The 115,343-nt window shown below is 59.8% G+C and carries 92 protein-coding genes, 2 tRNA genes, 3 rRNA genes and 1 other RNA gene (2 of these 98 running past the window's edge); 42 read left to right on the forward strand and 56 right to left on the reverse strand.

Translation table 11 applies throughout. From position 1 onward, the window contains the following. From carA to grpE, 5 genes are all read right to left on the reverse strand, one after another. On the reverse strand, positions 1-866 hold the 5' portion of the coding sequence (carA, locus tag J3P77_RS18915; protein ID WP_434678086.1) for a glutamine-hydrolyzing carbamoyl-phosphate synthase small subunit. It extends 271 nt beyond the left edge of the window; 866 of the gene's 1,137 nt are visible here — the first part of the coding sequence; it begins with the start codon at positions 864-866; its stop codon lies off the left edge, out of view. 225 nt (positions 867-1,091) lie between these two features. Continuing rightward, positions 1,092-1,895: a 4-hydroxy-tetrahydrodipicolinate reductase gene (dapB, locus tag J3P77_RS18920; protein WP_434678087.1), complete on the reverse strand. Its 804-nt coding sequence runs from the start codon at positions 1,893-1,895 to the stop codon at positions 1,092-1,094. A gap of 21 nt (positions 1,896-1,916) precedes the next feature. Continuing rightward, the gene (dnaJ, locus tag J3P77_RS18925; protein ID WP_434678088.1) at positions 1,917-3,053 is read right to left on the reverse strand and encodes a molecular chaperone DnaJ; all 1,137 of its coding nucleotides are present in this window, start codon (positions 3,051-3,053) and stop codon (positions 1,917-1,919) included. 325 nt (positions 3,054-3,378) lie between these two features. Continuing rightward, the gene (gene dnaK / locus J3P77_RS18930) at positions 3,379-5,295 is read right to left on the reverse strand and encodes a molecular chaperone DnaK (protein ID WP_434678089.1); all 1,917 of its coding nucleotides are present in this window, start codon (positions 5,293-5,295) and stop codon (positions 3,379-3,381) included. Positions 5,296-5,396: 101 nt separating this feature from the next. Then, complete coding sequence (gene grpE, locus J3P77_RS18935; RefSeq protein ID WP_434678090.1) at positions 5,397-5,960, reverse strand: nucleotide exchange factor GrpE; 564 nt, start codon at positions 5,958-5,960, stop codon at positions 5,397-5,399. Between the two features lie 269 nt (positions 5,961-6,229). Here grpE and recN point away from each other — a divergent pair, with 269 nt between their 5' ends. Then, positions 6,230-7,903, forward strand: coding sequence for a DNA repair protein RecN (gene recN / locus J3P77_RS18940; protein WP_434678091.1), 1,674 nt, complete (start codon positions 6,230-6,232; stop codon positions 7,901-7,903). Positions 7,904-7,954: 51 nt separating this feature from the next. On the opposite strand, the gene fur is transcribed toward recN, so the two are convergent. Beyond that, positions 7,955-8,362, reverse strand: coding sequence for a ferric iron uptake transcriptional regulator (gene fur / locus J3P77_RS18945; RefSeq protein ID WP_002555142.1), 408 nt, complete (start codon positions 8,360-8,362; stop codon positions 7,955-7,957). Positions 8,363-8,460: 98 nt separating this feature from the next. Here fur and J3P77_RS18950 point away from each other — a divergent pair, with 98 nt between their 5' ends. Beyond that, on the forward strand, positions 8,461-8,976 hold the full coding sequence (locus tag J3P77_RS18950; protein WP_434678092.1) for an outer membrane protein assembly factor BamE: 516 nt from the start codon (positions 8,461-8,463) through the stop codon (positions 8,974-8,976). Positions 8,977-9,067: 91 nt separating this feature from the next. Here J3P77_RS18950 and J3P77_RS18955 read toward each other — a convergent pair whose 3' ends face one another. Genes J3P77_RS18955 through J3P77_RS18965 form a run of 3 tightly spaced genes read right to left on the reverse strand, consistent with a single transcriptional unit; the run spans position 9,068 to position 11,214 of the window. After that, positions 9,068-9,376: an RnfH family protein gene (locus J3P77_RS18955; RefSeq protein WP_434678093.1), complete on the reverse strand. Its 309-nt coding sequence runs from the start codon at positions 9,374-9,376 to the stop codon at positions 9,068-9,070. After that, positions 9,369-9,803 carry a type II toxin-antitoxin system RatA family toxin gene (locus J3P77_RS18960; RefSeq protein WP_434678094.1) on the reverse strand — a complete coding sequence of 145 codons (435 nt, stop codon included), beginning with the start codon at positions 9,801-9,803 and terminating at the stop codon, positions 9,369-9,371. The genes J3P77_RS18955 and J3P77_RS18960 overlap by 8 nt, the downstream gene beginning before the upstream one ends. A 7-nt stretch (positions 9,804-9,810) precedes the next feature. Continuing rightward, positions 9,811-11,214 (reverse strand): sodium-dependent transporter, encoded by a 1,404-nt coding sequence (locus tag J3P77_RS18965; protein ID WP_434678095.1) that lies wholly within the window; start codon positions 11,212-11,214, stop codon positions 9,811-9,813. 113 nt (positions 11,215-11,327) lie between these two features. On the opposite strand from J3P77_RS18965, the gene smpB reads away from it, so the two are divergent. Next, positions 11,328-11,810: an SsrA-binding protein SmpB gene (smpB, locus tag J3P77_RS18970; protein ID WP_434678096.1), complete on the forward strand. Its 483-nt coding sequence runs from the start codon at positions 11,328-11,330 to the stop codon at positions 11,808-11,810. Positions 11,811-12,297: 487 nt separating this feature from the next. Here the strand turns inward: smpB and J3P77_RS18975 are convergent, their stop codons facing one another. Further along, entirely contained in the window at positions 12,298-13,065 is a 768-nt protein-coding gene (locus J3P77_RS18975) for a GntR family transcriptional regulator (protein WP_434678097.1), read from the reverse strand. A gap of 386 nt (positions 13,066-13,451) precedes the next feature. Here J3P77_RS18975 and J3P77_RS18980 point away from each other — a divergent pair, with 386 nt between their 5' ends. The 8 genes from J3P77_RS18980 to J3P77_RS19015 all read left to right on the forward strand — a co-directional run bounded on the left by J3P77_RS18980 (position 13,452) and on the right by J3P77_RS19015 (position 22,352). Continuing rightward, a complete protein-coding gene (locus J3P77_RS18980) occupies positions 13,452-15,146 on the forward strand; it encodes a lactate permease LctP family transporter (RefSeq protein ID WP_434678098.1) in 1,695 nt (564 codons plus the stop codon). Positions 15,147-15,251: 105 nt separating this feature from the next. Next, the gene (locus J3P77_RS18985) at positions 15,252-16,088 is read left to right on the forward strand and encodes a (Fe-S)-binding protein (RefSeq protein ID WP_434678099.1); all 837 of its coding nucleotides are present in this window, start codon (positions 15,252-15,254) and stop codon (positions 16,086-16,088) included. After that, positions 16,085-17,545 (forward strand): LutB/LldF family L-lactate oxidation iron-sulfur protein, encoded by a 1,461-nt coding sequence (locus tag J3P77_RS18990; RefSeq protein ID WP_434678100.1) that lies wholly within the window; start codon positions 16,085-16,087, stop codon positions 17,543-17,545. Before J3P77_RS18985 ends, J3P77_RS18990 begins: the two co-directional genes overlap by 4 nt. Continuing rightward, positions 17,545-18,216: a LutC/YkgG family protein gene (locus tag J3P77_RS18995; protein WP_434678101.1), complete on the forward strand. Its 672-nt coding sequence runs from the start codon at positions 17,545-17,547 to the stop codon at positions 18,214-18,216. Before J3P77_RS18990 ends, J3P77_RS18995 begins: the two co-directional genes overlap by 1 nt. Continuing rightward, positions 18,213-21,035, forward strand: a complete 2,823-nt coding sequence (locus J3P77_RS19000) for an FAD-binding and (Fe-S)-binding domain-containing protein (RefSeq protein WP_434678102.1) — start codon at positions 18,213-18,215, stop codon at positions 21,033-21,035. The genes J3P77_RS18995 and J3P77_RS19000 overlap by 4 nt, the downstream gene beginning before the upstream one ends. Positions 21,036-21,230: 195 nt before the next feature. After that, positions 21,231-21,518 (forward strand): hypothetical protein, encoded by a 288-nt coding sequence (locus J3P77_RS19005; RefSeq protein WP_434678103.1) that lies wholly within the window; start codon positions 21,231-21,233, stop codon positions 21,516-21,518. A 108-nt stretch (positions 21,519-21,626) separates the two neighbouring features. Next, positions 21,627-22,018: a transfer-messenger RNA gene (ssrA, locus tag J3P77_RS19010) on the forward strand. A gap of 91 nt (positions 22,019-22,109) precedes the next feature. Further along, positions 22,110-22,352 (forward strand): hypothetical protein, encoded by a 243-nt coding sequence (locus J3P77_RS19015; protein WP_434678104.1) that lies wholly within the window; start codon positions 22,110-22,112, stop codon positions 22,350-22,352. A 79-nt stretch (positions 22,353-22,431) separates the two neighbouring features. On the opposite strand, the gene J3P77_RS19020 is transcribed toward J3P77_RS19015, so the two are convergent. Then, a complete protein-coding gene (locus tag J3P77_RS19020) occupies positions 22,432-23,250 on the reverse strand; it encodes an MFS transporter (protein ID WP_434678105.1) in 819 nt (272 codons plus the stop codon). On the opposite strand from J3P77_RS19020, the gene J3P77_RS19025 reads away from it, so the two are divergent. Both J3P77_RS19025 and J3P77_RS19030 read left to right on the forward strand, forming a co-directional pair. After that, a complete protein-coding gene (locus tag J3P77_RS19025; RefSeq protein WP_434678106.1) occupies positions 23,249-23,383 on the forward strand; it encodes a pyrroline-5-carboxylate reductase dimerization domain-containing protein in 135 nt (44 codons plus the stop codon). The genes J3P77_RS19020 and J3P77_RS19025 overlap by 2 nt on opposite strands. Before the next feature lie 159 nt (positions 23,384-23,542). Next, entirely contained in the window at positions 23,543-23,863 is a 321-nt protein-coding gene (locus J3P77_RS19030; RefSeq protein ID WP_434678107.1) for a hypothetical protein, read from the forward strand. 61 nt (positions 23,864-23,924) lie between these two features. Here J3P77_RS19030 and J3P77_RS19035 read toward each other — a convergent pair whose 3' ends face one another. The 7 genes from J3P77_RS19035 to J3P77_RS19065 all read right to left on the reverse strand — a co-directional run bounded on the left by J3P77_RS19035 (position 23,925) and on the right by J3P77_RS19065 (position 32,314). Further along, positions 23,925-25,193, reverse strand: a complete 1,269-nt coding sequence (locus tag J3P77_RS19035; RefSeq protein WP_434678109.1) for a Zn-dependent hydrolase — start codon at positions 25,191-25,193, stop codon at positions 23,925-23,927. A 311-nt stretch (positions 25,194-25,504) separates the two neighbouring features. Next, positions 25,505-26,680 (reverse strand): amidase, encoded by a 1,176-nt coding sequence (locus tag J3P77_RS19040; RefSeq protein WP_434678111.1) that lies wholly within the window; start codon positions 26,678-26,680, stop codon positions 25,505-25,507. Beyond that, positions 26,677-27,684: an ABC transporter ATP-binding protein gene (locus J3P77_RS19045; protein WP_434678113.1), complete on the reverse strand. Its 1,008-nt coding sequence runs from the start codon at positions 27,682-27,684 to the stop codon at positions 26,677-26,679. The genes J3P77_RS19040 and J3P77_RS19045 overlap by 4 nt, the downstream gene beginning before the upstream one ends. After that, positions 27,681-28,724 carry an ABC transporter ATP-binding protein gene (locus J3P77_RS19050; RefSeq protein WP_434678114.1) on the reverse strand — a complete coding sequence of 348 codons (1,044 nt, stop codon included), beginning with the start codon at positions 28,722-28,724 and terminating at the stop codon, positions 27,681-27,683. Before J3P77_RS19050 ends, J3P77_RS19045 begins: the two co-directional genes overlap by 4 nt. A gap of 2 nt (positions 28,725-28,726) precedes the next feature. Then, positions 28,727-29,620: an ABC transporter permease gene (locus J3P77_RS19055; RefSeq protein WP_434678115.1), complete on the reverse strand. Its 894-nt coding sequence runs from the start codon at positions 29,618-29,620 to the stop codon at positions 28,727-28,729. Positions 29,621-29,622: 2 nt separating this feature from the next. Continuing rightward, positions 29,623-30,576 carry an ABC transporter permease gene (locus J3P77_RS19060; protein ID WP_434678116.1) on the reverse strand — a complete coding sequence of 318 codons (954 nt, stop codon included), beginning with the start codon at positions 30,574-30,576 and terminating at the stop codon, positions 29,623-29,625. Between the two features lie 157 nt (positions 30,577-30,733). Further along, the gene (locus J3P77_RS19065) at positions 30,734-32,314 is read right to left on the reverse strand and encodes an ABC transporter substrate-binding protein (protein WP_434678117.1); all 1,581 of its coding nucleotides are present in this window, start codon (positions 32,312-32,314) and stop codon (positions 30,734-30,736) included. A gap of 417 nt (positions 32,315-32,731) precedes the next feature. Here J3P77_RS19065 and J3P77_RS19070 point away from each other — a divergent pair, with 417 nt between their 5' ends. Continuing rightward, on the forward strand, positions 32,732-33,757 hold the full coding sequence (locus J3P77_RS19070; RefSeq protein WP_434678118.1) for a LacI family DNA-binding transcriptional regulator: 1,026 nt from the start codon (positions 32,732-32,734) through the stop codon (positions 33,755-33,757). A 436-nt stretch (positions 33,758-34,193) separates the two neighbouring features. On the opposite strand, the gene J3P77_RS19075 is transcribed toward J3P77_RS19070, so the two are convergent. From J3P77_RS19075 to J3P77_RS19100, 6 genes are all read right to left on the reverse strand, one after another. Beyond that, on the reverse strand, positions 34,194-36,800 hold the full coding sequence (locus J3P77_RS19075) for an ATP-binding protein (RefSeq protein ID WP_434678119.1): 2,607 nt from the start codon (positions 36,798-36,800) through the stop codon (positions 34,194-34,196). A 172-nt stretch (positions 36,801-36,972) separates the two neighbouring features. Then, a complete protein-coding gene (locus J3P77_RS19080; RefSeq protein ID WP_434678120.1) occupies positions 36,973-38,217 on the reverse strand; it encodes a saccharopine dehydrogenase family protein in 1,245 nt (414 codons plus the stop codon). A gap of 28 nt (positions 38,218-38,245) precedes the next feature. After that, entirely contained in the window at positions 38,246-39,343 is a 1,098-nt protein-coding gene (gene nspC, locus J3P77_RS19085; RefSeq protein WP_434678121.1) for a carboxynorspermidine decarboxylase, read from the reverse strand. A 312-nt stretch (positions 39,344-39,655) separates the two neighbouring features. Beyond that, positions 39,656-40,690 (reverse strand): GlxA family transcriptional regulator, encoded by a 1,035-nt coding sequence (locus tag J3P77_RS19090; RefSeq protein WP_434682074.1) that lies wholly within the window; start codon positions 40,688-40,690, stop codon positions 39,656-39,658. 151 nt (positions 40,691-40,841) lie between these two features. Continuing rightward, the gene (locus J3P77_RS19095; protein ID WP_434678122.1) at positions 40,842-41,045 is read right to left on the reverse strand and encodes a hypothetical protein; all 204 of its coding nucleotides are present in this window, start codon (positions 41,043-41,045) and stop codon (positions 40,842-40,844) included. Positions 41,046-41,143: 98 nt separating this feature from the next. Next, positions 41,144-41,272, reverse strand: a complete 129-nt coding sequence (locus J3P77_RS19100) for a hypothetical protein (protein WP_434678123.1) — start codon at positions 41,270-41,272, stop codon at positions 41,144-41,146. Positions 41,273-41,461: 189 nt separating this feature from the next. Here J3P77_RS19100 and J3P77_RS19105 point away from each other — a divergent pair, with 189 nt between their 5' ends. From J3P77_RS19105 to J3P77_RS19120, 4 genes are all read left to right on the forward strand, one after another. Then, on the forward strand, positions 41,462-41,992 hold the full coding sequence (locus J3P77_RS19105) for a GAF domain-containing protein (RefSeq protein ID WP_434678124.1): 531 nt from the start codon (positions 41,462-41,464) through the stop codon (positions 41,990-41,992). A gap of 207 nt (positions 41,993-42,199) precedes the next feature. Beyond that, the gene (locus tag J3P77_RS19110; RefSeq protein WP_434678125.1) at positions 42,200-44,023 is read left to right on the forward strand and encodes a sensor domain-containing phosphodiesterase; all 1,824 of its coding nucleotides are present in this window, start codon (positions 42,200-42,202) and stop codon (positions 44,021-44,023) included. A gap of 90 nt (positions 44,024-44,113) precedes the next feature. Then, positions 44,114-44,899, forward strand: coding sequence for a sulfite exporter TauE/SafE family protein (locus J3P77_RS19115; protein ID WP_434678126.1), 786 nt, complete (start codon positions 44,114-44,116; stop codon positions 44,897-44,899). 168 nt (positions 44,900-45,067) lie between these two features. Then, positions 45,068-45,268: a hypothetical protein gene (locus tag J3P77_RS19120; RefSeq protein WP_434678127.1), complete on the forward strand. Its 201-nt coding sequence runs from the start codon at positions 45,068-45,070 to the stop codon at positions 45,266-45,268. 243 nt (positions 45,269-45,511) lie between these two features. Here the strand turns inward: J3P77_RS19120 and J3P77_RS19125 are convergent, their stop codons facing one another. After that, entirely contained in the window at positions 45,512-45,733 is a 222-nt protein-coding gene (locus tag J3P77_RS19125) for a hypothetical protein (protein ID WP_434678129.1), read from the reverse strand. A 163-nt stretch (positions 45,734-45,896) separates the two neighbouring features. On the opposite strand from J3P77_RS19125, the gene J3P77_RS19130 reads away from it, so the two are divergent. The 3 genes from J3P77_RS19130 to J3P77_RS19140 are packed head-to-tail and all read left to right on the forward strand — an operon-like array spanning position 45,897 to position 48,171. Then, complete coding sequence (locus J3P77_RS19130; RefSeq protein ID WP_434678130.1) at positions 45,897-46,274, forward strand: Rho termination factor N-terminal domain-containing protein; 378 nt, start codon at positions 45,897-45,899, stop codon at positions 46,272-46,274. A 12-nt stretch (positions 46,275-46,286) separates the two neighbouring features. Further along, positions 46,287-47,414 carry a DUF3182 family protein gene (locus tag J3P77_RS19135; RefSeq protein ID WP_434678131.1) on the forward strand — a complete coding sequence of 376 codons (1,128 nt, stop codon included), beginning with the start codon at positions 46,287-46,289 and terminating at the stop codon, positions 47,412-47,414. Next, on the forward strand, positions 47,401-48,171 hold the full coding sequence (locus tag J3P77_RS19140) for an alpha/beta hydrolase family protein (RefSeq protein ID WP_434678132.1): 771 nt from the start codon (positions 47,401-47,403) through the stop codon (positions 48,169-48,171). Before J3P77_RS19135 ends, J3P77_RS19140 begins: the two co-directional genes overlap by 14 nt. Positions 48,172-48,196: 25 nt before the next feature. Here J3P77_RS19140 and J3P77_RS19145 read toward each other — a convergent pair whose 3' ends face one another. Next, on the reverse strand, positions 48,197-48,436 hold the full coding sequence (locus J3P77_RS19145; protein ID WP_434678133.1) for a PLDc N-terminal domain-containing protein: 240 nt from the start codon (positions 48,434-48,436) through the stop codon (positions 48,197-48,199). 236 nt (positions 48,437-48,672) lie between these two features. On the opposite strand from J3P77_RS19145, the gene J3P77_RS19150 reads away from it, so the two are divergent. Beyond that, positions 48,673-49,296 (forward strand): Yip1 family protein, encoded by a 624-nt coding sequence (locus tag J3P77_RS19150; protein ID WP_434678134.1) that lies wholly within the window; start codon positions 48,673-48,675, stop codon positions 49,294-49,296. A gap of 141 nt (positions 49,297-49,437) precedes the next feature. Here J3P77_RS19150 and garD read toward each other — a convergent pair whose 3' ends face one another. The 6 genes from garD to J3P77_RS19180 form a co-directional block, all read right to left on the reverse strand. Continuing rightward, positions 49,438-50,991 (reverse strand): galactarate dehydratase, encoded by a 1,554-nt coding sequence (gene garD / locus J3P77_RS19155; protein WP_434678135.1) that lies wholly within the window; start codon positions 50,989-50,991, stop codon positions 49,438-49,440. Positions 50,992-51,002: 11 nt separating this feature from the next. Next, positions 51,003-52,388 carry an MFS transporter gene (locus tag J3P77_RS19160; protein ID WP_434678136.1) on the reverse strand — a complete coding sequence of 462 codons (1,386 nt, stop codon included), beginning with the start codon at positions 52,386-52,388 and terminating at the stop codon, positions 51,003-51,005. A 162-nt stretch (positions 52,389-52,550) separates the two neighbouring features. After that, positions 52,551-53,462 carry a 5-dehydro-4-deoxyglucarate dehydratase gene (gene kdgD / locus J3P77_RS19165; protein ID WP_434678138.1) on the reverse strand — a complete coding sequence of 304 codons (912 nt, stop codon included), beginning with the start codon at positions 53,460-53,462 and terminating at the stop codon, positions 52,551-52,553. 430 nt (positions 53,463-53,892) lie between these two features. Continuing rightward, positions 53,893-54,642, reverse strand: coding sequence for a FadR/GntR family transcriptional regulator (locus J3P77_RS19170; RefSeq protein ID WP_434678140.1), 750 nt, complete (start codon positions 54,640-54,642; stop codon positions 53,893-53,895). 144 nt (positions 54,643-54,786) lie between these two features. After that, the gene (locus J3P77_RS19175) at positions 54,787-55,350 is read right to left on the reverse strand and encodes a response regulator transcription factor (protein WP_434678141.1); all 564 of its coding nucleotides are present in this window, start codon (positions 55,348-55,350) and stop codon (positions 54,787-54,789) included. Beyond that, positions 55,347-56,606 (reverse strand): ATP-binding protein, encoded by a 1,260-nt coding sequence (locus tag J3P77_RS19180; RefSeq protein ID WP_434678142.1) that lies wholly within the window; start codon positions 56,604-56,606, stop codon positions 55,347-55,349. The genes J3P77_RS19175 and J3P77_RS19180 overlap by 4 nt, the downstream gene beginning before the upstream one ends. Before the next feature lie 193 nt (positions 56,607-56,799). Between J3P77_RS19180 and J3P77_RS19185 the strand changes: the two genes are divergently transcribed. The 11 genes from J3P77_RS19185 (at position 56,800) to J3P77_RS19235 (ending at position 71,950) form a co-directional block, all read left to right on the forward strand. Then, a complete protein-coding gene (locus J3P77_RS19185; protein ID WP_434678143.1) occupies positions 56,800-57,519 on the forward strand; it encodes an SIMPL domain-containing protein in 720 nt (239 codons plus the stop codon). A 230-nt stretch (positions 57,520-57,749) separates the two neighbouring features. Further along, positions 57,750-59,330, forward strand: coding sequence for an HET-C-related protein (locus J3P77_RS19190; protein WP_434678144.1), 1,581 nt, complete (start codon positions 57,750-57,752; stop codon positions 59,328-59,330). A gap of 85 nt (positions 59,331-59,415) precedes the next feature. Beyond that, entirely contained in the window at positions 59,416-61,017 is a 1,602-nt protein-coding gene (locus J3P77_RS19195; protein WP_434678145.1) for an ABC transporter substrate-binding protein, read from the forward strand. 274 nt (positions 61,018-61,291) lie between these two features. Beyond that, complete coding sequence (locus J3P77_RS19200) at positions 61,292-62,914, forward strand: ABC transporter substrate-binding protein (RefSeq protein WP_434678146.1); 1,623 nt, start codon at positions 61,292-61,294, stop codon at positions 62,912-62,914. 267 nt (positions 62,915-63,181) lie between these two features. Next, on the forward strand, positions 63,182-64,780 hold the full coding sequence (locus J3P77_RS19205) for an ABC transporter substrate-binding protein (protein ID WP_434678147.1): 1,599 nt from the start codon (positions 63,182-63,184) through the stop codon (positions 64,778-64,780). A 157-nt stretch (positions 64,781-64,937) separates the two neighbouring features. Continuing rightward, complete coding sequence (locus J3P77_RS19210; RefSeq protein WP_434678148.1) at positions 64,938-66,320, forward strand: OprD family porin; 1,383 nt, start codon at positions 64,938-64,940, stop codon at positions 66,318-66,320. 77 nt (positions 66,321-66,397) lie between these two features. Further along, positions 66,398-67,993, forward strand: a complete 1,596-nt coding sequence (locus J3P77_RS19215; protein ID WP_434678149.1) for an ABC transporter substrate-binding protein — start codon at positions 66,398-66,400, stop codon at positions 67,991-67,993. 71 nt (positions 67,994-68,064) lie between these two features. Beyond that, a complete protein-coding gene (locus tag J3P77_RS19220) occupies positions 68,065-69,075 on the forward strand; it encodes an ABC transporter permease subunit (protein WP_434678150.1) in 1,011 nt (336 codons plus the stop codon). A 10-nt stretch (positions 69,076-69,085) separates the two neighbouring features. Next, positions 69,086-69,997 carry an ABC transporter permease subunit gene (locus J3P77_RS19225; protein WP_434678151.1) on the forward strand — a complete coding sequence of 304 codons (912 nt, stop codon included), beginning with the start codon at positions 69,086-69,088 and terminating at the stop codon, positions 69,995-69,997. Between the two features lie 10 nt (positions 69,998-70,007). Next, positions 70,008-70,976 (forward strand): ABC transporter ATP-binding protein, encoded by a 969-nt coding sequence (locus J3P77_RS19230; RefSeq protein WP_434678152.1) that lies wholly within the window; start codon positions 70,008-70,010, stop codon positions 70,974-70,976. Next, positions 70,976-71,950, forward strand: coding sequence for a peptide ABC transporter ATP-binding protein (locus J3P77_RS19235; protein ID WP_434678153.1), 975 nt, complete (start codon positions 70,976-70,978; stop codon positions 71,948-71,950). The genes J3P77_RS19230 and J3P77_RS19235 overlap by 1 nt, the downstream gene beginning before the upstream one ends. A gap of 65 nt (positions 71,951-72,015) precedes the next feature. Here J3P77_RS19235 and J3P77_RS19240 read toward each other — a convergent pair whose 3' ends face one another. Both J3P77_RS19240 and J3P77_RS19245 read right to left on the reverse strand, forming a co-directional pair. Then, a complete protein-coding gene (locus J3P77_RS19240; RefSeq protein ID WP_434678154.1) occupies positions 72,016-72,720 on the reverse strand; it encodes a hypothetical protein in 705 nt (234 codons plus the stop codon). Beyond that, entirely contained in the window at positions 72,717-73,877 is a 1,161-nt protein-coding gene (locus tag J3P77_RS19245; RefSeq protein WP_434678155.1) for an alpha-xenorhabdolysin family binary toxin subunit A, read from the reverse strand. Before J3P77_RS19245 ends, J3P77_RS19240 begins: the two co-directional genes overlap by 4 nt. A gap of 367 nt (positions 73,878-74,244) precedes the next feature. Between J3P77_RS19245 and J3P77_RS19250 the strand changes: the two genes are divergently transcribed. After that, positions 74,245-75,453, forward strand: coding sequence for an alpha-xenorhabdolysin family binary toxin subunit A (locus tag J3P77_RS19250; RefSeq protein WP_434678156.1), 1,209 nt, complete (start codon positions 74,245-74,247; stop codon positions 75,451-75,453). Positions 75,454-75,508: 55 nt separating this feature from the next. After that, positions 75,509-76,510: an alpha-xenorhabdolysin family binary toxin subunit B gene (locus J3P77_RS19255; protein WP_434678157.1), complete on the forward strand. Its 1,002-nt coding sequence runs from the start codon at positions 75,509-75,511 to the stop codon at positions 76,508-76,510. Positions 76,511-76,579: 69 nt separating this feature from the next. Here J3P77_RS19255 and J3P77_RS19260 read toward each other — a convergent pair whose 3' ends face one another. The 6 genes from J3P77_RS19260 to J3P77_RS19285 all read right to left on the reverse strand — a co-directional run bounded on the left by J3P77_RS19260 (position 76,580) and on the right by J3P77_RS19285 (position 84,569). Continuing rightward, positions 76,580-77,743 (reverse strand): type III PLP-dependent enzyme, encoded by a 1,164-nt coding sequence (locus J3P77_RS19260; RefSeq protein ID WP_434678158.1) that lies wholly within the window; start codon positions 77,741-77,743, stop codon positions 76,580-76,582. A gap of 617 nt (positions 77,744-78,360) precedes the next feature. Further along, positions 78,361-80,733, reverse strand: a complete 2,373-nt coding sequence (locus J3P77_RS19265; RefSeq protein ID WP_434678159.1) for a TonB-dependent siderophore receptor — start codon at positions 80,731-80,733, stop codon at positions 78,361-78,363. A gap of 396 nt (positions 80,734-81,129) precedes the next feature. Then, complete coding sequence (locus J3P77_RS19270) at positions 81,130-82,296, reverse strand: osmoprotectant ABC transporter ATP-binding protein OsmV (RefSeq protein WP_434678160.1); 1,167 nt, start codon at positions 82,294-82,296, stop codon at positions 81,130-81,132. After that, a complete protein-coding gene (locus J3P77_RS19275) occupies positions 82,293-82,946 on the reverse strand; it encodes an ABC transporter permease (protein ID WP_434678161.1) in 654 nt (217 codons plus the stop codon). The genes J3P77_RS19270 and J3P77_RS19275 overlap by 4 nt, the downstream gene beginning before the upstream one ends. A 13-nt stretch (positions 82,947-82,959) precedes the next feature. Then, the gene (locus J3P77_RS19280) at positions 82,960-83,853 is read right to left on the reverse strand and encodes a glycine betaine ABC transporter substrate-binding protein (protein WP_434678162.1); all 894 of its coding nucleotides are present in this window, start codon (positions 83,851-83,853) and stop codon (positions 82,960-82,962) included. A gap of 29 nt (positions 83,854-83,882) precedes the next feature. Then, complete coding sequence (locus J3P77_RS19285; RefSeq protein ID WP_434682075.1) at positions 83,883-84,569, reverse strand: ABC transporter permease; 687 nt, start codon at positions 84,567-84,569, stop codon at positions 83,883-83,885. Between the two features lie 374 nt (positions 84,570-84,943). Here J3P77_RS19285 and J3P77_RS19290 point away from each other — a divergent pair, with 374 nt between their 5' ends. Continuing rightward, the gene (locus tag J3P77_RS19290) at positions 84,944-86,527 is read left to right on the forward strand and encodes a peptide chain release factor 3 (protein WP_434678163.1); all 1,584 of its coding nucleotides are present in this window, start codon (positions 84,944-84,946) and stop codon (positions 86,525-86,527) included. A gap of 56 nt (positions 86,528-86,583) precedes the next feature. Here the strand turns inward: J3P77_RS19290 and J3P77_RS19295 are convergent, their stop codons facing one another. Next, positions 86,584-87,480: a LysR substrate-binding domain-containing protein gene (locus tag J3P77_RS19295; RefSeq protein ID WP_434678164.1), complete on the reverse strand. Its 897-nt coding sequence runs from the start codon at positions 87,478-87,480 to the stop codon at positions 86,584-86,586. Between the two features lie 414 nt (positions 87,481-87,894). Continuing rightward, the gene (locus tag J3P77_RS19300; RefSeq protein ID WP_434678165.1) at positions 87,895-88,479 is read right to left on the reverse strand and encodes an NAD(P)H-dependent oxidoreductase; all 585 of its coding nucleotides are present in this window, start codon (positions 88,477-88,479) and stop codon (positions 87,895-87,897) included. A 196-nt stretch (positions 88,480-88,675) separates the two neighbouring features. On the opposite strand from J3P77_RS19300, the gene J3P77_RS19305 reads away from it, so the two are divergent. Next, positions 88,676-88,978 carry a putative quinol monooxygenase gene (locus J3P77_RS19305; RefSeq protein WP_434678166.1) on the forward strand — a complete coding sequence of 101 codons (303 nt, stop codon included), beginning with the start codon at positions 88,676-88,678 and terminating at the stop codon, positions 88,976-88,978. Here the strand turns inward: J3P77_RS19305 and J3P77_RS19310 are convergent. The 3 genes from J3P77_RS19310 to selD form a co-directional block, all read right to left on the reverse strand. Then, positions 88,965-89,729 (reverse strand): sulfite exporter TauE/SafE family protein, encoded by a 765-nt coding sequence (locus tag J3P77_RS19310; protein ID WP_434678167.1) that lies wholly within the window; start codon positions 89,727-89,729, stop codon positions 88,965-88,967. The two genes, J3P77_RS19305 and J3P77_RS19310, sit on opposite strands and share 14 nt — an antisense overlap. A gap of 119 nt (positions 89,730-89,848) precedes the next feature. Further along, positions 89,849-90,943: a tRNA 2-selenouridine(34) synthase MnmH gene (gene mnmH / locus J3P77_RS19315; RefSeq protein ID WP_434678169.1), complete on the reverse strand. Its 1,095-nt coding sequence runs from the start codon at positions 90,941-90,943 to the stop codon at positions 89,849-89,851. After that, positions 90,943-91,977: a selenide, water dikinase SelD gene (gene selD / locus J3P77_RS19320; RefSeq protein WP_434678170.1), complete on the reverse strand. Its 1,035-nt coding sequence runs from the start codon at positions 91,975-91,977 to the stop codon at positions 90,943-90,945. Before selD ends, mnmH begins: the two co-directional genes overlap by 1 nt. A gap of 504 nt (positions 91,978-92,481) precedes the next feature. Here selD and J3P77_RS19325 point away from each other — a divergent pair. From J3P77_RS19325 to phnE, 4 genes are read left to right on the forward strand one after another with little or no spacing between them, the layout of a single operon-like run. Then, positions 92,482-93,333: a putative selenate ABC transporter substrate-binding protein gene (locus tag J3P77_RS19325; RefSeq protein WP_434678171.1), complete on the forward strand. Its 852-nt coding sequence runs from the start codon at positions 92,482-92,484 to the stop codon at positions 93,331-93,333. Continuing rightward, positions 93,330-94,127: a phosphonate ABC transporter ATP-binding protein gene (locus tag J3P77_RS19330; protein ID WP_434678173.1), complete on the forward strand. Its 798-nt coding sequence runs from the start codon at positions 93,330-93,332 to the stop codon at positions 94,125-94,127. Before J3P77_RS19325 ends, J3P77_RS19330 begins: the two co-directional genes overlap by 4 nt. Beyond that, complete coding sequence (locus tag J3P77_RS19335; protein ID WP_434678174.1) at positions 94,121-94,948, forward strand: PhnE/PtxC family ABC transporter permease; 828 nt, start codon at positions 94,121-94,123, stop codon at positions 94,946-94,948. Before J3P77_RS19330 ends, J3P77_RS19335 begins: the two co-directional genes overlap by 7 nt. Further along, a complete protein-coding gene (gene phnE / locus J3P77_RS19340; protein ID WP_434678175.1) occupies positions 94,945-95,712 on the forward strand; it encodes a phosphonate ABC transporter, permease protein PhnE in 768 nt (255 codons plus the stop codon). The genes J3P77_RS19335 and phnE overlap by 4 nt, the downstream gene beginning before the upstream one ends. Before the next feature lie 118 nt (positions 95,713-95,830). On the opposite strand, the gene ggt is transcribed toward phnE, so the two are convergent. The 3 genes from ggt to J3P77_RS19355 all read right to left on the reverse strand — a co-directional run bounded on the left by ggt (position 95,831) and on the right by J3P77_RS19355 (position 100,487). Beyond that, positions 95,831-97,558: a gamma-glutamyltransferase gene (gene ggt / locus J3P77_RS19345; protein ID WP_434678176.1), complete on the reverse strand. Its 1,728-nt coding sequence runs from the start codon at positions 97,556-97,558 to the stop codon at positions 95,831-95,833. A 461-nt stretch (positions 97,559-98,019) separates the two neighbouring features. Continuing rightward, a complete protein-coding gene (mmsB, locus tag J3P77_RS19350; protein WP_434678177.1) occupies positions 98,020-98,907 on the reverse strand; it encodes a 3-hydroxyisobutyrate dehydrogenase in 888 nt (295 codons plus the stop codon). Positions 98,908-98,960: 53 nt separating this feature from the next. Beyond that, positions 98,961-100,487: a CoA-acylating methylmalonate-semialdehyde dehydrogenase gene (locus tag J3P77_RS19355; RefSeq protein ID WP_434678178.1), complete on the reverse strand. Its 1,527-nt coding sequence runs from the start codon at positions 100,485-100,487 to the stop codon at positions 98,961-98,963. Between the two features lie 161 nt (positions 100,488-100,648). Here J3P77_RS19355 and J3P77_RS19360 point away from each other — a divergent pair, with 161 nt between their 5' ends. Beyond that, a complete protein-coding gene (locus J3P77_RS19360) occupies positions 100,649-101,596 on the forward strand; it encodes a LysR family transcriptional regulator (RefSeq protein ID WP_434678179.1) in 948 nt (315 codons plus the stop codon). Positions 101,597-101,602: 6 nt separating this feature from the next. On the opposite strand, the gene recD is transcribed toward J3P77_RS19360, so the two are convergent. The 8 genes from recD to J3P77_RS19400 all read right to left on the reverse strand — a co-directional run. Continuing rightward, positions 101,603-103,696 (reverse strand): exodeoxyribonuclease V subunit alpha, encoded by a 2,094-nt coding sequence (gene recD, locus J3P77_RS19365; RefSeq protein ID WP_434678180.1) that lies wholly within the window; start codon positions 103,694-103,696, stop codon positions 101,603-101,605. After that, entirely contained in the window at positions 103,693-107,385 is a 3,693-nt protein-coding gene (gene recB / locus J3P77_RS19370; protein WP_434678181.1) for an exodeoxyribonuclease V subunit beta, read from the reverse strand. The genes recD and recB overlap by 4 nt, the downstream gene beginning before the upstream one ends. Next, the gene (recC, locus tag J3P77_RS19375) at positions 107,382-110,858 is read right to left on the reverse strand and encodes an exodeoxyribonuclease V subunit gamma (RefSeq protein ID WP_434678183.1); all 3,477 of its coding nucleotides are present in this window, start codon (positions 110,856-110,858) and stop codon (positions 107,382-107,384) included. The genes recB and recC overlap by 4 nt, the downstream gene beginning before the upstream one ends. Before the next feature lie 288 nt (positions 110,859-111,146). Beyond that, positions 111,147-111,262, reverse strand: a 5S ribosomal RNA gene (rrf, locus tag J3P77_RS19380). Between the two features lie 147 nt (positions 111,263-111,409). Continuing rightward, positions 111,410-114,302, reverse strand: a 23S ribosomal RNA gene (locus J3P77_RS19385). Positions 114,303-114,537: 235 nt separating this feature from the next. Beyond that, positions 114,538-114,613 (reverse strand) — tRNA-Ala (locus J3P77_RS19390). Between the two features lie 10 nt (positions 114,614-114,623). Continuing rightward, positions 114,624-114,700, reverse strand: a tRNA-Ile gene (locus J3P77_RS19395). A gap of 122 nt (positions 114,701-114,822) precedes the next feature. Beyond that, a 16S ribosomal RNA gene (locus tag J3P77_RS19400) occupies positions 114,823-115,343 on the reverse strand; it runs 1,016 nt beyond the window's last position. The 16S, 23S and 5S rRNA genes sit together here with 2 tRNA genes alongside, the layout of an rRNA operon.

Consider the following 115,343-nt stretch of genomic DNA (forward strand, 5'->3'; position numbering starts at 1 on the left):
CCATGGCCCATCTTCACGGTCTTAGCACCGGCAGCCAGCGCGAGCAACTGGTGACCCAGGCAGATGCCGAATACCGGAGTCTCGGTTTTCAGCACTTCCTGAATCGCGGTGATCGCATAGTCGCAAGGCTCAGGGTCACCAGGGCCGTTGGACAGGAACACGCCGTCCGGGCTGTACGCCAACACTTCGCTGGCTGGCGTCTGCGCCGGCACCACGGTCACGCGGCAACCGCGCTCGACCAGCATGCGCAGAATGTTGACCTTGACCCCGTAGTCATAAGCGACCACGTGATAAGGCAGCTCGGCGGCCGCGATATCAGGGCAGTTGTCGGTCTTCAGGCTCCAGACGCTGGAGCGCCATTCGTAGGTGTCCTTGGTGCTGACTTCCTTTGCCAGATCCATGCCCTTGAGGCCTGGGAAGGCGCGGGCCGCTGCGATGGCAGCTTCTTCGGAAATGTTGTCGCCAGCCATGATGCAGCCGTTCTGCGCGCCTTTCTCACGCAGGATGCGGGTCAGGCGGCGGGTATCGATGCCAGCGATGGCGACGACGTTATTGACTTTCAGGTATTCATCCAGCGACAGCTTGTTGCGCCAGTTGCTGGCGACCAGCGGCAGATCACGAATGACCAGGCCGGCGGACCAGACGCGATCCGACTCGGCGTCTTCAGGCGTGGTGCCGGTGTTGCCGATATGCGGGTAGGTCAGCGTAACGATCTGTTGGGCATAGGAAGGATCGGTAAGGATTTCCTGATAGCCGGTCATTGCGGTGTTGAACACCACCTCACCAACGGTCTGACCGTCGGCTCCAATGGCTTCGCCGCGAAAAATGCTGCCATCAGCAAGGGCGAGTATGGCTGGCTTAGTCAAGAAGACCTCCCGTAAATAAAGCCTGAAAGGGCGTTCGCAGGTTGTAAAAAAGCGGAATGACGTAGATACGTCACCCCGCTTTCTTATAGATCCATCTGCGCGCTTTTAGTGGACACACTAAAGCTGTAGCTTACAGAAAAGACGAGTTTCGGTCTACCACCAATGAGTCCGAAAGACCGTCGAATGCGACAGCCCACCCCAATGGCATAGACCGAGGTTCATTTCTCAGCGCAGCTCCAGCACGTCCTGCATGTCGTACAGACCGGGCGCCTTGCCCTCCAGCCACATCGCGGCACGCACTGCGCCCTTGGCGAACGTCATGCGGCTCGACGCCTTGTGAGTGATTTCCACACGCTCGCCGTCCGCCGCGAACAACACGGTGTGATCGCCGACGATATCGCCCGCCCGCACGGTGGCGAAGCCGATGGTCTGGCGATCACGCGCGCCGGTCTGGCCCTCGCGCCCGTAAACCGCTACCTCTTCGAGATTGCGACCCAGCGCATTGGCGACGACCTCGCCCATGCGCAACGCCGTGCCCGAAGGCGCATCAACCTTGTGCCGATGGTGCGCTTCGATGATCTCGATATCGACCTCATCGCCCAATACGCGCGAAGCGGTATCCAGCAACTTCAGACACAGGTTCACACCCACGCTGAAGTTGGCCGCGAACACGATAGGAATATCCTTCGCCGCTTCGGCCAGCCGCTGTTTCTCTTCGGCACTGAAGCCGGTGGTGCCGATGATCATTGCCTTGCCTGCCTTGCGGCAGAAGGCCAGATTCTTCAGCGTCACCGATGGATGGGTGAAGTCGATCAGCACGTCGAACTCTTCAGCCACCCGCGCCAGATCACCCGACAGCGGCACACCGATCCGCCCCAAAGCAGCCAGCTCGCCAGCATCCGCGCCGACGAGCGTGCTGTCCGGCCGGTCGATGGCTGCGGTCAGCCCGGCGCCAGGCGTCTGCTGAACCGCCTCGACCAAGGTCTTGCCCATGCGCCCAGCGGCGCCTACTACAGCAATACGTCGCATGCTCTGCTCCCGTGATGAACCTTACAAATCGCCAAAGAAACGCTTCACACCCTCGAACCAGCCGCTGGCTTTTGGAGAGTGGGACTCGTCGCTCTCAAGCGAGGTACGGAATTCTTCGAGCAATTCACGTTGACGCTTGCTGAGGTTGACCGGCGTTTCGACCGCGACGCGACACATAAGGTCGCCAGGGCCGCCGCCGCGCACCGGGGCCACGCCCTTGCCGCGCAGACGGAACTGCTTGCCAGTCTGAGTACCTTCCGGGATTTTCAGTTTGACCCGGCCATCCAGAGTCGGCACTTCGAGCTCGCCACCCAGGGCAGCGTCAGTGAAGCTGATCGGCACTTCGCAGAACAGATGCTTACCGTCGCGCTGGAAGATCGCGTGCTCGCGCACGTTGATCACCACATACAGGTCTCCCGTCGGACCGCCTTGCGCTCCGGCCTCGCCTTCGCCGGACAGACGAATGCGGTCACCGGTATCGACCCCAGGCGGCACCTTGACCGACAGCGTCTTGTATTCTTCGACGCGACCTTCGCCGTGGCAGGAATCGCACGGATCGGAAATGATCTTGCCCTGACCATGGCAACGCGGGCAGGTCTGCTGAACAGAGAAGAAGCCCTGTTGCATGCGCACCTGACCGATACCGCCACAGGTCGGACAAGTAACGGGCGAGGAACCTTTCTTCGCGCCGCTGCCATCGCACGGTTTGCAGTTGACCAGCGTCGGAACGCGGATATTCACGGTCGTGCCGCGAACCGCTTCTTCGAGATTAAGCTCAAGGGTGTAACGCAGATCGCTGCCGCGCTGTGCGCCGCCACGACCACCGCCGCCCCCGCGGCCGCCGCCAAAGAAGTCGCTGAACACATCACCGAAAATATCGGAGAAGTTCGCGCCACCGGCACCACCACCAAAACCACCGCCACCCATGCTTGGGTCAACGCCTGCGTGACCGTACTGGTCGTAGGCCGCGCGCTTGCTTGCGTCGGAAAGCACTTCGTAGGCTTCGTTGGCTTCCTTGAACAGCTCTTCCGACGCCTTGTCATCCGGGTTGCGGTCGGGGTGATGCTTCATCGCCAGACGGCGGTAAGCCTTTTTCAGCTCCGCCTCGCTGGAGCCGCGCTCGACCCCCAACACTTCGTAATAATCACGCTTTGCCATAATTCTTCCGCACTCTTGAGGACGTCCGGCGAAAGCTCTCCTGAGCCTTGCCAAACTCGTTGAGCCCCATACAGGCCCGGACCCAACTCACGTCGTTTCAACGATCCTGGTCTTTATTCAAGGGCCAGCTGCCTGACCGAGAAAGCGGCAGAACGAATCGTCATGCAGGAGCATGACAACCTTGCCACGTGGTCTGCGGGCCTGAACCCGCACACCGGAATTTTGCTTGTTCCAGACACGCCAACGCGGGAGCAAGCTCCCGCGCGGCGACATCCTACCAGCCACCGCTCGAAAGGGGTCAACCGGCTGACAAGCAAGCCTGCGCTTACTTGTGGTCTTTCACTTCTTCGAACTCGGCGTCGACAACGTCGTCAGCCTTGTTCGCTTCTTCAGCCGGCTTGGCTGCTGCTTCAGGGTTCTCGGCCTGCTCGGCGTACATCTTCTGAGCGATTGGCGCGGAAACCTTGGACAGCTCCTCAACCTTGGCTTCGATGGCAGCCTTGTCGTCGCCCTTGACTGCTGCTTCAAGAGCAACAACAGCGGCTTCAACAGCGGCCTTCTCTTCCGCAGTCACTTTGTCGCCTGCGTCAGCGATCATCTTGCGAGTCGAGTGGACCAGCGCATCACCCTGGTTACGGGCAGAGGCCAGCTCTTCAAACTTGCGGTCTTCTTCAGCATTGACTTCCGCATCGCGAACCATCTGCTGGATTTCTTCCTCGGACAGACCGGAGTTGGCCTTGATCACGATGGACTGCTGCTTGCCGGTTGCCTTGTCTTTCGCGCCTACGTGCAGGATGCCGTTTGCGTCGATGTCGAAGGTCACTTCGATCTGAGGAACGCCACGTGGTGCTGGCGGGATCTCGGACAGGTCGAACTTGCCCAGAGACTTGTTCTGGCCGGCTTGCTTGCGCTCACCCTGCAGCACGTGAATGGTCACAGCGCTCTGGTTGTCGTCGGCAGTCGAGAAAACCTGGGATTTCTTGGTAGGAATCGTGGTGTTTTTCTCGATCAGCGCGGTCATCACGCCGCCCATGGTTTCGATACCCAGAGTCAGCGGGCTCACGTCCAGCAGCAGAACGTCTTTCACGTCGCCAGCCAGAACCGCGCCCTGGATAGCAGCACCCATTGCAACAGCTTCGTCCGGGTTGACGTCTTTGCGAGCTTCTTTGCCGAAGAACTCGGTAACCAGCTTCTGTACCAGCGGCATACGAGTCTGACCACCGACCAGAATCACGTCGTTGATCGAGCCGATTTCGATACCGGCGTCTTTCAGTGCCAGACGGCATGGTTCGATGGTGCGCTGAACCAGGTCTTCAACCAGCGACTCCAGCTTGGAACGGGAGATCTTCACGTTCAGGTGCTTAGGACCGGTAGCGTCTGCAGTGATGTACGGCAGGTTGACGTCGGTCTGCATGCTGGAAGACAGCTCGATCTTGGCTTTTTCAGCGGCTTCTTTCAGGCGCTGCATCGCCAGCGGGTCACCCTTGAGGTTCATGCCGCTTTCTTTCTTGAACTCGTCAACGAGGTAGTCGATCAGGCGAATGTCGAAGTCTTCACCACCCAGGAAAGTGTCACCGTTGGTGGCCAACACTTCGAACTGGTGCTCGCCGTCGACTTCAGCGATTTCGATCACGGAAACGTCGAAGGTACCGCCACCCAGGTCATAAACGATGACAGTGTGGTCGCCCTTGGCCTTGTCCATACCGTAAGCCAGCGCAGCTGCAGTTGGCTCGTTGATGATGCGCTTGACGTCCAGACCGGCGATGCGACCGGCGTCTTTGGTGGCCTGACGCTGGCTGTCGTTGAAGTAGGCCGGAACGGTAATGACCGCTTCGGTAACCGCCTCGCCGAGGTAGTCTTCGGCGGTCTTCTTCATCTTCTTCAGGATTTCGGCGGAAATCTGTGGCGGAGCCATTTTCTGGCCGTTGACTTCGACCCATGCGTCGCCGTTGTCAGCCTTGACGATCTTGTAAGGGACCATCTGAATGTCTTTCTGCACGACTTCTTCGTCGAAACGACGGCCGATCAGACGCTTGACCGCGTACAGAGTGTTGTGCGGGTTAGTTACAGCCTGACGCTTGGCCGACTGACCAACCAGGATTTCGCCGTCATTGGCGTAGGCAATGATCGAAGGGGTAGTACGAGCGCCTTCGGCATTCTCGATGACTTTGACGTTGCCGTTTTCCAGAATGGAGACGCAGGAGTTGGTGGTCCCCAGGTCGATACCGATAATTCTGCCCATCTTGACTCTCCCGAAACTTTGATTAGGTTGCCGCAACTGCGTTTACAAGTTGCGGTAGCTCTTAAACGCTTGGCCTTTAAATGGGGGCCTTACAGCTGATTTCAAGCCTGCTCGTCAATTGACGGCGTAGCAGGCGATGGTGCCTTGCTGACCACGACCATGGCCGGGCGCAGCAGACGACCATTGAGCTGGTAGCCCTTCTGGAACACCTTGAGTACCGTATTGGGCTCGACATCCTTGCTTTCCTGCATCGCCATCGCCTGGTGCTGTTCGGCACTGAAAGGCTGGCCATGCGGGTCGATAGCTTCAAGCTGATAACGCTTGAGCGTGTCCTGGAACATTTTCAGCGTCAGCTCGATGCCTTCACGCATCGGACGGATGCTTTCGTCATCCGGGCTGGAAAGATCCAGGCCGCGCTCCAGGCTGTCGATGATCGGCAGCAGGTCACCGGCGAATTTTTCCAGCGCAAACTTGTGGGCCTTTTCTACATCCTGCTCTGCACGGCGGCGGACGTTCTGCAAATCCGCGGCAACCCGCAGAGACTGATCCTGGGCGGCAGCCAGTTGCTCTTCGAGCACCTGCACGCGGGTAACCAGATCTTCGCCGCCGACCGCATCGGCGGTCTGGTCCTGGTTCTGCGCATCCAGATTCTGTTCGTCAGCCATAAATCCTCTCCTCTCAAAACGTCCGCGAACCCAACTCGCGCTTCTGCCCCCCTATATGGGATCGGAATTCGCCGCTTCAAGGGCTTTCCCCGTCGATATGCGCATTGCCTTACAAAAAATATGGGCGCGAACAACTCGATAACGGGGCGTGGGATACAAGGCGTGCTAAAAAACGCTGACAATCAATCAAATCGAGCTAAGCGAGGGCATTGTCAGAGCCGAGCGAAACACTGTATAAATAACCAGACAAATCGCTCGGGAGCCGCTCTATGCTGGTCCACCTTTCCGTACATAACTACGCCATCGTCGAACACCTCGATCTCGAACTGGATCGAGGCATGAGCGTAATCACTGGCGAAACCGGTGCCGGCAAATCGATCATGCTCGATGCTCTCGGCCTGACCCTGGGCGATCGCGCCGACAGTGGCGTGGTGAGGCCAGGTGCCGACAAGGCCGATATTCTGGCCACCTTCGATCTGGTCGATATTCCCGAAGCCCAGACGTGGCTCAAGGAGCGCGACCTCGATAACGACGGCCCGTGCATCCTGCGTCGGGTCATCACCGCCGAAGGCCGCTCCCGCGCCTACATCAATGGAACGCCCTGCCCGCAAGGCGACCTCAAGGCGCTCGGCGAACTGCTGATCGATATTCACAGCCAGCACGAGCACCAGTCGCTGCTCAAGACCGATACCCATCGGCGCTTGCTGGATGAATATGCCGGGGCCACCGATCTTGCCCGCCAGGTGCATCTGGCTGCCCAGCGCTGGCGCCAGACCCGTCAGGAGCTGGAGCGTCTGTCCAACTCCGGCGATGAGCAGCGTGCCCGGCACCAGCTGCTGAGCTATCAGCTTGAAGAACTGGAAAGCCTGAGCCTGGGCGAGAACGAACTGGAGCAGCTTGAGCAGGAGCACAAGACGCTGACCAACGCGGAAACCCTTCTGGGCATCTGTCGGCAGGTCGTCGAGCAGTGCAGCGAAAGTGACTCCGGCAATGTACTCAATGCATTGACTGCCAGCCTGAATCGGCTCGGCAGCGTCAACAACTCGCCCACCGCGCTGAGCGAAGCGACCAATCTGCTGGCCAGCGCCCAGATTCAGGTTGAAGAAGCGGTCGGCGAGCTGACTCGGTTCCTCGATCATTTCGATGCAGACCCGGCTCGTCTGCAGCAGCTCGAAGAGCGGCTGGACACTATCTATACACTGGCGCGCAAACACCGCATCCAGCCCACCGAAGTTGCGACGTTGCAGCAGAAGATTCTGGATGAGATCGAAACACTGAACGCCAACGATGAGTCCATCGAGCGTCTCGAAAATGAAGTGAACGCGTTCGCCCGTCACTATCAGGAAAAGGCCCGAGAGCTGAGCGATATTCGTCAGGCCGCTTCGGTCAAGCTGGCCAGCGCCGTCGAGCAGGAAATCCACCGCCTTGGCATGCCGGGCGGACGCTTCCAGATCGAACTGAAGCCCAATAGCGGTACGGATCTGATGCCGCACGGGCTTGAACAGGTCGAGCTGCTGGTCAGCGCGAACCCGGGCCAGCCTCTCAAGGCGCTGGCGAAAGTGGCATCCGGTGGCGAGCTGTCGCGGATCAGTCTGGCGATCCAGGTGATCACTGCGCAAACCTCACGCGTTCCCACGCTGGTGTTCGACGAAGTGGACGTGGGGATTGGCGGGCCCACCGCAGAGATTGTCGGCCAGCTGTTGCGGCGCCTGGGTGAACGCGGTCAGGTGATGACCGTTACGCACTTGCCGCAGGTTGCGGCCCAAGGGCACCAGCATCTGTTCGTGCATAAGGTAAGAGGCAACGATGCGACTCGAACCGCCGTATCGAAACTTGGCAAGACAGAGCGCATCGAGGAAGTCGCCCGCATGCTGGGCGGCATCGATCTGACAAAAGAGTCCTTGGCGCACGCCAAGAAAATGGTCGTTACAGCCAGGAACTGAATGGTTCTGTGAATACAAAAAGGCGACCCTCAGGTCGCCTTTTTCATTGGCTCACGCCTTCTTGTTGCGGACGTAGAGCACCAGGTTATGATCAACCAGGTCGAAACCATGCCTCTCGACGATAGCCTTTTGCAGCTTTTCGATCTCTTCGTCGAAAAACTCGATGACTTCGCCAGATTCCACATTGACCATGTGATCGTGGTGGCCGCCGTCAGCCAGCTCGAACACAGCATGACCACCGTCGAAATTGTGGCGAACCACCAGTCCGGCGGCTTCAAACTGAGTCAGAACACGGTAGACCGTGGCCAGACCGACATCTTCACTAGCCTCCATCAGTGCCTTGTAAACGTCTTCGGCACTCATGTGGCGCTGCTCGGCAGAATCGAGCATTTGAAGAATCTTGACCCGCGGAAGGGTCACTTTTAGTCCTGCTTTACGTAGTTCGCTATTTTCAACCATGGTCAGCTTTCTCGCAGACGCTGCTTCGCAGCTTCTCTTAATGCAGGTATGATCGGGGTTTACGTTGTCCCAGCCAAGATAGTGGAAGTCGCCCACCGATGCAAAACACCAAGCTCTTGCTAACCAGTTTCACCTTCGTGGGACTGCTCGCACTCGCCGGTTGTTCATTCCCCGGGGTTTACAAAATCGACATCCAGCAGGGAAATGTCGTGACACAGGACATGATAGACCAGTTGCGCCCCGGAATGACCCGGCGGCAAGTACGGTTTATCATGGGCAACCCGTTGCTCACCGATACTTTCCATACTGATCGCTGGGACTATCTGTACAGCCTCCAGCCAGGTGGCGGTGAACGCCAGCAAGAGCGCGTGAGCCTCATTTTCAATGAGAGCGACCAGCTCGTCAGCCTGTCCGGCGACTTCATGCCAGGCGTGAGCCGTGACGAAGCGATTCTGGGCAAGGGCAGCGACACCACCACCCCGGCAGAGAATCAGCAGCCAGCCGAAGAACCCGCCAAGCCGGGCTCCCTGCTGGATCGCATCCAGAAGGACGTCGACAGTATCGAGACCACACCGGTACCGACTCAGGAACCGCTGGAAATCGATCCACGCTGATTATCGCGCTCAACAAAAAGCCCGGCTCGCCGGGCTTTTTGTTGTCTGCTGTTTGCTGTCGTGCCGGTCAAGGGCAAGTGCGTCAAAGGTCTCAGGGCCGCCGATTCAACCGCGCCCTTTCCGCTCGCAAGCGGCGCACTTCCTTCGGATCAGCGAGTAACGGACGGTATATTTCGATCCGCTCACCGGCTTCCAGAATCCGAGACACCGGGTCGCTCACCACTTTGCCGAATATTCCTACAGGGCATTGCGTCAGATCCAGCTCAGGGAACTGCCGATCCATGCCAGACATAAGAAGCGCATGATGCACTGATGAGCCGAACGGCACTTTCAAGGGCAACAGCACTTGTCGGTCGACGGCCGCATAGACCACTTCAACCTCAATGCTCGCCTCAGGCATGCAGCTCTTTCGCCCGCTGACAGAATGCGTCGACAAGGGTATTGGCCGCCTGATTGAACAACGGGCCCAGCGTCGCCCTTACGATCGGGCCGGCGTAGTCGAACGACAGATCCAGGCTGATCTTGCAGGCCTTCTCGCCCAGTGGCTTGAACGTCCACACACCGTGGAGTTGCTCGAACGGCCCTTCGACCAGATCCATGATGATGGACTCACCCGGCACCAGCGTGTTGCTGGTCACGAATTTCTGGCTGAGACCGCCCTTGGCGATTTCGAGCCCGGCTCGCATGTGCGTATCACTGGATTCCAGCACCGTTGCCGAGGAACACCATGGCAGAAACTCGGGATAGCGAGCCACGTCGTTGACCAGGTCATACAGAAACCTGGCCGGGTACGGCAAAAGAGCCGAGCGTTGAATATGCGTAGTCATTTGAGCGTCATTTCCAAAGCTGAGCGGCAAACACCACAAGAATGCCGAACGGCGCCACATAGCGCATCAAAAAGAACGTCAGATTGAAGAGCAGCGGGCTGCGAATGGACAACTCGTCCCGCACCGCCTCACGCCCCATCACCCAACCAGCGAATACCACAAAACACAGTCCACCCAGCGGCAACATGATCCGCGAAGTGAAGAAATCGATGACTCCAAAGAAGTCCAGGCCATTTGCCGCGCCCCATTGATAGAGGTGGAATCCGGCTTCATCGTTCACGAAAAACTTGGCCCTCTGCCAGATGTTGAACGAAAACACAGTGCCAAGCCCTACGAACCAGCAGGTGAATGCCAGCCAGAACGTGACCCAGGCACGCCGGATTCCGGACCTTTCGACCAGATAAGCGACCATGGGCTCAAGCAGCGAAATCGCCGAACTCCATGCGGCGACGGCCACCAGCACGAAAAACACCACGCCCATCAGTTGACCGAACGCTACGTTACCGAACGCGAACGGCAAGGTGACGAACATCAGCCCCGGCCCTTCGCTCGGGTTCAGGCCTGCTGCAAAAACAATCGGAAACAATGCCAGACCCGCGAGCAGCGAGACGAAGGTGTCGAGCAGTGCGATACCCACCACCGTGGTACTGATCGACGAGCCTTTGGTCATATACGCGCCGTAGATCATGATCGAGCCCACGCCAACGCTCAGCGAGAAAAAGGCATGGCCCATGGCAGGCAGCAGCCCGTCGAGCAGCTTTTCCGGGCTGAAGTCGAACATGAAATGCACGCCTTCCATGAAGTGGCCGGTGGTCAGGCTGTATCCCAGCAGGATGACCATCAACAGGAACAACAGCGGCATCATGATCCGCAGGCTGCGCTCAAGCCCGGCCTCGACACCTTTGGCGATGACCACCGCCGACAGAAGCATGAAGATGGTGTGCCACAGCGTCAGCCGCCAGGGGTTGGCAATGACGTTGCCGAAATACGCGCCCACCTGGTCCGGCGTGACGCCCTGAAAATCACCACGCCCCATGTTGATAATGTAATCCAGCGACCACCCGCCCACGACGCTATAGAAAGACAGGATAAGCAGCGCCGTGATCATTCCGGCGAACGCGCCCCACGACCAGCGTGCCGATTGTCCGGCTTCCACCGCGAGAGTCTTGAGGGCATTGGCGGGGCTCAGACGCGAGCGGCGACCGATCAGGGTTTCCGCGATCATCACCGGAATGCCGATCAGCGCGATACAGGCCAGAAACACCAGCACGAAAGCGCCGCCGCCATAAACGCCGACCATGTAAGGAAATTTCCAGATACTTCCCAGCCCTACGGCCGAACCGGTGGCAGCGAGAATGAATACCCAGCGGCTTGCCCAGCCACCGTGGACCGAGACCTTGTCCGTCGACATCGTAGAAACGCCCGCCAAAAAAAGAGCGCGCATTGTCCGGGATTCACTCATCGCGCTCAAGCTCGCGCTTTCCCGTAGCCGACATTGATGCAACTCCCTATAATGCGGCCCCTATGGCTAAGCTCAAGAAACACCCCACAGGGACCATCGCGCAAAACAAGAAGGCGCGTCACGATTACTTCATCGAACACAAGTTCGAGGCCGGTCTGGTCCTGTCTGGCTGGGAAGTAAAAAGCCTGCGTGCCAACAAGGTACAGCTGGTCGACAGTTATGTGCTGCTCAAGGACGGCGAGGCGTGGCTGATGGGTAGCCATATCACCCCGCTCAAGACTGCCAGCACTCACGTCATCGCTGACCCGACACGCACCCGCAAACTGTTGCTGAACCAGCGCGAGCTCGAAAGGCTTACGACCTCGGTCCAGCAGAAAGGCTACGCCTGCGTCGCCCTTTCCCTTTACTGGAAGCAGCACTTGATCAAGTGCGAAATTGCTTTGGGTAAAGGCAAGAAGGAATACGACAAGCGCCACACCGAACGCGAACGCGATTCGGATCGTGAGCTGCAGCGTGCCGTACGCACCAAGGGCAAGGAAGACTAATCCGCTCTCGCGGGATCTTTTGTCGCTCCATGTAAGCCAGCCACGGCCGTTGATGTCCGTGAATGCGCCATCGCCAGCAAGCTGGCTCCCACAGGTTTGAAGTACGCCGAAAATCCTGCGGAGCCAGCAACTGTCTTGAGCAGTTCCGTGGGAGGCAGCTTGCTGGCGACGGCGGTCAGTCAGGTAAAGATGCAGGGCAGGCAGACTGCAGTCGCGAGCAAGCTCCCTCCCACATACTCAGCGCAAGCCGCAGGCCTTGTGGGTGGCAGCAACTGTCTTACGCAGTCCTGTGGGAGCCAGCTTGCTGGCGACGGCGGTCAGCCAGGTAAAGATGCAGGGGCAAGCAGACTGTAGTCGCGAGCAAGCTCCCTCCCACATACTCAGCGCAAGCCGCCGGCGTTGTGGGTGGCAGCAACTGTTTTGAACAGTTCTGTGGGAGCCAGCTTGCTGGCGATTGATGACACACGCTCCATGAAGACAATTGCTCTTACATCTTGCTGCGCCGCTCTGCTCTGGCGGTGCGCTGTACCTGCTGCCTGACTTCTTCCAGCACTTCCTGCACGTAAGTGATATGGCGGCTGGAGATATCCCGCGCATCTTCCGCCCGCCCTTCGATGATTGCCAGATACAGCTCGCGATGCTGCTGAATCAGCATGTCGCGGGTCTCGGTACGTTGTTTGTACATTCCGCCAATGTTGATCACGACGTTGCGCTTGAGCAGATCGAATAGCCCGCGGATGGTATGCAGCAGCACGGCGTTATGGCTGGCTTCGGCGATCGCCAGATGAAAACTCGCGTCCGCCGCGCCCTCCTCCGCTCGGCTTACCTCGTCCGCGCGGCCATAACAATCCAGAAGCGCTTCGAACGCGGTGCTCAGTCGCCGGCGGTCGGCTTCAGTCGCCCTCATTGCGGCGTAATAGGCGCAGGAAGCCTCCAGCGTATGGCGGAACTCCAGCAGATCGCGTTGCGAGTCGGGGCTGCTGTCCAACAGGTGCAACAACGGATCGCTGAACGTCGAACCAATGTTCTCCACCACGTAATTGCCGCCGCCCTGGCGACTTATCAACAACCCTTTGGCGGTCAGCTTCTGGATCGCTTCGCGCAGCGAAGGTCGGGAAACGCCGAACTGTTCGGCCAGGACCCGTTCCGCAGGCAAGCGCCCGCCCGACTTGAGCGTGCCTTCAAGAATCATCCGTTCGAGCTGCTCGACGATATCGTCAGACAAACGGCGCTGACGCACCTGATCAAAACTCATTCTTACACTCCACATCGCCGTTTCGCTGCCGGGCCGCAGACTCTGGCTGTTCGCGCTCGATCCGACACCGACGCTTGGCGTCCGAAATTTGCCCGCCAGAAATCATGCCCGACGAAAGTCTGGGCCTTACAAATTGACACATCAATAGCAGGGCCTCTAACCTAGCCGACAGACATTGTAAATTGGTATTACCAATTAGCCAATGCCAGCGTTTGGGGAAGTCTTCCATCACGCTGCAAGACCGCTCGATAAAGAGCGGCTTGAGCTGGTGAGCTGTGCGATTTCGTCGTCAGTATCGATCAGACACCCGTGACACGGCATGTCGACTCGAAGCCGCGCCTACACAGAACACCGGGCCTAACCAACAACAATTAGGGGCCACCTACATGCAGACTTGGCAACAACTCTATACACCTCTGGGCAGCCTCGGCTTTTCCGCCGCCGCTGCGCTCATCCCCATCGTTTTTTTCTTTCTGGCTCTGGCAGTCTTCAGGCTCAAGGGGCACATTGCAGGCAGCATCACACTGGCGCTGTCGATTCTGGTGGCGATCTTCGCTTTCGGAATGCCCACCGACATGGCACTGGCTTCAGCCGTTTACGGCTTTGCCTACGGTCTGTGGCCCATCGCATGGATCATCGTCGCCGCGGTGTTTCTCTACAAACTCACCGTTAAAAGCGGCCAGTTCGAAATCATCCGCAGCTCGGTGACATCCATCACTGATGACCAGCGTTTGCAGGTGCTCCTGATCGGCTTCTGTTTCGGGGCGTTTCTGGAAGGCGCCGCCGGGTTCGGTGCGCCTGTTGCCATTACCGCCGCGCTGCTGGTCGGGCTTGGACTCAATCCGCTCTACGCAGCCGGCCTGTGCCTGATCGCCAACACCGCGCCCGTGGCATTCGGCGCGCTGGGGATCCCGATCATCGTCGCCGGCCAGGTGTCCGGGCTCGATGCATTCAAGATCGGCGCGATGGCCGGCCGGCAGCTGCCGTTCCTGTCGATCTTCGTACCGTTCTGGCTGATGTTCATGATGGACGGCGTTCGCGGCGTCAAGGAAACCTGGCCGGCAGCGCTGATCGCCGGGACAACCTTCGCGATCACTCAATTCCTGACCTCAAACTTTATCGGCCCGGAACTGCCCGACATCACCTCAGCACTGGTGAGCATCGTCTCGCTGACCCTGTTCCTGAAGGTCTGGCAGCCGCAGCGTGCGTCCGACACCGTGATCGTCAGCGGTGGTTCGGCAGCGATGATGGGCGGGCCAGGCGGTTTCAATCAATCGTCTCGCGGCTCGACCAAATCGCCCTATAGCCTGGGCCAGATCATCATGGCCTGGTCACCCTTCCTGATCCTCACCGCCATGGTCACGGTCTGGACGCTGAAGCCGTTCAAGGCCCTGTTCCTTCCGGGCGGCGCGATGCAGGCGTGGACGTTCAACATTCCCGTGCCGTATCTGGATCAACTGGTGCTGAAGGGCGCGCCCATCGTCGCCAAGGTCACGGCCATGCCTGCCGTCTACAAGTTCGACCTGATTGCCGCCTCCGGGACTGCGATCCTGTTTTCGGCAATTCTGGCAATGCTGGTACTGCGCATCGCGCCGAAGATTGGTCTGACTACTTTCAAAGAGACGCTGATCGAGCTGCGCTGGGCGATCATTTCCATTGGTATGGTGCTGGCGTTTGCGTTCGTCATGAACTTCTCCGGTATGTCCTCGACCCTGGCACTGGTATTGGCCGGGACCGGAGCGGCATTCCCGTTCTTCTCGCCCTTCCTGGGCTGGCTCGGCGTGTTCCTGACCGGTTCCGATACTTCGGCCAACGCGCTGTTCGGTTCGTTGCAGGCGACTACGGCGCATCAGATCGGCGTCAGCGACATCCTGATGGTCGCGGCCAATTCCAGCGGCGGCGTGACCGGCAAGATGATTTCGCCGCAGTCCATCGCTGTCGCGTGTGCGGCGACGGGCCTGGTGGGCAAGGAGTCGGATCTGTTCCGCTTCACCCTGAAACACAGCCTGTTCTTCGCCACCATCGTCGGCTGCATCACCTACGCCCAGGCGTACTGGTTCACCGGCATGCTGGTGCATTGATTCACGAATAACGTGCCACCCTGACGTCGGCGCGTAGCCGACGTCAGCCATTCACACCGCCTGACGTGCCTGGCGGATAACCGGGCCAACCCGGAGAAACACCTGATGAGTGAGCTTTTCTATAACGCTGGCGCCAACGCCGCTCCCAACGCCACCCGCGTCGCACCGCCGCGTCGTGCGCCCCGCCAGTATCCGGCGCAGAAACCGCAACGCGTCTATCTGTTCGGCACGTGCGTGGTGGACCTGTTCTTCCCCGAAGCGGGCATGGATGCCATTCATTTGCTGGAACGTGAAGGCATCGAGGTCGAATACCCCCAAGGCCAGAGCTGCTGCGGCCAACCGGCCTACACGTCCGGCTACACCGAGCAGGCACGCGATGTCGCTCGCGCTCAATTGGCGCTGTTTGCCAATGACTATCCCGTTGTCGTGCCGTCCGGCTCGTGCGCCGGGATGTTTCGCGAACACTACGCGGATCTGTTCAAGGACGAGCCCGAGATGCTGGAGAAAGTGCGCAAGCTCGCCGAGCGCACCTACGAGCTCACGGAATTTCTGTTACTAGTCTGCAAAACCCGGCTCGCCGATCACGGCCAGCCAACTCGCATCGCATTGCACACGTCGTGTTCGGCACGGCGAGAAATGAACACTCACCTGCATGCTCGCGAGCTGCTCGCCCAGTTGAGCAACGTAGAGCGTGTCGACCACGATCACGAGAGCGAATGCTGCGGCTTCGGCGGGACCTTCAGCGTACGCATGCCGGACATTTCCGGCGCGATGGTTGCCGACAAGACCCGAGCCCTGAAGGAAACCGGTGCCGACCAGATCCTTACTGCTGACTGCGGCTGCCTGATGAACATCAACGGCGCGCTGGAGAAGCAGCGTGAATCAATCCGCGGCCAGCATCTGGCGAGTTTCTTGTGGCAACGAACCGGAGGTCAGCGATGAACATGCAAACCCGGATTCCAACCGTTGAAATCGAAGCACCGGATTTCCGCGCGCGGGCTCATAAAGCCTTGGGTGATGCGCAACTGCGGGGCAACTTCCGCAGAGCGATGGACTCGCTGATGACCAAGCGCGCTGCCGCTTTCAGCGACCCGGAGGAGCGCGAGGACCTGCGCGAATTCGGCAACGCGATCCGTGCCCGCGCCCTGTCGAAGCTGCCCGACTTGCTTGAGCAGCTGGAACGCAATCTGATCCGCAACGGCGTGAAAGTGCATTGGGCCGAAACGGTCGAAGAAGCCAACGCCATTGTGCTGTCCATCGTCGAAGCCCATGAAGCCAGACAGGTGATCAAGGGCAAGTCGATGGTCAGTGAAGAAATGGAGATGAACGACTTCCTTGGCGAGCGCGGCGTCGAGTGTCTGGAAGCGGACATGGGCGAGTACATCGTGCAGATGGATCATGAAAAGCCGTCGCACATCATCATGCCCGCCATCCACAAGAACGCCGGACAGGTCGGCAAGCTGTTCCACGACAAACTCGGCGTGGAGTACACCACCGACGTCGACCAACTGATTCAGATCGGCCGCCGCGTACTGCGGCAGAAGTTCTTCGAAGCCGACATCGGCGTCTCCGGGGTCAACTTCGCCATCGCCGAAACCGGCACGCTGCTGCTGGTAGAGAACGAAGGCAACGGACGCATGGTGACCAGCGTGCCGCCCGTTCATATTGCGGTCACTGGCATCGAGAAAGTGGTCGAAAACCTGCGTGACACGGTGCCGCTGCTTTCGCTGCTGACCCGCTCGGCGCTGGGCATTCCGATCACCACCTACGTCAACATGATCTCCGGGCCACGCAAAGCCCATGAATTGGACGGCCCGGAAGAAGTGCATCTGGTGCTGCTGGACAACGGCCGCAGCCAGGCATTTGCCGACAGCGAGTTGCGCCAGACCCTCAACTGTATCCGCTGCGGCGCGTGCATGAACCATTGCCCGGTCTATACCCGCGTGGGCGGGCACACCTATGGCGAGGTCTACCCCGGCCCCATCGGCAAGATCATCACACCGCACATGGCCGGCCTGGCGAAGGTGCCCGATCACCCCAGCGCCTCATCGTTGTGCGGCGCGTGTGGCGAAGTCTGTCCGGTGAAAATTCCGATCCCGGCATTGTTGCGCCGTCTACGCGAAGAGAATGTGAAAGCACCCGACGCGCCAGACCGGGTCATGCGTGATCAGGGCAGCAAGTACTCACGCAAGGAGCGGCTGATGTGGAATGCCTGGTCCAAGCTCAACACTTCGCCCGCGCTGTATCGCGCTTTTGCGCTGATGGCTACGCGTCTGCGCGGCCTGACGCCAGGCAAGATCGGGCAGTGGACCGAGAACCACAGCGCACCGAAGCCTGCCGCGCGCTCACTGCATGAAATGGCTCGCGAGCATCTGACCAAGCGGTCTGGAGAGAAATGATGAGCGCCAGACAAAACATCCTCGCCAAACTGCGCAACAGCCTTGCCGGCACCACGCCGATTCAGGACGACTTCAACGAAACGCTGGTGACCCAGCCGTGGCGCTACGCCGTGTCGGACCGAGTCACGCGGCTGCGCACATTGATGGAAGCGGTCCACACCGAAATCCATTTATGCACCGAACAGGACTGGCCGCGCCGTCTGGCCGAGCTGGCTCGCGATCGTCAGTTGCCAAGCCTGCTGATCGCACCGGGCACGGCGCATGGTCAGCGGGTCCGCGAACACTGGTCGTTGCATCCCGAACTGCCGACGCTCAAACACTACGACCGCCCCATTGAGGAATGGAAAACGGAGCTGTTCGATGACACCCCCGCAAGTTTCACCACGACGCGCGGCGCCATCGCGGCCACCGGCAGCCTGATCGTCTGGCCGACGCGCGAGGAGCCGCGGCTGATGAGCCTGGTTCCGCCTGTGCATTTCGCCCTGCTGAAGGCCAGTGAAATCTACGACAACCTCTACGAAGCGCAACTCGGCCAGAACTGGTCGACCAACATGCCAACCAATGCGCTGCTCATTTCCGGTCCGTCGAAGACCGCCGACATCGAGCAGGTGCTGGCCTACGGTGCTCACGGCCCCAAGGACCTGATCATGCTGATTGTGGAGGACGCATGAGTCTGCCTGCCGCATTTCTGCAAGAAGTGTCGCGTCTGATCCCGGAAAAGCGCCGCTTCGACGATCCGCTTTCGACGCTGGCATTCGGTACGGACGCGAGCTTTTATCGGCTGATCCCCGAGCTGGTCATACGCGTGGAATCCGAAGACGAGGTCGTCGCCCTGCTCAAGCTGGCACAGGCCGAGCAGGTGCCGGTCACCTTCCGCGCGGCGGGAACCAGCCTGTCCGGCCAGGCGATCAGCGATTCGGTGTTGCTGGTGCTCGGCGACAACTGGAACGGGCGTGAAATTCGCGGGCAAGGCGCGCAGATTCGCCTGCAACCCGGTGTCATCGGTGCCCAGGCCAATGCATGGCTGGCGCCGTTCGGCCGCAAGATCGGGCCGGACCCGGCGTCGATCAACGCGTGCAAGATCGGCGGCATCGTGGCCAATAACGCCAGCGGCATGTGCTGCGGTACCGCGCAGAACACCTATTACACGCTGGCAGGAATTCGCCTGGTATTGGCCGACGGCACGCGCCTGGATACCGAAGACGCAGCGAGCGTCGCCGCCTTTCGCGCCAGCCACGCAGATCTGCTGGAACAGCTTGCCCAACTGGGCCGGGAGACGCGGGCCAATGCCGAACTGGCGGCCAAAATACGCCACAAATACCGTCTGAAAAACACCACCGGCTTGTCACTCAACGCCCTGGTGGATTTCGACGAGCCGCTGGATATCCTCAGCCACCTTCTGGTCGGCTCCGAAGGGACTCTGGGGTTCATCAGCGCCGTGACCTACGACACAGTGCCCGACCACCCACACAAGGCGTCGGTGTTCATCGTCTTCCCGGACGTCGAAACCTGTTGTAACGCCGTGACGGTTCTCAAAAACCAGCCGGTCGCGGCCGTCGAACTGCTTGATCGGCGCAGCATGCGCTCGGTACAGGACAAACCCGGCATGCCCGCATTTGTTCGCGAGCTGTCGCAGAGCGCTTGCGCGCTGTTGATAGAAGCTCGCGCCGCCAGTCGTCCGTTGCTGCATGAGCAACTGGCGCAAATTAACGCTTCGCTGTCGTCGTTCCCGGTGGAAAAGCAGGTCGACTTCACCGAAGACGCGCGGGAAAACGCACGGCTCTGGGCGATCCGCAAAGACACCTTCCCGGCTGTAGGCGCTGTTCGCCAGACCGGCACCACGGTCATCATCGAGGACGTCACCTTCCCGGTGGAACAACTCGCCGCTGGCGTACGGCGGCTGATCGCACTGTTCGACAAGCACCGGTATGACGAAGCGATCCTGTTCGGCCACGCGCTGGAGGGCAATCTGCATTTCGTCTTCACCCAAGGCTTCAACAACCCGGAAGAAGTCGCGCGCTATCAAGCGTTCATGGACGACGTTGCCGAACTGGTCGCGGTCGAGTTCGGTGGATCGCTCAAGGCTGAGCATGGCACCGGACGCAACATGGCGCCCTTTGTCGAGAAGGAATGGGGTTCTGACGCTTATCAGCTGATGTGGAAGCTCAAGCGTCTGCTGGACCCGCAAGGCATTCTCAACCCGGACGTAGTGCTCAGCACCGATCCGAAGATCCATCTCAAGCATCTGAAACCACTGCCCGCCGCCGATGAGATCGTCGACAAATGCATCGAATGCGGCTTCTGCGAGCCGGTCTGTCCGTCTCGCGGCCTGACGCTCAGCCCTCGGCAACGCATCGTCATCTGGCGCGACATCCAGGCCAAAAAACGCAACGGCACCGACACCACGCAGCTGGAACGCGACTACCGCTACCAGGGCATCGATACCTGCGCGGCAACCGGGCTGTGCGCCCAGCGCTGCCCGGTCAACATCAACACTGGCGAGCTGGTGAAAAAGCTGCGCAGCCAGCAGGCCACCCATCAAAAAGCCGCCACCTGGCTGGCGAACAATTTCAAGACCGCCTTGCAGGGCGCGCGCTTTACGCTGCACGCGGCCAACGGCGCACGGATGATGCTCGGCGCGCCTCGTCTGGCGAAACTCTCGGCCGGTTTGAGCAAAGCAAGCGCGGGCCGCATACCGCAATGGATACCGGCCATGCCTCAGCCCGAGCGCAGCATTCGGGTCGGCACTCCTGTCGACGACCCGCGACCGCGCGTGGTGTATCTGGCCGCCTGTGTCTCCCGAGCCATGGGGCCTGCGGTCAGTGATCGCGAGCAGACCTCGTTGCTGGACAAGACCCGTGGCCTGCTGGAGAAGGCCGGCTACCAAGTCGTGTTCCCGGCGAACCAGGACAGCTTGTGCTGCGGCCAGCCCTTTGCCTCCAAAGGCTACAACGAGCAGGCCGACGGCAAACGCAATGAATTGCTGAGCGCTTTGCTTGAAGCCAGCCGCGGCGGCCTCGACCCGATCTACTGCGACACCAGCCCATGTACCCTGCGCCTGATTCAGGACCACAAGGACACGAGACTGGACCTCTATGATCCGGTGCGCTTCATCCGTACCCATTTGCTGGACAAACTGGAGTTCACGCCACAGCAGGAGTCCATCGCGGTTCACGTCACCTGCAGCACGCAGCACCTGGGCGAAAGCCAGGCGCTGATCGAACTCGCCCGGCTGTGCAGCCTGAACGTGGTGGTGCCCGAGGGCATTCATTGCTGCGGCTTTGCAGGCGACAAAGGCTTCACGACACCCGAGCTGAATGCGCACGCGCTGCGCAACCTCAAGGACGCCGTGCAACATTGCAATGAGGGCATTTCGACCAGCCGGACATGCGAGATCGGGCTGTCCAACCATGGCGGAATCGACTACCACGGGCTGGTGTATCTGGTGGATCGCGTCACACAGGCCAAAACGGTTCAATCCGGCCAGTAACGGCCAATATTGCCCCTTTTTGGGTCACGATGGCTGCCAAGTGGCTTTTTCACATGATCGGAAAATAAAATAGAACCCCTGCGTGTCAGCACAGTCCATCTTCATGAGCGCTTGGCCGATTCGGCGCTCGTCCAACCTCGGGCGACGGCCTCATAGACCGGCCACACCGAGTCCACAGGCTATAAGGAGATACACATGAAGCGTACTGCCCTCACTGGATTGTTCTTAAGCGCTGCACTGTTGGCTTCACCGGTATTCGCCGCCGATGATCTGTGCGGCAGCAACCTGCAAACCCTCAAGGACGCCCAGGTGTCGACCAACGCCAACCTGAGCCCTGACGTGAAGGAAATGCTGGCCAAGACCGAGACAGACGCCAAGGCCGCCCAGGCCAAGAACGACGAAAAAACCTGTATCGACCTGACCACCAAGGCTATCACCCGCCTGAAAACCATCGGTTCGGGCAGCGAAGGTGCCGGCAAGTAATCGACTTGCCCAGGCCAGCCGACCGGCTGGCCTCATCGAACGACTGGACGGGTCGACGCGAAGCGGCAAAGCGCGTACACTCCGCCCAGCGACTGCGAAAGCAGTCTCGGGGCCGATTAGGATTCGACGCCGGTGATGAAACTTTAGGTGCATGCCGAGTTGGTAACAGAACTCGTAAATCCACTGTTGCAACTTTCTATAGTTGCCAATGACGAAACCTACGGGGAATACGCTCTCGCTGCGTAAGCGGCGCTAGCCTTCCTTCTGGTAGCTTCGGCTCCAGCAATCATCAGGGGATGCCTGTAAACCCGAAATGATTGTCATACAGAACAGGATCGTCGCTTAGGACGTTGTGGCCGACGCGACTAAAACTTACACAGCTCGCCCAAAGCACCCTGCCCGTCGGGTCGCTGAGGGTTAACTTAATAGACACGGCTAAGCATGTAGTACCGACAGCGGAGTACTGGCGGACGGGGGTTCAAATCCCCCCGGCTCCACCAAACAAGCGTCACGAAAAAGGCACCTGTCAGGTGCCTTTTTTTGTTTCCGGGTGTTTGCCCCAGTGCCACAACCCTACCGGAGATCCCCCCAATGCTTCAAGAACAACTCGACCAGTTAAAGCTCCCCAAGCCAGTGCGCAATCAAATCGACGACATGGTGCGAGCGTTGAACGCGGCGAGTACGCGGGAGGATGTGGAGCGTGAAGGCGAGATGCAGATCGCTTTGATCGGGGCGCTGGAGAGCGCGAGGAAGCTGAAACCTGCGGATGTGGAAACGCTGTACATCATTTTTGATGATGCGGTGCAGGTGCGGTTGCAAGAGGTGGATCGGTAGACCCGTTACAGCTTGACCGAGCTTCGTGACTTGAAACGCCAGCTGGGCGACAGTGTCGCCCAGCCTGACTCAGAACACGTCAAACAGCCCTGCGCGCTCCCGCCTGCGGCAAATCCGCCTTTGCTCCCTTGACCGCCAACACGGCCACCAAGGAAACCAGCACGGTTCCCATCATGTACAACGCCACTGGCGTCCAGCTTCCGTCATAACGACTCAGCAGGTAGGTCGCGATCAACGGCGCGGTTCCGCCTGCCAGTGCTGCGCCCAGCTGGTAACCCAATGTAATGCCGGTATAGCGCACGCGGGTGGAGAAGATTTCCGAACTCATGGTGCCGAGCACGGCGGTGACGGGTGCCCAGAGGATGCCGAGGGCGACGACTGTGGCGATTGTCAGGCCCCAGGTGGTTTTGGTGTCGAGCAGCATGAAGTACGGCACGATGAACATGGCGATGGACAGGATGCCGATGATGTAGACGGTCTTGCGCCCGATCTTGTCGGACAGCCAGCCCATCAGCGGGATCATGAGCGATGCGACGGCGGCGCCGATCATGACGGCGTTGAGGGCGCTCACCTTGGTATAGGCCAGGGTGTTGACCGCGTAGCTAACCACGAAGGTGGAGAAGATGTAGAACGGCGCGGTTTCCACAACTTTCAGGCCGGCTGCGATGAGCACTTCGCGCCAGTGGTCGCGCAGTGTTTCTACCAGCGGCATTTTGGCGACGTTGCCGGTTTCCTTGGCTTTCTTGAAGTCCGGGGTTTCATCCAGGCCATGGCGAATCCACAGGCCGAGGAACACTAGGCCGGCGCTGAGCACGAACGGCACTCGCCAGCCCCAGCTCAGAAACTGGTCTTCAGGCAGCATCGCCATCAGGCTGACTGCCATCGTGGCGAGCAGCATGCCCACTGTCTCGAATGGAACCACTGCGGCCGCCATTGAAGTGTTTGAAGAAAAGGCCAGGTTACGCGAGTTGATGAAAGCGGCCACGGCTGCGGCCTACGACCGTTCGGTAGAGTTGTCGAACAACGGTTGAAACCCGATAGTTACTGAAGCGCAGCCGCAAGAATTTTTAATCTGAAACAGCGCTTAAAACATGGAGCTTCTAAGCATGTACCATTGCGCTCGTTAGAGCGAAGGCTCTGGCGCAATGGATACCAACTCTGAACACACGTTAGGAAGGAACGAGACGTTGATGAAGAAATTTTTTGCCGCTGCAATTTCCGCCGTGCTGCTCGCTGGATGCGGAGCGGATGCAGGAAGTGAATACATTGGAAAGTGGCAGGACATCAAGCGCGAAAACCGGACCGTGCAGATCGAGAAGAACGGCGACGGTCTTATCGTCCGCGAGACGTCGCCGAGCTTTGTTGATGGCAAGCCGAAGACCCAGAACCTGCCAGCGGTTGTGAAAGACGGCATTTTGCAGGTAAACGGGCAGATGACGGTCAACCTGGTCATCGACAAGTCCACTGGACATCTAACCGGCCCGGGCATGGAGTATAAGAAGGTCAATTAAGCCAGCTGCCGAGCGCATGAGTGATTGCGCTCGGCATGCTTACTCCTGCAGGCACTGTTCACTAGGCCGTCGCAGCCTTCACCATCGCCCTGAACAACACCGCACACCCCGCCCCTAAATCCTCCGGCGTCGCATTTTCGATCTCGTTATGGCTGATCCCGCCTTCACACGGTACGAAGATCATCCCCGCGGGCCCAAGCTCGGCAATGAATATCGCGTCGTGCCCTGCCCCGCTCACGATATCCATATGGCTCAGCCCCAGCTGCGCAGCGCCTTCGCGCACGGCGTCGACGCATTGGGAAGCGAAGTCCAGCGGTGGAAAGTCAGCGGTAGGCGTTAACTGGTAGGTCAGGCCATGTTGCTGGCAGGCGCTTTCGATGGCCTGTTTGAGGTCGTCGACCATGGCCTGCAGTTTGTCGGCATGCAGGTGGCGGAAGTCGATAGTCAGTTTCACTTCGCCGGGAATGACGTTGCGTGAGCCAGGGTGAATGTTGAGACAGCCGACGGTGCCGCAGGCGTGGGGCTGGCTTTGCACCGCGATGCGATTTACTGCGCTGACAACCTGGGCAGCGCCGACCAAGGCGTCTTTGCGCAGGTGCATGGGTGTCGGGCCGGCATGGGCTTCGACGCCGGTCAGGGTCAGGTCGAACCATTTCTGGCCGAGACAGCCCATGACCACGCCGATGGTTTTCTGCTGGTCTTCGAGGATCGGGCCTTGCTCGATGTGCGCTTCGAAGTACGCGCCTACCGGGTGCCCCAGCACAGCCCGGCTGCCGGCGTAGCCGATGCGTTGCAGTTCTTCGCCGACGATCAGCCCTTGTTCGTCTTGCTTGGCGAGGGTGTCGGCGAGGTCGAGTTTGCCGGTGAATACACCGGAACCCATCATGCATGGCGGGAATCGCGAGCCTTCTTCGTTGGTCCAGACCACCACTTCGATGGGCGCATCGGTTTCCAGGCCCAGATCGTTGAGGGTGCGGATCACCTCAAGGCCGGCCATGACGCCGAAGCAGCCGTCGAACTTGCCGCCGGTGGGTTGGGTGTCGATGTGGCTGCCGGTCATTACCGGTGCGCGCTCCGGGTTGCGGCCCGGGCGACGGGCGAAGATGTTGCCGATGGCGTCCACGCTTACGGCGCAGCCGGCTTCCTCGCACCATTTGATGAAGAGGTCGCGGGCTTGTTTGTCGAGGTCGGTCAGGGCCAGGCGGCAGACACCGCCTTTGGGGGTCGCGCCGATCTGGGCCAGGTCCATAAGGGATTGCCAGAGGCGCTGGGTGTTGATGAGTGGAGCGTTGGAGGTGAGCACTGTTGCCGGGGTGAAGGGTGTGTTCATAGTGAGTCTCCAATGTTGAAGTGAAGAGCTGTCTTGGTAGATCCATGGGAGCAAGCTTGCTTGCGAGAGCAGCAGACCCGGCGTTGCGGCAGTGACTGACGCACCGCACTCGCCAGCAGGCTGGCTCCCACAAGATCGTGGCGCACTTCTAATCTGTAGGAGCCAGCTTGCTGGCGAAGACGCTGGCACGGCCGCAACATTTGTGTTGCTTGTACTTCAGCCCTCGCCAGCAAGCTGGCTCCCACATAATTCACGGCACGCCTGGCATTGCAGCAGCGGCTGACACACCGCAATCGCCAGCAAGCTGGCTCCTACGCGAGTTGTGCGATTTTCACGGCGAGCTTTACCAGGCTGAGGTCGCTGCCTGCTGGGCCCATGAGTGAGATGCCTAGCGGAGCGCCGTCCTTGGAAACCAGCGGCATGGTCAGTTGCGGCGTGCGGCACAGCACGGCGATGGCCAGCAGGTGGTGGGAGATGCGGCGGGTTTCTTCGATCTCCTCATCCCTGGCGCTGAGCAGCGGCGCGATGTCCGGGACGGTGGGCATGACCAGCACGCGGTTGCCCAGCAGCTCTTTCCAATGGGCGGTGAAACGCTCGCGCAAGGTGCAGGCGTCGTTGTACTGCTCGTCGGTGACAGCCTTGGACCAGGCGAAACGTGCCGCCACGTCCGGCCCCAGCGCCAGGCCTTCGCGCTCGATCAGTTCACCCTGCGCTTCCCAGGCTTCGCGGCCCTGGATGTAACGGAATGCCCAATACGCGTCGCTCAACGAAGGCAACTCTGCGCCGAGTTTTTCCAGGGGGCCGCAGCAATCGGTGATTTGCGCGATAGCGGGCGCCAGGGCGTCCAGCGAGGCAGCGGGCAACAAACCAAACAACTCGTCGCTGATCATCAGCTGCGGCATTGCAGGCAGTGGCGCCGAATCCTCTCCCAGCAGGCACTCGCCGACCAGACCGAATACCTTGGCGTCGCGGGCGAAGTAGCCGGCAGTGTCCATGCTTTCGCACAGCGCCTGAGTATTGGCCAGCGACACTCGGCCATGGCTTGGGCGCAGGCCGAACAGGCCGCAATAACTGGCCGGGGTCCGCACCGAGCCACCGGTGTCGCTGCCCATCGCGAAGTCGCACAAGCCATTCGACACCGCCGACGCCGAGCCCGACGAAGAGCCCCCGGGAATGCGGTCATGGGCTGCGCCGTTGCGTGGTGTGCCGAAATGGGCGTTCTTGCCGCTCATGGAGAATGCCATTTCATTGGTGTGGGCCTTGCCGATCATTTCGGCACCAGCGTCCAGCAGGCGCTGGATGGTCGGCGCGGTCACGGTCTTGATGCCCGACATCGCCAGCACATGGGGGTTGCCGCCCCCGGTCGGGTAACCGGCGACGTCGAAAAGGTCTTTGGCGGCAAAGGTGTAGCCGGCCAGCGGGCCGCTCGCTGCGTGAGGTACGTCAACGTGTGGATACGGCATCAAAGCGAATGCGGAATCGGTCATGACAAGGACTCACTGAAGGAATGAACGGGAACCCGATGCCAGTGATGGCAACTCACGGAGTGGTCGGCAACGACGTCTTCAATGGCCGGCACGGCGCTGCGACATACGTCGCTGGCGCGCGGACAGCGTGGCGCGAAGGCGCAACCGGCCGGCAGGTTGGCCAGGTCCGGTGGCGCACCGGGAATACTGATCAGACGTTCGCCCTTGCGCAGGCCGTCCTTGGGGCGGGTGCCGAGCAGCACTCGGGTGTACGGGTGCTGCGGGTTGTCCAGCAGCTCGGCGAGCGGCGCCTGTTCGACGATGCGCCCGCCGTACATGACAGCCACTCTGTCGGCGACTTCCACCGCCGCGCCGATGTCGTGGGTCACGAAGATGATCGACAGGCCCAGTGCCTGCTGGAGCTCGCGCAACAGGATCAGAATCTGGATCTGCACCGTGGCGTCCAGCGCCGTGGTGGGTTCGTCCGCTAGCAGGATCTGCGGCTTGCAGGCCAGCGCCAGAGCAATCATCGCCCGCTGGCGCATGCCGCCGGACATCTCGTGCGGGTAGGCATCCAGGCGCTGTTCCGGGCTTGGAATCCGCACGCTGCGTAGTGCCTCAAGCGCCGCCGCTCGGGCCTCGGCCCTGGACATCGAGCTATGGCGGCGCAGCGCTTCGACGATCTGCTGTCCGATGGTGTACACCGGGTCCAGCGCCAGCAGTGGCTCCTGAAAAATCATCGAGGCGACCGGCCCGCGCAACGCCTGGAGCTGGCTGCGCGACAGCTTCATCAGGTCCTGCCCGGCGATGTCGATCTGCCCTTCAATGCGCGTCGAGCGCTCGGAGTGCAGGCGCATCAAGGCACGCAGGGTCACGCTCTTGCCGGACCCGGATTCGCCGATGAGCGCCAGCACTTCACCACGCGCCACTTGCAGGCTGACGCCGTTGACCGCCGAAAGAGTCTGCCCGCCCCGCTTGAAGCGAACCTTGAGGTCGCGCACGGCCACCATGGGTAGTTCACTCATGCCAATGCTCCTCCGTAGATCATTTCCACCGCCGGGCTGCGGCTGTGCCCGGCCCCCGGCTGAACCATCAGGCAGGCAGCCTGATGCCCGTTACCCGTCTCGGTCAGCGCGGGTGCCATCTGCGAGCAGATCGCTTCGGCGTGGGGGCAACGGGTATGGAAACGGCAGCCCGCAGGCGGGTTGATCGGGCTGGGCGGATCGCCCGACAAAGGCGAAACCAGGGTGCGATGAGCCGGGTCCATGGAGGGCATGGAAGTCAGCAACGCTTGGGTGTATGGGTGTTGGGCGTTGCAGAACAGCGCTTCTGCCGGGCCGATCTCGACGATCTCGCCCAGGTACATGACCATGATCCGGTCGGACAGATAGCGCACCACGTGCAGGTCGTGGCTGATGAACACGTAAGTCAGTTGCAGGCTGTCCTTGAGGTCCAGCAGCAGGTTCAAGACTTGCGCTTCCACGGATTTGTCCAGCGCCGAGACCGCTTCGTCGAGAATCACCAGGCGCGGATCGACCGCCAGGGCGCGGGCGATGTTCACCCGCTGGCGCTGGCCGCCGGACAGCTCGTGGGCATAGCGACCGGCAAACCGTGTCGGCTCCAGCCCCACTCGCCCTAACAGATCACGGGCGCGCTGCAATGCGTCGCGCTGGCTGACCCCGTGCACCGAAGGGCCGAACGCCACGGACTGTTCCATGGTCAGGCGCGGGTTCAGCGATGAGTAGCTGTCCTGAAACACCATCTGTACCTGACGCCGGTAGTCACGCAGTGGCAGCTGGTGACCGCCCACGGTCATGGCGTCGAACACCAGTTCGCCGCTGTCGTGCTCGATCAGCTGCATCAACAGCCGCGCGGTGGTGGATTTGCCACAGCCGGACTCCCCGACCACGCCAAGCGTCTCGCCCTTCTGCACCGCGAAGCTGATGCCATCCACGGCGCGGACGACGCTACGCTTGCCCAGCGCGCCCTTGACCGGGAAATGTTTGACCAGTTTTTCCACTTTCAGCAGTGGCTGAGCCGGACCGCCAATATCGCGCTTGGTCATCGTCAACTCCTGATTGCCATGGCCGCCCGCAGCCGATCGGCGAGCACGTTGAAAGATATCGAGGTGATAAAGATCATCGCTCCCGGCAAGGCCGATACCAGCGGCTGGGTGTAGATGGCAGTGCGCAGGGTGTTGAGCATCAGGCCCCATTCCGGCTCCGGTGGCGTGACGCCGAGGCCTAGAAACGACAGGCCGGAGGCGAGAATCATCGACACGGAAATCAGCCCGGTGGTGAACACGAAGATCGGCCCAAGCACGTTGCCCAGCACCTGGGTGCGAATGATGGTGAACGAGCCCGCACCCGAAGCGCGGGCGGCTTCGATGTAATCGCGGTTTCGTACCTGAGTGGTGACGCTCTCGGCGATACGCGCAACTTGCGGTACGAAAACCAGGGTCAGCGACAACAGCGCGTTACCGACGCCGGCGCCCAGCGCGCCGGAGAAAGCGATGGCCAGCAGCACCGACGGGAAGGCGTAGAACACGTCGACGGTGCGCATGATCAGGCTGTTCAGCCAGCCGCCGAAGTAGCCGGCAATCACCCCGATTGCGCCACCGATGAAAAAGGCGAAGATCACCGGCGTGATGCCCATGAACAGTGACAGGCGCGCGCCCAGCATCAGGCGTGACAGCAGATCGCGGCCCAGCTCGTCGGTGCCCAGCGGGAAGCCTTCGGTGCCGATGGGTTTGAGGCGTTTGAACATGGAGGTGGTGAAGGCGTCGCCCGGAACGATCCACGGACCGAACACCGCCAGCAGCAACAATACGAAAATGATGCCACCTACCAACAGCGCCACCGGATCGCGGCGCACGCGGCCAAACACTTCGCTCCAGTAGCCGGGCGAGCTTTCGATAGGCGTAATGACCGGCGCGGCCGGCCTGACTGTCGACATGTTCATGCTCAGCCCCTTTTGATACGTGGATCGAGCAGCGTTTGCAGGATGTCCACCAGCAGATTGAGCGCCACGAAAAACAAGGCCAGCACCCAGATCGTGCCCTGCAGCAACGGCAAGTCACGCTGGAAGATCGCGGAGTTGAGCAGTAGGCCGGTGCCGGGCCAGGCAAAGACCGTCTCGACCAGAATCGAGCCGCCCATCAGGTAACCGATCTGCAAGCCCATCACCGCCATGGCGGTGGGCGCTGCATTCTTCACCACATGGCGGAAAAGCCCCCACTCGCTCAGCCCCTTGGCGCGCAGGCCGATGATGAATTCCTGCGCCAGGGTTTCCGCCACTTGCGCGCGCACGGTCCGCGCAATGATCCCGGTGGGAATGACCGACAGGGTAATGGCCGGCAGAATCATGAACTGCAGGTGCGCCCAGTCCCATGCCCACGCCGCTTGCCCCAGCGGTCCGCCGCCGGTGGCGGGCAGCCAGCCCAGCTGCGAAGAGAAGATGATGACCATCAGCATGCCGAGCCAGTAATGTGGCACGCTGACACCAACCGCGGAAATGGCGGAGGCCACGCGGTCCAGCCAGCTGTCCTGAAAGTAACCGCCGACGAAACCGAACAGGCTGCCCAGGACAAAACCGATCAGGGTTGCCAGCAACGCCAGACGCAGGGAATAACCTACCGCTCCCAGCACTTCCGCCGTGACCGGACGGCCACTGGCGATGGACATGCCCAGATCGCCATGTATCGCATGCCAGAGCCATAAGCCAAACTGCACCGGCAGCGGTTTATCGAAGCCATAGGCCTGGATCAGCTGCGTGCGCAGTGCTTCGGAGGCATCCGGCGGCATGACCGAAACCAGCGGGTCGCCGGGCGCCATCTGCACGAGCATGAAACACACCAGCGCCACACCCAGCAAAATGGGGGTCGCCAGCAGAAGGCGACGCAAGATGTAAGAGAGCATAAGGGTTCCTCACCAGAGCAATCACGGTCATCGCGCGATAGCAAATCCTGTAGGAGCGGACTTGTCCGCGAAGACGTATACCCGGCCGATAACATGTAGAAGGTGTACCGGCCTCTTCGCGGACAAGTCCGCTCCCACAACGGTCTCGTCAGGCTTCTCAGTCCTTTTTGGAGACCAATGTCAGATCGATGAACCAGCTCTGAGCCGGCACCACGCCGGTAATCTTCGGCGAGATGGCGCGCGGGCCTACGTCGTGGGCGACGTACAGGAACGGCACTTCATCGACCATGGCGGCGTTGAGCTTGCCGGAGGCTTCGTCCAGCGCCTTGGGGTCAAAGGAGTTGCGCACCAGGGTGATCAACTTCTCGACTTCCGGGCTGGCGAAATAGCCCCAGTTGTTGGAGACCGGCGGGAAGGCCTTTTCGCTGGCAAAGCGCACCATGCCGAAATACGGGTCCATGACCGCCGCACTGACGTTGATCGCGTTGGCGCCTTGCGCTGCGGGGTCCTTGGCACCCAGGCGCCAGCCGCTGAACAGCGTGTTCCACTCGGTGACGGCAATCTCCACATCGAAATAGCAGCCCTTGAGGCTCTGCTGGATGTATTCGTTCATGGGCAGCGGCTGCATTTGTCCGGACCCGGACGCCGATGTCAGGACCTTGACCTTGATCGGCTTGTCCTTGCTGTACCCGGCTTCGCTCATGAGTTTCTGCGCGGCGGGCTGGTCGTATCTGATCTTGAATTCCGGGTTGCCGTACCACGGCGAATCCTTTTCGTAGGTGCCGGTGGCTTCCTGCATGTAGCCGCCCAGATAAGCTTTCAGTTCGCTGCGATCCAGGCAAAGGTTCGCGGCCTGGCGCACACGCTTGTCCAGCCACGGCGAGCCGGGCGCGAAGGAGAACTGCCATGGCCAGATATGCGGCTGGGCGTTGGCGTAGATCTTGAAATCCTTGCTCTTGATCTGGTCGATGGCATCCGGCGCGGGCGCTTCGATCCAGTCCACCTGGCCGGACAACAGTGCGGCCGTGCGGGCATTGGCCTCGGGCAGCGGAATCAGCTCGACGTGATCAACCTTGGGCACGCGCCTGGCGTCCCAGTAGTCCGGGTTCTTGTCCAGCACCAGCACCTGACGCGGCACCATGCGGTTCATCTTGAACGGGCCGGTACCTGAAGAATGGCTGGCGAACGAGGTCCAGGCCTGCTTGGAGCGCTCGGCCGCATCGGTGACGCTCGCCGGCACCGCCGAGAAGTCTTTCTGCCAGGCCGCGGGCGATGCCATGAACAGATTGGTCAGGTTGTAAGGCAGTACCGCGTCCGGCTCGCTGGTGGTCAGCTCGACAGTCAGGTCATCGATTTTTTTGGCGCTGCGCAGGGTTGGCATGCGCGAGACGGTCACGCCGATCTGACCCGGCGCGTATTGCGGCGCTTGCTTGTCGAGCACCTTGTTGACGTTCCAGACCACTGCATCGGCGTTGAATACCGAGCCATCGTGAAACTTCACGCCGGGCCGCAGTTTGAAAATCCACTTGGTGTGATCGTCCGGTTTGACCGCCCATTCGGTGGCAAGCCCCGGCACCAGAGTGCTGGGCTTCTCGCTCTGGGACAGATCCCATTCGACCAGCGAGTCGAACATGGTGATCCCGGTAAAGCGGTTACCTTCATACCCCTGATCCGGTTGACCGTGAGTCAGCGGAATGTCCGCTGCGGTCATGGCAATTCGCAAAGTGCTGTCGGCCATCGCCGCCACAGGCGACAAGGCTCCGATCGCCAAAGAGCAAGCCAGGGCCATTCGGGTCAAACTACGTGCGCGGGTTGCTGAAGCGTGCGTCATGGCGAGTTTCCCATCAGTCAGGTAAGGAGGCTGAGGGGGCTAACGCAATGCCCATACCAACTCCATTCCCGACAAATCCCGAAAATCCGCCGTGCTGTAAAAAATCCCGCAAGTTCAGAAACTTATGCTGAACAGAAAACTGCTCAAAAAAATCACCCAAACGTTTGGGTAGTGTTACGCAATCGTTTGTGCAATCTTTTGGAACGCAACGCTCCATCGTGGCGCAATGGCCCTGCCCTCCGGAATTTCCAGAGCGAACGGCTCAGATTCAGCGCCTGGATCCGGCCGTTGCGCCTTGCCCATCCGCGCGCTCAGGCATACCTCATGAACAGACGTCCAGCCACACTTCGCGGTATTGCCCAGCAACTCAACGTTCATGTCTCGACCGTCTCGCGAGTGCTCAACGGCACTCTGGACCATGCTGGCCGAGCTGCGTCCAAAGAGACGATCGAACGCATCCGCGCCTTGGCCGCCAGCCTCGACTACCAGCCCAACACCCACGCCCGCACCTTGAAAACCCGGCACAGCCGCGAGATCGCCATTCTGGTGCCGAGGCTTTCCGACATTGTGCTGGCGACTGTCTATGAGGGCATCGATGAGGCCGCGAGCGCGCGGCGCTACACCTCGTTCGTCGCCAACACGCTGGACCGTCCGGAACGCCAGCGGGAACTCGCCGAGCGGGCATTGGCACGCAATGTCGAAGGGCTGATCATCAGCGACGTACACAGCACGCCGGAGCCGGGTTTTCTCGAAGAACTGGCGGAGCGTCAGGTGCCTTTCGTTCTGGTGAGCCGACGGCGCGGCCAGCACTGCTCGATCACCTCGGATGACGAAATGGGCGGCCGCCTGGCCGCTGAACACCTGTTTTTCCAGGGCCACACCCGAGTGGCGGTCATTGCCGGCGAGGCGCACAGCAGCAACTCCGGCGAGCGAACCGCCAGCTTCGTCGAGTATTACCGGGAGCGCGGTATCGATATTGAACCGGAACGCGTTATATGCGGGCGCTTCGATACCCAGGCAGGCTTCAACATAGGCGAGCAGCTGCTGGCCCATCCACAACCGCCCACGGCGATCTTCGCGGTCAATGACTTCCTGGCCATCGGTCTGTTCGGGGCCATGCGCAATCGAGGCCTGCAGGCCGGTCGCGACATCGCCGTGCTGGGCTACAACGACACGCCTCTGGCCGCGCATCTGCAATTGACCAGTGTCAGCACCAGCATGCATGCGCAGGGCGTGCGTGCCGTAGAGACTCTGCTCAAACGCATCGCCGGCGAGCCGGTGCAATCGTATCGATTCCCGGCGTTTCTTAACGTCCGGGCCAGCAGCCTCTGCTCACCCGGCACGTCCTGATCCAGAGGTAGCGGACCGGGCGGCGCTCCGCTTGTCCGCGAAAGCAGCAGACCTGCCCCTGCAGCTGCGACTGACACACTGCAATCGCCAGCAAGCTGGCTCCCACAAGAACCGCAGCGCTGCACGAACTGTAGGAGCTGGCTTGCCTGCGATCTGGCGCGAAGCGGCAGTAAATCGGGCGACCTTGTTTTTTCAGGTACACCGCGTGAACCATCTTGCTGCCGGTTTCCGGCAGATCGCGGACAAGCGGATCGCCGCCCGGTCACCCCCACGCCCTTCGGGCAGAATCACAAGCGGCTTTGCGAGCTCCCTGAGCTTCTGCCCGGGGGCGTTAGAGGGCTGCCCCTCAAACATAGAATCTCCCACGCGGTTCGCGCCAAGCTTCGGCTCTGTAGCCCAACTGCATGGAGCATCGGCGCCACGCGACCGGCGATGACTAGTGGACCCGCTTTCCGGTCTGACTCACCAGCTCCGTAAGTTGCGCACGGGAAAACGGTTTGGCGAGGCACGGGACATTGATGGTCTGACCGGACGCTGCTTCCGCATAGCCAGACACCAGGATGACCGGCAGGTCCGGACAGAGCTCACGAGCGCTGGCCACCAGTTGCGAGCCAGTGACATGGGGCATGGCGTGGTCGGTGATCATCAGATGGAAACGCTGACGCTCAAGCCATTGCAGCGCTTCTTGCGCGGAGCGTGCTGCGAACACCCGGTGCCCCATGTCCTTGAGCATTTCAGTGGTGCTGGTCAGCACCAGCTCATCATCGTCCACCGCCAGAACATCCAGAACGACGCGCTGATCCCCGCCTTCGCTGTCCTCTTGAGCGCTGTCTTCGGAGGATATCTTCGGCGCGACGGCCACGGGCAGCCACATCTCGGCGGCCGTGCCAGACCCCGGACTGCTCCGCAGACGCAAGGTGCCGCCACACTGCGTGGCAAGTCCATGCACCATCGACAGCCCCAGCCCCGTGCCCTGCCCAACACCCTTGGTGGTGAAGAACGGCTCCGTTGCCCGCTTGAGCGTGTGCTCATCCATGCCGACGCCGGTGTCCGTCACACAGAGGCACCAGTAATCGCCCGGACTGAGCTGCGGATCGGATTCCGCAGCAGCATGTGCGCTGACATCGATCGTGATGTAGCCCTGCCCGTTCATCGCATCGCGGGCATTGACCGCCAGGTTGAGCAACGCGGTTTCGAGCTGGTTGATGTCGGTTCGCACCCAGGCCGGGACCGGCGCATGAACGATCCGCAGCTCGACGGTTGGGCCGAGCGAGCGCTGCAGCAGTTCGGTCATCCCGGCGATCAATTCGCCCAGTTCGACGTCCTGTGAACGCAGCTCCTGACGGCGCGCAAAGGCCAGCATTCGAGCGGTAAGCGACGCGCCACGGTCCGCACCTGCCTTGGCAGTGTCCAGCAAGCGAAGGAAATCCGGATTGGGCGGTATCCGCCTGCGCAGCAGGTCCAGACTACCCAGCACGGCCATCAGCAGATTGTTGAAGTCATGGGCGATGCCGCCGGTGAGGTTGCCCAGCGCTTCCATCTTTTGCGCCTGCTGCAAGGCCTGTTCGGTACGACGAATATTCGCCTCGCTCAGGCGCAATGCTTCAGTGCGCTCGGCCACCCGCGCTTCGAGGTCGTGCCGGAACTGCTCTTCGCTTTCGCGACGCCGCGCCTCGGCTCGCACCCGCTCGATATGCGCCCAGGAACGTTCGGTAACTTCGGCGAGCAGTAGCAGCTCATCACAGGTCCACTCATGCGGCACGCGGTCGTGAATCGCCATCAACGCGGTAAGGCGGCCCTCTTTGACGAGCGGCATGCAGATGGTAGCGGCCAGACCAATGCTCAGGAAGGCCACGGCTTCCTCGGGTTCCAGCTGCGCGGCGTTGTCATTGAGGATCAGCGGCAATCCTGCATGAAGATTCTTGAGCGCCAGTCTGCCAAAGCTTGCCAGCCGGTAATGTCCCACGATGCTTTGACAGCCGGGCGCATGCCAGTCTCCGCGAATGGTAAAGCCATCCTGATCCGGATCCATGTCCGCATAGGCACAGACCGACACGCCCAGATGTTCGCCCAGCATCTGTGTGGTAATCGCCATGATGACGTCTGCATCGGTGCTGCGCGCGGTTTCCCGGCCAAGTGCATCCAGAAACTTCAAGCGTCGTTCATTGGCCCGCAACGTTTCTTCTGCGTGGCGGCGCGCAGTGATATCCGAAGCCGAGCCAAACCACTCGATGATTTCGCCGCGCTCATCAAACAACGGGACCACGCGCGACAACGCCCAGCCGAGGGTGCCATCGGGCCGGGCGATCGGGTGCTCAAGGCTGAAACTGGCGCGATCACGAATCGCCTGCTCGATACTCGGCATGACCAGAGGATGGTCCGCCGGCTGAATATAGGTATCCAGCCAGCTGCGGCTAGACTGAACGCCTGTGTGAATGACGCCCCGACCATCGAGCTGACGCAGGTCACTCCAGTCGGGCGAGAGTCGGTAGATCTCGTCGGCGGTCGCCGTCACCAGCGCACGGAACCGCTGCTCGCTGTGCTGCAGGTTGCGAGCGGCCAGCACACGCTGAGTGGTTTCGATAACGATGGCGATAACACCGGCAGGCTGCCCGGATTCGTCGTAGATGGGCGAGTAATCGAGATCCATCCAGACCTGTTCCGGCCGACCGTTGCGATGCAGCGTCAGCTCCTGATCCTTGTAGGCCAGCGTCTGGCCAGCCAGCCCCACGCGCATGACCTGGTCGTTGAAATCGGCCACTTCGGGCCAGCCTTTACGCACCTCCGAGCCCAGCAACTGCGGATGGCGTCCGCCGGCAAATCCGGAATAGGCATCGTTGTAGATCATGATGCCCTTCTCGCCCCACAACAGCACGATGGGAACCGGCGAGGCCAGCAGCATCGCCGTGACCGTCTTCAGACTCTGCGGCCAGCCGGCCGGATCGCCTAGTCCGCTGGCAGTCCAGTCATGGCGACGAATCAGCTCACCAAGTTCCCCTCCATGAAGAAAGAGCAGGTTTTCCGGGGAGCTTTGCTGGGTCATAGCGACTCATGTCCGTCATGGCTGATAGGCGGGCGTGGATGGTTTCGGCATGTTACCAGTAAGCGGGAACGACTTCCCGGAGCAAGCTGGAGAAGATCGTGTGAATCACAATCGCCATAAAAAAGGATCGCCTGAGCGATCCTTTTTCATACTGCCGATGGTCCGGTCAGACTCAGAGCGCCTGATCCCATGGACGATCGCCGTGCTCGTCCTTGATGCGGGTCGGCAGGCCCATCACATCCAGCAGTTTGAGGAACGGCTCGGCTGGCAGTTCTTCAACGTTGGCCATGTGCTTGACGTCCCACTCGCCGCGGGCAACCAGCAGCGCGGCGGCTACCGGTGGAACGCCTGCAGTGTAGGAAATGCCCTGGCTGTCGGTTTCGGTGAAGGCATCGACATGGTCAGCGACGTTGTAGATGAATACTTCGCGCGGCTTGCCGTCCTTGGTGCCTTTGACCAGATCGCCGATGCAGGTCTTGCCGCTGTAGCCCGGTGCCAGCGAAGCAGGATCGGGCAGCACGGCCTTGACCACTTTGAGCGGCACAACTTCCAGACCTTCGGCAGTCTTGACCGGCTGCTCGGACAACAGACCGAGGTTTTTAAGAACGGTGAACACGTTGATGTAGTGCTCGCCGAAGCTCATCCAGAAGCGCACGTTAGGCACGTCCAGGTTCTTCGACAGCGAATGCACTTCATCGTGGCCGGTCAGGTACAGGTTCTGCGAGCCTACAACTGGCAAGTCATCGGTACGCTTGACTTCGAACATGGTGTTGCTGGTCCACTGGCTGTTCTGCCAGCTCCACACCTGCCCGGTAAATTCGCGGAAGTTGATTTCCGGGTCGAAATTGGTGGCGAAATATTTGCCGTGGGAACCGGCATTGACGTCGAGGATGTCGATGGAGTCAATGCGGTCGAAATGCTGTTGCTGCGCCAGGGCCGCATAGGCGTTGACCACACCCGGGTCGAAGCCCACGCCCAGAATGGCGGTGACGTTCTTTTGCTGGCATTCCTCGAGGTGCTTCCACTCGTAGTTGCCATACCAGGGCGGCGTCTCGCAGATCTTGCCCGGTTCTTCGTGAATGGCCGTGTCCAGATAGGCCACGCCGGTATCGATGCAGGCACGCAGCACCGACATGTTGAGGAAAGCGGAACCCACGTTGATGACGATCTGCGATTCGGTATCGCGGATCAGGGTTTTGGTCGCTTCGATGTCCAGCGCGTTCAGCGCGAAAGCCTGGATGTCAGCGGGCTGTTTGAGGCTGCCCTTGGCCTTGACGCTTTCGATGATGGCCTGGCATTTGGAGATGTTGCGCGACGCGATAGCAATACGACCGAGTTCGTCGTTGTGCTGCGCGCACTTGTGGGCCACCACCTTGGCGACACCTCCTGCACCAATGATAAGCACGTTCTTCTTCAATTTTTTCATCTCTCCTTAATACGCCAGCTTACGAGAGGCTGGACAAGTAGTCTTCGAAACCAAACTCACGAACCACCTCGACACTGCCGTCGAGCTGCTTCACAACAATGGACGGCATTTTCAGGCCGTTGAACCAGTTTTTCTTGACCATGGTGTAACCCGCGGCGTCGATGAAGGACAGCCTGTCGCCGATGGTCAGCGGACGATCGAATTGGTATTCGCCGAAGATATCGCCGGCGAGGCAGGATTTGCCGCATACCATGTAGGTGTGTTCGCCATCGCTGGGTGCCAGCTTGGCGTTGAGGCGATAGATCAACAGGTCGAGCATGTGCGCTTCGATGGAGCTGTCGACCACGGCCAGATTCTTGCCGTTGTAGAGGGTGTCGAGCACGGTGACTTCCAGCGAAGCGCTGTTGGTGATCGCCGCCTCGCCCGGTTCCAGATACACCTGCACGCCGTATTTTTCCGAGAACGACTTGAGCCGTGCGCAGAACGCGTCCAGTGCGTAGCCTTCGCCGGTGAAGTGGATACCGCCGCCCAGGCTGACCCACTCGACGCGGTGCAGCAGTTCGCCGAAGCGCTCTTCGATGGTGGTCAGCATCTGGTCGAACAGGTTGAAGTCACCGTTCTCGCAGTTGTTGTGGAACATGAAGCCTGTGATCTTATCCATCACCGCGGCGATCTTTTCCGGGTTCCATTCGCCGAGGCGGCTGAAGGGACGCGCCGGGTCGGCCAGCAGGTAATCGGAGCTGCTCACTTGCGGATTGACACGCAGGCCACGAACAGTGCCTTCGGTGGCGTCGGCGTAGCGTTCGAGCTGGCCGATGGAGTTGAAGATGATCTTGTCGCAATTGGCGATCATCTCTTCGATTTCGTCGTCAGCCCAGGCCACGCTGTAGGCATGGGTTTCGCCTTCGAACTTCTGCTTGCCGAGCTTGAGCTCGTACAGCGAGCTGGACGTGGTGCCGTCCATGTACTGCTGCATCAGGTCGAAAACCGACCAGGTCGCGAAGCACTTGAGCGCCAGCAACGCCTTGGCACCGGAGTTCTCGCGCACGTAGGCGATCTTCTCCAGGTTGCTCAGCAACTTCTGTTTGTCGATGAGGTAGTACGGCGTTTTGATCATTGCGCTATCCGTAATAAAGGTCGGCCAACAGGAGTCCGCTGGCCTCCCGAAAAAAGCGGACGCGAATTGTGCCGATAACCGACCCCGACTGAAAGGCCATTGTGCAAATTTTGTCCACTTGGCATGACAACTGGCAGGTGCCGACCATGCCTCATGAGGCATAACAGGGGTGTGACAGTTTCCTGATATTCCGTGTGCGGGAAGCAGATACGCTGACATTCAGGGCCTCTTCGCGGCTAAAGCCGCTCCCACAAAGGTGGCGCCGTACCTGTGGGAGCGAACTTGTTCGCGAAGGCTTTTTTTTAAAAGCAGCTAGCGCTTGCGCTCGTAAGACACGCGATGACTGCCGGGCGAGACGCCGAAGAAATCCCGGAAACGACGCTGGAAATGCGGGGTACTGACAAAGCCGGTGGCGACGGCTATTTCCGTCACTGAGCGATTGGTTTGCTGCAGCAACTGACGGGCGCGGGTCAGACGCAGTTCCAGGTAATAGCGTGTGGGCGTTGCGCCCAGCGCGCTGCAGAACCGGCGCTCCAGCTGCCGTTTGGAGATATTGGCGCAAGCAGCCAACTCATCAATGGTCAGCGGCTCTTCAATATTCTGCGCCATCAGCTCAAGGGCCAGCTTGAGGCTCTGCGGCAATGTCGGGTCTGATTCGACGAATACCGGGGGCAGGTCCGTCGCGTTGCCGGACTCATCGCAGCGCAATACTTCTTCAATAGCGCCGACGACCGCTTGCCCGCCGGTTTTGCGAATCAGTTCGAGCATCAGCCGCAGCGAACTGTTGGCACCCGCGCAGCTGAACCGATTGCGGTCCACCACGTAGGCGCGTCTGGACACCGTCACCTTGGGGAAAACTTCCGCCATCATCGCCCGGCCTTCCGGGTGAAACGCGCATTCATAGCCGTCGAGCAATTGAGCTTCGGCCAGGAAGTAGGCACCGTTCCACAGGCCGCCCATCAGCGCACCCGAGCCGGCGCTGGCGCGCAACTTGCGGCGCAGCAACGGCTCGCCTGCCAGCCGGACCCGGAAGCCGCCCGCGACGATGACCATGTGCTGCTGGTCGTCCAGCTCTGCCAGCACAGTGTCAGCGGAAATCACGATGCCCAGATCACTGGTGACCTGACGCGCGCGCAAACCGACCGTCAGCACTTCATACAGCGGCGTTTCACTCATCAGGTTGGCCGTGACCAGCGCGTCCACAGCGCCGGTGAAGGACATCATCGAGAAATTGTCCATCAGCACGAAAGCAACACGGGTAATGGATTGCTCGACAGGCAATGCCCGCCCCGGCCCGTGATAAGCCATGTTCTTGTTCTTGAGTACGCTTTCGAATGCGCTTGGCATAGTTTTCAATCAGACCTCAAAGCACCGGTTCACCGCCGAACTTGCACGGATTACCGATTAAATGAGGTTGATTATAAGAGCAACTCAGGCCAGCAACATTGGCTGTGATACCGATGAATCTACACTAGGCATCCGTGGCTGATTGCAGTGCTCATCGCAAATGCTTGTTATCCGAGCAATATTGCCCCCATTCCGCGCTGGCCTGGGAAACACGATCGCGGTAGCGGTCGTGTTCGGCCCATTCTTCTTCGCTCGCCGGGTAAGGCGTGGAGATGATGTGGTTTCGGTACGCCTGGTAGGCATCAGCGAATGCCTGTTCAAGCCGCTCGGCCTCGCTGCGGTATTGGCTGCTCATGTTTGTGCTCACACGAAGGGGTTCAGGGTTCTATAAACCAAAGTTGTGTCAGCTGCTACCGCGCCCGGCGCGGGGCTGGGGCGCGGAGCAATCGGGTTTCACCAGGCGCCTGGCGGTATACCGTCCTTGTTGAAGTCTTTCAGCCGTTCGCGCTCCTTCTCGGTGGCGTGAGCCGGGGTGTCGTCATCCTTGGGTTGTTCCTTTTTTTCTTCCTTTTCGTCAGCCATGGCAGTCTCCTCCGGGTTGTAAAGATTTGGGCACTGCTCCGCCGTGGCAGTTCAACGCACATGGTTTCCGAGGACCGGCGCTGGATGGCGCTTGATGATGTATGGCACGATCATGGCCACCTGCAATCAGCCATCAGACATGATCGCTGGAAAGCCGTTTTTCGTAGTTGGACGTTGAGGTAACTAATATTGAACAACCATCTGACGTCCCTGGAACTCGCCGTCATCAGCGAGATAGAAGCCACCTCCAGTCTGTTGAAGCTGGTCACACGCCTCACTGGAATGGGGTTTTCGGCCATAGCCAAGGTAACGGACACCACCTGGATGGCATGTGCGGTCCACGATGAAGTGCAGTTCGGTGTCGAACCGGGTCATCAGATGCAGATCGAGGAAACGATCTGCAATGAGCTTCGCCTGCATCGCACGCCCATAGTCATCAGCGAAGTGGCGTGCGACGCCCATTATGCCGAGCACCCCATTCCCAAGCTGTTTGGGTTTCAAAGCTACTTTTCGCTGCCGATCATCTTTCCCGACGGGCACTTCTTCGGCACTTTGTGCGGGCTTGATCCGCAGCCAGCCAGGCTGGATAACCCGCAAGTGCTGGATACACTGAAGGTCTTCTGCACTTTGCTCGCCAGTACTCTTTACGCGCATGAGCAGCTCTTCGCCGCGCGCCAGGATAGTGATCGCACATCGACAGCCGCCGACGCGTCCGCCTGACTGGATCGTCGCAAACTCTTTATACGACGAACGGCGCGGCACCTTGGCAGCGGACGCCGCGCCGCGCCGCTCGGGCGCTCTGGCACCGGGCCATGAGCAACACCAGGCTTGAGCGCCAGCTATCGCCGAAGACCTGATCTGGTCAAAGCCAAACCATCTGATACAGTGCGTGCAATCAAATTGACATCATTGATACGAGCACGCTCCATGAACTCCGGTGCCCCCATCCCGCTCAATGAAGCGCAACGTTTGCTGCGCATCAATGAACTGTGCGTGCTGGAAAACAGCACTGACCATGTTTTCGACGAAATCGTGGGGGTTGCCGCGGAGTACTTCAGTGCGCCTATCGCGCTGATATCGATTGTCGATAAACATCGTCAGTGGTTTCGTGCCCGGGTCGGAATGCAACCGCAGGAGACTCCGCGAGATGTGTCCTTCTGCGCCTACACGATTCTCACCGACCAGCCTCTCGAAGTCACCGACGCGAGGATTGACCCGCGTTTTGCCGACAACAGCCTGGTGACCGGACATCCGGGTATCTGTTATTACGCGGGTGCGCCGCTGATCACGGATGACGGGATCAGGCTCGGCAGCCTGTGCGTGATTGACACCAAACCCAGACCCGCAATGAGCGAGCGCGACATGTCGATGCTCAAGCGCCTGGCCGCGCTGGTCATGAAACACATCGTCGGCCTGCGTTCGAGCTGCTATCGGGATCAGCCGTCGGGGCTCTATAACCGCTTGCGCCTTGAGGAAGATGTCCGTCAGGCACTGGCTGCCGGACAAGACTGCACGCTGGTGGCGGTCGACATGTTCACCCCGGAATTCCTCAACGATGTCGTCAAGGCGCTGGGCTATGCGTTTGCGCAGGACCTGATGCACGCGATCAAGAACCGCATTCAGGAGCAGCTGCCTGCCGGCTGTCTGCTGTACAAAGTCAGCCCGACCCGTTTCGGCTTTCTGTTACACGGCACCGGGCCGGACGAAGGCTTGTACGGCTCGATACTCGACGCCTTCGCAGCGCCCGTGCATTGCCACGGCATGCCTGTGCAAATGCAGGCGGGCCTGGGCATCGTCAGTCTGCGCAGCGAAAATGGCGAGGATCAGGACTGGATGCGCCAGGTCATCAGCGCCGCCAACGACGCCCGTGATCGTAATCTGGGCTGGTCGCATTATCAGCCCGAGCTCGACATCGTCCAGCAAAGGGCTTTCTGCCTGTTGAGTTCATTGACCGACGCCGTGCATGCATCGGACCAACTGCGCTTGGTCTATCAACCACGCATCGACCTCGTCACGGGCCGCTGCACCTCCGTTGAGGCGCTGCTGCGCTGGACGCATCCGACTCTTGGCCCGGTCGGCCCGGCCGAATTTATCCCGCTGGCCGAAAAAACCTCGCTGATGCGCCCGCTCAGTTTGTGGGTCTTGCACCGAGCCGTCGAGCAGGCTGCGGCGTGGCGCGATCTGGGCTTCGATTTCAGAGTCGCGATCAACGTGACGCCGCAAGACCTCTCGGCGCCTGATTTCACCAACTGCATGCTCAGCCTGTTGCAGCAACACGCCATTTCCCCGACCCGCTTCGAGCTGGAGTTCACTGAGGGCGCGCTGATGCACAACCCCGCTGAAGTACGCCGCCAGCTGGAGCGCTTGCGCGGGCTGGGCATGGAGGTGGCCATCGACGATTTCGGGACCGGCTACAGCAACTGGAGTTACCTGCGGCAGCTGCCGGCCACCACAGTCAAGCTCGACCAGTCGCTGATGCGTAACCTGACCGACGACGAAAACGATCAGCGTCTGGTGAAAGCGCTGATCGGACTGGCGAAAAAACTGGACTATCGTGTGGTCGCTGAAGGCATCGAGACCGAGCAGATTATGGGCCTGATCCGCGACTGGGGCTGCGACGAAGGCCAGGGTTATCTGATCGCACGGCCCATGGAAACGGAGGCCCTTCTGCAATGGCTGGCATCCGATTGCACTCCTCAAATCAAAGTGCCGGACCGCCTCGCCGCGCGCGTCGGCTCAAAACGGTTATAACCTTAGAACACATCCTCATAACCCGTTAGAACATAAGACGCTATGCTGCGGCCACTTTTTGCCTGATGAGTCTGGTGTACAGGATCGTTTATGGATGTGGGTGGTGCGGGTTTTGTAATAGCGGGCCTGATTGTGGGCTTCATCGTAGGCATGACCGGAGTGGGCGGTGGTTCATTGATGACGCCGATCCTGCTGTGGTTCGGCATCAACCCGGCAACCGCCGTGGGCACTGACCTGTTGTACGCGGCTATCACCAAGTCCGGCGGCGTGCTGGTTCATCGCAAGAACAACAATATCGACTGGAAGATTACCGGCTGGCTGACGCTGGGCAGCGTGCCGGCCGTTCTGTTGACCTTGTGGTTTCTGAGCACGCTCGATAGCGCTCCGGAAGCCGTCAACGCCATCATCAAACAGGCGCTGGGCTTTGTCCTGCTGCTGACCGCGCTGGCCGTACTTTTCAAGAAAAAGCTTCTGGCCTTTGCCCACAGTCGTGGCGACGGGCATTCGCTGGTCAGTGGTTCCAGCCTCAATGGCCTGACCGTCGCGACCGGCCTGTTGCTAGGCACCATGGTCGCGCTGACGTCGATTGGCGCTGGCGCGTTGGGCACCGTCGCATTGTTCGTTCTGTATCCGTTGCTGCCGACCCGCCGCCTGGTCGGCACTGAAATCGCCCACGCAGTACCGCTGACCTTGGTCGCGGGGCTGGGCCATGCCAGCATGGGCAACATGGATTGGGAACTGCTCGGTTGGCTGCTGATGGGTTCGCTGCCGGGGATCTGGCTGGGCAGCCACATGGCGGGGCGGGTTTCCGATGATCTTCTGCGCCCATTCCTGGCGGTCATGCTCGGTTCGATCGGATTCAAGCTGGCGTTCTGACGCTTATCGCGACCGTTCATACCCGATATGTGCCCTGCGTCGATTCACTCATCGGGTTTTCCATAACAGTAGTGGCCGCCTCCGGAAATTCGGCGCACGATTCCGAGCGTCGATTTTGCCCGCCGCTGACCCGGCACCTGTTCGCCTTGCCAAATGGAGATGCTGATAATGCTTATCCGAATTGAAGAAGGTAACCACGGGAACCACTGGATTGTCAGGCTGGACGACTACCCGGTCACATGCAGGGACTGGCAGGAGGCGAAAGCATTCGCCGACCGCATGAAGTCGCGAATCGATGCGCCACATGCTTTGCCACCGGCCTCCGCACGCCAGACGCCAGCCGCTCACGCCCCGGCAGCGGCACCTTGAGTTATCCATGCGGCTCGACGCTCCCGGCAACAGCGTTGTCGATCCAGGCGGCAGCGCTGCATCGCTCTCCACGCTTGCGCCTGCCTGCGTCTACTGGCGGAAAACGGTTCTCATTTCCGTGACATCCCTTTCACATCCTCTTCACCTTCAGATCGGTACATTCACCCCACTCCTTTGATGAATCCCATTTGGCCCACCGCGTTGTGGGCCATTTTTTTGCCTGCGCGAAAGTGGCTACGGCGCTTATTCAGCGTGATCAAGAGCAGCAGCTGGCGCTGCCGCATTAACCGTCGCCAGTCGCGAATTGCCAGGCACAGCTGTCATCTGTGCCTGGGTCAACTGCGCAAGGCGTTCAGTACCGGTTCCGTTGACGATCCCGCTGCTCCACTGCGCCGCTACGGTCGCTGCCCAGGCGAACAGGAATACCGCGACGAGTTGTAATGCCCACTTTGCAATCAGGCTCATGTGTTTTCCCCTGCTGGTATCAATGGAGGGATCTAACCACCTGACTGTTGCAGAAGCATGGCAGCCGAGCCGCTCATCCTCGCTCAGGAACTCAGGTACCCGTCGGGCTTCATAATCATGAAGACGTTGAGCACATCAATCGCCGATCCGAAGGAGACACGTCATGCCTGCCGACAACAAAGACAAGTACACCGAGAAGCAAAAGCGCAAAGCCGAGCACATCGAAGAGGGCTACGAAAAGAAAGGCGCTTCCAAAGACGAAGCCGAGGCCCGCGCCTGGGCGACTGTCAACAAGCAGTCCGGTGGCGGCGAACGCAAAGGAGGGTCGGGCAGCAAGACCCCGGCATCCAGCAAGACCGCCGCCCGCAAGGATTCCGCCAAGCGTGCCGCCGCGACCCGCCAGGGCGAACCGCGCTCCGACCAGTCGCTGGAATCCCAGACCAAGGCGGACCTCATGCAGCGCGCTCGAAGCCTGCAGATCGCCGGACGCTCTTCGATGAGCAAGCAGGAACTGATCACTGCCCTGAAAAAAGCCTCTTGAAGGAGTGCGCCTATGAGCGGGTCTCGAACAGATGCCGTACCAGCTGAAGTCGTTCTATTACCCACCCACAAGAAGCTCGCAGCCCATGAACTGGCGGTCCATCAGGTTCTGGGGCAAAAAATCGCGCAGTTGCTCGGCGCGCAGTTCAGGGGGATCCACGACCCTGACACCCAACGTGATGCCGGCAAAAAACTGTACTTTGTACCTTCCGATACGCTGATCGGTCACGACCAGCACCGCCAGCTAGGCATCGAGTCGGCTGACGACCTGTTCGGCGGATGGGTCGCCGAGCCGTTCATGGCAACCAAGGCCATTTCCCACCCGCTGCTCGAAAACGCCACGGCTCGTCCTTCCGGCTGGTCCGATGAATTCCCTCGCCGAACCAGGGATGCGGTGCTCGACGGTTTCAGCGTGTTCAACCATGTCGATGCGCTGGAGGCCGGAAGACGGTTGCTCGAAAAAGGTCCGGTGCGTATCAAACCGGTCCTGGCCACAGCCGGTCGCGGCCAGATCGAGGTCAAATCCGAAGCCGAACTCGCAACAGCCATCGCCGCGCAGGACGTTGATGATGTGAGTACATGGGGCCTGGTGCTGGAAGAGAATCTGCAACAGGTAGTCACCTACAGCGTGGGACAGGTGCGCATCGCGGGCATGGTCGCCAGCTATCACGGAACGCAAGGTCTGACGCGGGATAATCAGGGCGAAAGCGTCTACGGCGGGTCGACTTTACGGGTGGTGCGCGGTGGATTCGATGCGCTGCTCACGCTGGAGCTGGACGATGCCGTGCGCCGCTCGATCGAGCAGGCGATGGCCTATGACGCAGCAGCGGCGGCGTGTTTTCCAGGCTTCATCGCCTCACGCCGCAATTACGATATCGCCCTTGGCGTTGATGCCAACGGGCAAGTGCGCTCAGGCGTGCTGGAACAGTCGTGGCGCATTGGCGGCGCAAGCCCCGCGGAAATCGAAGCGCTGCTGGCCTTTGCCGACGCCCCGGCGCTGCAGCGGATCGACGCATCCAGCCACGAGGTATACGGCGAGACCATACTTCCGCGCGGAGCTCAGGTGCTGTACGAAGGCGACGATCCGCAGGTGGGTTTCATCACTAAATACACACAGGTTGAGCCATATGACCGTTCGTAGTGAAACTATCGAGATAAGTGTCGACAGCCAGTCGATCTCCGGGACGATCCTGTCGCCGGGCGAGAAGATCCCCGGCATTCTTTTTGTCCATGGCTGGGGCGGCAGTCAGCAACGTGATCTGGCCCGCGCCAAGAACATCACCGGCCTGGGCTGCGTCTGTCTGACGTTCGACTTGCGCGGACACGAGCGCACCCATGAGCTGCGCGCCACCGTTTCCCGCGAGGACAGCCTGGAAGATCTGGTCGCGGCCTATGACCGGCTGGTCAGCCACCCGGCCGTCGACCGGGAAGCCATCGCCGTCATCGGCAGCAGTTACGGCGGTTATCTGGCCACCATCCTCAGTGCAATGCGCCCGGTAAAGTGGCTGGCATTGCGCGTACCGGCGTTGTACTGGGATGCCGACTGGGATATGCCCAAGCAGCAGCTCGACCGCGATAAGCTCGCACACTATCGCCGCTCCGCGGTGACGGCCGCAGACAACCGCGCACTGGCGGCCTGCAAGGAATTCAAGGGAGATGTGTTGCTGATCGAATCAGAGCAGGACGATTACGTTCCGCATGCAACGCTGATGAGCTATCGGACGGCTTTCGAACATGCGCATTCGTTGACCTACCGACTGGTGGATGGCGCCGATCATGCGCTGACCAGTGATATCAGCCAGAGCGTCTATAGCTCCATGCTGACCAACTGGATCAGCGAAATGGTCATCGGCGCGCGCCTGGTGGACTACCCGCATCACTCTGCGAAATATTCCTGAACGACGCTGTACTCACTACTACGCGTCAGTACTTCGTGCCCTGACGCTCCGGATCGGCGGGCCGCGGCACATGACGCGGTCCGGCGACCAGCAAAGCCAGCACGCCGAGAATCGGCACGGCCACGATCACAATCATCCACATCAGCTTGTCGTTGGACGCCGTCACGGTTTTACGTACCCGCATGATCGCCCAGATGTCTGAAATCACTACCAGGGCAGTGATCAACGTAAACAGCCAGAGATGATTTTCCGTTATCCAAGGCATTTGCAACCTCCTGCACATTAACTGGGACAACCGAACCGGCTGCCCTTGATGTAGAAGAGGCGTCGCGGCCACTTAAAGTTCAGCGAAGTAGGAAAAATGAACCGTTTTCCAGGCCAGCTACGCCCACTGGTCCGGCGTGCGCCGCCGGTGAGGAAACCATCGCAGCCTCGGGCATCCAAGCCGATAGAGGGCTCGCACGGAGCAGACGAGCCACGCACAGGCGGGAGGGACTTTCCATGAGCACGGTCATCGTCAAACTGTTCACGCAACCCAGGCAGGCATGGCGAGATATTCGGACGCAGGAGGACGAAGCGCCTCATCAGTACCTGCCTCATCTGGTCCTGCTCGCACTGATCCCCGTGATCTGCCTGTTCATCGGCACCACCCAGGTCGGATGGAGCCTGGCCGAAGGCGAGCGGGTCTGGCTCACGGGCAAAAGCGCGCTGCAACTGTGCGCCTTGCTCTATGTGTCGACCTTGCTGGGTGTCGCCGTGATGGGTGTCTTCATACGCTGGATGTCACGCACCTTCGAGACGCGACCGACCTTGAACCAGTGCATTGGTTTTACGACCTACACGACGGTTCCGTTCTTTCTGGCGGGCCTGGCCGGGCTGTATCCGAGCCGCTGGCTGGCGATTCTGGTGCTTGGGCTGGCGTCGGTATATTCGACGCTGCTGTTGTTCGTCGGGATCGGCACATTCATGAGGCTTGCCGAAGGCAAGGCCCCGCTCTATGCCGCCGCGGTGTGGGGAGTGGGTTTGCTGGTGCTGGTGACGATCCTCGTGTCGACCATCCTGCTTTGGTACAACGGCCTGACGCCGGAGTACGTGCGCAATGTGCTGGGAGAGATCCCGGATTGACCCCAAGCATTGAAAAAGCGGCGGACTGTAGGAGCGCGCTTGCCCGCGAAGAGGCCTTGCATCCACAACATATGTTGCGGATGCACTTGAGTCTTCGCGGACAAGCGAAACGCCACCCGGCCAGCTCCTACAGCGAGGAGGTCAGGTAACCGGTGCCGGGTTGAACAGGGTAATGTCGTTGTGCAAACGATAATGCTCGGTCCAGGTTTTCTTCTTGCCGCTGGCCACGTCCAGATAGAAGTGGAACAGCTCCCAGCCCAGGTCTTCGATGGTCGCGCGTCCGGTGGCGATGCGGCCCGCGTCGATGTCGATGAGGTCGGGCCAGCGCTGGGCCAGCTCGGTGCGAGTCGACACCTTGACCACCGGCGACATTGCCAGACCGTACGGCGTCCCGCGTCCGGTCGTGAACACATGCAGGTTCATCCCGGCTGCCAGTTGCAACGTCCCGCAGACAAAGTCGCTCGCAGGCGTGGCGCAGAAGATCAGACCTTTGCGATTGAAGCGCTCGCCTGGGCCAAGCACGCCGTTGATGGCGCTGCTGCCGGACTTGACGATAGAGCCCAGGGACTTCTCGACAATGTTCGACAACCCGCCTTTCTTGTTACCCGGCGTGGTATTGGCGCTGCGATCGGCTTCGCCTTTGGCCAGGTAACGGTCGTACCAGTCCATTTCACGCACCAGTTCCTGAGCCACCTGCTGGTTCTCGGCTCGCGAGGTCAGCAGGTAGATGGCGTCGCGTACTTCGGTGACTTCGGAAAACATGACCGTCGCACCGGCACGCAGCAAAAGGTCAGAAGCGAAGCCAAGCGCCGGATTGGCGGTGATGCCGGAAAACGCATCGCTGCCGCCGCACTGCATGCCCAGGATCAACTCTGAAGCGGGCACGGTCTCGCGACGACGCTGATCCAGCTTTTTGAGCCGCACCTCGGCCAGATCCATGATCTGCTCGACCATTTCATTGAAGCCGTGGCTGGAATCCTGAAGGCGATAGAGCCATGGCTCGCTAAGGTCAACGGAACTGTCGTCCTCATGCATCACCTGCCCGGCCTGCAATTTTTCGCAGCCCAGGCTGATCACCAACGCCTCGCCACCCAGGTTCGGATTGCGCGCCAGGTTGCGCACCGTACGAATCGGGATGTAGGCATCCGTCGCCGTGATCGCCACGCCGCAGCCGTAGCTGTGGGTCAGAGCGACCACGTCGTCGACGTTCGGGTACTTGGGCAGCAGCTCCTCACGAATGCGCTTGACCGCGAAGTCCAGCACACCGGTCACGCACTGGACAGTCGTGGTGATGCCCAGAATATTGCGAGTCCCGACCGTGCCATCGGCGTTGCGGTAGCCTTCGAAGGTGTAGCCTTCGAGCGGCGCCTGTTTTTCAGGCACGGCGTCGGACATTGGCAAGCTGTCCAGCGCTGGCGCCGAAGGCATGCGCAGTTGGTCTTCCCTGACCCAGCTTCCACGAGGTATCGGTTGCAGTGCGTAGCCGATGGTGGCGCCGTAACGGATCACGGCGTCCCCTTCAGCCAGATCAACGGTGTTGATCTTGTGGCTCTGCGGTACGTTATCGACAGTCACCAGGCCATCGTCGAATTCGGTTCCGGCTGGCACGCCCTGGTCATTGACCACCACGACCACGTTATCCAGCGGGTGAAGCCGGATATACCGTGGGGAGTCGGCATGTTGAATCAGGTTCATCACGGTTTTCCTCAGGATTTGGCTTGGGAAAGGTCGCTGGCGGTTTCATCCAGCAATGGCCCTTTGACTGGGGGCTCTTTCAATTCCACTCGCTTGATCTCACCAACAATGAAAATGTAACTGATCACAGCCAGCAGCGCGTTGGCGCCGACGAACACCAGTGCCCATTTGAATGAACCGGTGGTGCTGATGATGTAACCAATCACGATCGGGGTGGTGATCGAAGCGATGTTGCCGAAGGTGTTGAACAGGCCGCCGCTCAGGCCGGCAATCTGCTTGGGCGACACGTCGGACATGACAGCCCAGCCCAATGCACCTACGCCTTTGCCGAAGAACGCCAGCGCCATGAAGCCTACGACAACCCACTCCAGGTCTACATAGTTGCAGGTAACGATCGACGTGGAGAGCAGCAGCCCACCGATGATCGGCGCCTTGCGGGCGAAGGTCAGGGAATGGCCCTTGCGCAGCAGGTAGTCGGAGATGACCCCGCCCAGCACGCCGCCGATGAAGCCACAGATGGCCGGCAGCGAAGCGATGATGCCCGCCTTGAGGATGGTCATGCCGCGTTCCTGCACCAGGTACACGGGGAACCAGGTCAGGAAGAAGTAAGTGATGCCGTTGATGCAGTACTGGCTCAGATAGATACCCAGCATCATGCGGTTGGTCAGCAGCTGGCGGATGTAATCCCACTTCGGCCCGCTGCTGGCAGCCTTTTCCTTGCCTTTGCCCTTGTCCTGATCCATGTCGACCATGCCGCCGTTGTTGGCGATGTGTTCGAACTCGGCTTCGTTGATGCGCGGGTGATTGCGCGGGCTGTGGATGACTTTCATCCAGATGGCCGAGAACACGATGCCCGAAGCGCCCATCACGATGAACACATGCTGCCAGCCGTAGGTGTAAACGATCCAGCCCATGAGCGGAGCGAAAAGCACGGTGGCAAAGTATTGCGCCGAGTTGAAGATCGCCGACGCGGTGCCGCGTTCGGCCGTCGGGAACCAGGCGGCCACGATACGGGCGTTGCCGGGGAAGGAAGGCGCTTCGGCCAGGCCTACCAGGAAGCGCAACATGAACAGCGCGACGATGGCAGTGGATACGCCGAATTCACCGACATAGCCTTGCAGCAGGGTGAATAGCGACCAGGTAAAAATGCTTGCGGCATAGACTTTCTTCGAGCCGAAACGGTCGAGCAGCCAGCCGCCGGGAATCTGGCCGGCCACGTAGGCCCAGCCGAATGCGGAGAAGATATAACCCAGGGTGACGGCACTGATGCCGAGGTCTTTTTGCAGGCTGGAACCCGCGATAGCGATGGTGGCCCGGTCGGCGTAGTTGATTGTGGTGACCAGAAACAGCATCAACAGGATCAAATAGCGGACGTGAGTCGGCTTGGACTTTTGCATCGATAAAACTCCCACTATTATTTTTTTACGCGGGTACAACGAACTGTCTGTGCAACATCACAGGCCCCTTAGAAGCGTCGCGCTGACGGCCCCTACCTGTAACGTTCTCTGCGGTACAACGACAAAACCGCTGATCGCTCAGCGGTTTTGCGTATAGAGGTGTTACTGCTTGCCTTGCTTGTCCATCAGCGCAGCGAGCATCTCGCATTCTTCAGCAGTCAGGTCGGTCAATGGAGCGCGGACCGGACCTGCATCGTAACCGGCGATCTTGGCGCCAGCCTTGACGATGCTGACCGCGTAACCGGCTTTGCGGTTACGGATTTCCAGGTAAGGCAGGAAGAAATCGTCGATGTACTTGCCCACGGCTTCATGATCGTCACGAGAGATAGCGTGGTAGAAATCCATCGCCAGCTTCGGTACGAAGTTGAACACTGCCGAAGAGTAGACCGGTACGCCCAGCGCCTTGTAGGCAGCGGCGTAGACTTCAGCGGTCGGCAGGCCGCCCAGGTAGGAGAAGCGGTCGCCCAGACGACGACGGATCGAAACCATCAGCTCGATATCACCCAGGCCGTCCTTGTAACCGATCAGGTTAGGGCAGCGCTCGGCCAGTTGCTCCAGCAGCGTAGCGTTCAGGCGGCAAACGTTGCGGTTGTAGACGACAACGCCGATCTTCACCGATTTGCAGACCGCTTCAACGTGAGCGGCAACGCCGTCCTGGCTCGCTTCGGTCAGGTAGTGCGGCAGCAGCAGCAGACCTTTGGCACCCAGACGCTCGGCTTCCTGAGCGTATTCGATGGCCTGACGAGTCGGGCCGCCTACGCCTGCCAGAATTGGCACGCTGGTGGCGCAAGTGTCGACGGCAGTCTTGATGATTTCCGAGTATTCGCTGGCAGCGAGGGAGAAAAACTCACCTGTACCGCCAGCGGCGAACAGAGCGCTGGCGCCGTACGGGGCCAGCCACTCAAGACGCTTGATGTAGCCCGCGCGATTGAAATCGCCCTGAGCATTGAAATCGGTAACCGGGAAGGAAAGCAGACCGGAAGAGAGGATGGACTTCAGTTCTTGTGGATTCATTATTCGAACACCCTGGGGGACATGTATGTGAATAGATCATCGGGGCAGTGCCGATGTCGTAAGTCATCGTACAACTGAAAATAAAATGTCTCAACAGGGATTTTGAGGTTTTTCGTCACACAGGCGATGAAAGGCCTTCAATGCCTTTGAATACGTGGGGTTGGGGAAAATTTCGAGCGGACGGGAAGTTATATGACAACCCAGGGCGACTCAGAAGCAGTAGGAGCGGACCGGGCGGCGATCCGCTTGTCCGCGAAGACGTACGCAAAGGCGACATGGATGCTTTGACTGTCCCGGCCCTTTCGCGGACAAGTCCGCTCCTACAGGCTCAATGCTGTTCTGTAAGAGCGACCGGGCCGACCCGTCGGGCGGCGATCCGCTTGTCCGCGAAAACGCATCTCGCGGGCAAGCGCGCTCCCACGGGTGCGAGTCAGGCCCTTTGCGATTCAGCCTCTTCATGCGCATGGCGCAGACGTTCGCGGCTGTTTGTCAGGTGCAGGCGCATGGCCGCGCGGGCGGCGTCGGAGTCCTGACGGGCGATGGCATCGAAGATTTCTTCGTGCTCGCGGCTGAGGCGGTCCATGTAATGCTGCTGATCATCATGCGCCAGACGCGCCGAATTCAGCCGCGTACGCGGAATGATGCTGGTGCCGAGGTGGGTCATTATGTCGGTGAAATACCGGTTGCCGGTGGACAGCGCGATCTGCAGATGGAACTGGAAATCGGACGCTACGGCGTCGCTGTCATGGGCCGCGCTTTCGCTCAATGCATCGAGCGCCACGCGCATGGCCTGGAGTTGCTCAGGCGTTCGGCGCGTCGCGGCAAGCCCGGCGGACTCGACTTCCAGGCTGATGCGCAACTCCAGAATCGCCAGCACGTCGCGCAAGGTGACAATGGTCGCCGGATCGATCCGGAAACCGCTCGGGCTTGGCGTGTCGAGCACGAACGTGCCGATGCCGTGCCGGGTTTCCACCAGCCCTGAAGCCTGCAGACGCGAGATGGCTTCACGTACGACCGTGCGGCTGACGCCCTGCTCTTCCATGATTGCCGATTCGGTCGGTAACTTGTCGCCGCGCTTGAGCTGACCGCTGCGAATACGCTCGGACAGCTCGACCACCAGTTCCTGCGCGAGGCTACGGTGCTTTCTACGGGCGCGGGGTGGAGCGCTCTGGTTTTCCATATCCAACATCAATCTCGGGGCAATTGAGTAAAGGCCAATCATAGCTCAGCGGTTGTACGATCACATCTCAACACGCAACAAGACGTGACAGGAAATGCTCTGAACGCCGCCAATACAGGGCGCTCAGTACGATTCCAGAGCCTTTCAGCGACGAACCGGACGCTTCTGCAATTTGCGCTGCAATGTCCGCCGATGCATGCCCAGAGCACGAGCGGTCGCAGAGATATTGCCTTCGTGTTCGGTCAGTACGCGCTGAATGTGCTCCCACTGCAGACGGTCGACCGACATCGGGTTTTCCGGCACCAGTGTGTCGAGGTCGGCGTGCTTTGAAAGCAGCGCTGCGAGCACGTCGTCAGCATCGGCCGGTTTGCACAGGTAGTTGCAGGCGCCACGCTTGATGGCCTCGACAGCAGTGGCGATGCTCGAATACCCAGTGAGAATCACCACGCGCATTTCCGGGTCCAGCTCCAGCAGCTTGGGCAGCAGAACGAGGCCGGAATCGCCGTCCATCTTCAGGTCCAGCGCCGCAAACTCCGGAATATCCTGCTGCGCCAGCACCAGACCTTCTTCGGCCGATCCAGCGGTGCTGACCCGAAAGCCGCGACGCGCCATGGCGCGCGCCATGACGCGCGTGAAGGTCGCGTCATCATCGACCAGCAGCAAATGCGGCAACTGTTCGCCGTCGACCTGAATGTCTTCGTCACTCATGCTTCTTCTCCTCGCGTATCACGCGGCAGGCGCAGCTCGGTCAGCGTGCCGCCCTCCTCGTGACTGTAGAGTTTTACCGAGCCACCCGCCCGGGTGACGCTGGCCTTGCTCAAAAACAGACCCAGGCCGAAACCTTTGCCCTTGGTAGTAAAGAATGGCTTGCCGATCTGCTCGGCGATTGCCAGAGGCACGCCGGCACCATGATCGCGGATGCTGATGCAGATCTCGGCGCTATCCCAGTCAAGGCTGATTTCCAGCCCGTCCGGGCAGGCATCGGCGGCGTTGTTCAACAGGTTGAGCAGTGCCTGGCTCAAATCCGGCGGAGGCGCGAGCATCGGCACGCTATCCTTGCCCAGCTGCTGGAAGCGGTAGCTGACTTCAGGCCGCATCAGATGCCAACGGTTCAGCGATTCATCCAGCCAGCGGCTCGCGGTCTGGTATTCGACCGCCATGCGGCGATTGGCTTCCGCAGCGCGTACCAGCTGCTGGAGCGTGTGTTTGCACTGCTTGACCTGCTCCTGAAGCACACCGAGGTCTTCACGCAATTGCGGGTCGCTGTGTTCCTGATGCATCTCGTTGAGCAACACGCTCATGGTCGCCAGCGGCGTACCCAGTTCATGGGCCGCGCCCGCAGCCTGGGTGGCCACCGCCAGCAACTGCTGATCGCGCAAACCTTCTTCACGGCGCTCGGCACGCAGTTGTTCCTGACGACGCATTTCCTCGGCCATCTTGGCGGCAAAGAAGGTAATGACCCCCGCAGCCAGCGCGAAGCTCAGCCACATACCGTAGACCTGCATGTTCTCCCGTGCGGTCGGGTAGGTTTCCAGCGGGTAGGACTTCACGATCAGTAACGTGTAAAGCGTAAGGGCGAAGCCTGAGAGGATCAGCGAATAACGCCAGGGCAGAGTGGCTGCGGCAATGGTCAGCGGCACCAGGTAATAAGAAACGAACGGGTTGGTCGAGCCACCGGAGTAATACAGCAGCGCGCTGTGAATCAGCAGGTCGATCGCCAGTTGCAGCGCGTATTCCTGCTCGGTGAGCGGTAACGAGGTGCGCAGCCGCAGTGCTGTCAGGACGCACAGTATCAGCGAGCAACCGAGGGTGATCGACAACTGCAGCCATGGCAGCGGAAGTACGTCGAACAACCAGGCGATCCCCACGGACCCCGCTTGAGCAGCCAGTACCAGAATACGTATGAATGTGAGACGCCACAGGTTCTGGCGAGTGGCAGAAAGCATTTGAATGGGGGCGAGCATGAGCTCTCCTGAGACTGCTCCGGCGAATCGCAGCGAGTATAACCAAGCACGGCGCAAAACTGGGGAAAGTGCGTCAAAGCACCACAGGCTTGGGTTCCTCCCCCGGTCCGGAACCGCTACCCTTGAGTGACAGTCTTATGGTTCTGCGCCGGCCGACAATCTGTTGGAGGCGGTACGATAACAAGGAGTTCGCATGATCAACCTTCGCCCCGCCGCCGCGCTGTTTGCCCTGGCTGCCACCGCCCTGGCCACCCTTCCTGCCCAAGCCGACACCGATGCGCCGCGATATAACCAGATTTCCCTGCGTGCCGAAGTCAATCAGGAAGTACAGCGCGACCTGATGCTCGTCACGCTGTACACCGAAGCGCAGGATACCGATCCGGCCAAGCTGGCCGCGCAGATCACTGAAACGCTGAACAAGGGCCTGGCCCAGGCGCGCCAGGCCAAGGACGTGAAGATCCGTCAGGGTAATCGCAACAGCTACCCGATCTACGACGATAAAGGCCAGAAGATCACCGGCTGGCGTGAACGCGCCGAACTGCGCCTGGAAAGCACTGACTTCGCCACGCTTTCAAAACTGACAGGCGAGTTGCTCGGTGACCTCAAAATGGGCGGCATGGATTTCTCGATCTCGCCCCCGGCCCGTAAAGCCAGCGAAGACACCTTGCTCAAGGACGCCGTAACGGCGTTCAAGGCACGGGCGCAATTGGTGACCGAGGCGCTCGGTGGCAGCGGCTACAAGCTGGTCAACCTGAACCTCAATACTTCCGGCTACCCGCAGCCTTACCTGCGCGCTCCGACAATGATGATGAAAGCCGCCCGCGAGGACGCCGCGCCTACCCCGGATATCGAGGCGGGCACCAGCCAGGTCAGTGTTGCTGCGGACGGCGTGATCGAAGTGGCTATTCCCTGACGGCTCCGATGCATCGGTACACATGGCGGCAACCCGGTTGCCGCCATTTTTCCCACGCTTGGAAAAGCTTTTGATCGACCGATCAGAAAAAAGCCCTACAGCGCCAGCCGACCCGGCTGATTTCCAGAATCCTCCCCGTACGCCAACATCCACCTCGCATATTTCGCTCGCCGATTCGGCACAAGCTCGCTGTTTCGCGGCCTTCAACTCTCGTATACCAGGAATCATGGATGAATCCTTTCGCAAAAGCAGGTCAGCCTGTCAGCACTCCCCACCCCAATGCCGAGTATCACGACCCGGCTGCTGAAATCGCACTTCCCGAGCCACTTCCGGTAGCGCTTCGCTTCGAGGCCGGCAAGGGCAGTAAGGAGCATGCCACTCACGGCTCCATCGAAGAAGTGCTCAAGACCGCTGGTTTTACTGACAACGAAGTTCTCGCTATCCATTACGGCAACTGGTTGCGCGATTACTCCCAGCTGCTCGACCCAAAGATCGTCCGGGCGACGAGCATGCCTAAAAATTTTCCGGATGTGCTGTCACGCGAAGCCTTGACCAAAATCGTGGACATACTGGCCGTTCGTGAATTCATCGACCTGATGAAAATCGATCGCTCCGGCTTCATGGTCACAGAAGAACGGCTTGGGGTTTATCGGCCCAGCGAGCATATCGACAACCCCAAGGCCGTGAATCCGAGCCCGGCTGATCCCAGGGATCGGGACGCGGATTTCGAGCTGTGGGTGCTACCCGGTAATCCCCTATTGGAAGTCGACCCCGATACGTCGATGAAGCGCTACATTCAGCGCTCGGTCGATGTAATGAGCAGCAAGCTCGAGTCGGCCATGCAGGCCGGTATCCAATCCACCGACGCGCTCCGTGAGCTCGGCGCGGGCTTGCACATACTTGAGGACTTCTTTGCGCACTCCAATTTCGTCGAGCTGAGCCTGATCAAGGCCGGGTATGCCGATGTGCTGCCGTGGACCTCCAAAGCGCCCTGCAAACACGGGATCCCGCTGGTAACCGGCATGTTCGGCGGCAGCGATGTCATCGCCAGCCTGGCCGCGCCTCTGGGCGAGATCCTGTTCTCCAATGAACAGAAACCTTTCGAAGCCACCAAAGCCGGGGAACGCTCGGAGCGGGATCAGATCATCCTCATTCTGCTCAGCGAACATCCCAACACTACGCTGCTGGAGGCTTATGAAACATTTCTGGCCGCACGGGACAAATGGGCCAGCTTGCCATTTGCCAGCCAGGTCGAGCAGTTCTATCACTTCATCAACCTGCCGGGGCGACTATTCGGCTCTGCCATGGGCACCGTGATGCAGGGACTTGCAACCTGGCTCGGCAACAGCGTTGACGACGTACAGACGTTCCTGGGTGACGACCCCAATACCAGCGGTTCGACCGACCCTTCCCATTCGCAACTTGCCAAGGACCATAAGGAGCATCCGCTGCACCTGCTGGCTGCCGAACTTGCCCGCAAAGCGGTGCTTGATGTCGGGCAAGCGGTGTTGAGCATGGAACATGGAAAGGAAGGAGCAGAGCATCCGGCAATCGTTGCCGCCAGGTATTTCACCCACCCTATGGACAGCGAATGGCAGGACGAGATAGTCAAACGGTGGGCGATGGAAAACCGGGATTCCGTGCAGCGGGCAACCCGCAGGAGTGATTTGCTGGACGGCCAGAAACGGCTTCAGGAAAGCGCGCAAAATGCTTTCAAGACATTCAAGTCCGACAGCTCGGATTTTCTGGATACCTTTTTCGAAAAAGCCTCTGATTTGCAGAGATACTTGAACAGGATCCTCGGCAAGTAACAACCCTGCCCCGCGGCCGGACCGCAGCGGCTTTTCCGTGGTCTACTCGATATTCGGCGCGAAATGCCGTACTTGCGAGGATCCCATGAAACATAACTTCTTTAAGCCGCTGGCGGCTGCGGCTGCCCTCCTCGCCTGTGCCCCCTTGGCTCAGGCAGCAACGACGCTGGTGTATTGCTCGGAAGCGAGTCCCGCGGGCTTCGACCCGAGTCAGTACACCAGTGGCACGGACTTCGATGCGTCGGCGGAAACCGTCTTCAACCGGCTGACCCAGTTCAAGCGCGGCGGAACCGAAGTAGAGCCAGGGCTGGCAACCAGCTGGGACGTATCGCCGGACGGGCTGACCTACACGTTCCATCTGCGTGAAGGGGTGAAGTTTCATACCACGGACTATTTCACCCCGACTCGTACGTTCAACGCGGACGACGTGCTGTTCACGTTCAACCGGTTGCTGGACCCCAACCACCCCTTCCGCAAGGCCTACCCTTCCGAGTCGCCGTACTTCACTGATATGGGACTCAACACCACGATCAAGAACGTCGAGAAAGTCGATGCCCGGACGGTCCGATTCAATCTCAACAACATCGATGCCGCTTTTGCCCAGAACCTCGCTATGAGTTTCGCCTCGATACAGTCCGCCGAATACGCCGACCAGTTGCTGAAGGACGGCAAGGCGCAGGACTTGAATCTCAAACCCGTTGGCACCGGTCCGTTCGTGTTCAAGCGGTATCAGAAAGATTCGCAGATCCGTTACGCCGGCAACACCCAGTACTGGAGGCCCGAGGACGTCAGGATCGACAACCTGATCTTTTCGATCAACGCCGACGCTGCCGTGCGGTTGCAGAAACTCAAGACCGGCGAATGTCAGGTCAGTGGCTATCCGCGCCCCCAGGATATTGAGCAGATGCAGAAAGACCCGAAGCTCAAGGTGCTGAGTCAGCCAGGCTTCAATCTGGGTTTTCTGGCCTACAACGTGACCCGTCCGCCGCTCGACCAGCTCAAGGTTCGTCAGGCGCTGGACATGTCCATCGATAAGCCCGCGATCATCAAGGCGGTATATCAGGGCGCGGGCGTATTGGCCGAGAATGCCCTGCCTCCAGGCCAATGGGGCTTCGACCCGAAGATCAAGGATGCACCCCATGATCCGGCCAGGGCCAGAGAACTGCTCAAGGAAGCGGGCGTCGCGCCCGGCACGACGATCAACCTGTGGGCCATGACCGTGCAGCGCGCGTCCAACCCCAACGCGCGCATGTCGGCGCAGATGATCCAGGCGGACTGGGAGAAAATCGGCATCAAGGCCAACATTGTCAGTTACGAGTGGGGCGAATACATCAAGCGCGCCAAGGCCGGCGAGCACGATGTGATGATCTATGGCTGGACTGGCGACAATGGCGATCCGGATAACTGGCTCGGCGTCCTCTACAGCTGCGCAGCCGTCAAGGGCAGCAATTACGCCAAATGGTGCGATCCGGCTTATGACAAGCTCGTGCAACAGGCCAAAGTCACGACCGAGCGGGATGAACGCATCAAGCTCTACCAGCAAGCGCAGCAGATACTGAAATCGCAGGTGCCGATCACACCTGTGGCCAACTCAAGAGTCTTCCAGCCCATGCGCCAGGAGGTGCAGGACTTCAAGATCAGCCCGTTCGGGCTGACGCCTTTCTACGGCGTGAGCTTGAGCAAGTAGGGTAACAATCAGTCGCCTCCAGGGCCCCAACCGGGTGCATTTCTCACACCCGGTCGCGCCTTGGTGGTGCGATAAAAAGGTCCAAATGCGACGCGCAAACGATCAAATGCGTCAAAACTTACACTTTCGCGACATTCCTGTACGCCACTGCCACACTTTGTAGCTTCTTTGGCGCCAACATCTTGCTTTGGGTATGCACCCTGCATAAGTATCGAACGGGTCGACTCACGAGGTCGGTCCCTCTAACCAAAAAATGACAACAACTGAGGCCACCATGCTCAAACAAGCGGTCATTCCGTTTCTAGTCGGCGCAGGCTTGCTTGCCAGTGCCCCCTTCGCCCATGCAGCCTCGAATCTGGTGTTCTGCTCCGAAGGCAGCCCGGCGGGTTTTGACCCGGCGCAATACACGACAGGCACCGATTTCGACGCTTCGGCGGAAACCGTTTTCAACCGTCTGGCCCAATTCGAGCGTGGCGGTACCGCGGTTCAGCCTGGTCTGGCGACCAGCTGGGATATCTCCGAAGACGTGTTGACCTACACCTTCCATCTGCGCGAAGGCGTCAAGTTCCACACCACGCCTTACTTCAAGCCGACCCGCGAATTCAACGCCGATGACGTGCTGTTCACGTTCAATCGCATGATCGACAAGGACATGCCGTTCCGCAAAGCGGCGCCTACCGAGTTCCCGTATTTCACCGACATGGGCATGGACTCCAACATCGCCAAGGTCGAGAAAGTCGACGACCACACCGTCAAGTTCGTGCTCAACAAGGTCGATGCCGCGTTCATCCAGAACCTGGCGATGAGCTTCGCTTCGATCCAGTCCGCTGAATACGCCGACCAGTTGCTCAAGCAGGGCAAGGCCACGGACATCAACCAGAAGCCGGTCGGCACCGGCCCGTTCGTGTTCAAGAGCTACCAGAAAGACTCCAACATCCGCTTCACCGGCAACAAGGATTACTGGAAGCCTGAGGACGTCAAAGTCGACAACCTGATCTTCGCCATCACCACCGACCCGTCGGTGCGCATGCAGAAGCTCAAGAAAAACGAGTGTCAGATCACCGCCTACCCTCGTCCTGCCGACCTTGAACCGCTTAAGGCCGACAAGAACCTGAAGATGCCAGATCAGGCAGGCTTCAACCTGGGTTACATTGCCTACAACGTGATGGACAAGATCAAGGACAGCAACCAGCCCAACCCGCTCGCGCAACTGAAAGTGCGTCAGGCGCTGGACATGGCTGTGAACAAACAGCAGATCATCGACTCGGTGTATCAAGGCGCAGGCCAGCTGGCGGTCAACGCCATGCCACCAACGCAATGGTCCTACGACACCACGGTCAAGGATGCCAAATACGATCCTGAGAAAGCCAAGTCGCTGCTCAAGGAAGCCGGCATCAAGGAAGGCACCGAGATTACCCTGTGGGCAATGCCGGTTCAGCGTCCGTACAACCCCAACGCCAAGTTGATGGCCGAAATGCTCCAGTCCGACTGGAAGAAGATCGGTATCAACGCCAAGATCGTCAGCTATGAATGGGGCGAGTACATCAAGCGCGCCAAGAATGGCGAAAACGGCGCGATGCTGATTGGCTGGAGCGGCGACAATGGTGACCCGGACAACTGGCTCGGCACCCTCTTCGGTTGCGACGCGCTGAACGGCAACAACTTTGCCAAATGGTGCGACAAGCCGTTCGACACGCTGATCCATCAGGCGAAGGAAACGCCTGACCAGGCCAAGCGCACCGAGCTGTATAAACAGGCCCAGCACCTTCTCAAGGACGCGGTGCCGATGACGCCTATCGCGCACTCGACTGTCTACCAACCGATGCGCACCACTGTGCAGGATTTCAAGATCAGCCCGTTTGGTCTGAACTCCTTCTACGGTGTCAGCGTGAAGTAAAGGCGGTATGACCGCGTCGCTGGTGCGGCGCGGTCAACGTTTTATCTGAACTAAAAGCTGTTCGGTTAGTTGGGGAAGTTGCTTTAAGCCACTTTCCCTACTATCGCCGAGGCGCTTTCCTACACGCTTTGCGGCCTGCGAGCCTATTTACTGCATGTCTCTACCGACATACCGTCGAGACCGCGCCGCGCGTGTTATTCGGATATTGCCTACGGGCCTGTAAGACATTCGAGCTTCGGCTCGTCCTTTGAAGGGAAAGCAATCATCATGCGTAAAACTTTTGCGATGACCCCGCTACTCGGCCTCGGGCTGTTTGCCATGGCAGCCCAGGCTCAGGCCGCCAGCAACCTGGTGTTCTGCTCCGAAGCCAGCCCTGCCGGTTTTGACAGTGCTCAATACACTTCCGCAACCGACAACGACGCTTCCGAGCCGATCTACAACCGTCTTACCGAATTCAAGCAGGGCGACACTTCGGTAGTGCCTGGCCTGGCCACTTCGTGGGATGTATCGCCCGATGGTCTGGTCTACACCTTCCATCTTCGCGAAGGAGTGAAGTTTCACAGCAACAAGAACTTCAAACCGACCCGCGACTTCAATGCAGACGACGTGCTGTTCACGTTCAATCGCATGCTCAAGGCCGATCACCCGTTTCGTATCGCCTACCCGACCGAGTTCCCTTACTTCACCGGCATGGGCCTGAACAAGAAGATCAAGTCGGTGGAAAAGACCGGCCCGCTGACCGTGGTCTTCACCCTCAATACCGTGGATGCGGCATTCGTACAGAACATCGCAATGAACTTCGCCGGCATCCTGTCCGCCGAGTATGCCGAACAGCTGATGGCCAGCGGCGATGTCCGCGATATCAATCAACAACCGATCGGCACCGGGCCGTTCGTGTTCCAGCGCTATCAGAAAGATTCGCAGATCCGTTACAAGGGCAACAAGGAATACTGGGACCCGAGCCGGGTCAAGATTGATCAGCTGATTTTCGCGATCAATACCGACGCCTCGGTGCGCATGCAGAAGCTGCGCAAGAACGAATGCCAGGTCACGCTCAACCCGCGTCCCGCCGACCTTGAAGCGCTTAAGGCCGACAAGCAACTGAAGGTAATGGAGCGTCCGGGCTTCAACCTTGGTTACATTTCCTACAACGTTCGTCATGAGCCGTTGGGCAACCTTCAGGTTCGACAGGCGCTGGACATGGCCGTCAACAAGCCGGCCATCATCAACGCGGTGTACCAGGGCGCGGGTCAACTGGCAGTGAATGCCATGCCACCTACCCAATGGTCCTACGACGACACCATCAAGGACGCCGGCTACAACCCGGAGAAAGCCAAAGAGCTGCTGCGTGCCGCTGGCGTGAAGGAAGGTACCGAACTGACGCTCTGGGCCATGCCCGTTCAGCGCCCTTACAACCCCAACGCCAAGCTGATGGCCGAAATGCTCCAGTCCGACTGGGCCAAGGTCGGTATCAAGGTGAAGATCGTCAGCTATGAGTGGGGCGAGTACCTAAAGCGCACCAAGAACGGCGAGCATGACATCTCGCTGATCGGCTGGACCGGCGACAACGGTGACCCGGACAACTGGCTGGGCACTCTGTACAGCTGCGCCGCCATCGGTGGCAACAACTACTCGATGTGGTGTGACGAGAAGTATGACCAGTTGATCAAGGCGGCGATTTCGACCACCGACAAGGACCAGCGCACAGACCTGTACAAACAGGCGCAGCAGTACCTCAAGCAACAGGTGCCCATCACTCCGATTGCCCACTCGACTGTCAACCAGCCCCTGCGCGCTGAAGTACAGAACTTCCACGTCAGCCCGTTCGGTCGCAACAACTTTTCCGGCGTCAGCGTCGCCGACTGATCCATGAACCCTGCTTCAACGTCCGCCGCCCGTGTCTGGCGGCGGGCGCTGTCGGCTGCTCGTCAACACTTGATACAAGCCGGGATCGCTTACCCGGCAACACAAAGCCAGACCAAAAACTGGCGTTCATATAAGAAGTAAACAGGAGCTGTAGATCGTGAGAACCACCAGTACTGCGTTATTGGCTTTGTCCATTTCTTCGTTGGCGACAATGGCCTATGCAGAGGAATCGAGCCACAGTTTCGTCCCGACTCAACTGAGCACCACCAGCGCCCAGGCAGATGCCAACGGTTTCTTCGAAGACCAGCATGTCACCGGCTCCACGCGCAACTGGTACGCCAACGAACTGCGTCGTCGTGAAGACCGGTTCAGCTATCAGAAGAATGGCGTTGCAACAACGACCCCACGTCGTATCAACTGGGTCCAGGGCACCATCGTCAACTACACCTCGGGTTTCACTCAGGGCACCGTCGGCTTCAGCACCGAGCTGGCGCTCTACAACGCGATCGCACTGGACCGCGACCGCAAGCACATTGCGGGTGGCGGCAACCGCACTCTCGCCGAGAACGACGGCGACGCAGTCGGCCAGTGGAGCAAGATGGGCCTGGCCAACGTCAAGGCACGTGTTTCCAACACAACGCTGACTATGGGTCGTCAGTCGGTGAACACACCGGTTATCGCTTACATCGGCAACCGTGCACTGCCATCGAGCTTCCAGGGCTTTGCGCTGCAGAGCGACGAGTTCAACAACCTGTCTTTGCAAGCCGGCAGCTTCGACCGCGTCTCGCCACGTAGCGAACAGAGCCTGGCGCGATTCCGCTCCGAATACGCGTCCAATACCAGCGCAACCGCAGATCGACTGGACATGTTCGGCGGCGACTACAAGCCGTTCGACAACGTGACCACCAGCCTGTACGCGTCCAATCTGGAAGACTTCTGGAAGCAGTACTACTTCGGTTTCACCCATGAAATCGGCAACAGCGATGTCGTGAGCCTGAGCACCAACCTGAACTACTACAAGACCAAGGACGCCGGCCAGAGCAAACTGGGCCCGATCGACAACGACACCTACAGTCTTTCCTTCACCGGCACGCACAAGGCACATAGCCTGAGCATCGCCTATCAGGAAGTCGCCGGTGACGAGTACTTCGACTACGCCCACGAAACCAACGCCATCTTCCTCGCCAACTCCCTGCTCTCGGACTTCAACGGACCCAACGAGAAATCCCTGCAGATCGCCTACGTGCTGAACATGGCCGAATACGGCGTTCCGGGCCTGAAGTTCAACATCTATCAGGCACGCGGCTGGGACATCGACGGTACCAAATACAAAGGCACCGCCTATGAAGACGTAAAGAGAATGGACGGCGAATCCCATTACGAATACGGCATCGGCACTACATACGCCGTACAATCGGGCCCGCTCAAGGCCACGACTGTTCGCGCCACTTACACCACGCACCGTGCCAGCGAGTTTCAGGCGGATGGCAACCTGAATGAACTGCGCGTTGTGACCACTATTCCGTTCAACATTCTGTAAGCAGCTCGACAGCCTTGGCCGGGAACGTGATACGTCCCGGCTCGGGCTTTACCGGCGGTATTGAAAGGAGGTTTCTATTGAAAAAGCTCGCACTGCGCGCATCGATTGCGATGGCGCTGCTCAGCGCTGCGGCAGCCGTTTCGGCCAAGCCTCTGGTGGTCTGCACCGAGGCGAGCCCTGAAGGCTTCGATATCGTGCAATACACGACAGCGGTCACCGCCGACGCCTCGGCAGAAACCATCCTCGAACGCCTGGTCGCCTTCACGCCCGGCACCACCGACACCGTTCCCGGCCTGGCCGAGAGCTGGGAAATCAGTCCCGATGGGCTGACCTACACTTTCAAGCTGCGACGCGGAGTCAAGTTTCAGACTACCGATTACTTCAAACCCACCCGTGACATGAACGCCGATGACGTGGTCTGGAGTTTCCAGCGCCAGCTGGACCCCAAGCACCCGTGGCACGCGCTTTCGCTGGTCGGTTACCCCTATTTCGAGAGCATGGGCTTCAAAGACCTGCTCAAGAGCGTCGAGAAAGTCGACGACAACACCGTCAAATTCACTCTGTCGCGTCCTGAGTCGCCCTTCCTGCGCGATCTGGCAATGCCGTTCACGTCGATCTATTCCGCCGAATACGCCGACCAGTTGCTCAAGAATAAAAAGACTGCAGAGCTCAACAGCAAGCCTGTCGGCACCGGTCCGTTCATCCTGACCCGCTATGCCAAGGACGCTCAGGTCCGCTATAAAGCCAACCCGGATTACTGGAAGGCCAAGGTTCCCAGCGAGACACTGATTTTTGCCATCACGCTGGATAACAACACGCGCCTGCAAAAGCTCAAGGCCAATGAATGTCAGGTTGCGCTTTATCCAAAACCTGACGATATTGCCAAGATCAAGGCCGACCCCAATCTCAAGATCGACGAGATGGAAGCCATGATGACCAGTTACGTGGCGATCAACACGTCGCACAAGCACCTCAGCGACGTGCGGGTGAGACAGGCCATCAACCTGGCATTCGACAAGAAGTCCTACATCAGAGCTCTGTTCGGTGAAGGCAAGGCCACCGCGGGCGTGGGCCCTTATCCGCCGACCATGATCGGCTACGACCATGACAGCCAGAGCCCTGCTCTCGATCTGGTCAAGGCCCGGGCGTTGCTCAAGGAAGCGGGCGTGCCGGACGGCCAGGTGTTCACCCTGTTCGCCCGCAACGGCGGCGCCGTGACCAACCCCAACCCGATGGTCGGTGCGCAGATGCTGCAGTCGGATCTCGCCAAGGTCGGGATCAAGCTCGACATTCGCATCATGGAATGGGGCGAAATGCTCAAACGCGCCAAGGCTGGCGAACACGACATGGTTTTCGCAGGATGGGCCGGCGACAACGGCGACCCGGACAACTTCCTGACCCCCAACCTGAGCTGCGATGCGGCGAAGAATGGCGAGAACTACGCCCGCTGGTGCAACAAGGAATTTGAAGAGGCGATCACCAGAGCCCGGGAGATAACCGACCCGGCCGAACGTGCCGCCCTGTATAAGCAAGCGCAACATGTGTTCAATCAGGAACAGCCCTGGATCAGCCTGGCTTATCCAAAACTGTTCGTAGCAATGCGTAAAACCGTCGACGGCTTTCATATCAGCCCGCTGACCAATAACAATTTCACCTCGACCGGGGTGAAGTAGAAAAAACCACCGCCGGCGCTTCACAAGAGCAATGGCGGTACGCCTGACCGGCTGATGAGGTACACAACCAGATGTTTAGTTTTATTGCCCGCCGGGTGGGGTTATTGATCCCCACCTTTTTCGGCATCACCCTGCTGACCTTTGCCCTGATTCGCCTGATCCCGGGCGACCCTGTGGAAGTCATGATGGGCGAACGCCGGGTTGACCCGGAAATGCACGCTCAGGCCATGGAGCGCCTGGGTCTGAACAAGCCCCTGTACGCCCAGTACATCGATTACGTCGGCAAGCTCGCGCAAGGCGACCTTGGCGAATCGCTGCGCACCCGTGAAAGCGTCTGGACAGAGTTCACCTCTCTGTTTCCTGCGACGCTCGAACTGTCGCTGGCGGCGTTGATCTTCGCCGGCATCCTGGGGCTGCTGGCCGGGGTCATCGCGGCGCTCAAACGCGGCTCGCTGTTCGACCACGGCGTCATGGGCATTTCCCTGGCGGGTTATTCGATGCCGATCTTCTGGTGGGGCCTGATTCTCATCATGTTCTTCTCGGTCTCGTTGGGCTGGACCCCGGTATCCGGACGGATCGACCTGCTGTATGACATTCAGCCGGTCACCGGCTTCATGCTGATCGACACATTGCTCAGCGACGAAGAAGGCGCGTTCCTCGATGCGCTGCATCACCTGATTCTGCCGGCCATCGTGCTGGGTACCATCCCGCTGGCGGTTATCGCCCGGATGACCCGCTCTTCGATGCTCGAAGTGCTGCGCGAAGACTACGTGCGCACCGCGCGGGCCAAGGGCCTGTCGCCGGCACGTGTGGTCTTCGTCCACGGTTTGCGCAACGCGCTGATTCCGGTATTGACCGTATTCGGTCTTCAGGTCGGCACTCTGCTGGCCGGTGCGGTACTAACCGAAACGATCTTCTCCTGGCCGGGCATCGGCAAGTGGCTGATCGAAGCCATCGGCGCGCGGGACTACCCGGTCGTGCAGAACGGCATCCTGCTGATCGCCTGCCTGGTGATCCTGGTCAACTTCGTGGTGGATATCCTCTACGGCTTTGCCAATCCACGCATCCGTCATCAGCGCTGAGATCATCGATATGAGCACACCTACTCCTGCGGTAGCAGTCGATCAAAGCCTGCTTTACCCATCTCCATACAAAGAATTCTGGCAAGCGTTCGCCAAGAACAAAGGCGCGGTCGCCGGCCTGATGTTCATGATCCTGATCGTGTTCTGCGCGCTGTTCGCTCCCTGGGTAGCGCCACACGATCCAAGCGAGCAGTATCGCGACTTCCTGCTGACCCCGCCGGTCTGGCTGGAAGGCGGCCAGTGGCAGTTCATCCTCGGCACCGACGAACTGGGTCGTGACCTGTTGTCGCGCCTGATTCAGGGTTCGCGCCTGTCGCTGCTGATCGGTCTGTCATCGGTCGTCATGTCGCTGATTCCCGGCATCCTGCTGGGCCTGCTGGCCGGGTTCTTCCCGCGCATCCTCGGCCCGTCGGTCATGCGCCTGATGGACATCATGCTCGCGCTGCCGTCGCTGCTGCTGGCTGTCGCCATCGTCGCAATCCTCGGCCCGGGCCTGATCAACACCGTGATCGCCATTGCCATCGTTTCGCTGCCGTCCTACGTTCGCCTGACCCGCGCTGCCGTAATGGGCGAGCTGAACCGTGATTACGTGACCGCTGCGCGTCTGGCCGGTGCGACCCTGCCACGCCTGATGTTCATCACCGTACTACCGAACTGCATGGCGCCGTTGATCGTTCAGGCGACCCTGAGCTTTTCCTCGGCCATTCTCGACGCCGCGGCGCTGGGCTTCTTGGGACTGGGCGTACAGCCGCCGACGCCTGAGTGGGGCACCATGCTCGCCTCGGCGCGCGACTACATCGAACGTGCCTGGTGGGTGGTAAGCCTGCCCGGTCTGACCATTTTGCTCAGCGTGCTGGCAATCAACCTGATGGGCGACGGTCTGCGCGATGCGCTGGACCCGAAACTCAAGAATGCCGCCTGAGGAGATTCGCATGTCACTTCTGGAAATCAAGAATCTCAATGTCCGCTTCGGCGACGCCAAGGCCGTACCCGTGGTGGACGGTCTTTCCCTGCGCGTCGACAAGGGCGAAGTTCTGGCCATCGTCGGCGAATCGGGTTCGGGTAAATCCGTGACCATGATGGCGCTGATGGGGCTGATCGATGCGCCGGGCATCATCACCGCAGACTCGCTGACCTTCGATGGCAATGACCTGCTGAAGCTGAACTCGCGCCAACGCCGACGCATCATCGGCAAGGACCTGGCGATGGTCTTTCAGGACCCGATGACTGCTCTGAACCCTAGCTACACCGTGGGCTTTCAGATCGAAGAAGTTCTGCGTCAGCATCTGGGCCTGTCCGGCAAGGCGGCGCGTCAGCGTGCGCTGGAGTTGCTGGAGAAGGTCGAGATCCCCGGTGCCGCAGCGCGCCTGAACGCTTACCCGCACCAGCTTTCCGGCGGCATGAGCCAGCGCGTCGCGATCGCCATGGCCATCGCCGGCGAACCCAAACTGCTGATTGCTGACGAACCGACCACCGCACTGGACGTCACCATCCAGGCACAGATCATGGATCTGCTGCTGAGCCTGCAGAAAGAGCAGAACATGGCGCTGGTGCTGATCACTCACGACCTTGCGGTGGTTGCCGAAACCGCACAGCGGGTCTGCGTGATGTACGCAGGTCAGGCCGTTGAGGTCGGGCATGTCCCCCAGCTTTTCGAGATCCCGGCGCATCCTTATAGCGAAGCGTTGCTGGCCGCGATTCCCGAGCACAGCATGGGCGCCGAACGCCTGGCGACACTGCCGGGCATGGTGCCGGGTCGGTATGACCGTCCGCAGGGTTGCCTGCTGTCACCACGCTGCCCTTATGTTCGCGACAACTGCCGGGTTGAACGCCCGGCTCTGGATCCCAAGGCCCAGAGCCTGGCGCGTTGCTTCTATCCCTTGAATCAGGAGGTGGCGTAATGAGCGTCGTACTTACCGCCCGCGACCTTACCCGTCATTACGAAGTATCCCGTGGCCTGTTCAAGGGCCACGCTACCGTCCGCGCATTGAACGGTGTGTCGTTCGAGCTGGAAGCCGGCAAGACTCTGGCCGTGGTCGGTGAATCCGGCTGTGGCAAATCCACACTGGCCCGCGCGCTGACACTGATCGAAGAGCCCTCCTCGGGCTCGCTGAAGATTGCCGGCCATGAAGTCACCGGTGCCACCAAGTCCGAGCGCAAGCAATTGCGCAAGGATGTGCAGATGGTGTTTCAAAGCCCCTATGCCTCGCTCAACCCGCGCCAGAAGATCGGTGACCAGCTCGGCGAACCACTGCTGATCAACACCGATCTGAGCCGTGCCGAGCGCCGGGAAAAGGTTCAGGCAATGATGAGCCAGGTCGGCTTGCGTCCCGAACATTATCAGCGTTATCCGCACATGTTTTCCGGCGGCCAGCGTCAGCGTATCGCCCTGGCGCGAGCGATGATGCTGCAACCCAAGGTGCTGGTAGCAGACGAACCTACATCGGCGCTGGACGTTTCGATTCAGGCGCAGGTATTGAACCTGTTCATGGATCTGCAGCAGGAATTCAATACCGCCTACGTGTTTATCTCCCATAACCTGTCAGTGGTGCGCCACGTTGCGGACACGGTGCTGGTGATGTACCTGGGTCGTCCTGCGGAAATGGGGCCGAAGGAATACATTTACGAGCGGCCGCTGCACCCTTACACCCAGGCCTTGCTCTCGGCCACCCCGACCATTCACCCGGACCCGCTGAAGCCGAAGATCAAGATCGTCGGCGAACTGCCAAACCCGCTCAACCCGCCAAGCGGCTGCCCGTTCCACAAGCGTTGCCCATACGCCACCGAACGCTGCGTCACTGAAGTCCCCGAGCTGCGTCTGGTCGATCACCGCCAAGTGGCCTGCCATTACGCGGAGCAGTTTGTGGCGGCGTAATACAAAGCCGCTTCCTGTCACGCCGACCATTCGAATGTGGTCGCCGTGGCAGGCGGCAGCTGTGTTCAGGCTCGCCATTGCCTGCGTGCCGCTTGTAGATAATCGACCAGCTCACGGGCGCGCCGCTGGAAGTCTTCCACAAGCTGAAGCCCTGTTTGCCCCGATGCCAGAACGCTGTGGCAAAAGAACACGACGGGAGACATGAGCGCGTTGACCGCGTCCACATAACCTCGCCGTGCATCGACCGCACGCGCCGCGCCTTTGAGATCCTCAAGCATGTAATCAAGCGGGCGCCTGTCAGACTCGGCACCCTGCATACCTGCGCTAGCCAGCAATGCCTCGGCATGCCTGATTGATTCTCGGGTGTCCGCGAGCTCCGCCGCCGCCAACGAATCTACGCAACGGTTCAATGCGTCTAAGTAGCCCCGCGCAATGCGCAAGCGATTGAGAAAGTCGCTGGCGGCCTGCTCCTGATAAGACACGAAAGCCAGGTTCTCTTCCAGCGTACGACCGTCTCGTTCAAGTGCCTGCAAGGCAGCACGGTAGGTCTCGATATCGAGGTTACCCAGGCTGCTGCCGACACCGTCGAGCATCGTGATGACCTTGGTGTCGACCTGATAAACCCGCTCAAGAACCGTAAGCAACTGCGCCCGCAGGTGCCCGACGCCCTGAATGCCGGCGCATTGGGTAATCACCTCTCGATAGTGCTTGATCCCGGCGAAGTCGGGTTGGGGAAATGGACGGCGTTTGCTTGAAAGGGTGACTGTCATGCCTGCACCTGCGCAATGGCGTTATTGAATGCGGTGAGCAAATCCTGTGAATGCTGTTTGATCTCGCTCCAGGAGAGGATCATGGATCGCAACCGGGCGACGAACACCACCAGAAATGTCGCGTCGGTCATGTTGTGCAACCGCCTTGCCGATCCGTCGATATAGGTCTGTATCAGAATCCACATGCTCTCCAGGTTCGACGCGCCGGAGGCAGCCGCATCGACGCGGACGCGCAGCTCCTGAACCATGGTCTGCAACTGCGCCAGCGAGGCCAGCAGCGCGTGGTCCTGGCGGATTCTGGCCACCAGCTCACGTTTCTGCGCCATGAGCAATTCAAGGCGAGTCTGTTGCGGCGCCTGTCCATCCGGAAAGACTAGGCCGTAAGCGAATGATGCGAGACACCACTGCTGTTCCAGAAAGTCTTCAAAACTGTCGCTCTGCGCCTGGATCTCCCGGTTGAGCTCTTCCAGCTCCGCATTGAGATCAGCCAGCCGCAAATCACGGTTATTGCGACTGATCAGGGTCAGCTTCAGGCCCAGCGACGGCCCGATACGGGTTTTCAGCTCGCGCTTGAATGCCGAAAGACCGGCATTCACTTGCGCAGTACTGCGGCTGCAATCCGCAATGATGATGCGCAAATCATCGAGCAGCGCATCCAGCGTCGCCTTGCGATTGCGGTCGCGTACTGTCCACTCCGGCACAGGCAGATGCTCGGCTGCCTCGGGCGTCAGGTCACCGAGTACGCCTATGGCGTTGCGATAGCCTTCGAGGCCTTCCACGAACGTGATCAGGGTTTCCCCGCTGTTTCTCAGAGCGTCGGAGAAATACACCAGATCGGTGCCGACATGCTTGATTCCGGTTTCCAGGCCGGGCCACGCCTGGGCATGGCGCTGCACGGCCTGGTACAGGTCCTGGAAATCGGCAGGTTCCAGCCCGGCGATATCCGCCGCTTCATAGCCCAGCAGCTGACGAACCTCATCGAGCCCCGACGGCAGTTCAAGCGCCGAAGCCACATAGCGCCTGATGGTCCATACGTCGGTCTCCGAAACGATGAGCCCCGGCTCTCGCCCCCCGCCCGTACGACCGGCGAGCACCTGCACGTAGTGCGTCGTTACGTCATTCAATCTGTTGATCGGTAAATCTTCGCTTGCCTGCATGTCGCTGTCCTTTATTGACGGCTACTCTTGAGCGCCGTGCAGTTGAAATAGTTCTCCATGAGCTGGCAGATTACAAGTTATCGACTTACTGCAATACAAAGCCTTTTGGACAAAACATGTAGGAATCCTCCTTTGACGAAGATCTATAAAAAACAACATATTACCTACACACCATTCCAACGCAGGTGTATTACTCTCGCCGAGAAGCCATCCAGGCATGACAGCACTCAGGCATTATTCCCACAAAAACAATCGTGATGCGTAACTTACCCAAAACTCACTCAACTGCTAACTTTCCTCAAGACTTGAAACTGAGCAGCAAACAGCCACAACTGTCCTGCCTTGAATTGAATCAAAAGGAACAACCATGTTTAGCATTGAAAAAGCCGAGAACTCCGAACCGCAGAACACAACACTTGATATGAAGGACATCGCAGACAAACCCGTCTATGACGGCGTTCATGATTATCTGCAGGCCGCCGCCGGCAATAATCCGGAATCGAAACGTCAACCGGGCCTGTATCTGATTAATGAGGATCTGCAGAAGGTCAAACGGTTCTGCAGGCACGTCAACCAACTGCCGGTGAACTATCAGCAAGTCGTCAGCTACATCGGCTATTCGGAAGCCTCCCCCGAAGGCTTGGGCCCCGGAGGTATCGTCACTCTGCACAGGAGCCTTCAGAACCTGGCCGGGGTCTGGACCTCCGTCGAAGCACACATGATCAAGGTCGCGGCTGCACTGGTGGCCTTTTCCGGGGAACTGGGATCGTTCGGCAGCTCGATCATTGATCTCATCCGAGGCATGCCAAGCTACAAGTCTTATGAAGGCCGTACACTCGATCTCACCAGCGACGACCTGGCCAGCTTGCCGCATACACCGTTGCTGGACAGCGACCTGCGCACACTGCCGTCTCTGGTCGAGGTGGCCCAAGAGTTGGTGGGCATCGTCGACAGGCATAAACAGGATGCTCAGAACGTCACAATACACATCGAGTACTTTCGGGCTGGGCTGAGAACCGCCAGGGACGACATCGCCCGTAAGCTCGAGCTGGCTGTCAAGTACGACGGCAGCGACCAGATCACCGAGCTCAACGAAGAGCTTGCCCGACACAACGCGCAGCTGGAAGAACTGGGCAACACTTACGGCACGTACACAAATTACAAGTGGTTCGGTGCGTGGTGGGGGCCTGTTGGCGTAGCTATCACTATGAGCATCTATGGCCCGATGGCCAGCCAGGTAAAAACAGAATATGAAATAAAGATCGAACAAAAGAAAAACCTGGAAAAAGAAGTCGCCAATATCAGCAAACTTATGCGCAGCCTGCTGACACTTGAGACCGAATTACAAAACATGCAGTTGCTGACCGAAGAAGCGCTGAGCGGTTCCGGCAACATGGAAAACATCTGGACGCTCATTGGCGCTTATATTAATTCCTCCGTAGAAAGAATAAGAACCACGCATAACGCAACGACGCTTTTTCTTTTTGAGACGCGGCTCTCCCACATGCTCGCCCAGTGGGGCAATGTAGAAAAAGAAGCCAGAGTCCTCATGGAAGTGCTCAACCAAGATACTTAATAAGTAGTCTCTGCCTAGATAAAATTCGCCTGAAAAGGCATCCTGAGTAAACATTATGAACGTAACCTACTTAAACGAACCCTACAACTTTACTACGCCGGACCCTGAAGTTATTCGCTCCAACCGGACTGAACTTCAACGCAAACTGGTCAACCGCGATACGTTTTATCTGCCAGTGGTCAAACATCGGCTGGATAACCTCAGCCAGTTGGTTCACGGCCTGGACGACCATGTCAGGCAACTGCTGGTCGCCGCCCCCGTGGCTCTGCAAACCCAAGAGCTGACCATGATGCTTGGAGAAATGCATGCCGCCTCAAGCCTTGAGCCCAAATCCCTTGCGGCGTCGGTGGGTGGGAACTATCAGGCCGAAATCAGCGATATCGTCGAGAGCAGCCTGAGCCGTATGGCCGAACACGCCGCTTCGCTTAGCGAATTTCTCGATACCCTGAGTGCCTGGGGGTTGCCGGACACGACGCCTTTCATTACCGATCAGGACCACCAGAGTGCAGCCCTGCGGACGGCACTTGTCGCCCTGCAAGCGGAATGCGCCGACATGGAGACGCGCAAGCAACAGGTCAACGACGTCTTGAAGATCTACGACGATAAAACCCTCCTGGACCGATGGACCCCGATTCTGAAATCGGTTGCGAGCCTTCGCGTGAACAACCTCGCAGTGGCGACGATTCAGGGAGCCGTGATCGGCGTGACGAACATGTTAGACATCGCTAGTGAAATGGTTAGATACGGAGACCTCGTCGAAGCCAGAAGCCATCTTCAGACCCGCCTGGACGCCACGTATGCGCAAATCGCAGAGCGCAAGAAGCAGATCAAAACGCTCGACTTGCACAACGAACAGCTTCGCGGGATTCAGGGCATCGAGGTGCCCAAACAGCGCTACGAGCAGGAACTACGCAAGATCCCAAAAGCCCTGGAAACATTCCTGAGCCTGCGACAGCGGCAGGCCGAGGTCTCTGTGGTCGATTACGCCCGCGCATTCATCACGCAGGCTGACGCCCTGGGCGAGTGGCTGCGGGTGGTCCTGAAAAACTGGAAGTAACCGCCATACCGTTTCCGTCGCCCACAAAAAAGCCCGCGATCACTCGCGGGCTTTTCGGTTCGGCCCCGGTTACAGGTAGAACGCTTTCAGCGGCGGGAAGCCATTGAATTCCACCGCGCTGTAGCTGGTGGTGTAGGCACCGGTGGACAACCAGTACAGGCGGTCACCGATGGCCAGGTTCAACGGCAGGCCATACTTGTAGTTCTCGTACATGATGTCGGCGCTGTCGCAAGTCGGGCCGGCGATGACTACTTCTTCCATCTCGCCTTTCTTCTCGGTCCAGATCGGAAACTTGATGGCTTCGTCCATGGTTTCGATCAGACCGGAGAATTTGCCCACGTCGGTGTAAACCCAACGTTCGACCGCAGTACGCGACTTGCGTGCGACCAACACCACTTCGCTGACCAGAATGCCGGCGTTGGAGATCAGCGAACGGCCCGGTTCCAGAATGATTTCCGGCAGGTCGTCACCGAAGTCTTCCTTCAGGAAGCGGATGATTTCTTCGGCATAGGTTTCCAGGCTGTTGGTGCGGGTGATGTAGTTGGCCGGGAAGCCACCACCCATGTTGATCAGCTTGAGAACGATGCCGTCTTCTTCTTTCAGTCGCTCGAAGATCACCTTTACCTTGGCGATCGCGGCATCCCAGACGCTGATGTCGCGCTGCTGCGAACCGACGTGGAACGAAATGCCATAAGGGACCAGGCCCAGGTCGCGGGCGAGGATCAGCAGGTCCATGGCCATGTCGGTCTGGCAACCGAACTTGCGCGACAGCGGCCAGTCGGCGGTGGTCGAACCTTCGGTCAGGATGCGGACATAGACTTTGGAGCCCGGCGCGGCTTTGGCGATGTTGCGTAGATCGGCCTCGGAGTCCGTCGCGTACAGACGCACGCCTTTCTCGTAGAAGTAGCGGATATCCCTAGACTTCTTGATGGTGTTGCCGTAGCTGATGCGCTCCGGACCAACGCCGCAACTCATGACCTTGTCCAGCTCGTAGATGGATGCGATGTCGAAACTCGAACCCTTGTTCTTGAGCAGCTCGATGATTTCGACTGCCGGGTTGGCCTTGACGGCGTAATACACCTTGGCGAATTCAAAGCCTGCACGCAGGTCATCGTAAGCCTTGCTGATGATGTTGGTGTCAATGACCACGAACGGCGTTTCTTGCTTGTCAGCGAACGACTTCATTTTCGCGAAGGTTTCGGCTGGGTAGTAGTCTTCGACCTTGATCGGCATGCTTGGGGGACTCCTGAGGCAGACAAATGAATAAATGGGTGCTGGAGCGCGTCATCAATGGGTTCTCGAACGTGAACCCATTGATGACGCGCCCCGCGAACGCCCTCCGTATCCCCACTTTGGTTCGCCTACTTCCCAAGGCATGTCGCCGAAAGCAAAAAGGCCACGGAGGCTCGCCTCCTTGGCCTTGCTGTCTCGTCGTCAGTACTTGAGCCGGATGGATCGTTTCCAGCATGGACGTTCGGCGCGAACTGTAGGACCTGAGAGGCTTGAGATCAACTAAAAATGTCGCGTTTTTGTACGCAACACTCCTGCAGTCCTTTACACCCACTTGTGTAACCGACCCACATGACAGACCGATGTTCCTCGGATCACCGTCCAACCGACGAGCAGGCCAAGGATTTGTGAGGCCCGGACACGACAACACCCTGGAAAACCAGGGTGTTGTCGGTGCTGCAAGGACCAGATCTGTGGGAGCGGACTTGTCCGCTCACCATCTGGACGCAATCGTCGTGGGAGGCAGCTTGCTGGCAACGAACGATGAAGCGGTGTCTTTGACGACCCGCGTCGTTCCCGTCGCGAGCAAGCTCCCTCCACAGGTTCAAGCCCGGGCTATATCACAACGTCCACTTGAGCGAAAACATCACGTTACGCGGGTCGCCGTAGACGCCGGTACCGGAGCTGTTAGGAATACCCTGCCAGTACTTGGTATCGAACACGTTGTTGAAGTTGACGCGACCATCCCAGTGCTCGTCGAACTTGTAACCGGCCATCAGACCTACTACAGCGTATTCGTCTTGGGTAGAGTGCCCGGTGCCAACACGCTTGTACGTTTCGCTCTGGGCGAACACGTCCGCACCAATACGCCACTTGCTCAGGTCGCCTTGCAACTGGTAGCTGGTTGCAGACTTGAACAGGTGCTTGGGTTGTTCCGGTGCGAACAGTTTCCCCTCATTGCTCTGAATCGCATCCTTAACGTACTCGCTCAAGACGTAGGTGTAGGCTGCAGAAAACTGCCAGTTCGGAGTCAGAGAACCACTGATCTCAGTGTCGATACCGCGGCTGCGGACTTCGCCAGCGGCTTCCGAACAGGTACGGTTTTGATTCCGGCACACAACTGGCTGAGGCTCGATCGAATAAGCGCGATTCTGCTGAGTCATGTCAAACAGTGCTACGGAAGCGTTCAACCCGCCGTCAAAGTATTCACCTTTGATACCGATTTCGTAGCTTTCGCCGGTCATCGGGTCGAGGATCGAGCCACCAACGTTTTGCGCGCTCTGTGGTTTGAAGATCTCTGTGTAACTAGCGTAAACCGAGTAGGTATCGTTCAGGTCGTAGATAACACCTGCGTACGGAGTCACTTCACGGGTGACTTTATAATCGCCGTCGCCACTCTGGTTGTCATAGTCGTACCAGCTCACCCGGCTACCGAGGATCACGTGCAGCGGATCGATTGGGTTGAAGCGGGCCACTGCGTAAACACCCTCCTCGGTGGCAGTGTTCTTACTCTGGTAAGGCTGGCGGTCATCCCGCGACGGCTTTGGAATTGCGCTGTGATTGAAGTTGTAGATATCCACAGGGGTCGCGGCCGCCCACCAACCGCCCTGTTGGTTGAATTTTTCTTGCCGACGGCTGACACCGACGCTGAGCTCATGCTCGCGTCCGAACAGCTGGAACGGACCCGACAACGAACCGTCAAGATTGGTCTGAGTGTCCGTAGTGTCGTACTGACCGCTGGACTGGGTAAAGCCAGTAGGGCCGCCTGCGTTGAGGTAACTGGAAAAGGTGTTGGACTCGGCCCACATCCGCGAAGCCGACACCTTGCCAGTCCAGCCATTGTCGAAACGGTGTGTGACGTCTGTGAACGCACTGACGGTGTCCCGATCCCAATACGCCCAGTCATTACTCAGAAAGGTCGATCGCGAAAGATGCAGATCTTCCCCGTTAGGCCCGGAAGGCAAGCTGCCCCAATCGGAAGTCGCATCGTCGCGTTGCTTGGAGGCGCCGATGGTCCAGGTCGTCGAATCATTTAGATCGGCTTCGAGGATTCCGTAAAAAGTCTGACGCTGTTTATCGCGCTCGTCGATAAAGCTATTGCCGTCCTGGTAGGCAGCCACGACGCGACCACGCAGCGTGCCCGAATCATTGAGCTTGTTGGAAGCATCCACTTCGGTGCGATAGCGATCCCAGCTACCGGCGCTAGTGGTAATGCTGACCTGTGGAGTGGCGGTAGGACGCTTGCGTACCAGGTTCAGCGTCGCGGACGGGCTGCCGGCACCGGTCATCAAACCGGTTGCGCCGCGGACCACTTCCACGCGGTCGTACATGGCCAGATCGGCTTCGGCGAGGGTGTCCTGGGTGAACGTACCTACGCTGGTGGGCAGGCCGTCGTACATGATGTTGTCGATGGTGAAGCCGCGTGCATCGAACTGCTGACGGTCACCACCAAACTTACGCAACGTCACGCCTGGAGCGTACTTGACCACGTCATTGAGGTCGTTCATGCCCTGGTCTTCGATCCGCTGACGAGTCACGACGCTCACCGACTGCGGCGTTTCACGAATCGACAACGGCAACTTGGTTGCGGTGTTCATCGAACCGGTGGTGTAGGAATTAGTGCCTTCGGTGCTCGCCGCGCCGACAAGGCTTGCATCGGCGTTGATGTTCACGCCGTCCAGCGCAATGGCGCCCTGGCTCGGGGCAATGATGCGCGCGGAGTTGCCTTCCACGCTGGCGGTCAGGCCGCTGCCTGCGAGCAGGCGTTGCAGCGCTTGCGCTGGCTCCAGGTCGCCACGGACCGTCGGTGCCTGTTTACCGGAAACCGACTGCGTGTCGAAGATCACTTGCATGCCACTAAGCTGTCCCAACTGTGTGAGGGAAGTGCTCAGAGGCTGAGCGGGCAAATCAACGCGGACCGGGGCGGCCAGCAGCGAGGCGGAAAAGCCAAGTGCCAATGCGGCAGTCAGTGCATGCAGAGCAGGACGAGACATCGTCGGATTCCAGATGAGGTATTAAAGAACGCGCAACTGCTGGTCGGACAGGTACTTATCTACCGTACGAAACGTCTGACACGTGTGTACGCATAAGCCCCGCATGCTAGTGAAATGTGAAAATAATGTAAACACTAACAATTCTCAGTTGCTAAAAAATCTTTAGGCGGCCCGAACTGCATTTTGGTGTCGAGGTCGTCGAGCGGGAAGGGAGTTTGCGAGCAAGGATCAGGACATTCACAGCAGGTGTATTGGCTGTAGACCTTTCTTCGCGGACAAGTCCGCGCCTACAGGTTCGGCGCAAAACTGGTGGGAGCGGACTTGTACGCGAATAAATCGACGCGGTATGCCCAGGACGACGCATCGTTCGCGGACAAGCCCGCTCCTACAGTGGCCTCAGCTCTGCCCTTCAGCCGCCAATTCAGCCGGTGACACGATCGTGGTCTTCATGCCGCGCGAGCGGCCGGAGCTCAGGTAGGCCGCGATGGATTCTTGCGTCACTTCGCCCAGGAACACTTTCTCCGCATCCAGCACGGGCAGCCACGAGCGGTTGAACTCGTACATGCGCGACAACAGGATGCGCAGGTTTTCGTCGTGGACCGCAGTGGCGTTGAATTCCTGAAGAAATTGAGCGCAGCTGCCCTGCTGACGGTGCAGGTCACGGCGGCGCACGTAGCCCAGCGCCTTGTTCTCTGCATCGGTCACCACAATGTAGCGGCGGTCGTTTTCGTCCATGACTTCCAGCGCGTCCGCGACCGGGGTTTCCGGGCTGACGGAAGGTGCGTTGTCGGCGGCGTCTTCGGCCTTGACCAGCAGCAGGCGTTTGAGGGTGCTGTCCTGGCCGACGAAGTTGCTGACGAAGTCGTCCACCGGATGCGCCAGCAGCGTGTCCGGGTGGTCAATCTGCAGCAGCTTGCCGCCACGGAAAATGGCGATCTTGTCGCCCAGTTTGAGGGCTTCGTCAATGTCGTGGCTGACCATGATCACGGTCTTGTTCAGCGCGCGCTGCATCTCGAAAAACTCGTTCTGGATCATCTCGCGGTTGATCGGGTCGACCGCGCCGAACGGTTCATCCATCAGCAGCAACGGCGCGTCGGCCGCCAACGCGCGGATTACGCCGATCCGCTGTTGCTGTCCGCCGGACAGTTCACGCGGGTAGCGATGCAGATACTGCTTGGGCTCAAGCTTGATCATGCTCATCAGTTCGCGAGCCCGGTCGTGACAGCGCTGCTTGTCCCAGCCGAGCAGTTTGGGCACGACCACAATGTTCTCTTCGATAGTCATGTTCGGGAACAGACCGATCTGCTGAATCACATAGCCGATGTTGCGACGCAACGTCACTTCGTCCAGGTCGGTGGTGTCTTCGCCATTGATCAGGATCTTGCCGGACGTCGGCACGATCAGGCGGTTGATCATCTTGAGCGTGGTGCTTTTACCGCAGCCCGAAGGGCCCAGGAAGACGCAGATCTCGCCTTCATTGACGGTAAGGCTGACCGAATCGACAGCCTTCACTTCTTTGCCGTTGCTCTGGAAAGTCTTGGAGAGGTTCTGGAGTTCGATCATTTCAGGAGTCCTTTTGGAGTCAGCGTGCGTTGCAGCCATTGCAGGAGAAGGTCAGCGACGATGGCCAGAATGCTGACCAGCACCGCGCCGACGATCAGCATCGACATATCGCTGCGGCTGATTGAAGCGAGAATGAGTACACCCAGACCACCGGCGCCGATGGTCGCGGCAATGGTCATGACGCCGATATTCATGACCACGGCGGTACGTACACCGGCGAGGATCACTGGCACGGCGATCGGCAGTTCGACCATGCGCAGGCGCTGGCCGAAGGTCATGCCGATGCCCTTGGCGGCTTCGCGAATGCCCGGCTCTACGCCGGTCAGAGCCAGGTAGGTGTTGCGCATGATGGGCAACAGGGAATAAAGAAACACGGCCGTAATGGCCGGCATCGGGCCAAGGCCCTGCCCAAATTTCGAGTAGAACGGCAGCAGCAGCCCGAACAGGGCAATCGACGGCACGGTCAGCAGCACAGTGGCGCTGGCCTGCAACGGGCCGGCCAGGGCGGGAAAGCGGGTCATCAACACCCCCAGCGGCACGCCAACGGCAATCGCCAGGGTAACGGCGATTCCGACCAGTGTGATGTGCTGCCAGGTCAGTTGCATGACCTGAGCCCAGTCCAGATGGGAGAAGGCGCTCAAGAAACTCATATCGTCTCCTTCCTTAATTCAGGGGATGCTGGCGCAGGAAATCCGCGGCAACGGTGGACGGGCTTTCGTGGTCGACGTCGACTCGCGCGTTGAGATCGATCATGGTCTGGTTGTCCAGCAGATCGGCCAGCGGCTTGAGCAACGTGGCGAGATCCGGATGCTTGTCCAGATAGTCCTTGCGAATCACCGGAGCTGCGGTGTAGTCCGGGAAGTAATGCTTGTCGTCCTGCAGTACCTTGAGCTTGAACGCATTGAGGCGCCCGTCGGTGGTGTAGACCAGCCCGGCGAAAACCTGGCCGTTGCGCAGTGCGGTGTAGACCAGACCGGCGTCCATCTGCCGGGTATTCTCGCGGCCCAGATTCATGTCGTAATGCTTGACCAGGCCGATCAGCCCGTCGGAACGGTTGGCGAACTCGGTATCCAGCGCAACGAGATGATTCTGTTTGGCTTCGTCCTTGAGCACCTTGGTCAGGTCGCTCATGGTGTTGATGTGCGGATACTCATCGGCGACGTTCTTGGGCAGCGCCAGCGCGTAGGTATTGTTGAATTTCGACGGCGACAGCCAGACCAGGCCCTTTTTCGCGTCCAATTCCTTGACCCGTGCGTAGGTCTGCGCGCTGTCGAGTTTCTCGTCGATGTGGTTGTAGGCCACCAGTGAAACGCCGGTGTATTCCCACAACAGGTCCAGCTGACCGGTTTCGTGAGCGCTGCGCGCCAGGTTGCTGCCCAGGCCGCCGGTAATCTGCACGTCATAGTTCTTGGTGCGCAGGTATTGGGCGGTCAGTTCGGCGAGCATGGTCTGCTCGGTGAACACCCTGGCGCCGATGCGCAACAGGGGCTTTTCCGCAGCCTGAGCAAACAGCGGAAACAACAGGGCAAGGCCCAGAAGCATGCATATCTTTTTCATGAACATTCCTTTCTCTCAGCGAATCACTCTCAGCGACTCAGGCCGCGTTCCAGCCAGATGCGGCTGAACAGGGTGACCAGTCCATCGAGCAACAACGCGAGCAGCGCGGTACACGCCGCACCCAGCAACAGTTGCGGCTGGTTATTCAGCGCGATGCCGGGGAAGATCAGGCTGCCAAGGCTGTTGGCGCCGATCAGGAAGGCCAGCGGCGCGGTGCCGACGTTGATTGCCAGTGCAACGCGCACACCGCCGATGATGATCGGCACGGCATTGGGCAATTCGACACGCAGCAAAACCTGGCGCGGCGTCATGCCGATGCCGGTGGCGGCTTCCTTGAGTGAGCCCTGGACATTTTTCAGGCCTTCGTAGGTGTTGCGCACGATGGGCAACAGCGAAGCGAGGAACAGGGCGAAGATGGCGGGGCCACTGCCGATCCCGAGAATTCCGAGAGCGATGGCCAGCACGGCGAGGGGAGGAACGGTGTTGCCGATGTTGAATATCTGCATGAAGCGTTCTGCGCGGCCGACCATGCCTGGCCGGCTAAGGGCAATGCCCGCTGGAACCCCGACCACAAGGGCCGCCAGCATTGAAACCAGAACCAGAACCAGATGAGCTTGCAGATAGAACAGTAGATCTTCTTTGTAGCGTTCAATTGTATCGATGCCGATCCAGTGGACCAGCAGGGCCAGGAGTACGATCGTGATCGCACCCCCCATCAGCCCCTTGCCATAGCGATTAGCCACGGGCGGACTCCTTATTTCAGTCGGCGAACAATATGTCGATCCGGCAACCCATACGGGAGGCCGGCCAAGGCGTTCGCGAAGAGCAGCAGGTGGGGCGCCGGTAAGGGATGAACCTCGGCGAGAACACGAGCCATGAGCGCAGCTTCGTCAAGCTAACCAGCTGATTTTTCAGCCCTTGAGATCAGCCGCGCGCTGGCTGATGCAGGGGAGTGGACGTCTCCACAACCAGAAAGGTTCCCATGCGAGAAAGCATCTGGCCACCCTTGGTCGACTGAACGGTTCGGTTATTGCCCGGAGTTGAGCTATAATCTGCGCCCTTTTTTTGACTCTCTTTCAGGCGATTTCCCATGACCCAACAGGCCGCCGAAGTCGCGAAACGCCGCACTTTCGCCATCATTTCCCACCCGGACGCCGGTAAAACCACCATCACGGAAAAGCTCTTGCTGATGGGCAAGGCTATCTCTGTCGCAGGTACGGTCAAGTCCCGCAAGTCCGATCGTCACGCTACATCCGACTGGATGGAGATGGAGAAACAGCGCGGCATCTCCATCACCACCTCGGTGATGCAGTTCCCGTATCGCGAGCACATGATCAATCTGCTCGACACCCCGGGTCACGAAGACTTCTCGGAAGACACCTATCGCACCCTGACGGCTGTCGACTCGGCGCTGATGGTTCTGGACGGCGGCAAGGGCGTCGAGCCACGTACCATCGCCCTGATGGACGTCTGCCGTCTGCGCGACACGCCGATCGTCAGCTTCATCAACAAGCTCGACCGTGACATCCGCGACCCGATCGAGCTGCTGGATGAGATCGAAGCCGTCCTGAAGATCAAGGCCGCGCCGATCACCTGGCCGATTGGCTGCTACCGCGATTTCAAGGGCGTCTACCATCTGGCGGATGACTACATCATCGTCTACACCGCCGGCCATGGTCATGAGCGCACTGAAACCAAGATCATCCAGAATCTGGACTCCGACGAAGCGCGCGCTCATCTGGGCGATGAGTACGACCGGTTCGTCGAACAGCTCGAACTGGTTCAGGGCGCGTGCCACGAATTCAACCAGCAGGAATTCATCGACGGCCAGCTGACTCCGGTGTTCTTTGGCACCGCGCTGGGCAACTTCGGCGTCGACCACGTGCTCGACGCAGTCGTGGACTGGGCACCGAAGCCGTTGCCACGCGTCGCCAACGAGCGCAGCGTCGAGCCGCAGGAAGAGAAATTCAGCGGCTTCGTGTTCAAGATCCAGGCGAACATGGACCCCAAGCACCGCGACCGCATTGCGTTCATGCGCATCTGCTCGGGCCGCTACGATAAGGGCATGAAGATGCGCCATGTGCGCCTGGGCAAGGACGTGCGGATCGGTGATGCATTGACGTTCTTCTCCTCGGAGCGCGAGCAACTGGAAGAGGCCTACGCGGGCGACATCATCGGCCTGCACAACCACGGCACCATCCAGATCGGCGACACCTTCACCGAAGGCGAAAGCCTGGGCTTCACCGGCATTCCGCACTTCGCGCCCGAGCTGTTTCGCCGCGTGCGCCTGAAGGACCCGCTCAAGTCCAAGCAATTGCGTCAGGGCTTGCAGCAACTGGCAGAAGAAGGCGCCACTCAGGTGTTCTTCCCGCAGCGCAGCAACGATATCATTCTGGGCGCGGTCGGCGTGCTGCAGTTCGATGTGGTCGCCAGCCGCCTGAAAGAGGAATACAAGGTCGAGTGCGCCTACGAGCCGATTACCGTGTGGTCTGCCCGCTGGATCGATTGCGCCGACAAAAAGAAACTCGAAGAGTTTGAGAACAAGGCCGCGGAAAACCTGGCGCTGGACGGCGGCGGCCACCTGACCTACCTCGCTCCGACGCGGGTCAACCTGTCGTTGATGGAAGAGCGCTGGCCGGACGTGAAATTCCGCGCTACCCGCGAGCACCATTGATCGATTGATCCGGCAAGCGTCCCTGCACCCCATGCAGGGACGCTACGCGTTGCCAATCAGTGTGCGTATTGCTTGAGCTTTTCCTGCATGAAATCCAGAAAGCACTGAATCCTCAACGCCAGCTGCGAGTTGCGGTAGTACACCGCATTGATCGGCTGACGATAGCCGCTGTTGGCTTGCGTCAACAGGTTCACCAGCTGCCCGTCGCGTATGTCCTCATGGGTCATGAAGTGCGACAGACAGGCAATCCCCTCCCCCGCCAGCGCCAGATGCCGCAAGGTATCGCCGCTCGATGCCGACAGTGTCGGCTCTATCACCAGCCGGTCACCTTCGGCATGGCGCAACGGCCAGTGGTTGAGCACTTCAACCTGGGTGAAGCCCAGCAACGTGTGGCGCGACAGATCTTCCACGGTTGTCGGCGTGCCATGACGTTGCAGGTAAGCGGGGCTGGCGACGATATTCAACGTGCAGCTGCCCAGATAGCGCGCGTGCAAGGTTGAATCGGGCAGCGCGCCCAGGCGGATGGCGATATCGGTACTTTTTTCCAGCAGATCGATGAACCAGTCGTCGCTGTTGAGTTCAAGCTGGATATCCGGATACAACCGGCGAAACTCTGCAACGTGCGGCACCACCGAATGCAGCATGAAGGGCGAAGCGGCATTGATACGCAAACGCCCCGCCGGGGTCTGGCGGGAGGAAGACAGGTGTTCTTCGAGGCTTTCCATCTGCTCAAGTATCTGGCGGGAACGCTCCAGAAAAAACTTGCCCTCCTCGGTCAGATCCATGCGCCGCGTGGTGCGGTTGATCAGCGTGGTTTCCAGCTTGGCTTCAAGGCGGGACAACGTCCGGCTGATCCCCGAAGGCGTCTGCCCCATTTTCTCCGCCGCGGCGGAAATCGAGCCGCTTTCAATGACCGAAACGAACACCTGCAACTCATCGGATCTGGCTTTCACGGTTACCCCCTGCTCAAAACTCAGGGGATCTTACGTCCAACAGCAGGAGCGCGCTTGCCCGCGACCACGTATTTTCTGGCAACACAGATCTGTGGACTATTACGGCCTCGTCGCGGGCAAGCGCGCTCCTACGAAACAACCGCGTTAGATATCGGATCTGGCTATTACGTCCAGCTGTAGGAGCGCGCTTGCCCGCGATTACGTATTTTCTGGCAACACAAATCTGTGGACTATTACGGCCTCGTCGCGGGCAAGCGCGCTCCTGCGAAACAACCGCGTTAGATATCGGATCTGGCTATTACGTCCAGCTGTAGGAGCGCGCTTGCCCGCGATTACGTATTTTCTGGCAACACAAATCTGTGGACTATTACGGCCTCGTCGCGGGCAAGCGCGCTCCTGCGCATGGAGGTGCCTTCAGACTGCGAACACCTTCGCTAGATGCGCTTCGTAACGCTTCACATCATTCTCGATGTTCGGCACTTTCATCACGTCGACGGCCAGGAATGTCGGCAGGCCGGTCATGCCCAGGAACTGATTGGCCTTATGAAACGGGAAGTACACCGCGTCCACGCCCTTGGCTTCAAAGAAATCAGTCGGGGCGTCGAACGCCTGTTGTGGCGCATTCCAGGTAGCGGAAATCATGTATTGCTTGCCGTGCAGCAAGCCACCGCTGCCGTATTTCTGCGATGCGTCGGAGCGAGTGCGACCGTCGTTGGCGTACAGGCTGCCGTGGCCTTCAGTGAAGACCTCGTCGATGTATTTCTTCACGGTCCACGGCGCGCCCATCCACCAGCCGGGCATTTGCCAGATGATGACGTCGGCCCACAGAAACTTCTGCACTTCCTCGGCAACGTCGTAACCGCCGTCGATGAAGGTTTCCTTCACATCGAAACCCGAGTGATCCAGAAACGCCACGCCTGCCTCATGCAAGGTCGCGTTATAGCGGCCATCAGAGTGGGCGAATTGTTTGCCGCCGTTGAGAAACAGTACCTTTTTCATTGCAAACCTCTCGAATTTCGCCCCGGGACACTTTGCGGAAGTGGGGGCGAAGGTCATGAATTGATGGCGTGCAGAATAAGCAGAGAGGTGCTTATGAAAAAGAACAGGTGCAGCAAATCAGATTTGCTCAATGATCACGAATCCAGCACCTATTGTTGACTTAGAATGACCATCAATTTCCATCGAGGTCTGACTCATGAGCGAACAGCAAGCTTTCATCATCCACGCTTACACGCGCCCGGAAAAATCCGCCGAGTTCGAAGCATTCTTCGGCTCACACGTTGCAGCGAGCCGGCTGGAGCCAGGTTGCATCGAGTACCACATGCTGCGTGATCGGCAGGACCCGAGCCTGTTCATCTTTTATGAGATCTGGGAATCCCAGGCCCATCTGGACGTGCATTCGGCATTGCCGCACATGACCGAATTCGCCGGGAAGCGCATGGAATATCTGGCCCGCGACTTCGAATTCCATCGTGTCGAACCGATCAGCCCGCGATAAGCAGATGTAATCCAAGCGCGCCCATCCCGATAAAGAACACGCGCTTGAACACCACGGCGCTGATTCGCTGCCGCAGCCATTGGCCAAGCGTCATGCCCAGCAGCGCCGGAATCAGCGCCAGCATCGAAGCGCCCAACTCTCCACCGCCCAGCGCGCCGTTCCACATCAGCCCCAGGGCCAGCGCCAGCGTCGAAACGGTGAATGACAACCCGAGCGCCTGCACCAGCTGATCGCGCTCAAGCCCCAGTGCTTGCAGATACGGCACCGCCGGAATTACGAACACGCCCGTCGCCGAAGTGATCAACCCGGTGACCAGACCGCACAGCGGGCCAAGCCAGGGTTCGGCGCTGGAAGGCACTTTCAGCGTTGGCAAGAACAGTCCGCTCAGGGCGTAGATGAATAATGCTGCGCCCAACGCACGGGTCATTCCGTGGCCGCCACTCATGCCCAACCAGAGCGAACCCGCACAGGTCCCGAAGAAGATCATCGTGAGCATCGGCCACAAACGTCTCAGCAAGGCTTGCAGGTGCCCGCCTGTTGCCAACTGCCAGACGTTGGTGAACGTAGAGGGGATGATCAGCAGCGCGGCAGCCTGCGCCGGCAACATGGCCAGACCCAGCAGTCCCATTGCCACCGTCGGCAAGCCCAGGCCGATCACGCCCTTGACCGTACCCGCCAGCAGAAAGGTGAACACCACCAGTGCCGAGAGGCCCCAGCCAAGGGTCTGGTAGAAGTCGATAATCGTATGCATGCCGTCATCCTGAGGCAAATGTGGGTGGCGCAGTGTAGGAGCGCGCTTGCCCGCGACTACGATTCGTCAGCGGGAAGCTTCATCAATTTGGCATTATGAGGTCGCGGGCAAGCGCGCTCCTACAGCTTCCTGCGTTTCAGGTAGGCGACTACCTCGGCCTGCGTTCCGGCAAACTCGATACGCGACGCCTTGTGCTCACGCTGATAGGCATACATCGGGTCGTAGTATTCGCCGAGCAAGCCTTCGATCCAGCCGCGATGCAAGTCCACGACGCCGCTGCGTCGCTGCTCTTCGAGCGCCGTCTGCATGATAGCCAGCAGACGCTGATGACGCTCGCCGCCCAGACGTTTGTGGATGTTATTGAGGCTTTGCAGCAGGCGCTCGCTGAACAGGTCGAAGCCGGTTTCTTCGCCTTTGACGGTGATGAATTCCGCGCACAGGTCCACCACGTAATCTTTGAGGATGCGCTCGACACGGTTTTCAAAGCTGTCTTCCAGCCACACCAGCGGATAACCCTGCATGCCTTGATGCAGTTCCAGCGGCACGTTGCAGCTGCCCACCAGACGGCTTTCATCTTCCAGCACGATTTGCTCGATCCCCGCCGCACGCTTTTTAAGCAGATCGATGGCCAGACGGTTCTCGAAATCGATCTGCGCCGGCTGACCTGTCGCGCGCTTGCCGAAGCTCGATCCACGGTGATTGGCGATGCCTTCCAGATCCAGGCTATTGGGAAGCTGCGCCAGCACTTCAGTCTTGCCGGTGCCGGTCATGCCGCCCAGCACCACGAAATCGCACTCGGCCACCGCCGCATGCAGCGTATCGAGCAGGAAAGTGCGCATTGCCTTGTAGCCGCCAGTCACCAACGGGTAGTCGATACCGGCGTCCCTCAGCCACTGCTGCACGGTGTGCGAACGCAGCCCGCCGCGAAAGCAATACAGATAGCCATCGGGGTTGGCTTTGGCGAATGCCGACCAGGCAGCGATTCGCTCTGCCTTGACCTGGCCGGACACCAACTGATGCCCCAGCCTGATCGCGGCTTCCTGGCCGTGTTGCTTGTAACAGGTACCCACCTTCTGCCGCTCGATGTCGTTCATCAGCGGCAGGTTGATCACGCCGGGGAACGCGCCTTTGGAGAATTCCACCGGGGCGCGGGCGTCCATCATCGGTACATCGTTCAGAAACAGTGAGCGGTAGTCGGTGGTGTTGCGGGTCATCAAAACACCTCAACCGCGTGGCTCTGTCGCTCCAGCAGCGTGCCGATCGGGTTCAATTGCAGACCCAGTTCGGCGGCCACTGCGAGGAATTCCGCTTCGCCTTGGGCAGTGACGGCAATCAGCAGGCCGCCGCTGGTCTGTGGGTCACACAGCAAGTCGCGCTGGGCATCGCTGAGCGCAGCGATCTTGTCGCCGTAACTGTCGAAGTTGCGCAGCGTCCCGCCAGGCACGCAGCCCTCGGCGATGTAGTGCTCGACGCCGGGCAGACGCGGCACTGCGTCGTAATCCAGACGCGCGGTCAGACCTGCGCCATCCGCCATTTCAACCAGATGCCCAAGCAGACCAAAGCCGGTCACGTCGGTCATGGCGGCGACGCCTTCCAGTTTTCCGAAGCGGCTGCCGGGCTTGTTCAAGGTACACATCCAGTCGCGGGCCAGACCAATATCGCCGTCGCGAAGTCTGGCCTTTTTCTCGGCGGTGGTGAGGATGCCGATCCCCAATGGCTTGGTCAGGTACAAAGTGCAGCCTGCGGTGGCGGTGTCGTTGCGCTTCATGTGTTTTTTCTGCACCACGCCGGTGACCGCAAGGCCAAAGATCGGCTCGGGCGCATCAATGGAATGGCCGCCCGCCAGCGGGATGCCAGCGGCGTCGCAAACGGCACGACCACCGCGAATCACTTCACGAGCGACTTCGGGCGACAGCACGTTCACCGGCCAGCCGAGAATAGCGATGGCCATCAGCGGATCACCGCCCATCGCATAAATGTCGCTGATGGCGTTGGTAGCGGCGATGCGGCCGAAGTCAAAAGGATCATCGACGATAGGCATGAAGAAGTCGGTAGTCGAGACCACGCCGCGTTCATCGTCGAGGGCGTACACCGCCGCATCGTCACGAGAGGCGTTGCCGACCCAGAGCTTCGGGTCCAGATGCTGCGCACCGCTGCCGGCGAGGATTACGTCCAGCACCTTGGGAGAAATCTTGCAGCCACAACCGGCACCATGGCTGTATTGGGTCAGGCGGATCGGCTCGCTCATAGCAACGCTCTCGGACACTTGGAAAACAGGGAGTGAAGTCTAGGGGGTGTGGTTGTGGTAGCGCAAACCATCTGGACAGTCCCACCAGGTCGCGGCGTATGTGGGAACTGTAGGAACCAGCTTGCTGGCGAGAGCGCTGGACGCGGTAGCCTGACTAATCTGCTGAACGTGTTTGTTGCCGCTGCGCGCCAGATCGCGAGCAAGCTAGCTCCTACAAAGCCGCGGCGTGTGGTGGCCCTGTAGGAGCCAGCTTGCTGGCGAGAGCGCTGGACGCGGTAGCTGACTAATCTGCTGAACCTGTTTGCTGCCGCTGCGCGCCAGATCGCGAGCAAGCTGGCTCCTACGAAGCCGTGACCTTTTGAAGGGAGCTTGGTCGCCTCCAGATCGCGGGGCATTCATGGCTGGCCTTTCTGGCGGCGGTTCTTATAATCCCCGCACTTCCCGCAGAGTGTCGACTGATGCTCTGCCCTTTCGTTTTTTCCGCTATTGAACCGGAGAACTCCCATGCTCAAGCGTACCCTGGCGCTGGCCGCCGGCCTTGCCCTGTCTTTTTCCGCACTGACTGGCCACGCCGCCGAGACCCTGCGCGTGTCGGCGATTCCCGACGAAGCGCCTACCGAACTGCTGCGCAAGTTCAAACCGCTGGGCGCTTATCTGGAGCAACGCCTGGGCATGAAGGTCGATTTCGTTCCGGTGGCCGATTACCCGGCAGTGGTCGAGGCACTGGCAACCGACCGTCTGGACATGGCCTGGCTGGGCGGCTTCACGTTCGTTCAGGTCAACCTCAAGACCGGCAATGCCCAACCGCTTGTGCAGCGCGAGCAGGACGCAAAATTCACCAGCAAATTCATCACCTCCGATCCGGGCGTGAAGTCGCTGGCCGACCTCAAGGGCAAGACCTTCGCTTTCGGCTCCGTCTCATCGACGTCCGGCAGCCTGATGCCGCGCTATTTCATGCTCAAGGAAGACATCAAGCCAGAAACCTTCTTCAGCCGCGTCGCCTATTCAGGTGCTCATGACGCCACCGCTGCCTGGGTGCAGGCCGGCAAGGTCGACGCAGGCGTGCTCAACGCCAGCGTGTGGGACAAGCTGGTGGCCAGCGGTAAGGTCGACACCGGCAAGGTCAAGGTATTCGCTACCACGCCAACCTACTTCGATTACAACTGGACCGTGCGTGGCACGCTCGACCCGGCGCTGGCGCAGAAGATCAAGCAGGCGTTCCTGGATCTTGACCCGGCCAACCCGGAGCACAAGGCGATTCTGGACTTGCAGGCGGCCAGCCGCTTCATCGAAACCAAGCCTGAAAACTACAAGGGCATCGAAGAGGCTGCCCGTGCCGCCGACCTGCTGAAATGACGTTGCGTCTATCCGGGATAGACCTTCGCCACAGCAACGGAACACTGGCGCTGCAAGGCGTGCAGCTGGAAATCGGACGGGGCGAACGGGTAGCGATTATCGGCCCGTCCGGTGCCGGCAAGACGACGCTGCTGAACCTGCTCGCCAGTGCCCTGCCGCCTAGCGCGGGTCAGCTGGAACTGCTCGGGAGCAACCCGTGGCGGTTGTCGAGCCGCCAGCGCCAGCGCTTGCGCAGTCGCATTGCCCTGATTCATCAAGCCCCGCCGCTGCCGCCGCGTCAACGCGTGGTGACTGCGGTGCTGGCCGGCAAGCTGGGGAAATGGGGCCTGGGTAAAAGTCTATTGAACCTGCTCCATCCGCTGGACGTACCCGGTGCGCGCACGGTGCTTGCCCGTCTGGATCTGGCCGACAAACTGTTCGAGCGCTGTCAGCAATTGTCCGGTGGCCAACTGCAGCGCGTCGGGATTGCCCGAGCGCTGTATCAGGCGCCTGAGCTGCTGCTGGCCGACGAACCGGTGTCGGCCATGGACCCGCGTCTGGCCGATCACACGCTGGCACTGCTGTGCCGACACGCCACCGAGCAGAACGTGACGCTGATTGCCAGCCTGCATGCCGTGGATCTGGCACTCGCCCACTTCCCGCGCATCATTGGCGTTCGCGACGGGCGAATTCATTTCGACCTGGCCGCCAGTGACGTCGAAGGTCGGCATCTCGACACCCTGTACGCCAACGAACAGTTCAGCCCACGACCCGCCGCCGAAACCCCGGCTCAATCCTGGGCGCCGCGATGCTGAGCAGTGACCGCCGCGATCCTGCCGCCGGACCGCGCCTGTTGATCGGCGCACTGGCGATCTTGCTGCTGTGGCCGGGCATCAGGCTGGCGGAGCTGAATCCGCTGGTGCTTTTCCAACCCGAGAACGCGCGGTCCATGGGTGGCTTTCTGGCCGACTTTTGGCCGCCCGCGCATTCGGCCGATTTTCTCTCACTGTTGCTGGATGCCACGTTGCAGACCCTGGCCATCGCCACGGCGGGCATGGCTCTGGCGTTGACTCTGGCAGTACCGGCGAGTCTATTGGCCAGCCGCGCGCTGTCGCTGTCGGCTGCTTCCCGTAACGGCCGTCCCGGCTGGCTCGGGCAGTGTCTGCGCTGGCCCGCCCGCGGGCTGCTGATCTTCCTGCGCAGCGTGCCGGAAATTGTCTGGGCGTTGCTGTTCGTTCGTGCCGTGGGGCTTGGTCCTACCGCCGGAGTGCTGGCAATCGCAATCACTTACGCGGGGATGCTCGGCAAGGTCTACGCCGAAATCTTCGAGTCGGTGGATCAACGCCCCGCCCATGCATTGTTGCAGGCGGGCAGCGGCCGACTGGCTGCGCTGATCTATGGCACCCTGCCCAGCGCGGCCGCCGAGCTGACTTCGTACACCGTCTACCGCTGGGAATGCGCGGTACGCGCGTCGGTGGTCATGGGCTTTGTCGGTGCGGGCGGGCTGGGCCAGCAGATCGACCTGTCGATGCGCATGTTCGCCGGAGCGGAAGTGGCGAGCATGTTGCTGACCTTCCTGATTCTGGTGTTGCTGGCCGATCAGCTCAGCCGTTTGCTGCGCGGGAGGTTCGTGTGAGACGGCTGAGCAATCTGCTGCTGTTACTGGCAATCATTGTCGCCGTGTTCGGTTCTTTCATTTACCTGGGACTGGATCTGCTGACTATCGGCAGCGCCGACAGCCTCACGCAAATGGGCAAATACGCGCTGCGCTTCATGAGCCCCGATTTCAGCGAAGCGCATCTGTTGGCCATCGGCCATGGCGCACTCGAAACCCTCGCGATGTCGGCGCTGGGCACCCTGCTGGCGGCTGTCCTCGGCCTGTTGCTGGCGTTGCCCGCCGCCGGTCGTCTGGGTTGGCCGCTGCGCATTGCGGGTCGCCTGTTGCTCAATGCCCTGCGCGCCATTCCCGAATTGGTCTGGGCTGTGCTGATGGTGCTGGCCGCCGGGCTGGGGCCGAATGCCGGAACACTGGCGCTGGCGCTGCACACCACGGGGGTGCTCGGTCGGCTGTTTGCCGAGGCGCTGGAAAACACACCACCGGAACCGGCCGCTGCGATTCGCCTGCAGGGTGGAAGTGCCTGGCAGGCGCTCTGCTACGGCACTCTGCCCGATCTTTGGCCGCAGTTGCTGGCGTACACCCTGTATCGCTGGGAAAACAACATCCGCATGGCCAGCATCCTCGGTTTCGTCGGCGCAGGCGGCCTGGGTCAGATGCTTTATATGAGCCTCAGTCTGTTTCAGGAAGCGCAGGCCAGTACGGTCATTCTGGCGATGCTCGTGCTGGTATTTGCCGTGGACGCGCTGAGCGGGTGGAGCCGTCAGCGGTGGGTGAGAAAGTGAAGTCAGCGGTGGCTGAGAAAGTAGAGTCAGCGGTGGGTAAGAAAGTGACCGCCAGACACAAAAACGCCGCTACGCCCGGATCAGGCATAGCGGCGTCTTTGCAGTTTCAGCTGCGCGCTCAGTACCCCAGAGACAACCCAGTGTTACGACGTGGATCGTTGGCACCGTAAAAACGATTCTTGCCGACTGGCTCGCCGCCCAGCGAAGGCGCGCCGACCAGAATCGCCGCCACATGGTTCAGCGGCTGCGGCCCGGCAAACTTGTGGCCCCAGCTCTCCAGGATTTTCAGGGTATCGGGGCTGATGGCGAAGGTGTCGATGTTGGTTTCTTCAGGCTGCCATTGCTGGTGGAAGCGTGGCGCATCGACCGCCTCCTGAATGTTCATGCCGTAGTCGATCACGTTGAGCATGGTCAGCAAGGTTGCGGTGATAATCCGGCTGCCACCCGGTGTGCCCACCACCATCACGGTCTTGCCATCTTTGGTGACGATGGTCGGGCTCATGGACGACAGCGGCGTCTTGCCGGGCGCAATGGCATTCGCTTCGCCCTGCACCAGCCCGTACATATTGGGCACACCGACCTTGACCGTGAAGTCGTCCATTTCGTCGTTGAGCAGCACGCCGGTCTTGCTCGCCATGACGCCCGCACCGAACCAGTCGTTGAGGGTATAAGTCACGGACACCGCGTTGCCCCATTTGTCGACGATGGAGTAATGCGTGGTGTTGTTGCCTTCATGCGGCGCGACGCCCGGCTTGATCTCGTTCGAGACGCCGGCTTTCTGCGGGTCAATGGCTGCGCGCAGCTTGCCGGCATAGTCGCGATCAAGCAGATGGTCGACAGGATTCTTGACGAAGTCCGGGTCGCCCAGATAGCTGTTGCGATCCACATAGGCGTGGCGCATGGCTTCGATCTGGTAATGCATCGCCTGAGCCGAGCGGAAACCCAGCTCCTTCATCGGGTAACCTTCGAGGATGTTGAGGATCTGGCAGATCACCACACCGCCGGAGCTTGGCGGCGGTGCCGACACCACGTGATAGCCGCGGTAGTCGCACTCGATGGGCGCCAGCTCGCGGGTCTTGTACTTGTCCAGATCGGCCTGGGTGATGATGCCCTTGCCGGCCTGGCTGGAATCCACCAGCGCCTTGGCCACCCAGCCTTTGTAGAAGCCGTCGCTGCCTTTGGCGGAAATTTCACGCAGGGTCTTGGCCAGGTCCTTTTGCACCAGCTTCTGCCCGACCTGCATGGCCTGCCCCTGGTGCAGGAAGATCGAGCCGGAGTCGGCCATGTCAGCCTTGAACACGTCGGTCGCGCTGGACAGCAGATCAATGTCGCCCTGGCCCAGCACGAAGCCGTCTTCCGCCAGTTTGATCGCCGGCGCGATCAGGTCCTGACGCTTGAACGTGCCGTATTTGCTCAGGGCCATTTCCATGCCGGATACCGTGCCTGGCACTCCAACGGCCAGATGCCCTTTGGAGCTGAGGTCGGGGACGACGTTGCCCTGTTTGTCCAGATACATATCGGCCGTGGCCGCCAGCGGTGCTTTCTCGCGAAAATCGAGGAACGTCTTGCGACCGTCCGCGAGTTGAACCGTCATGAAGCCGCCACCGCCCAGGTTACCGGCCGCCGGATACACCACGGCGAGCGCATAGCCGACCGCAACGGCGGCGTCGACTGCGTTGCCGCCGTCCTTGAGTACGTCCACGCCGACACGGGTCGCCAGATGCTGCGCGGTCACGACCATGCCGTTTTCGGCGGCGACAGGCGCTTGTGAAGCTGCTTGCACAGGGAGATGAATCAGAATGAATGCCGTCGCGATGAGCGATCTAGCAAAAGGCTCGAACTTCATGGTGATCTCTTCTTTTTCGTGAGGGGTCGGGAGACGTCAGCCTGACTACTGTCGAACACCATTCAAAGTAGCGGGTCCGGGTCGGTTTATCTAATGGCTGTGGACATCAAAACTCCCGGTGCGTCAGGAAAGGGGCCGGGACAGACGAAGCATTGACGTCGCCTTCAGACCCGTCCTCGCCAGCAAGCTGGCTCCTACAGCTCGCGTACGCCTCGATCCAGCGGGAGCGAGCTTGCTCGCGAAGAGGCCGGGACAGACGAAGCATTGACGTCGCCTTCAAACACGCCTTCGCCAGCAAGCTGCCTCCCCCAGTTTTGTGTTATGCCGCGATCCTGTGGGAGCGAGCTTGCTCGCGAAGAGGCCGGTACAGACGAAACCTCATGTCACCTTCAAACACGTCTTCGCCAGCAAGCTGCCTCCCACAGTCTGTGTTGCGCCTCGATTCCGCAGGAGGCCAGGCGCTACCGTTTCTTGCGGTAGCCTTCAACAATCGCCGAAAAATCCTTGCCGCCTTCGCCTCGCAGGCTCATCGTCTGGTACAGCTGATGCGCCAGCGCGCCCATGATCACCGGTTGTCGAGCCGAGCGTGCGGCGTCGGTGGCAAGCCCCAGATCCTTGAGCATCAGTTCGGCGCCGAAGCCGCCGGTATAACCCCGCGACGCGGGTGCGGTTTCGACGATGCCGGGCCAGGGGTTATAAGTCTCTGAACTCCAGCAGCGCCCGGTCGAAGTATTGATCACCCCGGCCAACACTTTGGTGTCGATTCCCAGCGCATCGCCCAGCGCCATCGCTTCGGACACACCGATCATGGAAATCGCCAACAGCATGTTGTTGCAGATCTTGGCGATCTGTCCGGTGCCGACTTCGCCGCAGTGAACGATGTTGCGGCCCATCTGGGCGAGGACCGACTTGAGCTGCTCAAAATGCTCCGTGGCAGCGCCGACCATGAAGGTCAGTGTTCCGGCCTGGGCGCCACCGGTGCCGCCTGACACCGGGGCATCGCCAAGCATCACGCCTTTGCTTGCCGCCAGATCGGCGATGTCCCGGATGGTCTGTGGATCGATGGTGCTGCAATCCACTGCCGGAACGCCTTCGCTGATGCCTGCCAGTACGCCCTCTTCACCCAGGTACACGCTGCGCACATGCTGAGCGGCAGGCAGCATGGTGATGACCATTTCGCTCCCTTGCGCAGCGTGTCTGGGCGACTCACTGACGCGACCGCCCAGCGTGGCGAGCTCTGTCATGACCTCCTGATTAAGGTCGAACAATTGCAGGTGATGCCCGGCCTTGATCAGGTTACGCGCCATCGGCGCGCCCATGTTGCCCAGCCCGATAAATGCAATTTTCATGTTGATGGTCTCTATTCTCTGTATTGGGCAGTGGCGGCTTCGAACAGCCGGCCTCAGCGCAAATTGATGGTCGTGTTCACGCCGTGATTGACGCTGTCGTCGTCGAACCAGCGGCTGGTAACGGTCTTGGTCTGGGTATAGAACTGCACGACCTGCTTGCCGTAAGGTCCGAGGTCGCCAAGCTTCGATCCGCGTGAACCGGTAAAGCTGAAGAACGGCACCGGCACCGGAATCGGAATGTTGATGCCCACCTGCCCGACGTCGATCTCGTTCTGGAATTTGCGCGCGGCCGCACCGCTCTGGGTGAACAGCCCGGTGCCGTTACCGAACGGGTTGGCATTGACCAGCGCGATGGCCTGATCGAGCGTGTCGACCTCCAGCACCAGAAGGACCGGGCCGAAAATTTCCTGCGTGTAGATCTGCATGTCCGTGGTCACGCCCGAGAACAATGTCGGGCCGATGAAGTTACCGTCTTCGTAACCCGGCACGCAGATGTCACGGCCGTCGAGTTCCAGCGTCGCGCCTTCACGTACGCCGCTGTCGATCAGATCAATAATGCGCTGTCTGGCGCGCCGGGAAATCACCGGCCCGATATCGGTGCCCGGCTCGCTGCCGGCATTCACCTTGAGCTTCTGCGCCAGTGCTTTCAGATCCGGCAGCCATTGCCTGGCCGCACCGACCAGCACCACGACCGACGTCGCCATGCAGCGTTGTCCCGCAGCGCCGAAACCGGCACCGACCAGCGCATTCAGCGTCTGCTCGCGATGCGCATCGGGCAGCACCACGGCATGGTTCTTCGCCCCCATCATCGCCTGCACCCGCTTGCCATGCTGGCCGGCCAGGTTGTAGACGTGCGTGCCCACGGCTGTCGAGCCCACGAAGGAGATCGCCTTGATGTCTTTGTGGGTGCAGAGCGCGTCGACCACTTCCCGACCGCCGTGCACGACGTTGAGCACACCGGGAGGAATGCCTGCCTCGACGGCAAGTTCTACCAGCAGCATGGTGGACATGGGGTCCTGCTCGGAAGGTTTGAGTACAAAGGTGTTGCCGCAGGCGATGGCCATGGGAAACATCCACAGCGGAATCATTGCCGGGAAGTTGAAAGGCGTGATCCCGGCGCAGACACCAATCGGCTGACGCAGCGTGTAGGTATCGACGCCGCTCGCCACATTCTCCGCGAATTCGCCCATCTGCAGCGTGCCGATAGAGCAGGCGTGCTCCACCACTTCCAGGCCGCGGAAAATATCGCCCTCGGCGTCGGCCAGCGTCTTGCCCTGTTCGGCGCTCAATACCGCGGCGATGCGCTTGCTATGTTCACGGATCAGAGCCTGCAACCTGAGCATGATGCGCATGCGCGCGCCAATGGGGGTTTCACGCCAGGCGGGAAATGCCCGCTGGGCGGCGGCTACGGCGGCCTCGACTTCCCCGCTGGTGGCAAAAGGAACTTGCGCCAGCACCTGCTGAGTCGCGGGGTTGATGATGTCGTGCCATTCATGAGTTTGCGACTCGACCGCTTCACCATCAATCAGCAGTTTTACGCGAGCCACAGCCGTATCGTTGTTGTTATGCAAGGCGTTCATGTCCACCGTTCTCCAGGGTGTGGACCCACCCCGGTCGCGGTCCCGGCCACATGCGCGAACACCCCGCACACGCGGTCGAGCCAAGGGGGTTGGTCAAGGGCGTGCAATGGAGTATAGATGTGCAAACTTCTAACAAGAATGCACATAAAAGCAGGTTCAACATGCAAAAAAACATCACATCCCTGGGCCTGTTGAATTGGGATGACCTGAAGTTTTTCTTGGAGGTGGCGCGCACCCGCAAGGTGAGCAGCGCCGCCAAGCGCCTGGCTGTGGATTACACGACAGTGTCCCGACGGATCAACTCGCTGGAGACCTCGCTTGGCACGTTGCTGTTCGAAAAGTCACGCAACAACGGCTTCATCATGACCGCCGAAGGGCAGCGTCTTCTGGGCTACGCCGAATCCATCGAAAGCACTCTGCACCTGGCGTGCGAGCAGGTTTCCGGCTCCAGCGTGGCGCTGTCCGGGCATATTCGCATGGGCTGCACCGAGGGCTTCGGCAGTTTTTTCATTACCCCGCAGCTCAGCCACTTTCTCGACAGCTATCCGACCATTTCGGTGGATATCCTGCCGTTGCCGCATTTCATCAGCCTTTCCAAACGCGAAGCGGACATTGTCATCGCGCTGGAGCGCCCGGAGCATGGACCTTACGTGTGCTGCAAACTGTGTGACTACAACCTGCGCTTGTATGCGACTCAGCAGTATCTGGACACTCATCCGCCGATCCTGCGCAAGGAAGACCTGGCGGAGCACCCCTTCATCAGTTACGTCGATGACCTGGCGTTCAGTTCCGAGCTGCTGTACCTGAGCAACCTGCTGCCAAGTGCCCAGGCACAACTGCGCAGCACCAGCGTCATCGCCCAATACACCGCAGCGCTGCAAGGCCAGGCGCTGGCTATTCTGCCCTGCTTCCTCGCCGCTCAGGACCCGCGCTTGATCCCGATACTGGAAGCCGAAGTGAACATCACACGCCAGTTCTGGATGTACTGCCGCGAAGACCTGCGCAAGCTCAAGCGGATCACCCTGTTGTGGGACTACATCCGCCAGGTAGCCGAGCTGAATCGTCCTCTGTTGCTGGGTGAAACAGGCGTGGTGCGGTTTGCGCAGTGACCGGGATCAAAGCTCCAGCATCAACCCGCTCAGGCGCTTGACCTTACGGCGCAGCGCCTCTTCGAAAACACCCTGTCGCGGTTCGATCAGGCTGAACCAGTGCTTGGCGCGGGTAATACCGGTGTAGATGAGCTCCTTGGTGAGGACCGGGTTGAGCGCCTCGGGCAGGATCAATGCGGTGTGGGCAAACTCCGATCCCTGGGACTTGTGTACGGTCATGGCGTACACGGTTTCCACGTCGTTGAGCCGGCTGGGCAGAACGAAGCGGATCCCGCCGCTGCCATCGTTGCGCGGGAAAGCGACCCGCAGCACATGTTTACCATCGGCATCGCGCTCCGGCAGCCGCAGGGTAATGCCGATGTCGCCATTCATCAGGCCGAGTCCGTAATCGTTGTGGGTCATCAGGACCGGGCGGCCTTCGTACCATTGATGCTCGCTTTCGATCAGTCCTGCGTTATACAGCGCGTGGGTGATGCGCTGGTTCAGGCCTTCCACGCCCCACGGCCCTTTGCGCACGGCGCACAGCAGCTGGAAAGCATCGAAGGCCTCCAGCACGGCGCGAGCCCATTGCGTCCAGCAAGGATCGTCAAGCGCCGGGCCGGTCGCTGGGCGCTGCCCGCTCAGAACCGCAAGGTAATGCCGATAGCCCTGTGGGCCGTCAGGCCCAGAGCCGTGGCCGTCGAGGATGAGCCGCTCGAGTTTGCGGTCCTGCTCGCCTCTGAGCGCCAGCGCGAACAAGTCCTGATGGCTGCCCGCCGCCAGCAGCGCCCGCGCCTCGCGATCGTGCTGCTGGTTGACCAGCCGTGCCAACTGACCAATACCGCTGCCCTGCCCGAACCGGCGCGAATGGCGCAGCATTACCACCTGCTGCGCCAGCGGATGGTTCTGCGCGTCGCCAGGCAGCAGCGCACTTTTACTCAGGTCTTCGCCGCTGATCGTTTGCAACCAGGCTTGCGTCTCCCCGCTGTAATAGCCATGTTCCGCGTCCCGACAGAGGTCGCCCAGCACCGCGCCGGCCTCCACGGAGGCGAGCTGGTCCTTGTCGCCCAGCAGCACCATGCGCGCGTGAGACGGCAAGGCATCCAGCAGGTTGGCCATCATTTCCAGGTCGATCATCGACGCCTCGTCGACAACCAGCACGTCCAGCGGCAACGGATTACCCGCGTGATGCCGGAAGTGGCGGGTGCCGGGGCGGCTGCCAAGCAGGCGATGCACCGTGGTGACTTCGCTGGGTATCTTCTGCCTGACCTCGGCGCCGACATCCAGACTTTGCACCTGCTGGCTGATCGATTCAGTCAGACGCGCAGCGGCCTTGCCGGTCGGCGCTGCGAGGCGGATGCGCAGCGGCTGGCCGCTTTGCACCGCCGGCGCCTGAAGCAAGGCTAGCAGACGCACCACGGTGGTGGTCTTGCCGGTGCCCGGTCCGCCCGTGATGATGCTGAACGCCCGTCGTGTCGCGAGTGCGCAGGCGAGTTTCTGCCAGTCGATGATCGCATCCGGTGCGGGGTTGGCTGCGCCGAACAGGCCGTCCAGACGTTGCGGCAGATCGACCGGCGTCGGTTCTTCCCGCGCCAGGCGCTGACGCAACGCCGCGGCGATGCGCCGTTCGTAGGTCCAGTAGCGACGCAGGTAAAGGCGTCGGTCCGACAGCACCAAGGGTTTGCGCATGGCTTCGGCGCTGGTGTCCGAACCGTCGGCCACCAGTACGCTGGCGGCAAGCGAGCGGCACCATGCCGCGCCGTCCAGCGCTGCCAGCAATTGCGAGGGCAACAGCATCGGCGTGTTCTGCAAATCACCTTCCGGCGGAAGTGAGAGGGCGAAGTCGGGTTCTTTCAGGGTTTCGTAGAGGTCAAGGCAGACATGTCCGTGGCCCAGCTGGTGGCTGGTCAGCGCTGCCGCGACCAGCACCAGTGGGTCGGCGTGCCGGTCCAGGTCACCGAGAAAAGCCACGAAAGCGCGGTCCAGCGCCCGCAACCAACCCCGCTCCACCCAACGGTCGAGCAACAACAGCAAATCATCGACACGGCCCAGCGGGTCGAGATCGGTCAGGGCAATGTCGGCCAAGGCAGTGGGCAACAGTTCGGAAAACGAGCGGCTCATGCGAACTCCCCAGGCGATTCAGAGGTGACCGACTTGCCCTGGAACAGCAGGTCCAGCGCTTCTATCAGGGCGCGGGGGGGTCGGGTGAAATAGGCGCCCTGGCTCGGCGACCGGCTGCCGCGCAGGAACAGATAGACCGCGCCGCCCATGTGTCGGTCATAGTCATAATCGGCAAGCCGCGCCTTGAGCTGGCGGTGCAGCGCCAACAGATACAGGACGTATTGCAGGTCATAGCGATTGTCGAGAATCGCGCTTTCCATCGCCGCTTCGGTATAGGCCGCGTCTTCACTGCCCAGCCAGTTGGATTTGTAATCTGCTACGTAGTAGCGCCCGTCATGCTCGAACGTCAGGTCAATGAAGCCTTTGAACATGCCATTCAGCGATGCCGTTTCTGTGGCGGCGCGCGGTGCGTTGGCATGCGTGTAGCGCCGTACCAGTGCGTCGAGCTGGTTGACATTGACCTGACGACTGGCGAACCAGAACTCCATCTCAACCCGATACTGATTCGGCCGATCCAGCGCGCTCAAGGCGACAGGACTCGCTTCGTTCCCCAGACGCAGCGGCATGTCGAGCAGCTGGTGCAGCCAGTCTGCCAGCGTTTCGATCCAGCCCTCCCAGCCGCGACGGTTGCAGCGCCGTGCCACCGCGTCCTTCAGCAGCTCAGGATGGCGCGCGGCACGAGCAAAGCCTTCGTTGCCTGCCCACTCCAACAGACCATGCAGGAAGGTGCCGGGGTTCGGACCACGGGGGAAACGATGAATGTCGCTACCGCCCTGCACAACGTCACGCGGCGCATCGGGATCCAGGCGTTCGTCGTCGTACAGCTTCTGCGCTTGCGGGCTATCCGGAGACTGGTCCGCACCCGCAGTGACGGTATCGCCAATGCGCAACGCACTGTAAGACGCGATCCACCAGTTCTCGGCGGCGCGGCGCCTAGGCACCAGCGGTTTGAGCAAAGAGGCTTCGTTGCGTGGGGCGCTGAAAGTGAAGGGCGTCGGTTCAGGCAGCGGCTCCAGCTTGATAGCGTCGCGCCCCTTCGCCAGTTCATTGAGCCACACCTCGAGGTCCACCGATTCACTGAGCACCGCGCCGCCGCCCAGCAGGTAGCCGAGCGCCGCACGGTGCAGCACCGAACTGCTGGCATTGCCGCGCTTGAGATCGGCGATGCCCAGCCAGCACGCATGTTCGGAGCGAGTCAGCGCGACATAAAGCAAGCGCAGGTCTTCGGCCAGACGCTCATCATCAGCGCGCTGAATCAATTCTTCAGTGGGTTGCAGGCTGATCTGCGTCCTGCCCTCGGCGTCGTGATACACCAGCGGCAGCCGGCTGCCGTCCACCGGCTTGGACGAACAGATAAAAGGCAGGAACACCAGCGGGTACTGCAAACCCTTGGACTTGTGGATAGTCACCACTTTGACCAGTTGCTCGTCGCTTTCGAGACGCAGGATCTGTTCTTCGCCGGTTTGACCGGACAGCGCCAGATGCTCGGCCAGATGACGAATCAGCGCCTGTTCGCCGTCCAGTTCCGCGGCAGCCTGCTGCAGCAATTCCGACAGGTGCAGCAAATTGGTCAGGACGCGTTCGCCATCCGGGCGGTTGATCAGGGTCTGCGGCAGGGCAAAGTCATGCAACAGGCGGCGCAGCATCGGCAGAACACCCTGGCTGCGCCAGACGCTCCGATACTCCCTGAATTGCATGACGCGCCGCTCCCAGGCCAGTTCGTCCTGATTAAGACGCTCCAGCTCGGCCAGCGGCAGGTTCAGCGTCACACAAGCCAGCGCCGCGCGCAGGATGCGCTCGGCGTCCGGCTCGGCGCAGGCTTTGAGCCATGCCAGCATGTCCCGCGCTTCCTGCGCGGCGAACACCGAGTCCTTGTCAGATAAATACACACTGCGCACACCACGAGCCGACAGCTCATTACGTATCGCCTGCGCTTCCTTGCCGTCGCGCACCAGGATGGCGATATCGGCAGGCAGCAGGCCGCGAAACGCCTTGTCGGAGGATGCGAAGCCTGCCAGGCCCTGCTGCCCGGCGTTGAGTAGGCGCACGATTTGGCTGGCACAACTGGCCGCCAGTTGCTGACGGTATGTGGCGCCGGACACCGGCTGATCGGTCTGCAGATGCCAAAGGGTCAGCGCGGCCAGCGGTTGACCATCGTCTTCCAGCCGCTCCTTGCGGCCTTGTGCCAGCGCATTTCCGAATGGAACCGGATTGTCGCCACCGCTGCGGAACAGAAATGCACCGCGCCCTTGCGGGCGTAGTTCCGCGCGCTCGAACACATGGTTGACCGCTTCGACCATCGCATGGCTCGAACGGTAGTTCGTATCCAGCGTGTGCCAGCGGCCGGCAGTCGCCGAGCGCGCCCGCAGATAGGTATAAATGTCTGCGCCCCGGAAGGCATAAATCGCCTGTTTGGGGTCGCCGATCAGGAACAGGCCGGTCTGTTCGTCATTCTCTTCAAGGCGATAGATACGCTCGAAAATCCGGTACTGGACCGGATCGGTGTCCTGAAACTCGTCAATCAGCGCGACCGGGAACTGCTCCCGAATCAATGTTGCCAGCCGCTCCCCGCCGGCACCTTGCAACGCTGCGTCGAGCCGGAGCAGCATGTCGTCGAACCCCATTTCCGCGCGACGACGCTTCTCTTCTTCGAAGCGCGCACTGACCCACTGCGCCGCATGTTGCAGCACGGCAGCGTCGGGGCGCGGCAGGCCGTCCAGAGACGCCTTGAGTTCGAGCATTGCTTCAAACGCCGGGTGCGACGGTGCGTTGCTTTTCCAGGCTTCGGCAATCCCGTCCGGCGTCAGGCGGGTGAAGCCGGTGCCCAGCTCCAGTGCCTCGACCGCTTCGTCCGCCGCCCAGGCCGACAACTTCTCGAACCAAGGCCTGAAATAGCGTTCCTGCATTTTGCGGCCATCAACAATTTTGCGTGCCACACCGTCCTGACAGATGGCGAGCAGCTCGTTTGCCCAGTCGTTCCAAGGTGCTTTCAGTGTCTTGAGCGCTTCGCGTCGCTCCAGCAGCGAGGCGGCGATCAGCTCGGCGGGTTCCTGGGTGTGTCCGCCGCGCTCCCGCCCGAACAGTCCGCGCACCCGTGGCAACAGGGCTGCCGGACCGCTCCAGTTGTCACGTACCCATTTCAGCGCATCGCCGGACATGGGATAGCAGAAACGGCGCCAGTAGTCACGCAACACTTCGCCGAGCAAATCGCTGTGATCGGTTTCGAGGGTCTGGGTGAACAGGCTGCCGCTGTCGAACGCGTGCTCGCGCAGCATGCGCTGGCACCAGCTGTGGATGGTCGATACCGCCGCCTCGTCCATCCACTGCGCGGCGATGTCCAGGCGGTTGGCACACGAGGGCCAGAGTTCGACGCCGAACTGCTCGCGCAACTCGGCGATCAGGGCGTCCGGAGCCGGGATCTCGTCGCGAAAGAAACGCGCGGCTTCAGCCAGGCGCGTACGGATCCGGTCACGCAGCTCCTTGGTCGCGGCGTCCGTGAAGGTCACCACCAGGATCTGCGGCGGCAACAGCTCGCGGCCGAATCCCGATTTTTCGTCACCATGACCCAGAACCAGACGCAGGTAGAGCGCCGAGATAGTGAAGGTCTTGCCTGTGCCGGCGCTGGCTTCGATCAGCTGGCTGCCGCGCAGAGGGAAGCGCAGCGCCAATGGAAGATTCGAAAGGCTCATGCGCGTGCGTCCTCGCCTGACAGCGATTGCCAGGCAGCTTCGTAAATCGGTTTGTACAGTGCTTCACACCAACCGGCGAATTCTTCGCTGTCGATCAAGGCGTTGAAATCCGGGTACTGGCGACTCAAGGCCGTGCTTTCCCGGCGCTCGCCATCGGTGGTCTGACCGTCGCCTTCATATGCCTTTCGGGCAGCGGCTTCAGCTTTGTCTGCGGGTTGGGCCAGCCAGGCGAAAGCGGTCTTGACCGCGACCGGTAACGGCTGGCGCATTCCGCATTGCCACGCGGTGAGCAGATCGCCCAATGCAGCTGCGGCGGCGTCATTTTGCAGCGGCGCAAGCAGCAGGGTTTCGTCGCTGGCAACCAACGCGGTGCTTAACGGCAATCCACAGGCACAGGCGACCAGATGCGTGACCCAGGGGCGAATGAGTCGATGCCATTTGCGAGTTTTTTTCGAGCCGATGCCATTGGGAATGACGCTGACAATCAACAGCTCGCCTCTGCCGTTGCGGTGCAAGCCGCCGAGCCAACCGTCGAGTTCGACCGCGTTATGACTGAAGCTGACAGGCAACGCGCTGCTCAGCGGTTCAGGCCACAGGGACAGCAGTTCGCGATAACGCCGGAGAACATCCGGCAACGGTTCGATCAGCTCTTCCTGCAAACTGACGCCGAATCCCGCCATCGGTAGCAGTCCGCTGCCTTGCAGTCTGAGCGCATGGCCCTGCAGCACGGATTCGATTTCGTCGGAGCCTGACAGTGCGGCTGTGAGCAGGCTTTCGCTCAGGCCATAACGTTGCAGCGCGTCGAGTACGAAGGGCTCTTCATCAGCCATCGGTGCCTGAACCACTTCGAAATGGATCTTCAGCCGCTGGCTGAAGAAATGTTTGACGGGATTGCGCAGGAAATCCTGCAACTGATCAATGGTCAGCGGCTCGTCCTGCTCGTGTGGCGGCAGAACCGCATGCTCTGGCCTCGACACACCCGTCTCATGAAGCAGCCGCCATTCCCGGGCGAAGCTGAAAAAGCCCGTGCCGGCATGGAAGTAACTGGCGCTGAACGGCTGCAGCGGATGGTGGACCGTGAGGGCAGCGAGCAGTTGTTCGCCTGAGTCCTGCCTGCTTTCCGGGTCTGCTGCACCGGCCAGTTTCCAACCTGCAGACAGGTGATCACGCAACTGGCCAATGAGCACCGACGCAGGACGGTCGCTATTGTCACGAATGCTTCGGCCGACCCAGCTTATGTAGAGTTGATCTCGTGCCGAGAGCAGTGCTTCGAGCAGCAGGTAACGGTCATCTTCACGGCGCGAGCGGTCACCAGGCCGGTAATCGCTGCCCATCAGGTCGAAGTCCAGCGGAGGCTGGGCACGCGGGTAGTCCCCGTCGTTCATCCCCAGCAGACACACTACCTTGAACGGGATGGCACGCATCGGCATCAGGGTGCAGAAATTGACCGATCCAGCCAGAAAGCGCTGCGACAGTCGGCCCTGATCCAGACCGGCGAGCCATGCTTCGCGGACGACCGTAAGCGGCAACTCGTCCAGCAGCCCGACGGTCTCACAAGTTTCCAGCCAGGTCTCGCGAAGGGTTTCAAGCTGGGCAAGCAGGTAATCATCGTGCTCGCTATCGGCAAGGAAGAACACCTGCAGCAATGCCTGTAGACGCGTTCCCCACACCTCTGCGGTGGCAGGCAGCGACAGCTCGGCATGCGCGACTTCCAGCGCATCGATCAGAGCGACAAGAGGCCCGATGAGCGCGGCGTCGAGCCCGCCGATTTCGTCATAAGGTTCGATACCGTCATAAGAAGCGCCAGCCCCTACCGCGTAGCCCAGCAACATACGTCGCAAGCCGAAATGCCAGCTGTTCTGCTCCAGACTTTCCGGCAGACCCAGCCCCTCACGGTGCCCCGCGTGCAAACCCCAGCGAATGCCAGCGCCTTCAATCCACCGGTGCAAGGTCGCAAGGTCGCGCTCCTGAATCCTGAAACGAGACCGTAGAGCGGGTACGTCCAGCAGGTCGAGCACTTCGCTGACCGGGAAGCGGCTGTCCGGCAGTTTCAGCAGGTGCTCCACCGCGATGAGCAGCGGGTCCCGGCCACGCTGACCCTGGTCAGCCAAGGTGAATGGAATAAAGCGCCGGTCATCGCGCTCCAGTTGTCCGAAGACGGCGCGAATATGCGGCGCATAACTGTCGATGTCCGGCACCATGACGATCACATCGCGTGGGCGTAGATCCGGGTCCTTGCTGAATCGCGCCAGAAGTTGATCGTGCAGCACTTCCACTTCGCGCTGGGCGCTGTGGGCAATATGAAAACGGATCGAGCGGTCGGCCAGCGGATCGACGGCAGGCCAGAGTTCACGAGTTTCATCGAGAGGACGCAGTTCGAGAATGTCGTCCTGAATCTGGTTCAGAAGATTGCGTGGTTCACTTTCACTGAAAAGGTCGATTCGTTCGTCCTTGAACGCAGATCGATAGCTGCGCGGATCATCGTGACTGTCGAGCAGGTTGATGTAATCGCGGCCCTGCTTGCCCCAGGCGGCAAGCAGCGGATGGGCATGCTGATGCAGGGCCTCCGGGTCGAGGGTGAGCGGCATGCCCGCCTTGCGAGCCTGGCGTTTGTATTGATGACGCAGCAAATCCTTGTCGGCCACGATGTCGGCCCAGTAATGGCGACAGGGGTTATGCACGCACAGCAAGACCTGGCTGAACCTGGCCAGCCCGGCCAGCGCTTCAAGGGCCTGAGCCGGTAACGAGGAGATCCCGAACACGATCACGCGCGCCGGCAGGCCGGACGGTGCGTCGGTCATCGTGCTGATGCGCTCGATGAAACGCTGATGGACACCGGCACGGCTCTGCGCCATGCCCTGCTCGCCAACGTCGTGTAGCAACGCACGCCAGAGTTCGGCCTGCCAGCAATTAGCGGAGGTCAGGGGATTGGCTTCACCTCGCCCATTGCGCAACTGGTGTCGGCCGGCGGCCCAGTCCTCCAGCCAGTCGGCGCGATAGACCTGGTATTGGTCGAACAGGTCAGCCAGACGCTCAGACAGCTGATAGCGTTTACGTAAATCCGTATCGTCGGTAAGGAACCGCTGCAGCGGTTCGAAGTGCGGCTGGTGGATAAGCTCAGGAAGCAGGCGCATGAGACGCCAGGTCAAAGGGGCTTTATCGAGCAGCGAGGTGACCGGTATCTCTTCACGGCCCAGGACCAGGCGATAGAGCTGCCACATGAAACTGCCGGGCAATTGCACGTCGATTGCAGCAGCGATACCGCAGCCACCCAGATCGTCGTCTAGCTCGTCCTCTGCCAGGGCCAGCTTGAGCCATTGGGCAATGCCATTGCTCTGCACCAGAGCGATCTCGTTTTCCAGCGGCGCGAGTGGGTAGCGGCGCATCCATGACACAACCAGACTCCGCAACTCATCCAGACGATTGCCGTGGACCACCATGAAACCGTGGCTCAGAGAGGTTGTATCAGACATGCATGCTTCCCGGACTGGAGGAGTGATTCCCAATGCAGAACCTTAAGGGCAAGCGTGCCCGATTGCCAGATGCGATTGGGAGGCAAATATTGTAGGACCGGGCGGAGTCTGTGGAGCGAACCGGGCGGCGCTTCGCTCCGCTTGTCCGCTAAGAGGCCGGTAGCGCCCCGACAGATGCATCGCCTGGTGGATGGTCTTCGCGAACAAGTCCGCTCCCACCGGGCTTTTCTGTATTGCCGGAAAAGACAAAACCCCATCTGCTTTCGCAAATGGGGTTCTGGAATTTAATCTTGACGATGACCTACTCTCACATGGGGAAACCCCACACTACCATCGGCGATGCATCGTTTCACTGCTGAGTTCGGGATGGGATCAGGTGGTTCCAATGCTCTATGGTCGTCAAGAAATTCGGTGTGCCGGGACGTCGTTACCGACGCTCCAGCGAATCGGGTATGTGATGTTTGTGAGCTGCAGTTTTCGGTGTGTGTCGTCTTCACAGTCACCGCAATCTGGTCGTTTCTTTCGAAGCGTGCAGATTGCTTGGGTGTTATATGGTCAAGCCTCACGGGCAATTAGTATGGGTTAGCTCAACGCCTCACAGCGCTTACACACCCCACCTATCAACGTCGTAGTCTTCGACGGCCCTTCAGGGAACTCAAGGTTCCAGTGAGATCTCATCTTGAGGCAAGTTTCCCGCTTAGATGCTTTCAGCGGTTATCTTTTCCGAACATAGCTACCCGGCAATGCCACTGGCGTGACAACCGGAACACCAGAGGTTCGTCCACTCCGGTCCTCTCGTACTAGGAGCAGCCCCTCTCAAATCTCAAACGTCCACGGCAGATAGGGACCGAACTGTCTCACGACGTTCTAAACCCAGCTCGCGTACCACTTTAAATGGCGAACAGCCATACCCTTGGGACCGGCTTCAGCCCCAGGATGTGATGAGCCGACATCGAGGTGCCAAACACCGCCGTCGATATGAACTCTTGGGCGGTATCAGCCTGTTATCCCCGGAGTACCTTTTATCCGTTGAGCGATGGCCCTTCCATACAGAACCACCGGATCACTAAGACCTACTTTCGTACCTGCTCGACGTGTCTGTCTCGCAGTCAAGCGCGCTTTTGCCTTTATACTCTACGACCGATTTCCGACCGGTCTGAGCGCACCTTCGTACTCCTCCGTTACTCTTTAGGAGGAGACCGCCCCAGTCAAACTACCCACCATACACTGTCCTCGATCCGGATAACGGACCTGAGTTAGAACCTCAAAGTTGCCAGGGTGGTATTTCAAGGATGGCTCCACGCAGACTGGCGTCCACGCTTCACAGCCTCCCACCTATCCTACACAAGCAAATTCAAAGTCCAGTGCAAAGCTATAGTAAAGGTTCACGGGGTCTTTCCGTCTAGCCGCGGATACACTGCATCTTCACAGCGATTTCAATTTCACTGAGTCTCGGGTGGAGACAGCGCCGCCATCGTTACGCCATTCGTGCAGGTCGGAACTTACCCGACAAGGAATTTCGCTACCTTAGGACCGTTATAGTTACGGCCGCCGTTTACCGGGGCTTCGATCAAGAGCTTCGCTTGCGCTAACCCCATCAATTAACCTTCCGGCACCGGGCAGGCGTCACACCCTATACGTCCACTTTCGTGTTTGCAGAGTGCTGTGTTTTTAATAAACAGTCGCAGCGGCCTGGTATCTTCGACCGGCGAGGGCTTACGCAGTAAATGCTTCACCTTCACCGGCGCACCTTCTCCCGAAGTTACGGTGCCATTTTGCCTAGTTCCTTCACCCGAGTTCTCTCAAGCGCCTTGGTATTCTCTACCCAACCACCTGTGTCGGTTTGGGGTACGGTTCCTGGTTACCTGAAGCTTAGAAGCTTTTCTTGGAAGCATGGCATCAACCACTTCGCGTCCTAAAGGACACTCGTCATCAGCTCTCGGCCTTAAGATCCCGGATTTACCTAAGATCTCAGCCTACCACCTTAAACTTGGACAACCAACGCCAAGCTGGCCTAGCCTTCTCCGTCCCTCCATCGCAGTAACCAGAAGTACAGGAATATTAACCTGTTTGCCATCGACTACGCTTTTCAGCCTCGCCTTAGGAACCGACTAACCCTGCGTCGATTAACGTTGCGCAGGAAACCTTGGTCTTTCGGCGTGGGTGTTTTTCACACCCATTGTCGTTACTCATGTCAGCATTCGCACTTCTGATACCTCCAGCAAGCTTCTCAACTCACCTTCACAGGCTTACAGAACGCTCCTCTACCGCATCATCCTAAGATGATACCCGTAGCTTCGGTGCATGGTTTGAGCCCCGTTACATCTTCCGCGCAGGCCGACTCGACTAGTGAGCTATTACGCTTTCTTTAAAGGGTGGCTGCTTCTAAGCCAACCTCCTAGCTGTCTAAGCCTTCCCACATCGTTTCCCACTTAACCATGACTTTGGGACCTTAGCTGACGGTCTGGGTTGTTTCCCTTTTCACGACGGACGTTAGCACCCGCCGTGTGTCTCCCATGCTCGGCACTTGTAGGTATTCGGAGTTTGCATCGGTTTGGTAAGTCGGGATGACCCCCTAGCCGAAACAGTGCTCTACCCCCTACAGTGATACATGAGGCGCTACCTAAATAGCTTTCGAGGAGAACCAGCTATCTCCGAGCTTGATTAGCCTTTCACTCCGATCCACAGGTCATCCGCTAACTTTTCAACGGTAGTCGGTTCGGTCCTCCAGTCAGTGTTACCTAACCTTCAACCTGCCCATGGATAGATCGCCCGGTTTCGGGTCTATTCCCAGCGACTAGACGCCCTATTAAGACTCGCTTTCGCTACGCCTCCCCTATTCGGTTAAGCTCGCCACTGAAAATAAGTCGCTGACCCATTATACAAAAGGTACGCAGTCACCCAACAAAGTGGGCTCCCACTGCTTGTACGCATACGGTTTCAGGATCTATTTCACTCCCCTCTCCGGGGTTCTTTTCGCCTTTCCCTCACGGTACTGGTTCACTATCGGTCAGTCAGTAGTATTTAGCCTTGGAGGATGGTCCCCCCATATTCAGACAAGGTTTCTCGTGCCCCGTCCTACTCGATTTCATTGACAAGAGATTTTCGCGTACAGGGCTATCACCCACTATGGCCGCACTTTCCAGAGCGTTCCGCTAATCTCAAATCAACTTAAGGGCTGGTCCCCGTTCGCTCGCCACTACTAAGGGAATCTCGGTTGATTTCTTTTCCTCAGGGTACTTAGATGTTTCAGTTCCCCTGGTTCGCTCCATGCACCTATGTATTCAGTGCAAGGTAACCATCTTATGATGGCTGGGTTCCCCCATTCAGACATCTCCGGATCACAGTCTGTTTGCCGACTCCCCGAAGCTTTTCGCAGGCTACCACGTCTTTCATCGCCTCTGACTGCCAAGGCATCCACCGTATGCGCTTCTTCACTTGACCATATAACCCCAAGCAATCTGGTTATACTGTGAAGACGACATTCGCCGAAAACTTGCAATTACTCACAAATTTTACCTTAGCCTGATCCGTTGCCAGTGAAAGCAACGTTCAGTCTATCTTTCTATCACATACCCAAATTTTTAAAGAACGATCTAGTCAAAAGACCAGAAATCAACACTCGCCATCAACCTGATGGAGTGCTCATTTCTAAGCTTTCATACGCTGAAGCAGTTTATGGTGGAGCCAAGCGGGATCGAACCGCTGACCTCCTGCGTGCAAGGCAGGCGCTCTCCCAGCTGAGCTATGGCCCCATAACAAAATTGGTGGGTCTGGGCAGATTCGAACTGCCGACCTCACCCTTATCAGGGGTGCGCTCTAACCAACTGAGCTACAGACCCAATTTCGAGCTTGTAACTGTTAGCTCAGAGCTATCAGCTTGGAGCTTAAAGCTGCTTCTATCGTCTTCTTCAATGAATCAAGCAATTCGTGTGGGAGCTTATGGTGCAGCTGAGTCGTCGATTAAGGAGGTGATCCAGCCGCAGGTTCCCCTACGGCTACCTTGTTACGACTTCACCCCAGTCATGAATCACACCGTGGTAACCGTCCCCCCGAAGGTTAGACTAGCTACTTCTGGTGCAACCCACTCCCATGGTGTGACGGGCGGTGTGTACAAGGCCCGGGAACGTATTCACCGCGACATTCTGATTCGCGATTACTAGCGATTCCGACTTCACGCAGTCGAGTTGCAGACTGCGATCCGGACTACGATCGGTTTTGTGAGATTAGCTCCACCTCGCGGCTTGGCAACCCTCTGTACCGACCATTGTAGCACGTGTGTAGCCCAGGCCGTAAGGGCCATGATGACTTGACGTCATCCCCACCTTCCTCCGGTTTGTCACCGGCAGTCTCCTTAGAGTGCCCACCATAACGTGCTGGTAACTAAGGACAAGGGTTGCGCTCGTTACGGGACTTAACCCAACATCTCACGACACGAGCTGACGACAGCCATGCAGCACCTGTCTCAATGCTCCCGAAGGCACC

The sequence above is a fragment of the Pseudomonas sp. R1-18 genome (assembly GCF_051132095.1).
In the GTDB taxonomy this organism is placed as follows: Bacteria; Pseudomonadota; Gammaproteobacteria; order Pseudomonadales; family Pseudomonadaceae; genus Aquipseudomonas.

Bases quoted from the DNA above. Each gene is read 5' to 3' on its own strand.
- dapB (WP_434678087.1), bottom strand. From the start codon at position 1,895: ATGCGACGTATTGCTGTAGTAGGCGCCGCTGGGCGCATGGGCAAGACC.
- dnaJ (WP_434678088.1), bottom strand. From the start codon at position 3,053: ATGGCAAAGCGTGATTATTACGAAGTGTTGGGGGTCGAGCGCGGCTCC.
- dnaK (WP_434678089.1), bottom strand. From the start codon at position 5,295: ATGGGCAGAATTATCGGTATCGACCTGGGGACCACCAACTCCTGCGTC.
- grpE (WP_434678090.1), bottom strand. From the start codon at position 5,960: ATGGCTGACGAACAGAATCTGGATGCGCAGAACCAGGACCAGACCGCC.
- recN (WP_434678091.1), top strand. From the start codon at position 6,230: ATGCTGGTCCACCTTTCCGTACATAACTACGCCATCGTCGAACACCTC.
- fur (WP_002555142.1), bottom strand. From the start codon at position 8,362: ATGGTTGAAAATAGCGAACTACGTAAAGCAGGACTAAAAGTGACCCTT.
- J3P77_RS18950 (WP_434678092.1), top strand. From the start codon at position 8,461: ATGCAAAACACCAAGCTCTTGCTAACCAGTTTCACCTTCGTGGGACTG.
- J3P77_RS18955 (WP_434678093.1), bottom strand. From the start codon at position 9,376: ATGCCTGAGGCGAGCATTGAGGTTGAAGTGGTCTATGCGGCCGTCGAC.
- J3P77_RS18960 (WP_434678094.1), bottom strand. From the start codon at position 9,803: ATGACTACGCATATTCAACGCTCGGCTCTTTTGCCGTACCCGGCCAGG.
- J3P77_RS18965 (WP_434678095.1), bottom strand. From the start codon at position 11,214: ATGTCGACGGACAAGGTCTCGGTCCACGGTGGCTGGGCAAGCCGCTGG.
- smpB (WP_434678096.1), top strand. From the start codon at position 11,328: ATGGCTAAGCTCAAGAAACACCCCACAGGGACCATCGCGCAAAACAAG.
- J3P77_RS18975 (WP_434678097.1), bottom strand. From the start codon at position 13,065: ATGAGTTTTGATCAGGTGCGTCAGCGCCGTTTGTCTGACGATATCGTC.
- J3P77_RS18980 (WP_434678098.1), top strand. From the start codon at position 13,452: ATGCAGACTTGGCAACAACTCTATACACCTCTGGGCAGCCTCGGCTTT.
- J3P77_RS18985 (WP_434678099.1), top strand. From the start codon at position 15,252: ATGAGTGAGCTTTTCTATAACGCTGGCGCCAACGCCGCTCCCAACGCC.
- J3P77_RS18990 (WP_434678100.1), top strand. From the start codon at position 16,085: ATGAACATGCAAACCCGGATTCCAACCGTTGAAATCGAAGCACCGGAT.
- J3P77_RS18995 (WP_434678101.1), top strand. From the start codon at position 17,545: ATGAGCGCCAGACAAAACATCCTCGCCAAACTGCGCAACAGCCTTGCC.
- J3P77_RS19000 (WP_434678102.1), top strand. From the start codon at position 18,213: ATGAGTCTGCCTGCCGCATTTCTGCAAGAAGTGTCGCGTCTGATCCCG.
- J3P77_RS19005 (WP_434678103.1), top strand. From the start codon at position 21,231: ATGAAGCGTACTGCCCTCACTGGATTGTTCTTAAGCGCTGCACTGTTG.
- J3P77_RS19015 (WP_434678104.1), top strand. From the start codon at position 22,110: ATGCTTCAAGAACAACTCGACCAGTTAAAGCTCCCCAAGCCAGTGCGC.
- J3P77_RS19025 (WP_434678106.1), top strand. From the start codon at position 23,249: ATGCCCACTGTCTCGAATGGAACCACTGCGGCCGCCATTGAAGTGTTT.
- J3P77_RS19020 (WP_434678105.1), bottom strand. From the start codon at position 23,250: ATGCTGCTCGCCACGATGGCAGTCAGCCTGATGGCGATGCTGCCTGAA.
- J3P77_RS19030 (WP_434678107.1), top strand. From the start codon at position 23,543: ATGAAGAAATTTTTTGCCGCTGCAATTTCCGCCGTGCTGCTCGCTGGA.
- J3P77_RS19035 (WP_434678109.1), bottom strand. From the start codon at position 25,193: ATGAACACACCCTTCACCCCGGCAACAGTGCTCACCTCCAACGCTCCA.
- J3P77_RS19040 (WP_434678111.1), bottom strand. From the start codon at position 26,680: ATGACCGATTCCGCATTCGCTTTGATGCCGTATCCACACGTTGACGTA.
- J3P77_RS19045 (WP_434678113.1), bottom strand. From the start codon at position 27,684: ATGAGTGAACTACCCATGGTGGCCGTGCGCGACCTCAAGGTTCGCTTC.
- J3P77_RS19050 (WP_434678114.1), bottom strand. From the start codon at position 28,724: ATGACCAAGCGCGATATTGGCGGTCCGGCTCAGCCACTGCTGAAAGTG.
- J3P77_RS19055 (WP_434678115.1), bottom strand. From the start codon at position 29,620: ATGAACATGTCGACAGTCAGGCCGGCCGCGCCGGTCATTACGCCTATC.
- J3P77_RS19060 (WP_434678116.1), bottom strand. From the start codon at position 30,576: ATGCTCTCTTACATCTTGCGTCGCCTTCTGCTGGCGACCCCCATTTTG.
- J3P77_RS19065 (WP_434678117.1), bottom strand. From the start codon at position 32,314: ATGGCCGACAGCACTTTGCGAATTGCCATGACCGCAGCGGACATTCCG.
- J3P77_RS19070 (WP_434678118.1), top strand. From the start codon at position 32,732: ATGAACAGACGTCCAGCCACACTTCGCGGTATTGCCCAGCAACTCAAC.
- J3P77_RS19075 (WP_434678119.1), bottom strand. From the start codon at position 36,800: ATGACCCAGCAAAGCTCCCCGGAAAACCTGCTCTTTCTTCATGGAGGG.
- nspC (WP_434678121.1), bottom strand. From the start codon at position 39,343: ATGATCAAAACGCCGTACTACCTCATCGACAAACAGAAGTTGCTGAGC.
- J3P77_RS19090 (WP_434682074.1), bottom strand. From the start codon at position 40,690: ATGCCAAGCGCATTCGAAAGCGTACTCAAGAACAAGAACATGGCTTAT.
- J3P77_RS19095 (WP_434678122.1), bottom strand. From the start codon at position 41,045: ATGAGCAGCCAATACCGCAGCGAGGCCGAGCGGCTTGAACAGGCATTC.
- J3P77_RS19100 (WP_434678123.1), bottom strand. From the start codon at position 41,272: ATGGCTGACGAAAAGGAAGAAAAAAAGGAACAACCCAAGGATGACGAC.
- J3P77_RS19110 (WP_434678125.1), top strand. From the start codon at position 42,200: ATGAACTCCGGTGCCCCCATCCCGCTCAATGAAGCGCAACGTTTGCTG.
- J3P77_RS19115 (WP_434678126.1), top strand. From the start codon at position 44,114: ATGGATGTGGGTGGTGCGGGTTTTGTAATAGCGGGCCTGATTGTGGGC.
- J3P77_RS19120 (WP_434678127.1), top strand. From the start codon at position 45,068: ATGCTTATCCGAATTGAAGAAGGTAACCACGGGAACCACTGGATTGTC.
- J3P77_RS19125 (WP_434678129.1), bottom strand. From the start codon at position 45,733: ATGAGCCTGATTGCAAAGTGGGCATTACAACTCGTCGCGGTATTCCTG.
- J3P77_RS19130 (WP_434678130.1), top strand. From the start codon at position 45,897: ATGCCTGCCGACAACAAAGACAAGTACACCGAGAAGCAAAAGCGCAAA.
- J3P77_RS19135 (WP_434678131.1), top strand. From the start codon at position 46,287: ATGAGCGGGTCTCGAACAGATGCCGTACCAGCTGAAGTCGTTCTATTA.
- J3P77_RS19140 (WP_434678132.1), top strand. From the start codon at position 47,401: ATGACCGTTCGTAGTGAAACTATCGAGATAAGTGTCGACAGCCAGTCG.
- J3P77_RS19145 (WP_434678133.1), bottom strand. From the start codon at position 48,436: ATGCCTTGGATAACGGAAAATCATCTCTGGCTGTTTACGTTGATCACT.
- J3P77_RS19150 (WP_434678134.1), top strand. From the start codon at position 48,673: ATGAGCACGGTCATCGTCAAACTGTTCACGCAACCCAGGCAGGCATGG.
- garD (WP_434678135.1), bottom strand. From the start codon at position 50,991: ATGAACCTGATTCAACATGCCGACTCCCCACGGTATATCCGGCTTCAC.
- J3P77_RS19160 (WP_434678136.1), bottom strand. From the start codon at position 52,388: ATGCAAAAGTCCAAGCCGACTCACGTCCGCTATTTGATCCTGTTGATG.
- kdgD (WP_434678138.1), bottom strand. From the start codon at position 53,462: ATGAATCCACAAGAACTGAAGTCCATCCTCTCTTCCGGTCTGCTTTCC.
- J3P77_RS19170 (WP_434678140.1), bottom strand. From the start codon at position 54,642: ATGGAAAACCAGAGCGCTCCACCCCGCGCCCGTAGAAAGCACCGTAGC.
- J3P77_RS19175 (WP_434678141.1), bottom strand. From the start codon at position 55,350: ATGAGTGACGAAGACATTCAGGTCGACGGCGAACAGTTGCCGCATTTG.
- J3P77_RS19180 (WP_434678142.1), bottom strand. From the start codon at position 56,606: ATGCTCGCCCCCATTCAAATGCTTTCTGCCACTCGCCAGAACCTGTGG.
- J3P77_RS19185 (WP_434678143.1), top strand. From the start codon at position 56,800: ATGATCAACCTTCGCCCCGCCGCCGCGCTGTTTGCCCTGGCTGCCACC.
- J3P77_RS19190 (WP_434678144.1), top strand. From the start codon at position 57,750: ATGAATCCTTTCGCAAAAGCAGGTCAGCCTGTCAGCACTCCCCACCCC.
- J3P77_RS19195 (WP_434678145.1), top strand. From the start codon at position 59,416: ATGAAACATAACTTCTTTAAGCCGCTGGCGGCTGCGGCTGCCCTCCTC.
- J3P77_RS19200 (WP_434678146.1), top strand. From the start codon at position 61,292: ATGCTCAAACAAGCGGTCATTCCGTTTCTAGTCGGCGCAGGCTTGCTT.
- J3P77_RS19205 (WP_434678147.1), top strand. From the start codon at position 63,182: ATGCGTAAAACTTTTGCGATGACCCCGCTACTCGGCCTCGGGCTGTTT.
- J3P77_RS19220 (WP_434678150.1), top strand. From the start codon at position 68,065: ATGTTTAGTTTTATTGCCCGCCGGGTGGGGTTATTGATCCCCACCTTT.
- J3P77_RS19225 (WP_434678151.1), top strand. From the start codon at position 69,086: ATGAGCACACCTACTCCTGCGGTAGCAGTCGATCAAAGCCTGCTTTAC.
- J3P77_RS19230 (WP_434678152.1), top strand. From the start codon at position 70,008: ATGTCACTTCTGGAAATCAAGAATCTCAATGTCCGCTTCGGCGACGCC.
- J3P77_RS19235 (WP_434678153.1), top strand. From the start codon at position 70,976: ATGAGCGTCGTACTTACCGCCCGCGACCTTACCCGTCATTACGAAGTA.
- J3P77_RS19240 (WP_434678154.1), bottom strand. From the start codon at position 72,720: ATGACAGTCACCCTTTCAAGCAAACGCCGTCCATTTCCCCAACCCGAC.
- J3P77_RS19245 (WP_434678155.1), bottom strand. From the start codon at position 73,877: ATGCAGGCAAGCGAAGATTTACCGATCAACAGATTGAATGACGTAACG.
- J3P77_RS19250 (WP_434678156.1), top strand. From the start codon at position 74,245: ATGTTTAGCATTGAAAAAGCCGAGAACTCCGAACCGCAGAACACAACA.
- J3P77_RS19255 (WP_434678157.1), top strand. From the start codon at position 75,509: ATGAACGTAACCTACTTAAACGAACCCTACAACTTTACTACGCCGGAC.
- J3P77_RS19260 (WP_434678158.1), bottom strand. From the start codon at position 77,743: ATGCCGATCAAGGTCGAAGACTACTACCCAGCCGAAACCTTCGCGAAA.
- J3P77_RS19265 (WP_434678159.1), bottom strand. From the start codon at position 80,733: ATGTCTCGTCCTGCTCTGCATGCACTGACTGCCGCATTGGCACTTGGC.
- J3P77_RS19270 (WP_434678160.1), bottom strand. From the start codon at position 82,296: ATGATCGAACTCCAGAACCTCTCCAAGACTTTCCAGAGCAACGGCAAA.
- J3P77_RS19275 (WP_434678161.1), bottom strand. From the start codon at position 82,946: ATGAGTTTCTTGAGCGCCTTCTCCCATCTGGACTGGGCTCAGGTCATG.
- J3P77_RS19280 (WP_434678162.1), bottom strand. From the start codon at position 83,853: ATGAAAAAGATATGCATGCTTCTGGGCCTTGCCCTGTTGTTTCCGCTG.
- J3P77_RS19285 (WP_434682075.1), bottom strand. From the start codon at position 84,569: ATGGGGGGTGCGATCACGATCGTACTCCTGGCCCTGCTGGTCCACTGG.
- J3P77_RS19290 (WP_434678163.1), top strand. From the start codon at position 84,944: ATGACCCAACAGGCCGCCGAAGTCGCGAAACGCCGCACTTTCGCCATC.
- J3P77_RS19300 (WP_434678165.1), bottom strand. From the start codon at position 88,479: ATGAAAAAGGTACTGTTTCTCAACGGCGGCAAACAATTCGCCCACTCT.
- J3P77_RS19305 (WP_434678166.1), top strand. From the start codon at position 88,676: ATGAGCGAACAGCAAGCTTTCATCATCCACGCTTACACGCGCCCGGAA.
- J3P77_RS19310 (WP_434678167.1), bottom strand. From the start codon at position 89,729: ATGCATACGATTATCGACTTCTACCAGACCCTTGGCTGGGGCCTCTCG.
- mnmH (WP_434678169.1), bottom strand. From the start codon at position 90,943: ATGACCCGCAACACCACCGACTACCGCTCACTGTTTCTGAACGATGTA.
- selD (WP_434678170.1), bottom strand. From the start codon at position 91,977: ATGAGCGAGCCGATCCGCCTGACCCAATACAGCCATGGTGCCGGTTGT.
- J3P77_RS19325 (WP_434678171.1), top strand. From the start codon at position 92,482: ATGCTCAAGCGTACCCTGGCGCTGGCCGCCGGCCTTGCCCTGTCTTTT.
- J3P77_RS19330 (WP_434678173.1), top strand. From the start codon at position 93,330: ATGACGTTGCGTCTATCCGGGATAGACCTTCGCCACAGCAACGGAACA.
- J3P77_RS19335 (WP_434678174.1), top strand. From the start codon at position 94,121: ATGCTGAGCAGTGACCGCCGCGATCCTGCCGCCGGACCGCGCCTGTTG.
- ggt (WP_434678176.1), bottom strand. From the start codon at position 97,558: ATGAAGTTCGAGCCTTTTGCTAGATCGCTCATCGCGACGGCATTCATT.
- mmsB (WP_434678177.1), bottom strand. From the start codon at position 98,907: ATGAAAATTGCATTTATCGGGCTGGGCAACATGGGCGCGCCGATGGCG.
- J3P77_RS19355 (WP_434678178.1), bottom strand. From the start codon at position 100,487: ATGAACGCCTTGCATAACAACAACGATACGGCTGTGGCTCGCGTAAAA.
- J3P77_RS19360 (WP_434678179.1), top strand. From the start codon at position 100,649: ATGCAAAAAAACATCACATCCCTGGGCCTGTTGAATTGGGATGACCTG.
- recD (WP_434678180.1), bottom strand. From the start codon at position 103,696: ATGAGCCGCTCGTTTTCCGAACTGTTGCCCACTGCCTTGGCCGACATT.
- recB (WP_434678181.1), bottom strand. From the start codon at position 107,385: ATGAGCCTTTCGAATCTTCCATTGGCGCTGCGCTTCCCTCTGCGCGGC.
- recC (WP_434678183.1), bottom strand. From the start codon at position 110,858: ATGTCTGATACAACCTCTCTGAGCCACGGTTTCATGGTGGTCCACGGC.